The following is a 115343-nucleotide window of genomic DNA, read 5'->3' as shown; positions in this document are numbered from 1 at the left end:
ATCTTTTTCACTTCGTTTTTACCACATAAAAGAACTGGTATTATACCTGTTCCTGTTCCTAAATCTACTACTGTTGAGTTTTTCTTTATATCACAATAGTTCGCTAAAAGAACTGCATCCATTCCAAAGCAAAACCAATCTTTATTTTGAATTATTTTTAATCCTTTACACTGTAAATCATCTATTCTTTCGTTTTGTCTCAAAGTCAAGTTTTCCATATTATTCTCCTATAATAAAAAAACTACTCCTTTTAAACCGATTAAAAGGAGTAGTTCTTTGTTAACTATGTGCGAACTACGCTTGTACTGGTGCGTCTACTGGACAAACACCTGCACATGCTCCACAGTCTATGCAAGTATCCGCATCGATAACGTATCTGTCATCTCCTGAACTTATTGCATTTACTGGGCATTCTGGTTCACATGCTCCACAGCTTATGCATGCTTCATTGATTACGTAAGCCATTATTTTCACCTCCGCAAATCTAATATACTAACTCCACTATATTCTATCACTTTTCTAATTATAATGAAAGCGCTTTTTTTATCTTTTCATATATTTTGTAACGTTGATTATTACTCCTTTAACAGCCGTTCTAACTCCGCTCTTTCTTCTGGATCTATATCTTCCATTTCCAGTATACTTCTCATATCTTTCTCATTTTCATGTGATTTAAAACTTCTTTTATTCTTTTCTTCCAGCTCTTTTACTTCTTCTATTATGAACGGTACTATTTCTTCTGTGCCCTCATCAGATTTAACTCTAACTTTTACTAATTCTAAAAGTGTTACTGTATCTACTACTATACCTTCACCACTAGGTGTCATAACTCTTGATCCTACGTGCGGAAGTCTTTCTAATATATCCTCATAAGCTTCATGCTCATATTTTAAACAACACATTAATCTTCCACATATTCCCGATATCTTAGTTGGATTCAATGATAAGTTTTGTTCTTTTGCCATTTTTATAGACACAGGATCAAATTCTCCTAAAAATGTAGCACAACATAAGGATCTTCCACAAGGTCCTAATCCACCTATCATCTTTGCCTCATCTCTAACTCCTATTTGTCTTAGCTCTATTCTAGTCCTAAATATTGAAGCTAGATCTTTAACTAACTCTCTGAAGTCTACTCTTCCTTCAGATGTAAAGTAAAATATAACTTTATTATTATCAAAAGTATACTCTACATCTATTAACTTCATATCTAACTTATGTTGCTCTATTTTCTCTAAACATATTCTAAAAGCTTCTAGTTGTTTAGATTGATTTTCATCATGCTTTTCTATATCTTCTTCTGTTGCAGCTCTTAATACCTTTTTAAGAGGAGCAACTATTTCATCTTCATATATTTCCTTAGGTCCTACTACAATATGTCCGAACTCTATACCTCTCGCAGTCTCTACTATAACATAATCTTCTTTCTTTACATCTATATTATCAGGATCAAAGTAGTATATCTTACCTGCTTTTTTAAATCTAACTCCTACTACAGTTACCATATCAAACCTCCTGAATCTGTAAAAGCATCATCTCTATAGCTAATCCAAAATTTACTTTTGAATCTATGCTTTCTTTAGTATTTATTACAGTTTCTATTATATCATGTATTTTTTCTATATTTAAATTTTTAGAGTGATTTATGATAGTGTGAACTTTATCTTTATTTACCAGATAATTCTCATTATTACTTTCTTTATATATTAGTATATCTCTAAACCATAATAAAATCATATCTAAAATATCTTCTATATCATCTTTATTCTCTTGAAAAAACTCACTTGTAGAAAATACTTTGGTTCTGTCTTCATTTAATGTGGTATCTATTGCAGTAATTAGCTCTTCTCTTATCTTTTTAAAATCTTCACTTTCCGACAGCGCTATTGCTTTTCCTACTATTCCATTTGAAAATAAAGATAAGAACTTAGCCTCTGCGTCACTTTTCTTAAGCCTTTCTACGAGTGACTTCTCTATCTTTGAGCTTTCTACAAGTGTGAAATTTATGGTTTGGCATCTAGACAATATAGTAGGTACTAATTTGTACTTATTAACTGTAGTCATTATTATAACCGCGTATTCAGGTGGTTCTTCTAATGTCTTTAAGAAGCTATTTTGTGCTTCTATAGTCATCTTTTCTATATCTTTTAATATATATACTTTCCTATATGAATTAAAGGGCTTTATTCTTATATCTCTTTGAATTTCTTCAGCCTGATCTTTTTTAAAAGACTGCCCATCTGGATAAATTATTTTAAAATCTGGATGATTAGTCTTATCAAACTGTATACATGATTGACATATATTGCAAGGCTCTACTGACCTTTTTTCACAAAGTAATGTTTTTGCAAATACTTTTCCTAAGGTCTCTTTTCCTATAAGTTTTGATCCCTCAAATAAATAACTATGTGCTACATGGTCATTCCTAATAGTATTCTTAAGGTTAGATATTATCTTTTCATGACCTATTACATCATTAAAATCCATTATGATCCTCCGATTACATATATATATCTACTATAAGTCCTCTTATATCTTGCATCTTTTTTAGTATATTTATATTATCACTCTCTTTTGAAAGCACATCCTTTGTCAATGCTTCTAGCTCACTATCTACTTTTTTTACCAATGAGTGAACTCTGTGTCTTCCACGTCTATCTAAAAAACTATCCTTAGTAAACTTAGCCATGGAACTAACCGATTCTTGTAAAAACTCTGATATTAACTTTTTATATACTATAAGCTCTTTTATGTCTACTTTAGCAGATAGTTTTTCAGACTGTTTATCTATTTTTGTAAGAAGATACTCAAGCTTTTCCTTTACTGTTAATTCGTCTAAATGAGCGAGCTCCTTAGAGAACTTCTTATTACCAACCTTTTTATTTAAATTATCTTTATTAATATTATCTATTTGTTGAGGCGATCCACTCTTTATATCATTTATTTTTATCATTTTTTATTCTCTCCTATACTTTCGCAAACTTGTCTACGTCTAGTACGAATATAGTTGCCCCACCTATTGGAACTTCTATAGCTTGAGGTATATATGCTGTTGGTATCCATGTGGTAGTTATTGGTGTCGATGTTACCTTAGTTCTGCTTTTGCACTTCTCTTCTATTATAGATATAACATAGTCCACTTTCTCTTTCTCTATCCCTATCAATAATGTTGTGTTCCCAGATTTCAGAAACCCACCTGTTGAAGCTAACTTAGTGGAACTTATCTTCTCTTCTGTAAGCCTATCTACAAGTTCTTGAGTATCCTCATCTTGAATAATAGCTACTATAAGTTTCATCATACCACCCTTTCTTTATTTGTCTTCATTTAACAATATATCGACAATATTCCTTACTTGATTAAATACTTCTTCCTTACTTTTAGAAGCATCTATCACTTTAATTTTCTCTGAGTAGATCTCTGTAAGATGTTTATATCCTTTATATACTTTCTCATGAAAGCTTATATCTTCTTTCTCTAGTCTATCGCCTTTAGATTTTCTAGTCTTTCTTTTTAAAGCTATTTTGGGATTTATATCAAAAAAGAGTATAGCGTCTGGTTCTATGCCTTGAATTGCAAAATCATTTATCATCTTTACACTATCTATTCCTAGACCCCTTCCTATACCTTGATATACTAAACTTGATAGTACAAATCTATCACATATTATTATCCTTCCATCATCTATAGCTGGCACTATCTTCTCCGATATATGCTGTGCTCTAGAAGCTGCGTATAATAAAGCTTCTGTTGTATACGCTATTTCCGTATTTTTATTGTCTAATATAATATGTCTTATCTTCTCACTTATGTCTGTTCCACCTGGTTCTCTGGTTAATGTTACTCTAAGCCCTCTTTCCCTTAGATATGATGCCAACATTCTTGACACTGTACTTTTACCAGATCCATCTGGTCCCTCTAATGTTATGAATAAGCCCTTCATTTGTTCTCCTCTCACTTCGTTATAAGTATATTTCCATTCGTTAGTCCTAATATCTGTACGTTATTTTCTATAAGTTTTTCTATATATTCAACAATTTCCTTAGTTACAATTTCTCCTGGTGCTAGTATAGGTATTCCTGGCGGATATGGAATTATAAAATCCCCAGATATCTTACCTATGCTCTCCTTTAATTGTACACTAATTTTGTTGTTATAAAAAGCTTCATATAGTGACATTACTATTTTAGGATTTATATTCCTTATATCATTAAATTCTTTAATTGCTAAATCCTTATTTGTGTATTCATCTTTTTTAGATATATCCTCTATTGCAAGTGCTAATTTTTCTAAGTCACTATTTTCATCTAGTATTGAAGTAAGAGCTAGTCCGTAATAGTAATCACTCATTTCTAGTTGTATATGATAGTCTCGTCTTAATATTTCTTCAAGTTTCTTACCTGTGATTCCTTCTACATTAAAAAGTAGTTTTGTATTATCAAAATCATGAAAGTTGTTATGCACTATATCATTCTTATTAAATATTTTGACTTTTTGTAATCTTTCCAAATAGATAGTGACTTCTTGTATTTTATCTAAGATTACATTAAGTTTTTCTCTACCATATACGTCCATATATCCTACAGCATAATCAATTGAAGATAGTAGTAGATATGATGGACTAGTTGTTTGATATATTGACATCATTTTTTCTAGCTTTTCTATATCTACTCTATCTGTGCCTACATGAACCATAGAGCTCTGAGTAAAAGCTGGTAATGTCTTATGTGTACTCTGTATTACTATATCAGCTCCTGCTTCTATTGATGACTTTGGTAGTCTTTCACTAAATCCTAGATGACTTCCATGAGCTTCATCTACAATTAATAACTTGTTATACCTATGTGCTATTTTACATATTTTTTCAATATCACTACATACTCCATAATATGATGGATAAGTTATAACTATTGCTTTTATTTCACTATCTTCTTTTAATTTTTTCTCTATATCATCGGGATTTATCCCTGTTAGTATATTACATTTACTGTCATAGACTGGATACATATAGTCATGATCTATTCTTCCTAGTACTAATGCATTATGAACTGATCTATGACAATCTCTCTGGATTAATATTTTTTCTCCTGGTTTAACTTGACTGGTTATAGCTGCATATATCCCTCCTGTGGTTCCATTTACTGAATAAAATGTCTTTTTAGCCTTAAAGGTTTTGGCAGCTAATTCTTGGCTTGATTTTATCATTGCGGTTGGAAGATGTAGATTATCTGTTCCCTCGACTTCTGTTACGTCTATATATGGTATTAACATTCCTAGTTCTTGTAGTTCTTTTTTCCTTTATGCCCTGGCATATGGAATCTTATATTTTCTTCTTTTATGTATTTTTTAAGTCCGTCTATTATTGGCGTTTTCATAAAATTATCCTCCTAGTATATTTATTCTACTCTAATCTGCTTTTTCCTTTTATAGTATTGTAGAAATATGTATATAGAAAAGATAATAATTTTTAAATATTTATTTGAATATATCCTGTATTAGTTATATAATGAAATGGAGATAAAATTTTCTTTAAATAATAAACCCCTTTATTATAAACGTTAAAAAGATATAGGAGATTCCTATATCTTTCTTTTTTGTTGTATTCTATTTTTCACAATTTATTTTTCTTTAATTAAGTCTCATCTTATAATAATCAGTCCAAACTTTGCCTATGACAGACTTATAGTATTCATAAGCTAAGTCTCCTACCTCTAGATTAGTTATAGAGTCTAAACATTCTCTACATATATGTACTCCTAATAAATCTATTCCTCCATCATTATCCTTTTTACAAGTTTTACAGTAACTAGCTTCCACTAATATCAACCCCTTATTTTTTATGTATGGTTTGATTATTTCCAGATTGATTTATTTTATTCTTAGGGCTTGGTTATTGTTACAATAACTAAATTTATAACTATGTATATAAATAGTCGTATTACTGTTTTTAAGCGTAATGCTGGAACTCTTCAAATATAAGATATCTTTATACATTTTTCTTTTCACGTTTGGTTAATCAAATAAGGGTAAAAAATATCCTATAGGATGTTTTCATTTTTTCTCTCCTATAGGAATTCTTATCAAAGTAAATTTTCATTTTATTTAAGTTTTTCTTCCACAGCTTTTCTTACAGCCTCTGCTACTACTGGCATTACTCTTTTATCAAATGGATCTGGTATTATATATTCTTCGTTTATTTCTTCATCAGATATAATACTAGCTATAGCTTTTGCTGCTTCTATTTTCATTTCATCAGTTATTTCTTCTGCTCTTGCATCTAATGCTCCTCTAAATATTCCCGGAAATGCTAGCACATTATTTATTTGATTCGGGAAGTCTGATCTTCCTGTAGCTATTATTTTTGCCCCATTCGCTTGTGCTACATCTGGCATTATTTCAGGTATTGGATTTGCTAGTGCAAATATTATAGAATCGTTACTCATGCTCTTTACCATTTCACCTGTAAGTATGTTTGGAGCTGATACTCCTATAAATACATCCTTTCCTACTATGATATCTTCTAGCCTTCCACTTTCTAGATCTTTATTAGTAATTTCTGATATTTCTTCTTTTATCCAGTTTAAATTTTCTCTGCCTTTATAGATAGCTCCTTTAGTATCACAAAGTATTATGTCTTTTACGCCTACTTTAGATAATATCTTGCATATTGCTATACCTGCTGATCCTGAGCCATTTATAACTATCTTTAAGTCTTCTATATTTTTATTTAGTAGCCTGCAACTATTCAGTATTCCTGTCAAAACTACTATAGCTGTTCCATGCTGATCGTCATGAAATACTGGTATACCTAATTCCTTTTTTAGTCTTTCTTCTATCTCGAAACACCTTGGAGCTGATATATCTTCTAAATTTATACCTCCAAGTGTTGGACTTATCAATTTTACTGTTTGTATTATAGTTTCTACATCTTTTGAATCTATACATATAGGCAAAGCATCCACATCTGCAAATTCTTTAAATAAGATACATTTACCTTCCATAACTGGCAGTGATGCCTCTGGGCCTATATCTCCTAGTCCTAAAACTGCACTACCATCAGTTATTACTGCTACTGTATTTCCTTTTGACGTATATTTATATACATCTTCTTTGTTGGCATGTATTTTTCTGCATGGCTCTGCTACACCTGGAGTATACGCTAATGATAAATCCTCTTTGTTTTCTACTTTTACTTTAGATTTGATGGATAGCTTTCCTTTATTTTCTTCATGAAGTCTTAATGATCTTTCGTTAACATCCATTTTATTCCCCTCTTTCAAATAGGCTATTTCCCTGTGAATCTATTGCGACTATTGCTGGCATATTTTCTATATATATTTTTCTAATAGCTTCAGTTCCTAAATCCTCATAAGCTATAACTTCTACTTCTTTTATACAACTAGAGATTAGTGCTCCTGCCCCACCTATAACTGCAAAGTAAACACTTTTATTTTTTATCATGCTTGATATTACTTCCTTAGATCTTTCTCCTTTACCTATCATTCCTCTTAGTCCTCTATCTAAAAGTGTAGGAGTATATGAGTCCATTCTATAGCTTGTAGTTGGTCCTGATGAACCTATTATTTCTCCGGGTCTCGGTGGACACGGCCCCGTATAGTATATGGTGGAGTCTTTTATATCAAATGGTAAATCCTTTCCCACTTCTAGCTCCTCTATCATTCTTTTGTGAGCAGCATCTCTAGCAGTATATACTATTCCGCTTATATAAACTTGATCTCCCGCTTTTAGTTCAAGTGTTTTTTCTTCTGTTAATGGAGTTTGTATATATTTTGCCTTTACTTGTTCCAACTTTATATCACTCCTTAATTTTCTTCGCTCACATGCTTATATTTCTGCCTCTATATGTCTAGAAACGTGGCAATTTATATTTACTGCAACAGGAAGCCCAGCTATATGTGTAGGAAAAGTCTCTATATTTACTCCTAATGCTGTAGTATTTCCTCCTAGCCCCTGTGGTCCTATTCCTAAGTTGTTTATCTTTTCTATGAGTTCTACCTCAAGTTGTTTTATATGTTCTTTTTTATTATGTATTCCTAATTTCCTAAATAATGCTTTTTTTGCTAACTGGCAAGCCTTATCCATAGTTCCACCTATACCTACGCCTACTACTATTGGGGGACATGGATTAGCACCTGCACTTCTCACTGTATCTATTACAAATTGCTTTATTCCATCTATACCGTCCGATGGTTTCAACATCTTTAGTGCCCCCATATTCTCACTTCCAAAGCCTTTAGGTGCCAAGCTTATCTTTAATTTATCTCCTTCTACTATATTATAGTGGATTATAGCTGGAGTATTATCATTAGTGTTTACTCTTAATATTGGATCTCCTACTACTGATTTTCTTAAGAAACCTTCACTATAACCTTGTCGTACACCCTCATTTATGGCTTCTGTAAGACTTCCATCCTCTATATATACTTCTTGTCCTATATCTATAAAAAATACTGCCATTCCTGTGTCCTGACATATTGGAACTTGCTTCGTTCTTGCTATATTTGTATTTTCTATCATCTTTTCTAATATATCTTTTCCTATTTCTGACCTTTCACTTTCTTTTGACTCTTGTATTTTTTCTAACACATCATCAGAAAGTTCATAATTTGACTTTTTACACATCTCCTTTACAGTGTCTATTATAAGGCTTACATTTATTTTTCTCATTTATTTTCCTTTCTCCATTTTCTTAGTCTTATTAATCTTTATTATCTATTTTAATATAATTATATAATATTTCCAAACCATTATATGATTATTTTATGAATTATTTTTAGTTTATTCGTATGTATATTCATATCATATTTTGTCAGTCAATCATTCTTTATGTGTACTTTTGTTACTTATAAGGTTTTTTTTTATGTGGATAAGCATTAATACTTATGCTATAATATGACTTAAGAGTCTTATTAAAAGTGGGGTTGATCAAATGAAAATTTTACTTTTGTTTATATTAATTATGCCTATATTTTCATTTTTAAAGTTTATACTATTCGACTTAGTGGATAGTATAGATGGCAAGCCTAAAAATAAGAGAGCTAAAAGTAGAAGGGTCCCATCTGCTAAGACAAGTACATATAGAGAATATAGACGTAAAGCGCAATAGATACATAATATTTATTCTAATTAAAATTAAAACTCTCTATGTAAAGATTAATCTTTACATAGAGAGTTTTTCACTATCTTATTTATTATTTTCCAGATCCTTATTCTTCGCTACCTTCGTTGGAGCTAGACACCTCAGTTACATCTGAAGCATCTACTTCTTCTCCACCATCTTCAGCTTCTTCTTGCATTGTAGCTGCTACTATAGAAGCTATAACTTCTTCCCCATCATTTACTATGGTAAAATCACCTTCTACCTTTATATCTGACACTGTAAAACTATCTCCTACGCCTAAGTGTGATACATCTATAGTTATATTTCTTGGTATATCTACTGCTAGACAATCTATATCTAATCCGTCTAATTGTTGTTGTAATACACCTTCATTAGCTTTTAGCTCTCTTCCTACTAAAATAATTGGAACTTGTACTTGAATTCTTTCTGTACTACTTACCTGCTGCAAGTCTATATGTAGTATTTTATTTCCAACAGGTACTCTTTGTATATCCTTTATCATTGCAGTTTCTAGTTTTCCATCTATCTCTACCTTTACTAATGCATTTTCTCCCAGCTTTCTTAAAGCCTCTCTTATCTCTTTGTCGTTTAAGGCTATAACATGGTTCGAAAAGTTACTCCCATATATAACTGCTGGTATATATCCTGCTGTTCTTAATCTTCCTGATTTCCTGCTTCCTTTATCTTCTCTAGCAACACAATTCACTATCATCTCTGAATTCCTCCTCATTTAGATTATATTTATATTTTTGTACGCATTTCTAAACCTTATGTTATTTTATCCATTATATCATAAATTATCACTTGGTACAAATTTAACTATTTTTATTATACGGATTCCTAAAATAGAAAAAGTACCCAGTAAAAACTGGGTACTTTTTTATAGTATTATTTGCAATACAAATAGCAATATTACACCTGGAATCCCTAGAAAACCTGCTACTAGAGCAGTTATAGGATTTATTCCTACCGTTATACCTATTAATCCTCCTAGTAAGTTAGCTAAAATTAATAGAATTCCACCTATTATTCCATTCCATATTAATTTAGTTATAATCTTTATAGGAATTACCAAAATCATCCCTATTATATATAGAGCTACAAGTCCAAATGCAAATGCAAATATTGTACTTAATTCTAAGCCCAAAAAATCACCTCTTAGTATGTTTCAACAAACACCTCAAAGTATTTTTGTTCGTGAGCACAAGCCGGACATAGCTTTGGTGCACTTTTTCCTTTATGGATATATCCACAGTTATTACACTTCCACTCAACTTCAGTATCTTTTTCAAATACTTTATTATTTTCTATATTAGAAAGTAACTTTCTATATCTTATTTCATGACGTTCTTCTGCTTCGGCTATCTCTCTAAACACATATGCTATATCTGGAAATCCCTCTTGATCAGCAACGTCTGCAAATGCAGGATATAATTCTGACCATTCTTCATTTTCTCCATTAGCTGCCGCTAGTAAATTAGCTCTAGTATCACCTAATGCAACTGGATATGCAGCTGTTATTTCTACTGCATCACCATCTAGACTTTCTTTTAAGAATTTAAAGAATCTTTTAGCATGCTCTTTTTCATTCTCTGCTGTTTCTAAAAATATATTAGAAATTTGAACATATCCTTCTTTTTTTGCTGTAGACGCATAGTATGTGTATCTAGTTCTTGCTTGAGATTCTCCCGCAAATGATTTCATTAAATTTTCTGCTGTCTTAGTTCCTCTTAAAGATTTCATTTAAAATCTCCTCCAATTCAAGTAGTTTTTTATTTAAATAAATATTAAGCATTTTTATATAATTTGTAATAACTGTAACCCAGTAATCATTACAATATATATACCCTTATTTTACTCATATAAGCAATAATATTCATTAAATCTCTCTTCTACCCTCTAAAGCTTTAGAAAGCGTAACTTCATCTGCATATTCTAGATCCCCACCAACTGGTATTCCATGAGCTATTCTAGTTGTCTTTATACCTATAGGCTTCAGAAGTTTAGATATATACATAGCAGTAGCTTCACCTTCTATGGTCGGGCTTGTTGCTAATATTACCTCTTTAACATCATCTCCACTAGATTGAATTCTTTGTAATAATTCTTTTATCTTTATTTCCTCTGGTCCAATTCCTTCCATAGGAGAAATATTTCCATGAAGCACATGATAAAATCCATTAAATTCTCTAGTTTTTTCTATAGCTATAACATCCTTAGGATCTGCTACTACACATATTACTGAACTATCTCTTTTATTATTACTGCATATATTACATACATCTTTATCTGTCAAGTTACTGCATACATTGCAATACTTTATATTTCTTTTTACATTTACTATTGCAGTAGCTAGACTGTGTGCATCATTATCATTCATACTTATAACATGAAATGCTAGCCTTTGTGCAGTCTTTTTACCTATACCAGGTAACTTAGAAAACTCTTCTATTAAGTTTGCTACTGGATGTGCAAAGTACTCCATATAATTCCTCCTAGAATAATCCAGGTATGTTCATTCCTCCTGTGATTTTGCCCATTTCTTTAGCCATCATATCTTCTGATGATCTTAAAGCCTCATTAGTTGCTGCCAATACTAAGTCTTGTAGCATTTCTACATCTTCTGGATCTACAACATCTGGATCTATCGTAATTGAAACTATTTCTTTTTTTCCATTAGCTCTTACTGTAACTGCTCCTCCACCAGAGCTAGCCTCTACTTCTTTTTCATTTAGCTCCTCTTGCATTTTTGCCATTTGCTTTTGCATCTTCTGAACCTGCTTCATCATGTTACCCATATTTCCACCTGGAAACTTCATCATATTGATTCCCTCCTATTTTTTAATTTAAAATTATTCTTCAATTTCAACTAGTTCTTCTCCAAATATATCTATTACTTCTTTTATTAACTCATTTTTTTCACTTTCATTATTATCATTCATATCTTCATTATCCATCACAAGCTTTAGCTCTATAGTCGTATTTAAATAGCTTCCAATGATGCTTTCTATAGATTCTTTGTTTTCTTTTTTTCTAATGCATCTCTATGAAATGCAAATCCTTCTCCAAATGATAAAGTTATTATATTGTTTTTAAACTTTGATAGCTTTCCTTCCATTATGAGTGCGTGAAGCCCTATTTTCTTTTTCTTAATAGTATTTAGTATATTACTCCACTCTGATGATACTGTCTCATAATCTATATTTGTTGAACTAGTGTATTTCACCTTTGTACTATTTACTTCTTCTTTCTTGTTCTCAATTCCTTTTACACTTGTACTTTTATTTTCTTTTTTCTCTATTCTTTTATTTTGAGATATTTGTATATTTCCATTCTTCAATTGTTCTTCTAACTTATTTATTCTATTTACTAGACTACCTATATCTAAACTTACTGGTGTCTCCATCATCTTTATTACACTCACTTCTAATATAACTCTAGGTTGAGTTGACCATTTACTCTTTGTTTCTGCCTCTGATAATATATTTAGAAAAGTAATAATTGTATTTAAGTCTATCTTCTCTGACTGAACTTTCAGCTGATGTATAAACTCTTGAGATCCATCTATAGTATTTTCTGAATTCGATGATGTTTTAGATATCATTAAATTTCTAAAGTGAAGTATCATATCTTTTATAAATTGATTTATGTCTATTCCATTTTGTACTATCGTATCTATAAAGTTTAATACGTTATCTATATCATTGTCTATTATACCATTTACTATCTCAAACATTAAGTCATTATTTACTATCCCTAATGTAGACAATATATAATCGTATGTTATTTCTCCATCTATAAACGAGATACATTGATCTAATATACTTAAAGCATCTCTCATAGCTCCATCTGAATTTCTTGCTATAAGATAAAGTGCTTTTTCTTCTATATTTACATCTATCTCTAGGCATATATCCTTCATATTTTTAACTATGTCTTCTATTGAAACCCTTTTGAAGTCATATCTTTGACATCTAGATATTATAGTTGCTGGTAGCTTTTGTGGTTCTGTAGTGGCCAATATGAATATAAGATGTTTCGGTGGCTCTTCTAAAACTTTCAGCAAGGCATTAAACGCACCTTTAGAAAGCATATGAACCTCGTCTACTATATATACCTTATATCTACACTTAGAAGGTGGATACTTAGAGTTTTCTCTAAGCTCTCTTATATCTTCTACACTATTATTAGATGCAGCATCAATTTCGACTATATCCATTATACTTTCATCTAGTATTTCTTCACATACTTCACAAGTATTGCAAGGATTACCGTCCTTGTTATCTATACAGTTTATAGCCCTTGCCAGTATTCTAGCCGTAGATGTCTTTCCCGTTCCTCTAGTTCCTGAGAATAGATAGGCGTGGGCTATATTGTCATTTAATATTTGATTCTTGAGTATTGTAGTAATATGCTCTTGTCCTAGAACATCATCAAAAACTCTAGGTCTAAACTTTCTATATATTGCTTTATAAGACATCTATAAGCTCCTTCCTAGCTAAATTGAGTTCTCTATTATATTATATCAAACTTTAGCTATATCTACTATATTTTAACCATACTAGATAGTTTTTAGATAAAAATAAAAAGCCCTTAGTTTAAAACTAAAGACTTTTTATTTGGAACGATTTTTTAAAATTAGAGTCATGCACCTAGCTTCGACATACTACCATAAGCGTTACCTAAATAGTTAGCTCGGACTAGGCACCCCCGCGGCACACGAGAGTTACTACTTACCGCTGCTTCCTTCCGGACCTGACGGGATTCATAGGTTCCCGTTGCGCAGGACCCAATCGTCAACACCACTTTTTTAGGGCAGGCCTCACAGTAAATATGCCTATACTAGGAATTCAACCCTGCTATAGCGGATTGCAGGTTACAGGGCACCGCTACCTCCCCGTCTAGCATGACAAACCTGGCATAATGGCGGAGAAAGTGGGATTTGAACCCACGAGACAATAAATGCCTACCCGCGTTCCAGGCGAGCGCTTTCAACCATACTCAGCCATCTCTCCGTATTTTTCAGCATTAGCTGATTTTTATTGTAGTAAAATTTATAAGTTGATAGATTCTAATTATATTATATATATGTACATATGTCAAGTTTCTTTAATAAGTGCCCTTTTTCTTTATCCAGAAGTTCACACCATAAACTACCGCGAAGCTGAATATTACTTCTATAAGAACCAATGTATTAGCAAGTGATGTTTTTCCCGTTTCTACTGCAAAGTATATAGCTAATGGTATATTTTGAGTTTTACCAGGTATATTTCCTGCAACCATAAGCGTTGCTCCAAACTCTCCTAAGGCTCTTGCAAATGTTAGTACTAGTCCATTTAAAATACCTTTTGAGGCTAAAGGTAAAGTTACTTTGGTAAATACCTGCCATTTGTTAGCACCTAAACTTTTTGCCGCATCTTCTATATTTTTATCTATACTTAAGAAAGCACTTTTACAATTTTGATACATTAATGGGAATGACACTACCGCTGCGGCTATACATCCAGCAACCCAAGTAAATATAAGTTGATAATCAAATACGTCTAGTAGGAATTTCCCTACAAATCCTCTTTTTCCTATAACAATTAGTAGTGCGTATCCTACAACCGAAGGTGGCAATATCATTGGCAGTAAGAATATAGTTTCTATTATATCCTTTCCTCTAAAGTCATATTTTGTTAATAGTTTTGCTAATGTGATCCCTAATATTAGAACTACTATTGTTGCGATTATTGCAATTTTTAATGATATAGTTATTATACTAAACATATAGCATCAACCTTTGTATGTTTTATGTTAATTCAGAATTTATCCTCTATATTAAATATAGAGGATAAATTTTTGAAAATTTGCTTTCATTATTCAAAGATAATAAATCCATACTTTTCAAGTATTGTCTTAGATTTGTCTGTTTTTAAGTAATCTAAAAATATTTTAGCCGTTTCTTTTTCTTTACTTGATTCTATAATAGCCGCTGGATAAACTATTGGTTTGTGTAAGCTTTCATCAAATACTTGTACTTGTTCACTATTTTTTGCTCTAAATACATCTGAACTATAAACTATACCTGCTGCAACGTTTCCATCATCAACATGTTTTAATACTTCACTAACATCTTTAGATTGTATTATATTTTCAGTTTTTATCTTATCCCATAATCCTAAGTTAGTTAACGCTTCTTTTGAATATTGACCTACCGGTACCGTTTCTGTCTCCGCTAATGCTATTTGTAAGTTTTTATCTACAACATCATTTATAGTTTTTATACCATCTTTATTGTCTTTAGGTACTATTAAAACTAATTTATTTTTTAATAAGTCTAATCTACTATCTTTTACTATTAGGTTCTTTTCTTCTAGTGCATCCATTTGTTTTTGTCCAGCTGATATAAACGCATCTGCTGGTGCACCTTCTTCTATTTGTTTTTGAAGCGCTCCTGATGATCCATAGTTAGGTACTAGCTTTATGTTTTCATCCTTTTCAAGTTCTGCTGATATTTCATCTAATGCTTCTGTTAAACTAGCTGCTGCACTTATAGTAAGTTCTTTTGCCTCTTTCTTTTGATCTTGTTGCTCTGTAGTGTTTCCTTGTTCTTCCGTTCCCTCTTTCGGTGCACTATTACAAGCTATAAGTGCAAAGCTTAAAACAAACACCATAAGCAAAGATAATAGTCTTTTTATATTTTTCATAGTTTTACCTCCTGTTTTATGTATATTTTACCTCTACAAGTTAAATTTATTTAATTTGTAGAGCTTGTATAACTTTTGTTATCTTTGTCGAGTATTACGATGATGAAAAAAAAATTATAATAACTCTTTATAAGTATTTCAATAGTTTTTTAAATCTCACTCTTCTTTATATATATCTTTTTATATTTTATCTCTATAAATTAAATCTATTTAGTTTGTAGAGCTTGTATAACTTTTGTTATCTCTGTTGAATATTACGGTGATGAAAAAAAATTATAATAACTCTTTATTGAGTCTTTCAATAGTTTTTTGGATCTCATCTTCAACATAATTGAACTTCTCTATAAAGATTTCACCTTTTTCTGTAAGGGTCGAGCTTCCTCCTGAAGCACCACCTGCTTTTTTTCTAGAAGCTTATAACCTAATACATCTTCTATTCTATCTATAAGATTCCAAGCTTTACTATATGACATTCTCATAGACGATGCCGCTTTACTTAACGATCCATATTCCTTAGTTCTAACTAGTAATTCTCTTGGGCCTTGTCCAAAAATTATTTGATCTTTTTCTTCTAGCCAAATTTTAGTCTTTACTTTCATTTATATCACCTTTTCGTATATATAACTTAATAACGTTTACTTTCTTATATTTTAAATTTACTCTTTCTTCTAAATTATATCAACTTCATTATATTTGTCAATAATCATTTTAAAGCCTACGATTTTTTCATATCTGCTAATTATAAAAGCATTATCAAATTTGTTAAATTCTTAAATTTGATAATGCCTTCATAAGTTTATTGTAAGTTTGATATTACACTTTCTACCGATTGAACTATTTCACCTTTGTTTCTAGTACTACTTGTTAAAGCACTTTTAGCACTTTCTAAAGAACTTTGTAGTGAGCTATTAGTACCCGTGCTAGAGCTCAGTCTACCATTAGGATTTAGAACTGTATCTGCACCTGAATTCATTATTGAAGAACCTGATGACGAATCTGAAGCTGCACTTGATAACACATTAACACTTGATAATAATTTATCTACACTTTCTTTACTATTAGTTGTTTTATATTCATCTAATTGTGATCTTAATTTATTTTTCATAAATTTATCCTCCTAAATATGTTTTTTAATTCTATAAATATACTTTCCATATTAGAAGGATATTATTCTAACGTTAAATCACTAGTCAAAATAAAACACTATAGTATCTGTATTTCCTCTAGAGTCTATGTTAATTTCTTTCAAATGCACATTTGTATATATAATATCCGCTATTGTTTTTTCAAGTAAGCCTATATTTTCTTCATAAAATAATTTTCTGTTATATTCTACTAAAGAGTTATTATTATTATTAGAAATAAGAGTAATTTCAAACAACGTAAGAGTTTCATTAGCTTTTATTTCTATTTGATTTCCTGATATAAATACATTTATATTCTTAGGCCCTTTTCCTGAATATGTTTTTATAAATAATGCTACTTCTCTTTTTATCTTTTCTTCTAGCTCATGTTTAGTTTCCTTGTCTAAAAACATCCTATTATTTACCACAGTCCCATTTAACTTGTTTTTTAATATATCAGATGCTAAATTTTCCATAGTAGATATAAGTTCCTGAGTATTCACTGGTTTTACTAGATATTTTACTATACCAATATCTACAGCTTCTAATATACTCTGACTATCTGAGAGTGCAGATATTATTATAATCCTACATTCCTTATCTATTTCTCTTATCTTTCTAACCATTTCTAATCCATCCATATTAGGCATTCTCAAATCTGTAACTACTATATCTGGGGTGTTTTTTTTAAAACTCTCTATACCCTCTATCCCATTTTTAGCTATAAATAGCTTTCCTGCTCTTCTTTTTATAATTTTAGCCAACTCTTGTCTAGTAATTTCTTCGTCTTCTACATATAATAATTTTAAATTTTGCAATAGGCTCTTGTCTTTATTATTCATCTTTGATGTTTTCCTCCTTGATTTTAGGAATAGCTACTCTTATATCTGCACCTTCATTTACATCTATTATTTCCACTTTTCCACGCATATTATTTTCAATTATAGTTTTAGTTATATAAAGTCCTAATCCTGTACCCTTAGAGCTATCTTTCGTAGTAAAATATATATCAAATATCTTTTCTTCTATATCTTTACTTAGTCCTATTCCATTGTCTTTAAAGTCTACTATCACCATTTCAGAATTTTCTGATATATTTATTAATATATATTTATCTTTTTTATTAGATGATACCAGAGCATCTATAGAATTATTTATTATATTAAATACAGCTTGTAAATATTGATTTGAATATCCATATCCGCTTACAGATTCTAGACCACTTAATTCTACTTTAACGTTATTAAACTTTAAATTTTCTTCGAGTAAATATATTACTGTTAAGATACTTTCTCGTATAGAGAATTTTTCTTTTTTGTTATTTGGATTTAGGAAATCTCTAAAATCATCTATAGTATCTGACATCTTAGATATTAGATTTCTACATCTTTCTACCGAAGTACTTAAGTAATGCTTATTTAGTTCATTATACTCATATGCATCTTGTATATTAGATATTATAAGTCCCAAATTGTTCAAGGGTTGTCTCCATTGATGAGCTATATTTCCTACCATCTCTCCCATTGCTGCTAATCTTGCTTGATGAATTATTAGTGCTTCTTTCTTTTTATTTTCATCTAGCTCTTTTTTAAACATTCGTTCCAATTCTATATTTATTTCTTCTAATTTAAGAGAAAGCTTGTTTTTTCTATCTACTATATTTTCTATATCTTTAAGGTCATCTTCATATAAACTAGATTTATCACTATTTTCTGTATTCGAAATTCCTGAAGCCACTTGAGTTATTATACTTCTAAATCTCTGTTCACTTCTTTTCAATACTTCTTCATCTAGTTTTCTATTAGTAATATCTTGCACCATTCCTAGTTTTACTTTTTCATCATTATCTTTATCATCTATGGTAGTCATAAACAGATGTCCCCAAAATACTCGACCATCACTTCTTACATACTTTCTTTCAAGATCGTAGCTTTCTACCATATCCTTCATCAATTTATTTATAAGTTCTGTATCTGCATGTTTATTATCCTCAGCTATAAAGTTGATTATATTTTTATTTAGTACTTCCTCGCGTTTATACCCCATCATATTCAGCCATTTATCATTTACTTGTAATATCGTTCCATCCTTGTCAGTTATAGTTATTCCAAGCACTGAGTTTTCAAATATAGCCTGATATCTTTGAGTGCTACTTTTAACTTTCTTTTCCGCCCTTTCCCTCTCTTCTATTTTCTCTTTCAATATTCTATTTTTCTCTGTAAGGTGTGCTAGAAGTATAACACATATTATTGTAAATGATACTACTAATGTTAATGCTGTAATTGTATTCATAGTTTACCATTCTCTTTTCATATTTTATTTTATGAACCTTCTTTACCGTATTATATCACATGGTGAATTAAGTTGATAAATCATACTAATACTTCTTTTATAACCCTTTCAAAGTTTTTATAGCTTATTTTTTCTATATCATTTTGGCTAAATCCTCTATATCTAAGTTGTTCTATAATATTTTGTACCTTTGATGCATTTTCTACTCCTGATATATTTATCTCATTATCATATTCTTCTAAGTATTCACAGAAGTCAAATCCAAATCCTATATGATCTATACCAATCAAATTTATTATATATTCTATATGATTTATCATCTCATGTATATTTTGTTTATCACTATCTACATGAATAAAATCCCTATATATGTTTATTCCTATTACTCCATTTCTTTCTCCTATGGCTTTTATCTGATTGTTAGTAAGGTTTCTTGGACAATTGCAAATAGATATGCAGTTTGAATGAGAAGCTATAAATGGTTTTCTAGTATTATTATATATATCCCAAAATGTCTTTTCATTTGCATGAGAAACATCTATTATCATACCCATTCTCTCCATTTTCTTGATAGCTTCAAATCCTAATTTAGTGAGTCCTCTATCTTTTCTACCATTAACACCTGTTGCTAGTCTATTTTCCTCATTCCAAGTAAGTGATGCGTGTCTTATCCCATACATATATAACAGATTTATCATATCTATGTTTTCTTCTATGCACTTTAATCCTTCAATCCCCATAACTATAGGCATTTTGTTTTCTCTTAATCCTATATCTAGATCGTTACCGTCTTTAACTACTTTAAATATTTCTCTATTTTCTATTATCTCAGTAGAAGTATACTCCATTATTTCTATTAATCTTTTTTTAGAATCATCAGTGTTATATGGGTCTATCCATATAACAAATATACCTCCATTTATATTCCCACTTTTAAATTTATCTAAATGTCTATTTTTGAATACATCCTTCATCCCTTTTTTTCTATAATCAGCTACATCTATCCATATGTCGGCATGTCCGTCAAATATCATGTCTTTCACCCCCTAAAATAATTATTATGATTGACATTAATATCTATATGAAATAGAGTTAAAGTTAATTCTATTTGAATTTATATTAAGATAATTTTATTATACTTTAATTTTTTATAACATTAAACTTAAATTAGTTTCTATTTATCTATAACTGGGTAAAGCTAATATTAAGTTAATAGCCTGAAGGGAGGGTTCTTATGATTGGAAGTGAAGTTTCTCTTTTTATAGCTTTTGGAGCTGGATTTTTATCTTTCTTATCTCCATGTATATTACCTCTAATACCCGCTTATATAATGTATATTACTGGTTGTAGCAATGAATATGATATTAAAAATAAGAAGTTATTTACTCTGATTAGAACAATTGGTTTTGTTATAGGATTTACATTGATCTTTATGGTTATGGGATCCTCAGCTAGCTTTTTAGGAAAGATTTTCATAAGAAATAAAGATATCTTTTCTAAGTTAAGTGGTATTATAATATCTGTTTTTGGATTGTACTTAATGGGATTTATAAATTTTAAGTTTTTAAATATAGAGAAAAGAATCTCTGCGCCTAAAAATATGAATAACTGGTTTAGTTCAATCCTTATGGGAATGGCTTTTGCAGCTGGATGGACTCCTTGTTTTGGTCCCGTGCTCGGCTCTATATTATTTTATGCAGGGTCATCTGCTACAGTTTCAAAAGGAACTCTCCTTTTACTAGTATATTCTGTAGGAATGGCTGTCCCTTTTATACTCACAGCTCTGTTTACAGATATCTTTAATAAATTTTTAATAAGAGCAGGATGGTTTCTAAAGTATATTCCTAAGATAAGTGGACTTGTTATGTTTATATTTGGAATTCTCGTATTTTTTAATAAAGTTGTAGTTATAAGCAATTTGTTCATTTAAATGATTATCTATAACGTATCATAAAATATAAGAAAGTGTGGTGTATGACAGAGTATGAGTAGAAAAATTTTAATTATTTTATCTTTAACTTTAATATCTTTAGTTTTAGTAGTAGGATGTTCAAAGAAAGAATCTAGCAGCGATAAAAATTCAGATAAAAATGTGTCTACAGAAAATGAGATCAATGATAAGAGTAACAACTTGAGTTCTGAAAATGACTCTAATGAAAATAGTAACGATATAGTAGTTGGAGAAGCCGCACCTAATTTTACTCTTAAAGATCTTGATGGGAATGATGTCTCTCTTAAGGACTATAGAGATAAGATAGTTCTTATAAATTTCTGGGCTACAACTTGCGGATATTGCCGTGAAGAAATGCCCTATTTGCAAAAAATAAGCTCTGAAAATGAAGATCTAGTGGTATTATCTGTAGACGTTATGGAAGATAAACCTACTGTAAACAAATTCATCAAAGAAAACGGTTATACTTTTCCTGTACTTCTTGATGAAGATGGTAAAGTTGCAAGTACTTATTTAGTTAGTGGTTTTCCTACAGCCTATTTTATAGATAAAGATGGTACTTTGTTAGGACGTAAAGTTGGGTTTATGGACTATGATCAGATGAATAGTATCCTTAAAGATATAAGAGAAAACACTTTAAAAGTTGGAGAGTAGGATGTTTTTATCCTACTCTTTATTTTATTAAATCATTTATTTTTTATAAAACTCAATATTTTTCTTTGACAATTTTTCTTCACAAATCATTAGTAGCAAATCTAGATCATCCTTGTAATCCACTTTTGACTCGTCCTTGTCATACTCAAGCTTCTCAAATATTTCAACAGTGAACTTTTCTTCACCATACTGATTCCAATCCTCTTGTAGTTGCTTGATAGGATGATTCCCAAGATTCAATTGAAACTTAGCACGATTCATAGTGCTTCTCAGATTTTGAGTCCCTTCAATATAACATTTATTATCAGTACTAGACTTAATAATAACTATTCCCATATCAGGCCTCATTTGCTTATATTGTTCTTTCAATTCTTTTTTCTATCCATCAGCTTAATATCCCATTTCTTTTAATATTCTTGATAACGTACGTAGTCTTTCTCCCATAAGTTCATCATCATCACTAAGGGCTTGATTAAACAGTTGAATATCTTCATCAATCTTTTCATTTTCAGTACATACAGCTACTGTCATAGCATCTCCTTGAAGCCCTACTCTATCTATAATAGGATTTTCTATATCATATAGTTTTTCATGTTTATATGATTCTCTAAAGTGAAGCTTTGCTCTACAAACAAGTATTGCAAGGTCAAGTACTCTATGAAGTGGTAACTCCTCTGATTGTCTAGACCATTTATCTCCTGTGTGTCTCCATACTTTAGCCGAAATATCTACCTTTCCTCTATCATTCCATTGAGCAAGTCCTAGTGAAAGACCTTTTGTATCCGTGTTATATGCATATCTTCCATCAACGTTTTCATAGTTTTCTGACACTATAACCGGTTTATGTTTTAAATTAGTTGGTATTTTCATTATTCCTACCTCCTTATTTTTAGTAATTTACTAAATTACTAATTTACTAAATTCATTTTATTACTATTAATTAGTTTTGTCAATTATTTATATGTTAAGAGCAAACTACAATAAAAAAGAACCTTTTAAATAGGTTCTTTAAATTTTATATAAATCTTATATTTATTTTTAATATATTAACCCTTCCCCTAAAATCATCTTCTTATCATCATCTATATTGCTTCCTATGGTAGTTAAGTAGTCTCCTACCAGTAGAGCATTAGCTCCTCCTCTTAATCCAACATTTTGTTTATCTCTTAATGCGTTTCTCCCTCCCGCATACCTTATATGAGATTTTGGAACTATATATCTGTATACTGCTATAGTTTTCAATATCTCCATAGGCTCTAGTATTTCTAGATTCTCTAATGGAGTACCTTTTATAGGATTAAGTACATTTACTGGAATAGAATCTACTTCTAAGTCTCTTATCTCAAACATCATATTTAATCTATCTTCTATACTTTCTCCCATACCAATAATTACACCACAACAAACTTCCATTCCAGCACTCTTTATATTTCTTATAGTTCCCACTCTTTCCTCATAAGAATGAGTGGTACATATTTCATTATAATAATTCTTACTAGTTTCTATATTATGATGATACATATTAATTCCAGTATCCTTTAATTTCTTAGCCTGTTCATATGATATTACTCCATGAGAAGCACATAAACTTATATTGGTGTTTTCATTCAACTTTCCATAAATGTCTAGTAGATTACTAAATTCTTCGTCCGTTACTCCTTTTCCACTTGTAACTAGTGAAAATCTATCGACTCCCTTTTGCTCCATTTCGCTAACCCTCTGATATGCCTCATCATAATTTATTAATGAATATTCATTTATTCCTGTAGTATAATGACCTGATTGGGCACAGAATTTACAGTCTTCAGAACATTTCCCTGATTTAGCATTCATTATACTACACATGTCTACTTTATCACCATTATATTTTTCTCTTATTTGATCTGCTCCATCCAGTAACAATTTTAAGTTATCTATGTCACCATTATCTATACTTATAAGCTTCAACGCTTCCTTATAGTCTATATTACTACCTTCTAATACTTTGTTTTTAATTTGATTTATAAAATTTTTCATATTAATGTACAGCTTCCTTTTTCACTTCTAAGTATCCTGATTTTCTTAGTGCTGGAATTATTAATACTGAAGTAGCTGAAACTATAGCACACTTCACTAAATCCTGACCTAAGAATGCTAAAAATCCTGTTTTTACTACTCCGTTAAGTGTTGTAGGACTATTCATTACTTTAGTTAAGATTAAGTAAAGGTAAGGTACTGCAACTATATAAACTACTAATAAGCCTGACACTGTTGCCAAAGCTATCTTAAAAATGTTCACGTCCTTAAAGTTCTCTGTAATCTTACCTGAAACATATGCACAAGCTATAAATCCTAGTAAGTAACCAAATGTAGGGCTAATTATAATTGAAGGGCCACCATTTCCTTCTGCAAAGATAGGAAGTCCAGCAAGTCCTAGTAATACATATAATATTTGAGAAAAAGCTCCTTTTTTAGATCCTAATAATATTCCCGAATACATACAAAATAGTACTTGTAACGTAAATGGTATTGGCTCTGTTGGTATCCTTAATTGTGCACCTATAGCTGTGAGAGCAGCAAACATAGATATAAGTATCATATCTCTTGTATTTATTTTCATTAAACTTTCCCCTTTCATTCATTTTTAAATAATTTCATCTTTTAAATTGACTTTCACTTTATTAAATTTTCTTTATTTTATATTAAATCCGCATTATTGTCAACTCATTATTTTCATATGTTAACAATATAGTTGACAATTGCTTTAAGATAATACTTATTAAACTTAACTCTTTAATTTCTTATCAAATAAAAAAATCATGATTATAATATTATAATCATGATTTTTTTATTTGATAGACTCTTTAGTTTATTTAACCATTAATCTCTTTTTCTTTATACTATAAGAAATAGCGTCTCTGCAACTCTTGAAACATACTACTGACAATATTACTGTCATAATTTCTGCTAAAGGTAGTGTTAACCATACCCCATCTATACCAAATACTTTTGGCAGTATTGCTAAGAATAAAATTATAAAAATAAATCCTCTAGAAAGAGAAATTATCATAGAAGTTCTTGCCTGTTCTGTAGACTGTATATATGAAGCCATAACTATATTTAGTCCCATAAATATAAAAGCTATAAAATACAGTCTTATTCCCCTAGATGTTATATCCGCAAGTTCTGCGTTATCTTTATTAAATATTGAGATAAGAGCATTCGGAAATAATATTCCTATCATATAAAATACAACACCAAGACCCAATGCCCAGTATATAGCCATCCTAGCAGATTCATAAACTCTCTCAATTTTACGAGCACCATAGTTTATGCTAACAATAGGCTGTATTGCCTGACCTATACCTGTGAATATAGCTGTACATACTAGTGACAGGTTAGCAATAATGCTATAAGCAGATACACCAATGTCTCCAGTTATGTCAAGTATAACATTGTTAAATGCAAATATAACAATACCTGATGAAATCTCTACTATAAAGCTAGAACCACCATTTGCAACTATTCTTTTCAATATATTTAATTGTAATTTTGTTTTAATAATCTTGATAGTATTATTTTTTCTAATAAAGTGCGTACTTAGTATCACTAAACTTATCACTGGAGACATTCCTGTAGCAACAGCTGCACCCCACATTCCCCAGCCAAATATAAATATGAATACATAGTCTAGTATTACATTCGCTATACTACCTGAAAGCATACCCCACATAGCCAATTTAGGTGCTCCATCGTTACGCACAAACACTGTAAGAGCACTATTTAATAAAAATGCTATACTAAATGACATAACAGCTCCTAGATAATCCTTAGCCATTTGAAGCGTTGTTCCTGAAGCACCTAAGAATGTACATAGTTCGTCTAAAAAAAATATACGAACTATTGTAAATATTATTCCTAGCAAACCAGCCATCAACATAGCCTTAGTAAAAATATGATTTACTTGATCTTCATCGTTTTGTCCCCTACTTATGGAAAGAGCTGTTGCCCCTCCGATTCCAAATAAAAGTCCTAATCCGTTAAACACATTCATCATAGGTATAGAGATATTTAGTGCCGCCAATCCCTGGCTTCCTATTCCTCTTCCTACAAACATAGTATCTGCTAAAACATATAGTGAAGTACCTAGCATTCCACCTATACTCGGTATCAAATACCTAAAAAAAGTTTTACGGACATCATCGTTTAATAAATCTACTTTATTACTCATATAACTTCACCTCTAGAATATTATTATACTAATTCACATTTTAAAGGTTATAGTAACTATAATGTCAATATTTTTTTACAGGAATCTGTATCTCATTTATATACTCTTCTTCAAAGTCCGAAAATACAGAATCCGTTATAGTAATTAATAAACTATCGCCTACTACTTGTAAGTTATGTTCTTTTATCCAGTTTAACAACTTTTCATAGTACTCTTTTCCTTTATCGTAGTTTCCCCCATATACTATACTTGCATATTTACCAGCTGGTATAGTTTCTATATTTTCATTCTCTAGTAAATGTTCACTAAATAGTAAACCTATAGAGCTCCAATAATCATATATACCTTTTTCTATACTTTTTTTATCTATAACGCATGTTATCATACTATTAAAGAAGTATATTTCATCTCCAATTAGCTTACTAAGAGTTTTTAAGCCATATTCAAAATCTGTCTTACTTTTACTAAGCTTAGATTTTAAATGCACCATATTTCTTGAAGGTATATCTTTTAATTGATAATTATTATATTCTTTTTTTTGCATATAGAGCTCTATCATAGATACCTTATCTTGAAGGTTTCTTTGTCTTCTTTTCAATAATTTTATTTGTTTCTCGATATCGCTATCCCTTTGCTTCAGTAGTTCTAGTACACTTTCTATATCTCTTTTTTTAAAATATTCTTTTATTTGCTCAAGACTCATACCTAACTCTTTTAAAAATAGTATTGAGTCAAGGTGTGCGAATTGCTCTATATTGTAGTATCTATAATTATTATCTTTGTCCATATATTCAGGCTTTAGTAAACCTATTTTATCGTAATATCTTAACGTTTGTGCAGATATATTGTGTAGTTTAGCCATCTCTCCAATTTGAATTTTATTATGCATATTTGACACAACCTTTTAATATTAACTTTCAGTAATCAAAGGTAAAGTTATAGTAACAACTGTACCTACGTTTAATGTACTTTCTATATCTAGTGTTCCATTATGCAACTTTATTATTTCATCACATACTGCTAGCCCTATACCACTTCCCGACTTTTTACTTTGTCCTTTGTAGAACTTTTCTTTTACTTTTGGAAGATCCTCTTCATTTATTCCTGCACCTTCATCTTTTATCTTAATTATTACATTCTCTTCATCTGAATATATATCTACATAAACTTTTTTGCCGCTATCAGTAAACTTAATTGCATTATCTAATATATTTATAAATACTTGTTTTAATCTATTTTGGTCTGCCATTATTTCTGGAATCTCTTCTTGATGAGTATATTCTAACGTTACTCCATCTTTTATTCCTCTAAGCTTAGTTATGTGAACTATATCACTCAACTCACTTACTATATCTATCTGTTGCAAATGTAGAAATATTCTTCCGCTTTCTATTCTTGAGAAGTCTAATAATTCCTCTACCATTTGTGCTAATCTAGTAGTTTCTTTTATAATTATTTTAAGTCCTACTTCTGCTTCATACTTATCTTCTAGACCTCCAGTAAGTATAGTCTCTCCCCATCCTTTTATTGAAGTTAAAGGAGTTCTTAGTTCATGTGATATTGAAGATATAAATTCATTTTTGAGCTGAGTAGTTTTAACTATTTCTCCCGCCATGTAATTTAGAGTATCCGATAACTCTCCAATTTCATCGTTATACCGCTTCTCTACCCTCTCTGAGAATTGACCCTGAGCCATTTTTTTTGCTACCTCATTTAATTCGTTTAACGGATTTATTATTGATTTACTAAATATCATACTCAGCACAAGCATTAAGAAAAGCATTATAAATATAAATATAAGAGAGCTTGCTATTAGAATTTTAATTACGTTATCTGTCTCTTCTAGTGATGTTATATATCTTACTACCCCTACAACTTTATTTTTTCCTTGCTTTAATGGACTAGATACACTCATTATTTTTTCCCCGGTCTCTTTATTAATTCCAGTCCAGTTTGAAGATTGTCCTTTTATTGCACTTTTATAGTCTCCTGTAGTTACTTTTTCATACATTACAAACCCGCTAGAGCTCATAACTATATTTCCTTCTGTATCTATAATTTGAAGTTCTAATTGCTCTTTATGAGCAAAATCTTTAACTAACTGTTCTGCTATATTACCTACTGTATCTAGTTTATTATTTAAATATTTATTATAAAAGTCTGTGGCTGTATTAACTTTATTAGATAAATTTTGTGATATGCTATCGTAATAATAGTTTTTTATAAATATGATAAATGCGCCCTCTAGTAATAAAAGTACACTTGAAATTATAAGTATATAGTTGTACACCCATCTTCTTTTTATTCCTTGCAAGCTAATCTTCTTCCTTTCTCCATCTATATCCATATCCCCAAACAGTTCTTATATATTTCGGATCAGAAGGATTATCTTCTATCTTTCTTCTAAGTCTTCTAATATTTACATCTACTATTTTAGGATCTCCATAGTAGTCTTTTCCCCATACACTTTTTAATATCTCTTCTCTAGTTAATGATTGATCTTCATTTTCTATAAAAAGCTTCATAATCATATATTCTATTTGAGTAAGATCTATCTCACGATTATTTTTTAATATTACTCTAGCTGAAGTGTCTATAGTAAATGGACCTGAAGATGCATTTTTCATGTCATTACTTTTACCTTTGAGTAGGTCTACTCTTCTAACCAATGCATCTATCCTAGCAGTTAATTCTGCTGGACTAAATGGTTTTAATATATAGTCGTCCGCTCCCATAGAAAGACCACTTATCTTATCTAACTCCTGTGCCTTTGCTGTAAGCATTACTATTCCCATAGTTTTGTCTTTATCTCTGATTTGTCTACAAACTTCAAATCCATCAATTCCTGGTAACATGACATCTAATACTGAAATATCTATATTTTTTTCTGTAGAAATTATATCTAATGCTTCTTCTCCTGTTGCAGCTTGTAGTACTTCATAACCAGCCCTCTTAAGATTTATAACTATAAAGGCCCTAATATCATCTTCATCTTCTAATACTAATATTCTAGACATTCCTAAACCCTCCTAGCCTATCGCTCTAAAATTTTAAAGCTTTCGATTATTTTATCAACTTCTTCACTAATTTTTTATTTTTTCTTTCTTAATGTCATCTCCTAAAACTATGAAGTAATTCTTATCTATGTCCTCTAAAATCTTCACAGGCTCTTCTTTATTTTTACTATGATCTTTTCTTTTAAGTCCTTCATCTGTATATATATATATTGTAAATAGATGATATCGCTTAGGTTTTTCACTATTATCTCTATAGTCTACTTTAATCCATTCTTCATCACTTATAATGTTTGTATCCTTTTTTGAGTTAGTTACAATAATATTTTCTCTCCATGTCAGTGGGAAGTCAAAAGAAAAATTTGAAATTTCATCATAATAGTTTATTTTCTTCAGTACTATAGACTTATCACCATCCCATGAATACCACTCTGTTAACCAGCTAGTAGGATTTTCAATTTGTTCATCATTTCGTTTTTGTACCTTTGGAATAGCAAATTCCATTATTCCATCTTTATCTATATCTTGAGGTAGTACATATTCTATATTAGGTACTTTTTCACTTTCTATAAAGCCACCTTCTACTACATTTACTAAACTATTATCCTCAGCTTTTAATATATATATTTTTAATAACTTATCAATACCTGTAGTGCTTATTACTACACCCTGAGTATTTTCGCCTATATATCCTTCTTTTATAGAGTTAATCTCAGAGATATTTTCAAAATTTACTTCATCCATCATTTCTACTTTTCCTTGATTATACTTATATAGCTCTCCACGCACTTGCTTTTGTTCTTTATTCGATTTTAAAAGAATGGTTTCAGCTAGTCCATCATTATTTAAATCTTCTACTACTAAATGCTCATACGTACTTTCAAGAAGCTCATCGATATTTCCATTTTTAAAACTATATATATTTAAATTCTTAGATAAAGAGTATCTTACCTTAGATCCTATAATTATATCTAAGCCACCATCTCCATCTATATCTTTAAAAAATACTTTATCTAAATCCTGTCCTAATATTTTGAGCTCACCCTTATTGTTCCATTTCTTATTTTCATTTTTTAAAATTAATGCCCTTAATGGATTTTCATCTAAATCTAAATTATAAAAAATGATTGCCTCTCTCTTTCCATCCCCATCTAAATCTAAAAACTTTATAGCACTTGGTTTATCATTACTTGGAGGAATAACTAGTTTTGCATTCTGAGGTAAATACTCTTGTAGTGCTACTTTAACTTGTTCCCTGTTACTTTCCAGTTTAGGAGGTCTCATCAAATCTTCTGGAGATCCATTAATAGAACATCCTGAAACTATGGTGGTAAGGATTGATAATATGACCACTGAAAAAATTCTTTTTATCATTTTATTTCTCCTTAATTTAAATTTTCAAGCTGTTAAAAGAAAAGAGAACCTTTATTCATAGTAAAAGATTCCCTTTCCTTTTAACACACCTTTGTTCTTTACTTAGCAGCCTCTAGCATATCAGCAGCTTTATAAGAACTTCTAACTAGTGGGCTAGATGCAACAAATTTAAATCCTAGTTTAAGCGCCTCTTCCTTATATTTATCGAATTGTTCCGGAGTAATGTATTCCTTTAATTCTACATGTTTTGATGATGGAGGTAAGTATTGTCCTACAGTTAAAAAGTCGCAGTCTACTTCTCTTAGATCCTTAAATAGCTCTATAACTTCTTCCTCAGTTTCTCCAAGACCAAGCATTATTCCTGATTTTGTGAATATCTTGGGATTTAATTTCTTAATATTTCCTATAACATCTAAAGATCTTTTATATATAGCCATAGGTCTTACCTTATCATATAAGCTAGGAACGGTCTCTACATTATGATTTATTATATCTGGGTTAGCATCTACTATTACTTTAAGATCTTCTATCCTTCCCTTAAGATCTGATATTAATACTTCTATTATTATATCATTATTTCTTTTTCTTATCTCTTCTATTGTCTTAGCGAAATGTCCTGCACCACCGTCTTTTAAGTCATCTCTTGTAACACAAGTAATAACAACGTGTTTTAGTCCTAATTCTTCTGTAGCTTTAGCTATATTTTCTGGTTCATTAGGATCTGGTTCTTGTAGTTTTCCATGTGTAACGTTGCAAAACTTACAGTTTCTTGAACATTCACTTCCTAAAATCATAAATGTAGCAGTCTTTTTACTAAAACATTCTGCTCTATTAGGACAGTTAGCGGCTTCACATACAGTATTTAAAGATAGTTTGTTTAGCAATCCCTTTACATATCCTAAGTTTTGTCCTTTTCTCTTTTCTATTCTAAGCCATTCTGGTTTTCTTTTTAATTCTGCCATGACTATACCTCCAAATCATCTATAGTTACTTCTTTTATACTAGTGTAATTAAATATTTCTATAAAGTATCTTAATAGGTCTGACTTTTCTTGTTCAAGATCTACTTCTTTTCCTGTGAGTTTTTCAACAGTAGTAACACCTCTTCCTTGTACTCCACAAGGTACTATAAGATTGAAAAAGTTTAAATCAGTACCCACATTAAATGCAAAACCGTGCATAGTAACCCATCTCTTCACAGCCAATCCTAATGCCACTATCTTATTCTTATCAACCCATACGCCATTATTTATATTATCTCTTATCGCAATTATACCATATTTTTCATTTAATAACGCTATAAAAACTTCTTCCAATTTAGATACAAAATCTTTTATTCCCATTTTCTTTTCTTTTATATTTATTATGGGATATCCTACTATTTGACCTGGCCCATGATAGGTAACATCTCCACCTCTATTTATTTCTACCAAATCTATTCCATTCTTTTTTAGATGTTCACCTGAAACTAATATATTTTCTTTATGAGCATTTTTTCCTAGAGTTATAACATGGGGATGTTCTACCAATATTAATGTATCTTTTATCTTATCTTCTTGTCTTTTTTTTAAAAGATCAAATTGAAGTTCCAAACTTTTTTCATAATTATATTTTCCCAGAGATAGTACATTTAGTTCCATAATTATCCTCTTTTCTAAAATAAAAAAGGGGCCAATCATTTACGATAGCCCCTGTTTTATTACTTTGTATATTTTAGTATTAGATCTTTTGCCGCTTTAGCTTCGTCAACTCTTCTTACTTGTGTAGTAAACGGTGCGTTGTGTAGTTTGTCTGGATCTTCTTTAGCTTCTTTAGCTATTGTGATTAATGTTTCTATGAATCCATCCATAGTTGCTTTACTTTCTGTTTCAGTTGGTTCGATCATCATTGCTTCGTTTATTATTAATGGGAAGTAAACTGTTGGTGGGTGGTATCCAAAGTCAAGTAATCTCTTAGCTACATCCATAGTTGTAACTCCTGTTGACTTGTCTTGTAGTCCACCTAATACGAACTCATGTTTACAAACTTGGTCGATTGGTAAATAGTAATCTTCTTTAAGTTTGTTCATCATGTAGTTTGCATTTAATACAGCTGATTCACTAGCTTCTCTTAATCCTTCAGCTCCCATAGTTAATATATAAGTGTATGCTCTTACTAATACACTAAAGTTTCCGTAGTATCCTTTGATACTTCCTATTGAGTTAGGTCTATCATAGTCTAATACGAATTTGTCATCTTTTTTCTCTATAACTGGAGTTGGTAAGAATTCAACTAAGTCTTCTCTTACTCCTATTGGACCTGCTCCTGGTCCACCACAGCCGTGAGGTGTTGACATAGTTTTGTGTAAGTTATAGTGCATTACGTCAAATCCCATGTCTCCAGGTCTTACTTTACCCATGATAGCATTCATGTTAGCTCCATCATAGTAGTTTAGTCCACCTGCTTCATGTACTAAGCTAGTTATTTCTTTTATATTTCTTTCAAATAGCCCTAATGTACTTGGGTTTGTAAGCATTAGTCCTGCTATTTCTTCTTTGTTTTCTAAAGCTGCTTTTAAGCTTTCTACGTTAACTGAACCATCTTTATTTGATTTTATTTCAATTATATCAAATCCAGCAACTTGAGCTGAAGATGGGTTAGTACCGTGTGCTGAATCTGGAACTATTATTTTAGTTCTTTGAGTATCTCCGTTTTTCTCATGGTATGCTTTTATAACTAAAAGTCCTGTATACTCTCCATGTGAACCCGCTGCTGGCTGAAGAGTTGTTCTTGCGAAACCTGCTATTTCAGAAAGTTTCTCATCAAGGTTATACATAACTTCTAATGCACCTTGTACTGTATCTTCTGATTGATATGGATGTATGTTTGTAAATCCGCTTAATCCAGCCATATCTTCATTTATTTTAGGATTGTACTTCATAGTACATGATCCTAGTGGATAAAATCCTGCATCTAGTCCATGGTTTTTGTTTGAAAGGTTAGTAAAGTGTCTTACTACTTCAAACTCTCCTACTTCTGGTAAGTCAATTTTACCTTCATTTAGATATTTGCTAGGAATTATATCACTTAATTCAACTTCTGCAACGTCTAACTGAGGTAAACTATATCCTTTGCTACCTTCTTTTGACACTTCAAATATTAATTTATCGTATTTGTTCGCCATGTTATAACACCTCCATAGCAGATACTAGCTTGTCGATTTCTTCTTTTGTTCTCTTTTCAGTAACAGCTAGAAGTAAACCGTTTGCAAGTTCACTGTAGTCTTTACTTAACTCATATCCACCTAGGATGTTTTCTTTAAGAAGTCCTTCGTTTACTTCTTTAGCACATTTATCGCTAGTTACTGCGAACTCTTTAAAGAATGATTGACCTGGGAATAGAGGTTTGTATTTACCGCTCTTAGTTAACTCGTTAAATGCATAGTGTGCTTTTTGAGTAGATTGTAATGCAACTTCTCTAAGTCCTTCTTTACCCATAGTTGTAAGGTAAATAGTAGTCATAATTGCATTTAATCCTTGGTTTGAACAGATATTTGATGTAGCTTTGTATCTTCTTATGTGTTGCTCTCTTGCTTGAAGAGTAAGAACGAAAGCTCTGTTTCCATCAACATCTTCTGTTTGTCCTACTATTCTACCTGGTATCTTTCTAACTAATTTAGAATTAACCGCTAAGAAACCTATATGAGGACCACCAAATGCCATAGGGCTACCTAAAACTTGAGCATCTCCAACTACTATATCTACGTTCATGTCTTTAGGTGATTTTAGTACAGCTAAAGATATTGGATCTGTGTACATTATTAATTTTGCTTTTTTAGCTTGACGAGTTATTTTTTCTACTTCTTCAACATCTTCTATGATACCAAAGAAGTTAGGGCTTTGTACTATAACTCCTGCTGTGTCTTCATCAACTAAAGATTTTAGTTGTTCAAGATTAGTAGCACCATTTTCAGTGTCTACTTCAACTATTTCTAAGTTTCTAGCATGTAAATAAGGCTTTAGAACTTCTCTAGTTTCAGGGTTTACTGATTTAGATACTATAATTTTATCTTTTTTCGCATCTGAACAAGCTAGTATTGCAGCTTCTACACAAGCTGTAGGTCCATCATACATAGACGCATTAGTTACGTCCATACCAGTTAAGTTACAGATCATTGATTGGTATTCAAATATGATTTGTAGAGTTCCTTGACTTATTTCTGGTTGATAAGGAGTGTATGCTGTATAGAACTCTGATCTGAATGCTAAGTGTTTTACTATTGATGGTATATAGTGATCATAAGTTCCTGCTCCTAAGAAACAAGTTAACTCTTCTGTAGTTTTGTTTTTACTTACAAGATCTTGCATGTGTTTTACTACTTCTAATTCTGACAGTCCTTTACCAATGTTTAAGTCTCCTTGGAATCTTAAATCACTAGGAATGTCACTGAATAGGTCTTCGATAGAACTTACCCCGATGCTATCAAGCATTTCTTTTTTCTCAGCATCAGTGTTAGGTATATATCTATGCATAGTTACACCTCCGTTTAAGATTTAATCATTACGTTTTATCTATATATTTAAGCACATTATAAATTCTTATCTTCTATCTTATTTCAATAGAAGATAAGAATTCTATATCTTATAATTTATATTATTCTGCACAGAATGCTTCGTATTTTGCAGCATCCATTAATGAATCTAATTCTGAAGCATCTGATAATTCAACTTTTACTATCCAGTTAGCGTAAGCGTCTTCGTTTACTAGTCCTGGTTCGTCATCTAAAGCTTCGTTTACTTCTACTATTTTTCCTGATACTGGTAAGAATGAGTCTGATGCAGCTTTAACTGATTCTATAACTCCGAATGCATCTCCAGCGTTGAACTCATCGTCAACTTCTGGTAATTCTACGTATACTATTTCTCCTAGTTGATCTTGTGCATGATCTGTTACTCCTATTGTTACTACGTTTCCTTCTACTTTTATCCACTCGTGGTCTTCTGAATATAATAATCCTTCTACTATTTTGCTCATTTTAAAATCCTCCTTAAATGTTTGGTTTGTATTTTTTTTTACTGCATAATCATTTTAGCAAATGAGTCGCTATAAGCGCAACTCTAACTCAACAAATTTATTATAACAGTATTATTTTGATTTATTGTGTCTTTCTAAGAACTTTCTGCTTATAACTTTCGCTTTAGCTTTTTTCTTTCTTATAACTATTTCTAATTCTGTTCCTAATTCAGTATATTCTATATCAACCATAGCCATACCTATAGTTTTTCCTACTGATGGAGCTGCATATCCAGTTGTTACATATCCTACTTCTTTACCATTTACTTCAACTGGGTATCCGTGTCTTGGAATTCCTTTGTCTACTAATTCGAATCCAACTACTTTTCTTTTTAATCCTTCTTCTTTTTGTTTTTGAAGAGCTGCTTTTCCTATGAAGTCGCTTTCTTTATTCACTTTAACGAAGAAACCGTATCCAGCTTCTAATGGTGAATTATCTTTTGTTAATTCATTTCCATAAAGAGGTAAGTTAGCTTCGAATCTTAATGTATCTCTACATCCAAGTCCTGCTGGTTGTATTCCAAATTCTTCTCCAGCTTCAAATACTGCTTCCCAAACTTTAATTGAATCATCATTTGCAAAGTATACTTCGAATCCGTCTTCTCCAGTATATCCAGTTCTAGATACTATACATTTTACTCCAGCTACGTCTACATCTTCTTTGAAGTGGAAGAATTTTATTTCATCTAAATCAAAGTTAACTAATTTTTGAAGAGTTGCTTGAGCTTTTGGTCCTTGAACTGCTACTTCTGATATTTGTGGTGAGCTATCTATAACTGTAACATCAAATTTAGAAGCGTGTTGGTTTATCCATTCAACGTCTTTATCTATGTTAGCACCATTTACAACTAATAATAAATCTTGATCATTACGTTTGTAAACTAGTAAGTCTTCAACTATTCCTCCGTCTTCATAACAGAAGTAAGTATATATAACTTGACCGTCTCCTATTGAATCTAAATCATTTGTCATTAAATATTGAGCAAATTTAGACGCTTCTGGTCCTTTGATTTCGATTTCTCCCATGTGAGAAACATCGAATACACCTACTGCATTTCTTACTGCTTGATGTTCTGCTACAAGTCCTAGTCCTGCGAAGTCACTTGATAGTTCCCATCCTGCGTAATCTACTAATTTACCACCGTGTTTTTTATGCATTTCATAAAGAGCTGTTCTTTTAGCCATTATAATATTACCTCCTTATATTTTTGTGTATTTTTAGCCCACTCTTCTGTAATTATTATGTAAATACAGAATTTCATGCTATGTTATAAAAAAAGGAATATAGAGGCGCGTAAATTAAGCTGCCTATATATTCCTCTGTTTTCAAACCTGAGAGCTTCTACACATAAGTGTATTTCTCCTTCGGTGTCGATTTACATCGATCTCTTCAGAGACCCATCCAATAGCGTTCCTTTTGCCTGAAAGTTTCTATAAAAGTTGGCATACTTTTATATTGCTTCTTCGGCTATCTCCAATAGATATCTCACACTATCTTCATCTGGTTCTATATTACATTTCTTATTTCACCATTATCTTATAATATATCTTTTATATTTTCAACTATTGTTAATTTATTAACACGCTTATTTCAATCCTTACATTTAGGTCAAGATACTACTCTTGAACTTCGATCATATGCTTACAAGTTAGTTCATCTATAAAAACTACATATGTATCGCTTATACTATCATGCCAGGTCTGTTTTCGAGGACTGAAACCACACCATATATACCCTAAGTGAAGTCCTAAAAGCTGAGATATAAATCTGCCAATTCCCTCACGATATACAAGTGTTATCCAGTCTAACTCTTTATTGTCTATTCTAACTACTTTTATTCCCATAATCATTTTTCCCAGAGTTTGACCTAGCAATTTAGTCATTACTGTAAAATATATAAAGCCAATTATACCAATAGATACCATACTTATGCCTAAGAAAGGAATCTCCTTAGCATAACCTCTTAATATTATTCCGGATATTGATACAATGGTTAAAATATCTATCATATAAGCCAAAAATCTAGTCCAAAATCCTGCTAATCTATAAGTCCTCATGATTACCACCCCTTATTGAATCCATAAATACATTAGCTTTGGACGGTCTGATTTCGTAAATTTATCTATTTCTATCATATTAGTTCCTAATGACTTATTATAGTATTTTGATACATAGCTAAATACAGTGTCAAATGCGGACCACTTAGGTTGCTTAAACTTAACGACTGTAGGATTATCTGCATTTGAAAGCTTAGCAGCACTAGATATAGCATCTTCCAAGTATCCGATTTCATCTATTAATCCTAACTCTTTTGCTTGTAATGCACTATAAATTCTTCCATCAGCTATTTCTAGCACTCTTTCCTTACTTAATTTTCTGCCTTCAGATATGACATCTACAAAGAATTGATAACTTTCATCTACTAAGGACTGTAATATTGCTCGCTCTTCAGGGGTCATCTCTTTCATAGGACTAAATATATCTTTGTAAGCCCCACTTTTTATAACATCTGTTTTTACCCCATAGTTTTCTGCAAGTTGGTGATAATTTGTCCCTTCCATTATAACTCCAAGTGAACCTGTCATAGTATTTCTATTTGCAACTATTTTATCTGCAGGTGCTGAAATATAATATCCTCCAGAAGCTGCAACCCCGTCCATATATACTACTACTGGCTTTTTATGTTCTTTTTTCAGCAAGCTTATTTTTCTATGAATTTCATCACTCTCTAATACTCCACCTCCAGGTGAATTTACTTTTAAAACAACTCCTTTTATACTTTCATTTTCAAAAGCATACTCAAGTTGTTTTAAAAATGTCTGATGATTATAATTAGTTCCAAGTCCTGCATATCCAGACCCAGTGTCTTGAATAATTCCGTCAACTTCTAACAGTGCTAATTGTTCAATCGAACCCTGAGTGTGTATCTCTTCATACCATTCTCCTTTAGAAGTGTAAATACTATTTTCTACACTACTAAACGCAGTATTTAAAATAAGTAATAGTATAAATACCCCTAATGCAACTAACCTTTTTTGTTTCATTTCACTCCCCCTTTGTATTGTTGAGACTACTCCATAGTAACTACTACTAGCTTTTGAACCCCTTCTATACTTTTTACTTCTTCTATTACTTCCTCTATACTTATCTTTATGTGACTAACATCAAAAGTTATGCTTACATTTGCCACATCATGTATAGGAATGTCTTGATTAATAGTTAATACATTCCCGCCGTTAGCAGATATAGTTTGTAATACATTCGATAATACCCCTTGCATATGACTCAATAAGAAAGATAGTGTAACTTTCTTACCCATAGATCTTTCATCTAACGTAAATACACTATCTTTATATTTGTAGAAAGTACTTCTACTTATTCCTACTTTCTTAACTGCTTCCGTTATCTCCTTAACCTCACCTGTTCTTAAAAGCTCTTTTGCTAATAATACCTTCTCAAATACATCAGGAAGTATATCTTTATCTATCACTAGATACTTACTTTCTATAGAATACATATTATACTCTACTCCTATCTTTAATCTAAACTTTCTTAAAGAAAGCTCCTTTATAGTCTATACTTAATTCTTTTATCTCCCATTTATTCTCCAATGTATCAAGAATTTTATTTATCTCTTTATAAGTTTCATTATCATCTTCTTCTACTGCTACAAGTATAGTTGGGCCTGCTCCACTTAGAAATACTCCTTTTACTCCGATATTTTTACAATGTTCAAGTATTATGTCATATCCGTCTATTAAAGCACCTCTATATTGTTGGTGTAATTTATCCTGACCACCTATCTTTAATAAATCAAACTCTCCGTTTTGTAATGCTGATATCATAAGTGCTACCCTTCCTACGTTGAATATAGCATCACTATGAGGAACAACTTTTGGGAGTACCGATCTAGACTTTTTAGTAGATAGTTTAAAGTTTGGTATAAGGGCTAAAAATTTTAATCCTTTTGCTATATTTACTTTACTATAATAAACTTTTTCGTCATATACGGAAGTAATCATTCCTCCAAATAGTGCAGGTGCTACATTGTCTGGATGTCCTTCCATCTCTGTTGCAAGTTCTAGTATTTTCTTTTTATTTAAGGGAGATCCAGCTAATTCATTAGCAGCTATTATTCCGCCTACTATACAAGTAGCGCTACTTCCTAATCCCCTTGATACTGGAATATCAGTTTCTATAGATATTTTTATTCCCTTTGGCTCATATCCTACTTTTTCAAAGCACTTAACCATAGACTGGTATACTAGATTACTTTCATCTGCATACTTCTCTTCGCAACCTTCTATTATTAATCCTGCCTCTATTTCTTCGACTGTAAACTTGTTGTAAATATTGAGTGCAATCCCTAAAGTATCAAAGCCCGGCCCTATGTTAGCACTTGTTGCTGGTACTATAACCTCTATCATAAATTTTCACCTAACTTTTTAATATTTTTTTATAGCTTCTTTTATCTCATCCTTATTGCAAACTGTTTTGTGTAAGATTTCTCTAGTTTCTAAATCCTTTATAGAATTTGGTATTATTAGTCCAGTCTTGTTAGATAGTTCTTTTATAAGTTCAAAGTCATTCTTACCTTCTATCTCTATTCCTAATGAATCACTAACACTTCTTGTGAACTTAAATGGACTCGCTGTCGAATCTATTATTGTAGGAGTATTGTCTCCTGTTTCATCTTTATATTTTTCATATACAGAATAAGCTACCGCAGTATGAGTATCCATTACATAATCTGTACCTTTGTATACTTTTGATATTGCACTGTGTGTTTCCTCTTCCGTTGCAAAGTTACCATAGAAATCCTTTAATCCAACTTTTATTCTATCCGAAACTTCATATATACCATCTTGTGAAAGTTTATCCATAAGTTCTTTTAAATTCTCATCATCTTCACCGCTTAATTCATATAATAGTCTTTCTAAGTTACTTGAAATCAATATATCCATAGATGGTGAATTAGTAAGCTTTAATTCCCTTCTTCTATCATATACACCATCTTTAAAGAAGTCTGATAGTACATTATTCTCATTAGATGCACATATAAATCTGTTTATAGGTAAGCCCATTTTTTTAGCATAAAAGGCTGCTAATATATTTCCAAAGTTTCCTGTAGGAACTACTACGTTTATTTTATCTCCTTCTTTTATCTTACCACTTCTTAAAAGCTCTATATATCCGTGGAAGTAATATACCACTTGTGGAACTAGCCTTCCTATATTTATAGAATTCGCTGAAGATAATACATATCCTTCACTATCTAAATCTAAATTAAATTCTCTATTGTTAAAGGCTTCCTTTACTCCACTTTGAGCATCATCAAAGTTTCCTTTTATTCCAACTACATAAGTGTTTTTTCCTTCTTGAGTTATCATCTGTCTTTCTTGCACTTCGCTAACTCCGTTTTCTGGATAATAAACTATTATCTTTATTCCATCTACATCTTTAAATCCTTCTAGTGCAGCTTTCCCAGTATCTCCAGAAGTAGCTGTAAGTATTACTATCTCTTTTAAATAGTCTAATTTTGTAGCTGATGTTTTTAATAAATAAGGTAGTATTGAAAGTGCCATATCCTTAAATGCTAATGTTGGACCATGAAATAACTCTAAAAAATAAGCTCCTGACTTTTCTACTATTGGTGCTATTTCTTTAGTATCAAATTTTTCATCATACGCACTATTTACACAGTCTTTAAGCTCTTCCTCGCTAAAGTCTGGAAAGAATTTATTTATAATATAGTATGCTAATTCTTGATAGTTCATTTTAGATAATTCATTTAAGCTCATATCTATTTTTTCTATATATGAAGGTACATATAAACCTCCATCATTTGCTATACCTTTAACTATTGCTTCTAGTGAATTTACTTTTTCACTGTCTCCTCTAGTACTTTTATAATATAAACTCATATCTATTACCTCCGAGTATTTTTTTAAAAATATTTATAAAACCTATTGATTAATGTCTATTATATGATATAATGTTTTTCAGTGAAACACAAGTGTTTTTTATACAATTACACTTTGAAATATTTAAGTAGTGACTAAGCGGGGTTCATTTGCTTTGATATATAAAGTTTAATTAACGAAAACTATTTAAAAGTGGTTATTTTATGCGCTAGGTTTTTAATATCGGATAATAAATTATATACGAAAGGGTGGTTATTGGTAATGGTTAAGGTTGGTTTATTAGGTCTGGGAACTGTGGGTTCTGGGGTTTATGAAATATTGAGAGATAAAAAGGAAAGCTTAAAAAAAGCTACTGGAAAAAATATTGAGATATCTAAAATATTAGTTAGAGATAAGAGCAAAGATAGAGGTTTAGGTGTAGATCCTAGTATTTTAACTGAAAATGTGGATGACATTTTAAACGACTCTAGCATAGATATATTAGTAGAAGTTTTAGGTGGTATAGAACTACCTTATGAATATATCATTAAGTCTCTTAGAAGTGGTAAACATGTAGTTACAGCTAATAAAGCAGTTATCTCACCATACTTAGATGAACTTCACAAATTAGCTGATGAAAATAACGTAGGACTTTTATATGAGGCTAGTGTTGCCGGCGGTATACCTGTTATAAAAGGCCTTAAAGACATTATAAAAATAAACTCTGTTTCTAATATAAAAGGGATATTAAATGGAACTACAAACTTCATATTATCTAAAATGTATGATGAAGATTTAAGTTTTGATGAAGCTTTATCTCTAGCTCATAAATACGGATATGCTGAAGCTGATCCAACTGATGATATTGAAGGTTTCGATGCTGCTAGAAAAATCTCTATATTAGCATCTTTAGGATTTGGAGCTCATGTAGGTTTTGATGATGTTGTGTGTAGAGGTATAACTTCTGTATCTGCTTCAGATATAAAAAACTTTAAAGATTTATCTCTTGTACCTAAACTTATTGGGAGTGCCACTATTGCTGGTAATGAATGTTCGGCTTCTGTAGAGCCATTACTTGTAGATGATTCTGCTCCTTTTGCTAGTGTAAAAGATGCTTTCAACATCGTTTCTATAGAGGGAGACATAGTAGACGAGCTACAATTCTATGGTAGAGGTGCTGGTAAAAATCCTACTGCAAATGCTGTAGTTACTGATATACTAGATATAGTTCTTGAAAACTATAAAGAGTATAGCTTTACTAACAACACTGATATAAAACCAAGTGGTTCTAAATTATTTAAAGGAAATTACTATATGAGAGTATCCAATGTAAATAGTGATAAGTTATTAAATAGTATTAATGATATTGGATTAAATCATAAGGTTATATCTTCAGGACACGAACTAGTTATATTAACAGAAAAAATAGATTCTGAAAGTATGGAGTCTATGATAGCTAAACTTAATTTACCAAAGGGAAGTTTCTGCTATTTAAGAATCGAAAGCGAGAACGTTAATATATAACATCGTAATAAAAATATATTATAGAAGGGAGTGAATCCCGTTAGTAAAACTTTTGGCAAAATCAAGTGCATTGAACAAATAGGTTTTGCATAACGGACTTTAGATGGAAAATATAATAGTTCAAAAATATGGTGGAACATCCGTAGGAAATGTGGAAAGAATATTTAATGTAGCAAAGAGAATTATTAAAACTAAAGAAAGTGGTAGTGATGTAATAGTGGTGGTTTCCGCTATGGGAGATACTACTGATGAACTTATAGAGAAAGCAAAGCAAGTAACTCTAAATCCATCTAGTAGAGAGTTAGATATGCTTGTTTCGACTGGAGAACAGATATCTATATCACTTCTATCTATGGCCATAAACTCTTTAGGGCACAAAGCTATCTCACTTACTGGACCTCAATGTGGTGTTTTAACTACAGGTAAGCATAAAAATGCACGTATTAAGGAGATTAATACTCAAAGACTTAAAAGTGAACTGAGTAAAGGAAACATAATTATAGTAGCTGGTTTCCAAGGTATAAATGAAAAAAACGATATAACTACTCTAGGTAGAGGTGGATCTGACACTTCGGCAGTTGCTATAGCATCATCTATAGGAGCTAAAAAGTGTGAGATATATACAGATGTTGATGGTGTATATACTACAGACCCTAGATTGGTTAGTACAGCTAACAAAATAGATAAGATTAGCTATGATGAGATGTTAGAATTAGCAAGTTTAGGCGCAGGTGTTCTTCACCCAAGAGCCGTAGAATTAGCTAGAAAGTATAATATGCCTCTTATAGTTAGATCTAGTCTAAATGATAATCCTGGGACAGAAATTGCGGAGGTGAATTCTATGGAAAAAGCGATAGTAAGTGGTGTGGCACTAGATAAAGATATAGCTAAAGTATCAGTTATAGAGGTTCCTGATAAACCTGGTATAGCTTTTAAGGTATTCTCTGCTTTAGCTTCTAATGGTATATTCTTTGATATGATAATACAAAACGTAACTAGAAATTCAGTAAATGATATTACTTTTACTGTCAAAGGTGATGAACTTAACGAAGCTTTAGACGTTACAAGAAAAGTTGCTGAAGAAATAGGAGCTAAAGAGGTACTATATGATAGATCTGTAGTTAAGGTATCTATAGTAGGTACTGGTATAGCTGGAAGTGCAGATATAGCATCTTCTTTCTTCCAAACTCTATACGATTTAGGAATAAATATCGGTATGATAAGCACATCTGAAATCAAAATCTCTTGTATAATAGAGGAAGGTAAAGGTGTTGAGGCTCTTAATGCACTTCATAGTAAATTTGGACTAGATAAAGTGTCTGGAAAAAATAAAGCTGTTTAATTAGAGGATAAAAAATGTTTCTTGCAAAGACACCTAGCAAGAAACATTTTTTATTAAGAAAAATATAATGATTTCTGTGATATCCTGTGAAGTAGCTTTTTATTCTATACTATTTAGTTCACAAAGTTATTGATATCATATTTTTACTATAATGTAGCCCCACCCCTTATGAAAGTTGTTTCATCTTACTTTAGTCTTAATAAGACTAAAAATGAATTTTATAGTAATAAACCCTTATCCCACATATCTAGGATAACATTCTATATTTATTTTTCAATATATTTAGTACAACTAGTCTTCTCTTAAGTATAAATGGCTGGTTGTTACACACCTTCACATATGGTTAATTGGTACTTAATTTGATAGTAACAAATTATTGTAATCGTATGGTTTAATATCTTTTAATAAGAAAACTGTACTTCCATTTATACTGAAAATATATAGCTATACTGATATCTATGATTAAAACAAATACTTTTCACATTGATATGATTTAGAAGTAAATCAAGATTTAAAAGAGCTCTAAAGGATTTAGGTATAACTACTGCAAACATTATATTAGAAAGCAACTTTAGAAGGTTGGTTTCTAATATAATGATTTAATAAAGTGATTAAATTCTTGACTCCAACTCGTGAACTACTCTCATCTACAGGAGTGTGAGCTCCTTGGACAATACTACCAATGTAGCAATCCTGTCCGAGATACCTTTATTATTCCAACAGTTATAATAATACCAGTTTCTGTTCTTGGCTAGAACCACCACAATAGGCGATTATATAGCGATGCTTGTGTAGGTCAAGGCTTGGTTTTCGCTCACTACACAAGGGCGAATGCTTGAGTATTTTATGCTATAGAGCATTTCCTATAGCAACTCCATATATTCAATTTTATAAATACATCGAGTATTTACTGAATTGATGTTAGCCGTCTCCCATCTATAGAAAATGAGAGAGTCCAAATTAGATTTTAAATAAAATAAAAGATTTCCCAACTTATATATAGTAAGGAAACCTTCTATTTTATAATATTAATTAATCTTTTTAAATTTTCTAACTCCTTCTGGAACTTTAGGTTGATGCGATATCCAAGTAGATGTCGTATTTGCAGATAATGATACCGCGAATGCTGATATAGATCCAACATATTTTAGTATAGAAGTTAAATATTTTTTCATATCTTTATTCCCTCCTTATTTTTTTTATAATTGCTAAAATTAACATTATAAAAATCCACACTAATACAGACGCTGAATATAATACATATTCATAAATAGGTTTATATTTTATACCCAATAATACAAATATGAGCACTATACTAGTTAAAAGTATAGCCACTTTTTTATAACTCTTTCTTTGTCTAGTACTTAGTGGATTGTATCTATGTTCAATAGGAGCTAAAAGACAAATTCCTATATAACTTATAAGGGTTGTACATATTATAACTTCATTAAGATTCATATAGCTTAATTTATCTAATGTAATTATATTAATTGAAAATATAAATACAAATACTAACAGACAGTTTCTATAACTATTTGCATGATACCCACCCGTAAATTGTCTTATTGGACAGTAACAAGTTAAAAATAACAAAGTTTGAACAAACTTGCCTACTATCAATCCTAATAACAATATAACCGATATATTTATTATAAAAGCTAACAACGTTTCAAATCCATATGAGTACACTTCATATTCTTCATCATTTATTGCATCATTGGAAACTAAAAAAGATGTTACTTTATTAGCACATGATTTAATCATTTTCTTCTCCTTTAAATCTTCTCATGCTTAAGATAACATCATCCATTAATATCTTCAATGTATTTTGTACAACTGGTCATTTTTTAGGTATAACTGGTTAACTTTTATTGCAACGGAATATATATATTCATAATAAATTTGTCTTTTTTGTGTTCAATAGCAATTTCTCCATTATACTTTTCAACCGAACTTTTTATACTAATTATTCCTAATCCATGTAAAAAAGAATCTCTTTTATCAGTTATTACTTTATTGCCTTTCATAATAACATTATTAATTTTAGAATTTTCAACTTTTAGGACAAAAAATTTATTAACTATGGTGCCTCTGATTTTTATGTATTTGACTATAGTTTTGCTATCTATCTTTTCACAAGCTTCTATTGCATTATCTAATATGTTAGAAAATATACTGCATACATCTACCATATCTATAAAATCGCACATCGAAAAGTTAATATCTGAAATAAACTCTATACTATTTTTATCACAAATTGATTTCTTTTCATTTAATATAATATCTAGAATCATATTTCCTGTCTTGTAAATATCTGCACAGCTACTAATCTCTTTATTTATACTATCAATATATTTTTCAATTGTATCATCATTAATATGTATATTTTGTATACATATAATATGGTTTTTTATATCATGATATAGTTTCCTTACCTTCATCTGATTATCTTGTAACTTTAAATAGTACTCATATTTAGTATTTATTTTCTCTTTAATTATTTTATTTTCAATCCTTAATTTACTATCTTTCATAATTCTATATACTATTATTACTAATGATATATTAGATAATAGTAGTAAAGATGACATAATAAACATTATTATATTTTGAATAAAGTTACTTTCTTCTTGCTTAAATGAATATATAAAGATCGCAATAATACTTACTATATTGGTTATAATAGGAATACCTACATATACCAGCTCTCTTTTTTTAATATTTAATTGTACTCTTTTTAGATTAAATTTTCTAAATATAAAAGTTAAAAACAATAAGAATAACTTAGATATTATGATAAGCTCCAATCTAAATATATTTTCATCTAATAATTTGTTTAAATCGTGCATAGAGTTTATTATGGTTACAATACTAGCACTTATAATGTCAATCCCTAAAAATAGCATCCAATATACTAAGGAAACAATAGTACTTTTTAAAGTTGTAACTTCATAGTTAAATATATAAAATACAAATCCTAAGATCATTCCTATAAATAGCTTTATATTAGATTCCATTTTTAAAAAGCTAAAAGTCGTTATTATTAAAATAAGTGTGCTAAGAGATACATACAACGTTATTTTATCCTTTTTTAAAATGCTGATTTTATTTAATATGAAGTTAAATACAAGCCATTCTATAGATACAGAGATTACAGTAACAATACCCCAGGGCAAGCCATTTAACATATCATCTCACCTAATACATAAGCTAATTTGGTTTTGAAATCTCTCATTCTATGTCTACTAACTGGTACTTCCTCATTGTTAACTATGACTGAATCTTGTTTTAAATTCTGTATATGTTTCATATTAACCAAGTAACTTTTATGACATCTAAAAAAATTATACTTAGATAAATTTTTTTCCATACTTTTCAAAGTCATTTTCAATTTATATTTTGTCTTTACCGTATTAATAGTCATATCCTTTCTTAATATTTCTATGTATGTAATATCATCTACTAAAATTTTATGCATCTCACCTTTTTCCTGAACAAATATATAGTTTTCACGATTTTTTATAATTTCACTTATACATGACAGCATATGCTTTTTTAGTTCTTTCTTATTAATTGGTTTTAATAAATACCTGTAAGCCCTAACCTCATAGCCATCTTGTATGTAATCTACCAGTGAGGTTATAAATATTATTTCTACCTCATTATCAAACTCTCTAATTTTTCTTGCAACATCCATGCCTGTAAGTTTGTCCATCAGAATATCTAATAAAATAATATCTATATCCTTTTCATAACTTTTAAGTAACTCTTCCCCTGATTTAAATTCTATAATCTCATACTGTTTATTTGTGTATTTAAATATGGTGTCTAGATATTTTTTTAAAATAGTTCTATGAATCTCTTCATCCTCACATATAGCTATTTTTATCATAGTAATACCTCCTACCTTTAATTTAATTAAATAAAACCATGTTTAGAAAATATTTGAATGTTTAGCCATATTATATATATAATTTGCTTATACTTCAATATTTGAATGTATATAGCTATTGTAATCACGAATTGCGCCTTGCTATAGATAGTAAGTATTCACTAGTTTAGCTTAACATCATAAACTTATGACTTAATTAATATTTATATTAATGTTTTTTCGTTATATATATATATAATTTCTCATCTAAAATAAAAAAAGAGCATAGAAATCGACAACTAAAAAGCTGACCTTTTGCTCCTTTAAGAAATATTTTTTTGATTGTCTGGTTGTTCTTATATTTATTAGTTAAGATATGGTTTCTGCTACGACTTTTAAATTTTTTAACAGTACTATATATTTTTCTACTGTCTCTTATAACTAAACCAACTTAGATTCTGTAAGTTGACCATTTGACATAGTTAATCCTTTTTTAAAAAAGGGTACACAAAATAATATCTTCAAGTGGCACTTTTCTTCTTCTCGTAAAGCTCTTCGAATTATCTAGAGGAGCATATTTACTCATAGTGTCTGAATTAACCGTTTTTCCAATTTTTTTCCTTATAACGATTAACCACTTAACTGCTCCCAAACTTATTTTGACGTAAATATAGAGAAAAGGAAGCCTAATAAACATTAAGTGATTTATCAAGTTTTCTTAAGTATATGATGTTACCCATAGCAGGTGGTTTTCTTTATAAAATAATAAAATTAGGATATCAGATTGATAGCCTAATTTAAGAGTTCTTTATTCATACTTTCTATAAAATGTTTCGGAAACTATTTAAAAATACATGCTCTTCAACATTTTACTTAAGTTTTACTATTTTATTACACATTTTAGATACATCCTTATCATGAGTAACTATGATTACAGTTTTTCCACCTTTATTAACTTTCTTTAAAAAGTCCATAATAATTTCCTTATTTATATCATCTAAAGAACCTGTTGGTTCATCTGCTAAAATTATATTACAAGGCTTTAAAAACACCATTGAAATAGATACTCTTTGTTGTTCTCCACCAGACAATTCATATATCTTACTATTTATTTTATCCGGTAATCCTATCTCTTTTAATATCTTAAGTTTTACATTTTCTTTATCTTTTATATCATCTCTATAAGTTAAGGCTATATCTAAATTTTCACTTACAGTCACGTTATCTATAAGTGCAAAGTTTTGAAATATATAACCTATTTCATGTCTTCTCAACTTTTCCGCATCTTTACTACTAGATTTTAAGTTTTTATTTCCTGATACTATCAACTCTCCAGAGTCAAAGTCATCTAACATTCCTATTATATTTAATAAAGTACTTTTACCTGAACCACTTTCTCCAACAATCGCAATAAATTCTCCTTTTTCTATCTCAAGATTAAAGTTATCTAAAATTTTATTACTTCCAAAACTTTTATTTATATTTTTTAAACTTATTATACTCATTATAATTCTCCTTTAAGACCGTCTAGTATTGACTTATCTTCTTTCTTACTTAGATATAAATATGTTATAATTAGTTCTAGTAAATAAAACAATATACCTATCGTAATTATCAAGTAATATACTTTAGTTGATATGGCTACAAATCTTTTTAAATACATCTGCCCTATTATAGTAGATATAATTATTATTATTAAATCTACTGCTGAAATCATAATAAAATAACTCTTATATCTATTTAAAAAGTTTAGTCCATATAATTTTAATACACCTATTTTTTTTCTATTTCTATATAAATAGCTTGTACTTTCATAAAAAATTAAACCTAGTATTATTAAAATACAACTAACAGATATACCCCCTGAAAGCATAAGCATAGTTTTTGTATTGTTTATATCATCAACAGCATAGTCATAAACTGTAGTCATTACTACTAAACTGTCTAACAATTCATGTTTTTCTAGTAAAGGTACTATTCCATCTTCAGGATATTTATAATCTTCAAATCTAAATTTCATTGTGCCACTCGTTAGTGAACTAACTTTTAAGTTCTCTTTTAAATTGTCATTAGTCATTATAAAAAGTATTGGATCTGTAATAGTCTTATCAATATCATTATAGTATCCTTTGAAATCTTTTCTATATAGATTCATTTCTCCAGTATCATAAGTAAATAATCTCTGATCATTTGCTGTATAGATGATTTTTTGTTTTAAAAACGAATATTCTTTTTCAAGATATTCTTTAAATTCTTCCATTCCTTGTTCGCTTTTTCTTTTTCCTTCTTTAATTTCTAAAGCCTCTTTATAAAAAATATTTACAAGATCATAGTGACCTAAGTGAATATATCTAAGAGAATCCTTTAATAATTTTTCTTTATTCTTAAATTGACTTGGTACAAGTACTGTAACTGTATCCTCATCATCATCTATTTCCCTTATTCTATCTCCATTCTCATCTAATACAGTATTTTCTTTTAAATAATTTTCATTTACTAGCATCATATATGCTAGATTAGGCTGTATCCTTTCTTTTTCAATTATATCATTTGTAACTAATTGCTGATAACCAGCCATTATTCCTCCATTATCATTGATATCATTCCAAAGACTCCCCAACTTCACTTCATATGGATAAAAACTTATTATAGTATCAATTGCATCACCTGGAAATTTAAATCCTATAAATCCTAAATTTCTTGCCTTGTCCCAATTTTCTAAATTATCACTTTTAGCCTTATAATTATTAAAGGTATTGAGGTTTAAAGTTAAAGTCAATATGACAATAATAGACATCATAATCTTCATAATTGTATTCAATAATATGATATTCCTTCTTTTACCCTTTAACATCAACTGTATGTTATCTTTTCCTTTAAAAAGTGACACAATTACTGTCATTATTATCATCAATATTATGTCTACTGCACATATTAATAAGAGATAAATACTTATGTATTGTTTAAATCCTGCTAAACCATTTTTAAAGTATAGTGAAATAGTTATAAATAAAATTGAAGAGATATTAGATAAAGCTATAACCTTTAAAATATCTTCTTTGAATATTTCAGATACTATCTTAAAGTCTGAGTATCCGTATAGCTTTTTTATTCCAAAACTCTTACTTCTTCCAATAACCTCATAAAGAAACAGCAGTATACCTAAAAATAGTATGAAAAATAATAAAATAATTATATAATACATAGAATATATAGAGTACTCATTCATATCCACAAATGAATTAACAGAACTCTCTTTTACAGAAAAACTTTTCTGTTCACTGTTTATAGTGCTAATTACTTCATTTAAAGTATATCTATCATTATTTAAATGTAGTTTATAGTCGGTTTCAATAAGTCTGTTTTTCATATCTGATAAAGGTCGAATGTATATTTCTCTGGAGCTATCATCAAATATGGAAAACCTACCCACTTGTTTTTTATCCTTTGTATCTATATTGCTTAAAAATTCTCCTTCTTTTAAATTAGAATTTAACTTTTTTCCACCTTTAATGGATAAAACACCGTTAAACCAATCAAAGTCATTTATAGATACATATGCTGTTAAGCTCTTTCTATTTTTTCCATCTCCAGGAAAAGCTATTGCTCTTTCAATATCCATGTCATACCTTTTACCATAGTCCTCTAAAGTGCTTAATACATCCTCTTTTGAAATATCTTCTACTATAGTTAAATGTATAGAAGCATCATATCTTCCTGTGAAAATTCTTGAAGATTCGTACATTCCATAATATTTAGTAAATATAATAGTAAATAAAATAAAAAATAAAAGTATCAATAACCTGTATGTTTTTTTCATATTCCCTCCTTAAATATTAAAAAAGACACTCTCTAGAGAGCATCTTCTTTAATATTTATACTAAAATTCTACTATAATATACCCCTTTCCCCTATTAGAAAGTTTTTTCATCATATTAGCCCTAGATAGAGCAGTTGGTGAAATATATAATAGGAAACCGTAATATCCTTATACTTAAGGTAACATTATGTATTTATTTTTTCAATATATCTAGTACAACTGGTAACTTTTCATACATAACTGGATTACTTTTACTTTAGAGGAATATATCTATTTATAATAAACTTATTCTTAGAATAATCAATAGTAACTTCACCATTATGCTTTTTAACTGAACTTTTTATATTACTTACTCCAACCTATGTAAAATGAAGTTTTTTTATCAGTTAAAATTTTATCATCTTTTATAGTAATCCTATTAATTTTAGAGTTTTCAGCTTTTAGAACGGAGAATCTATTGACTATAGTTCCTCTAATTTTAGTGTATCTATTTATCCCTCATCATCTATTTTCTCACATGCTTCTATCATATGTACAAGGCTGCATTTTAAGAATTTAATCTCTGTAAAAAACTTTATATTATTTTCATCGCAGGTTGATTTTTTTCATTTAATATAATATCTAAAATTACATTTCCTGTTTTATAAATATCTTCACAACTAATGATCTCTATATTTATACTATCAATATAGTTTTCAATGGTATTATCACTATATGTAGATTCTGTATACATACAATATGATATTTTATATAATGATATGTAAGTTTTACTATTATAACGTGGTAATTTAGAAGCTGTATAAAAAACTAGAACCTTTTAAGTCACTCTATATAGAATTTCAGACTTTTTCTATACTGCTAATCCTAAAAATTAATTTCACCATCATGTTCTTCATCATTCTCTATGGTTATATATCTTTTATCTTTACCATAATTTTTTTCATTTCTATTAATACTATGATTTTCTTCTGAACCATTTAATTGCTTTTCGTTTAATTCATATAGCTTATTTTCAATCTTATTCTCTAACTTAGATAACCCGTCTTTCAATTTATCATATTCTTCATACTTATACTTTGTTGCTTTTCCATCTAAGCTTCTTGACTCATCAAGTTCAATTTCTTTTTCTAATACACTAATACTTCCTTTAGCTTTATCTTTTAAAGAAGACATTACCTTTAGATCTTGTAAATCAGAACTTGCAGAGATAAGGTAACTCATATTCTGATCAGATATATCATTATCTGTATTGTTTGAATAGTTATGTATTTTTTTATCTTTCTTTTCTTCTTCATTTTCTTTATCTATTCCTATATTTTTTTGCTGCTCTTCAAATTGAAGTTTTGCTATTTGTTTATCTATATCCTTTAGTTGCTCTTCTATACCTTTTGTCATTTCATTTATATAAGATATATCCATATCCTTTTCTAACATATTTGTTACCATATCACTCTTGCGTTCAGTTAAGTTTTCTTTTTGTTTCATCAGATTTTCTATAACATTATTTACTTTATTTTGACCTAAAAACTTTTTACTCATATTAAGCCCTTGAGAACTTATTGTAATTTTATCTCCCATAATATTTTTACCCATTTGGGAATTCATATCTTTTGTAGATATGCTCCTATTTATAGGAGAACTATTAATAGAACTAGTATTTCTCATACTAAAGTTATACTGATTTAAGTTGAGATTTATACTCATATTCTTTTCTCTCCTTTTTAATATATAGTATACGATTACATTATATATCGGAATAAGTCTGGAAATGTTTACATAATCAAGTAAATACATTTTAATTTCTTATTTATAGTATAAAATTTAGGCTATCAGTCTGATAGCCTAGCTTAAAGATCCCTCATTTGTGCTCTGTGTAAAATCACTTCCAAAACTATTTAAAAATACATTTTCTCTGGCATCCTTTTTAGGATTTGTATATTTATATTCATCTACTTTTCCTATTGGAGTCATATTTATGATTGTCACTAATATATGAATATAAGCTATTGTAGTAACCAGTGTATTTACTCTCATACATGCGGGTTTATATATGGAGCTTTATTATATGATGAAAATGAAGTGTTATTACTTGTTAGTACACATTATACCTAGGAATAATTTTGATAGTTTAATGTACAATATTGCTCATAAACTTATTGTACTGCATGTAGCTCATCTTTTGCCTGAAGGAAGCTTGTATATATTTCATTTGTATCAATTAGGTGATCATGATAACCATCAGCAACAATAGTACCATTTTGAAACATAATAATTTTGGCGTTTATGTATTGCATATTTTCTGGCCTATGGGTAATTAATATAGTTATTTTATTCTTTGATTCAGAACGAATTAACTTAAAAATATCTTTTTCTCGGATAGGATCTATTGACGCTGTTGGTTCATCTAAGATTAATATATTACTATCTCTAAAAAGAACCCTTGCTATAGCAACTCTTTGCCACTCCCCTGTTGACAACATTTCCCCGGAGAACCAAGTGCCCATTTGTGTGTCTATTCCATCACTAAATTTATCTATTTTTTCTTTCAGATGTGATTTATATAACACATCATATATTAAAAAATCATTATTAATTTTTTCAATATTTCCAAAACCTATATTTTCCCGTAAACTAAATTCATACTTATTAAAATCTTGAAAGATAACACCCATTTTCTTTCTTAAACTATCTTTATCTATATCTCTTAAGTTAAAATTGTTTATAAATATTTCACCATCATAATCATCATAAAATCCGCACAATAATTTAATAAATGTGGTTTTTCCACTTCCATTTTCCCCTATTATACCTAGTATATCCTCTTGTATAATTGTAATATTAATATCTCTTATTGCATAATGATCTGTATCTTTATATTTATAAGACAAATTAACGGTTTCTATTTTTTCTATTATCTCGTCTTCATCAAACTTATATAAATCGTTTCTTTTATCTCCTACTTCGAAATCAATCAAATAAAAATATTGACTTATGTATAATGTGTCGTTGTATATTTCCGTTAAATTTTGTAATAGGCTACTTATATTGCTTTGAATTGTTGTAAAAGAATTTATATATGCCATAGTACTACCTATCAACAATTCTCCACTCAATGTCATAGTAAAAGTTCTTATAGTAACAATAATTTGTATAACTTCATCTAAAATTCCTAGATTTAATAACCATTTTGCTCGTTTTCTAATTATACAAATATCTTGATTTGCTATTTCCTTCGTAGTTTTTTTATGCATATTAGAAAGATATTCACCTATACCGTAACTTTTTACTTCTTTATAAGCAATATCATTTGTCAATAAATAATTAATATATGATGCTTTACGCACTTCTTCCATTCTTTCCATACGCATCTTATAATTTAAATATCCTAATCTACTATTTACAATGGTAGATATTATCGGAACAACAAAAATTAAAAGAAATAAAGGGGAAGACCATTCTAAGATAATCGTGGATATAGAAATCACCGATATTAACTGAGTAACTATTGAGACTAAATTCATAAACACAGAAAATATCTTAATTTGCCCTTCATCTGTTGCTCTATTAATTGAATTATAAACTTCAGAATTTTCAAAGTCTAATAAACTTAAGTCGATACATTTTTTCAGTATATCTCTGTTCGTGTGATAATTTAATAAGACCTGATGTTTTTCCAAGATATAACCTGACAACTGTTTCAAAATTCTAACTAGCAAATTAATTATAAAGTATATGATAAATGAATGAATAACTATGTTCATACTTCTATAGTTTGCGATTGAATTAATTAGAAGTTCACTAGAATAAATAATAAAAGTTGAACTCACACCTAGTATCACTATTAAACTAGTATTCAATATAAGTAATTTAGGGGAAAATTTATAAATATATTTTATTAGCCTCTTTAATATCTTTAATATATCGGTTGTATCTAATCTATTCATATCATTATTCACAAATAATTTCCCCCTTATTTTTTCATATTGTTTGAACTATATCGCCTATGAAGTACTTTCTTTTTTGTTGTAAATTGCTCCTGCCATAAGAAATCCTAGAATAGCGACTATGGCATTAAAGAATACTCTAAAATAAGGTCCCCAAACGCCATATATAATGTCCATTCCCCTTAAAGAATCAAACATAATGATTCCACTTCCACTACTAGGTAACATTCCAAGTAGCAATCTAGGTAATTGACCCATAGGCATTATGTATAAACCTATAAATGTAAAAACAACAAACACTAGTATTCCAAGAGTTAAAGATTGACTTGGTTTTTTCGTTAGAGAAGATATAAGCATCATAACAGCTGACATAGCTAACATACTAACTAATCCTCCCACTATTATTGAAAGAAGTACTTGCTTTAATGTCATAGGTGCAACTGAATAAATATACCTTATTTGAAAAGATGTATTAAGTCCTTCAGTTCCAAGAAAAACAGATAATATTGCTACATATATACCTATACTTAAAAAATATAATAAAATACTAGATATAATATGAGAAAAAATTTTGGCAATAGTTATGTCTTTCCTGCCATATCTAGTGGTTTTTATAATATCATCAACTCGATTGTCATAAACCTCTGAAAATATAGAGCTATTAAAAATCAAACAAACAAAGGAAAGAATGACAGTAATCATACCTAAATGTTCTATTGACACTCCCCAAAATTTATAACCTGGAGAAAATACAAAGGGTTTTTCTATCTTTTTATTTAATTCAGTTATTTTATCTTTACTTCTATCTGAGTCCTTAGGAAAATTATACCCAAAAATTTTTTCCACTTTTTTATCTCTAATAGTATAGAAATTATTTACAAAATCCTTAGTTATATCATTGCCATTATCATACTTAAAATCATCAATATAAGGGGGATAAAAAGCTAGTTCTTGTATTAAATTAATCATAGGAGCGTATGCCATATAATCTTCTCTTAGATTGTCTTTTATAAAACCTTTTTCAAGATTCCTTTTATATAAATCAAACCCCTCTAATAATCGCTCTTCTGTTACTGTACCGTCTGTTTTTACTTCTGCTTTTCTCCTCATTTCGAGTGACTCTTTTGTTGAATAATGTACTAAGCTTCCATCTTCATATTTCACAGTGGATGTCATAGTTCTTGTAAAAAGCAGAAAAAAAGCAATTGGAATAATAATTATAAAACCTAAAAATATTTTACTTTGTTTACCCTTCCATAACCTTCTTAATTCATTTATAAATATCATAGCTATCACCATGTATCCTTTCAATCATATCTAGATAAACATCATTCAACTCCGTTTTTACTAATTTTCCACCGTCAATAGGATCCTTTGAGATAAATCTTATATGCATTCGGTTTTCAGATTCATTTCGAAAATTAATGATATTTACTTTTTCTTCCCAATAACTAAAATCCTCCTCAGAGATAATAACTTCCCACACCATATTATTTAATCTGTCAACTAATTTACTAGTAGTTTCATTGACAATTAATTTTCCCTTATTAACCATAGCAATACGATTAGAAATAAACTCTATATCTGAAGCTATATGAGTGGATATAATAACTATACGATTTCTAGCAAACTCAGAGATATATTTTCTAAAACTTCTTCTTTCGTCCATGTCCAGTCCAGCTGTAGGTTCATCTAAAATCAGTATATCTGGATCATTTAAAAGTGCCATAGCAATACCTACTCTTTGCCTCATACCATGGGATAATTCTTTCATTTTTTTATACTTAGCGTCTAATAATTGAACCATATTTAATAAATATTCAATTTTTTCTTGGATAGTTTTTTTATCTAGACCCTTAAGTACAGAGATATACTCTAAATATTCTATAATAGATAGATTTTCATAATATCCAAAGTCCTGTGGTAAATATCCTATTTTATCCCTATATATATCTCCTAAATCTTGTACTTTTGCATCATTATATAAAATTTCTCCTCCTGTAGGATTAAGTAGCCCCACCATCATTTTCATAAGCGTAGTTTTACCTGCTCCATTAGGCCCCAAAAGCCCCCATATACCTGGAGTAAAGTCAATATCTATATTATTAACTGCTAGGTAATTTCCATATTTTTTGCCTAAGCCTCTTATGTGTAATACCATATTAATATACCTCCTATGGATATAAATGAGATAAAGCACATTCAGTATAATTCTTCTCTGAATGTGCTTTAGAACAATTTCTAAATTATTCTACTGATCCTGACTTTCTTACTGTTCTAAATGCTTTGCTTGAGTTCCCAGCATTTACATCTGAGTCACTACAACTACATCCACAGTGGAAACAACTATCATCACCTCTTGCATTAGAAAAAAGATTACTACACATACATGCATAAGGTTGAGCTCCTGGTGCATTTGTTGTAAGATCTCTTCCTAATGGATTAATCATCTTCATAAATCTCACCCCCTTTAAAATAAGGTATATGGTAATGTACATTACTGACTATTTTGTTATTATATTAGACTATACTCTTCAAGAACTTGCATTGCATCGGGATGCTTTTCTAATATTTCATGATATTCTGATAAGCAACGCTCTATCATAATTCTATTAACCTCACATTTATCGTGTCTATACGATAGACGTACACCCTCTTCATCAAAGCAGTTCATGTAGCAAAAGGTACATAAGTGAATAGCCCAACAATTTCCACAATATTTTAATGCTTCCTTTCTAAAGCTATCAACATAATGGTTTCTGACCTCATCTATATTTATACCATTATAAACATCTCCTATTTTAGGGCTTGATCCCAATCGCTCGCATGGCATATATTTTCCTTCAGTTGTTACATATGTTCTTCTGGCTCCTGGTATACAACACCCATTCATTCTATATTGTGAAACAGGTTCATCTGTTAAAAAGCGATTATGAATAAAATACAATCTTTTTATAAAGTCATCTCCATCTATAGATACATTATCAAAATAATCTGTTTTATTATTAGAACTAGCAAGATTAGAATAGTTAATTTTATCTATAATACTAAAGTTTGGATTTGTCTCTGATAAACTTCTAAGATATACCTCTCTTTCTGAATCAATTCCATTATACTCTACATCTTCATCACTTACTGTTGTATATGAATAAGTGATACGTGTGTTTTCATTTGTCCATTCTAGAGAATTCACAAATCCTTGAATACTTTCAATCTCTTCTTTTGTTAACTCTTCAGAAAATACTGCATTTATCCCAATGCGAGAACCTGCCTCTTCGCCCATAGCTTTCACTAATAAATTAAGACCTCTCATTGTTGCATCAAATGTACCCTCACCATTTTTGAATATCCTATTAGAATTATGTATGTTCCTAGGACCATCAATACTAATCAACATATGAGTAAGCCCTTTAAGATTTGCTAGCCAATCTGCAATTTCTTCATCAATAAGAGTTGCATTAGTAGTCATAGAATAGTCTATAATTCTATTTTTGTATGTATCCTGACAATATTCTACACATTGTTTAATTAAATCAAATTTGACCAAAGGTTCTCCGCCATAAAATGTTATAGATACTTGGTCAGATTTAGTAGAATCTCTCATAAATTCATCTATTGCTTTTTTAGCTACATCGAATGTCATATCTTTATTTCCAAAATTTCTATATCCACCTTGACCATCATGATATATACAGTATTTACATCGCATATTGCATTTCTCTGTTAACTCTAACGTTAATTGTTCACGTCTATTAAGCAATCTATCATCTAATGCTACTACTGCATCTCCTGTTAGTTCTTTTACAGTTGGTGCCTTTAATATATTTTCAAATTCTACAATTTTTTGTACCTCTTTTAATTTTTCTAATAATATTTCATTTGAAATGTTTATTTCAAATAGTTTTTTGAAACTATTGTATTTAATTAATGTATTGAATATCCTATAAAGGGTATCATCTACTTGAAAGACTTTCCCTGTTCCTACATCATAGATATAATAATCACTTTTTGTTTTAAATGTTCTGCATAGTCTAGAGAAACGGCTGTTTTTTGTCAAATTTTCAAACAATTCTTCAAACTTAACAAATCTTTCATCATTCAGTTTAATCTTCTCCTTCCACTTATACTTATATTTGTACTTTGCTAACTGTAAGTATATGAATTTAATAATGTTTCAAATTCTTCTGGATATTTTTCTAATAAATAATGATATCTGATTAAATCTTCTTCTATAGAAGCTCTATTAAGCTCACATTTTTGATGTCTATAAGAAATATTAATTCCATCCTCCTTATAACAACTCATATAGCAAAGTGAACATAAATGAATTGCCCAACAATCCTTACAATACTTTACAGACTCATTTCTAAAGTCTTCTACATAATGTTTTCTTATCTTATTTTTATCTAAGCCATTAAATACATCCCCTATACTAGGACATGGTCCTATTCTCTCACATAATAGATATTCACCTTTTACTGTTACATAGGTTCTACGAGAACCTGGTACACAACAACCATTCATTTTATACTGGTTAACAGGTTCATCATTTAATATTCTATTATGAATAAAATTTAATTCTTGAACTAGAGCTCCTTTGCCAATTTCTAGTTTAGATTTAGAGTTATTTTTATCTTGATTCTCAAACTGTTCTACTAATCTCTGGAATGAAAACTTATCTAGTACACTATGGTTTTTCTGCTTATTTTTTTCTCTAATGTTTTGTTCTCTTTCTGAATCAATTCCTAGATATTCAACATCCCTATCCTCTTTAAGAATATAAGATAATGTTATTGTTGTATCTGGTGTTGTCCACTCTATCGAAGAAAAAAATTCGTTTAAAGCTTTCATATAATCTAAGTCTACATTATCGTCAATTACAGCATTAAAAGATATGTATTCGTTTACCTTATCACCAAATGCATTTGATAGTAATTTAACACCATTCATAGTATCTATAAAACTACCTTTTCCGTTCATCAATACTCTATGTTTATCATGTACTTCTTTAGAACCATCTAAACTTACCGTAATACTAAAATTATCAATAGTAGAAATAAAGTTTGCTATTTCTTTATCTATTAATGTTGCATTAGTTGTCATTGTATAATATATTTTCTTATCTTTATATTCTTCTTGACAGTAGTTTATACAGTTCTTAATTAGGCCAAAGTTTAATAGCGGCTCTCCTCCATAAAATCCTATAGAAACCTCTTTCATTCCTTGTGATTTATTCATCAATTCATCAATAGCTATTTTTGCAATATCAAAGGACATATTAGCCTCACCAAAGTTCCTAAAGCCAATATCAGAGCTATGATATATACAGTATTTACATCTCATATTGCAACTCTCTGTCACTTCAAGAGTTATTTGTTCCAGTGAAGAATCTAGTGCTTGATCTAAATTTACTACTGAGTTTCCTGTCAACTCGTTCACTGGGGGCGCCTGTAAAATATTTTCATTTTCTATCACTTCTTTAAGTTGCTCTAGGGCATTTATTAGTTCACTTTCACTTGTCTTTCTTAGAGTAAAAATGCTATCAAATTTATTGGTTATAGATAAAGCTTGCAAAATATCATATAAAATGTTATCAACTTGAAATACTTTACCCGTTCCAACATCATAGAAATAGTAATTCATATCTGTTTTAAATACTCTTCCTAATCTAGAGAACTTGCAATCTTTTATAATTCTATTAAATAATTCTTTATATGGATTAAATACTTCTGTCATTTTACACCTCTTCATTTCTCATTATATTTGTATGTTAGGTTTCAAATATTTAATTCCGTATCTCTTGACCCTTGAATCTCTACATGTCGTAAACATACATAACTTCAAATTTTAGGATAATATGCGCGCATTTAATCACCGTTAGTTAGCTTAATATATACAGCTAAAGTTAAAAAACAAACTTTATATTTTAGATATTCATTTAACATAACAATTTTATTTTGAATATAAAGATCTTAGCTACTCATATATGACTAAATTTTTATAAATCAATTTAAAAAGTATAATTTATTTAATGTATTTTCTAATGAGAAATCAAAAACCTTTTAATAATTTAGTATTTTAAATTCTCTATATATTGAAAAGATAAATTCATCTTTATCCTTTCAATATATAGATTCAGAAATTTTTGTCTTAATAGTTTTAATGAATTTATACTTAAAAATTTATAACGTTCTTACTATTTAAGATAACACTATATATATCTTTTTCAATACTATTTATACAACTTGCCATTTTATAGGTACAACTGGTATGTTTTTATTGCAAATATATATTCATGGTAATTTTATTTAGTTTAGATTTTCCGATTTTTAAAGTCCTTCTGATTTTATATTTTTTCAATTGCATGAATAGTCATGTCCTTTCTTATTATCTCTACGTAGGTTATATCTTCTATTAAAACTTTATGTATTTCATTTCTTTCTTGAATAAATGTATAACTTTCATTATTTTTTCTAATTTCATCTATGAATGATACTATATATTTTTTTAACTCTTTACAGTTTATTGGTTTTATTAAATATCTACAGGCTCTAACTTCATATCGTTGTTGAGCATAATCTAATATTGAAGTTGTAAATATTATTTCTACTTTATCATCAAACTTCCTAATTTTTCTTACAACATCTATGCCCGTAAGATTGTCCATTAATATATCTAGTAAAATAATATCTACTTCTTACGGATAATTTTTAAGTAGCTCCTCTCCTGAACTAAATTTTAAAATTGCATAATGACACTTTATATTTTCAAAATTATTCATTGCATGATCTCTTAAAATAGTTCTATGAGTTCGTTCATCTTCGTATATAACTATTTTTATCATAAAGCAATCTCCTATATTTTACTTCTCTATTAGCTTTTCTTTTTTTACATAGCATCATCTAAAATCCTACTTTGTATAAACACTATAATCTATTTTATTCAACATAAAAATTAGGCTATCAATCTGATAGCCTAATTTAAAAGTCCTTTATTTGTACTCTCTGTAAAAGCACTTCCGAAACTATTTAAAAATACATGTTCTTTGACATCCTTTTTAGGATTTGTAGGTTTATATTCATCTGCTTTTCCTATTGGAGTCATAGCTATAATTCTATATCTATCTGGTATAGATAGTGCTTGTTTTACCTTCTGTTCATCCCATACTCCTATCCAACAAGTACCGTAACCCTCACTTGTGGCAGCTAATACTAAGTGCTCCATAGCTATAGCTCCATCTACTAAATAGTATTCCTTACCATCTATGATACCTGATTCAGACGGATCTCCCACTATTACAGCTACAACCGGTGCTTCTTTTATAGATGTACTTGCTTCATCAGTTTTATTTTTCACCGCACTTGATAACTGATCTTTTATGCTAGATTCAGTTACTAAAATTATTCTATAGGATGTGTTGTCTTTCCAAGATGGACTTCTCATAGCTGCGTTTATTATCCTATCTAGACTCTCCTTATCTATAGGAGTATCGCTAAATCTTTTAGCACTATTTCTACTTTCTATTACCTCATAAAATTTCATAATATTTTCACCTTCCTTAAAAATATTATGCTCATTAGATATATTCTATATGCAATAAAAGCGTTCATTGTATCTATTAAACATATATTTCAACTTATTTTTTGATTTTAATAACTTTTTTATAAGCTATTGGATAACTTAATAATTATTAAGCTATAATCTAATGTACTAGGGATAATTCAATCTATTCACTATGAAAGGTATATATTGATGTTTGTATGCCGATATACTGTATAGTATAATTATAATTATTTATGTTCTAGAAAGGGGGATTTTCTTAACCATGGCTAGAGTAGGTATGAGGAATTTTAAAACAGCTATTGCAGTTGCAATATGCCTTATAGTTTTAAAGTTTGTAGGAGTAGAAAATCCATTTTTCTCATGCATGACTGCAATATACACTATGCAAACGGATTTTTCTACATCTCTTAAGATGGGATCTTATAGGCTTTTTGGTACCATTTTTGGTTCTATAATAGGATCTATATTTGCAGTTATAGCATACAAATATCTTCCTATGGATATTGTTTTTATAGAAGCATTAGTTATTCCCATAGGAATCATGTTAATAATTCATATTCTAACTATGTTGAAACTTAAAGATACTGTTCTTATATCTTGTGTAGTTTTTTTAGCTATTATGATAAATGTAGAGGGGAATGTTATGCCTAAAAGTTATGCAATAGACAGAACTCTTTCAACCATTTTTGGAGCTGCTGTTGCCCTTTTGGTTAATAGATTCATATATCCTTATAAAGTAAATGAAAATAGTGTAGAGACAGAATAAATATTATTTAGCCTTTAAAAACTAAAATAAAAAAGCCATGAAATCAAGTTTTAAAATTTGGTTTCATGGCTTATCTTTATTTTTGATTATCTATAGCTATTTTTAATTTAGGATAAGGATCTTCCCAATATGGGGGCTTTATAGTTTTTCCATTTTCATCTTCATGATGTTTTCCATCTTCCCATAGTTTGTTCATATTTGCATTGTGAACTATTTCAAATATTTCATTCGGTCTTACTCCCATTTCTACAAGTGTGCCTATTGCAAAGTACATTAAGTCTATCATAGCATCTGCTTGTTCGTATATATCTTCAGCCTCTTTAAATTCATCTATTTCTTCTAGCATCCAATCATACCTTTTTTCTACTCTATCTTTTTCTAGTAAACAAGGACTATCTTTATATGGATGTCCAAATTTTTCTTGAAAATCTCGTACCATTTTCCACCATTCATTATTCAAACTATCACCTCTAATAACATGTTTTTATCTATATCTAATTATAATATTTATATAAATTTGATACAACAGTAGTGTCTTTATATTTTTTATCGTCATCAGGTATATACATAAATTATAAAATACACGTAAACTCTTTTGTACTATCTTTAGAGTTTGCGTGTATTTTTATTTTCTACTTTATAAAAGCTTTCAGTATTTCATTCTCATTGTCTAATTCTGTATTTATACTTAGTGTATATATAACTCCATTCTGCTCCCATTTATATATTTTTAGCTTAACATTTTGCTCTGTTTCTTGAGTTATTCTATTGGAATAATGTTCTTGCTCTACTTCATATTTAAGTACTTCTACTTCATCTATATTTATTTTTTCTAGTCCATTACCTTTAGACTTTTCTAATTTTTCAATATAATCATCTGTATAACTTTTTATTTGCCTAAAACTTATTTGCACTTCTGAATTATTCTTTATATCATAGTAACTTTTTAAATCTCTAAGCTTCTGATATTCATTATTCTTTTCATCTGAAGCATAAAGAACTTCTCCTACCTGTGATAACTTCATTGTAAGCCCCTCTGGTAAGTTTAATTTAAATTTAGGAGTGAATCCCAGCTGTTTTTCTGCCTTTCTGAAATCTTTTTCTCCATAAATATTAAAGTAAGGCTCCCAAGACTTCGATATATAGCTTACATTTGAAATATCTTTAAAATGCTTTAGTGATGCTATTATTTTTTCCATATCTACTTTGGAGATTTCACTTAAATACTCACTTCTATCAGAAATATTATCATATCTATAGTATTTAATTCCATACCACAATCCATTAGTCTCCCAGATAAAATACTTTTGAACTTCATAAATATCTCTTAACTCTTGATTTGGGTCATTTTCAAATTTTCTTGTTTTTATTAAGTTTATTCCTTTTATATTAGATATAGTCATTGGTTTCTCTTCTATCGTTACTCTTTCATTATCTTTAAATGTTTTTTTTATATTTTCTACTATACTCTCTGTAGATACTATGTAGTCAAAATGCTCTTCATTATTATTAGTATCTCTTATGTCCCTTCCAAAATCTATTTTTATTTGATTGTCTTTTTCAACATGTATTTGATATAGCTCATAGCCTTCTGGTATATAATCAGGAACTCTAAGATCGAAGCTTATAAAATCTGCTGCCCTCTCTAGGTTATTAAAACTTTTATATGGTACGTCTAATTCTTTATACTTGTGTAGCTCTTTTTGTTCAATATTCATATTTACATAAGTGTCTGAACTAATATTATATCCACTAGCATTAGTTAGCGTAACAGCTGAAAGTAGTGTAATCACTAATGCTCCACCTACAGAAATTTTATATGAATCTTTTCTAAATCGTTTTATCAAATTTATTCTCCTCTCAATTTGATTTTTATCTTCATAGAAATATAAATTTATCAATCTTTTGTCACTATTATTTAGTTTAATTTTAGAAAGTGTTATTATAGTCATTCCATAATCTATAGATTCCTCTTCTCCAATAGTCTCTAATACTAAATTATCACATGCGACTTCTCTGTCTTGTCTCATTTTCTTCATTGAAATCCACACTATTGGATTAAACCAATGAACTATTATCGCTAATATTGAGAGTAAATTCCAGATTAAGTCTTTTCTTTTATAGTGAATTAATTCATGTAAAATTATATAATTTAATTCACTTTCATTGCATAAGCTTAATATCTGCTTTGGAATATATACTTTTGGTTTTAATATTCCGTAGATAAATGGAGTTTTTATCTTATTACTAGTATATATAGAGATATCTTTTTTTAATTTTAATTTTTCTTTAGTTAGATTTAAAATATTGATGGTCTTTAAATCTTTTACCTTACTAAAATTTACTTTATTCTTCTTAAATGATATACTAGATACAAGAACTAATGCCCCTAGAAATATAGTTCCAGTAGTCCATAAGCATACACTTATTTCTATAGCTTTATCTTTTAAAGATATTTTTTCTTTACTTGTTTTCTTTTTTTTATCATTTGTCTTCATTTTTAAATTATCTCTATCTTCGCTTATACCACTTATCCATTTATCATTTAATCTTTCTTCTCTTATATAGATTCTGCTTAAATTAGCTTCTTCATATGTTGTACTTATAATATTTTGAGGAAAAAGATTAAATATACTTATATCGCTTTGTAGAGAAAAGGGTATCAAGAGCTTTATTAATACTAAGAACCATAAAGCATGCTGAACTCTAGGTTTAATATGATTATTGCAAATCTTCTTAATCAGAATAATTATTGTTGATATTAGACTAGCTGTTATTGAAGAATATATAACCCATAAAAATATTTCTTTTAATATATTCATAATAATTTACTCCTTCTTAGGAATTTTAAGAAGATTTTTAATCTCTACTGTTAATATCATTCTTTTTCTCTTTTAAAATATTTTCTAGCTTTTCAATATCTTTTTCTGTTAAATCTTCTTCCTCTATAAACTTTGAGAATAACATATCTAAAGCTCCATTATAAATTCTTTCAAGAAAAGACTTATTTTCTACTTTTATGTACTCTTCATAAGATATTAATGGATAATAACGATAGTTTCTTCCTTCTTTTTTAAAGCCTATTACTTCTTTATTAAGAAGTCTATTTAAAAAAGTTTTTATCGTTTGACCTGACCAGGTTACCTTATGTTCTAATAAGTTTATAATCTCATTAGATGATAAAAAACTTTTGCTCCAAAGAACCTTCATTATTTCTAACTCTGATTCTGATATTTTTGAAATCTTATTCATTTTACCACCTCCTAGATTTAGTCTGAAATTACATTTGTAATTTCAATTATAAGTTTACATTTGTAATCCTATATTGTCAATACCTTTTAAAATAAATTTATTAACATGAAATTCATGAAATTATTAATTTACGCTATTTAGTAGAATAAAAAGGATAGTATTTAGTTCTTCATTTTAGTATTTATATAATCTCATACAATTTTTCTTCAAACTATCGAATCTAGTATGCTTTTATCCATATTTAATTATAATACTTCTATATACTATAAATAATTATGTCATACTCCATTTGAAAAAAGATTCAACTTGATGTAGAATGTAGACTTATATAATATTTACAGATATTATAATAAAAGGAGGATAACAATAATGTGTAAGTCAATTTTACTTATAGGATTTTATAACGAAAAAGCCTTAGGTGTAAGATACTTAGCTAATGCTTTAAGAAAAGAAGGCTATACTCCTCATGTATTATTTTTAAAAAGATTTAACAGTGTAAAGCCTGAAAAAGTAAGCGATAAAGAACTGGAATTATTGGTTAATTTAATAAATAAAATAAACCCTTCATATATAGGTCTTAGTGTAATGTCATCTCTATATTTAGAATCAATATATTTAGTAAGTGAAAAAATAAAAGAAAAGTTTAATATACCTATGTTCTGGGGTGGTGTATATTCAACACTATTCCCAGCAAAAGCTCTTAACTATTGTGACTATGTAATTAGAGGTGAAGGTGAAGGAGCTTTGATAGAGCTAATAAATGCTTTAGAAAAAAAAGAAGATATTTCAAGTATAGAGAATATAGTATTTAGGGATAAAGATAATAACATAGTCCAAAATAATATGAGGCCACTCATCGAAAACTTAGATACTTTAGGTTCTCCTGAAATAGGTGGTAAAAATAAGTATCTTATACATGATGATAGCTTAGTTGAAGGCGATCCTCAACTAAATTCTTTCACATATGAGCTTAGTGCTTCTAGAGGTTGTCCTTTTGCATGTTCTTACTGTAGTTCGATAAACTTAAAAAGGCTATACAATGGAAAAGGAAGATATGTAAGATTTAGAAGCGTAGATAGTGTTATAGCTGAACTTAAAGAAGCAAAGAAAAAGATTAAGAATTTAAAGTTAATTCACTTCTGGGATGAGATTTTTTCAGACGAGCCTGGATGGATAGAACAATTTAATCACGAATATAAAAAAGAAATAAATCTTCCCTTTAATATATGGGGACATCCTCTTAAAATAAATGAAAATATAATCAAGAATTTAGTAGATGCTGGTCTAAATCAAATAGTTGTTGGAATACAAAGTGGTTCTCCTAGAATAAGAAAGCAAGTCTTTAATAGACCTGAGAAGCAAGAAGATATCATAAATTCTAGCAAAGTGCTTTCAAAGTGTAAAGTTCCAAATGTGATATACGACTTTATGCTACAACATCCCTTTGAAACTGTAGACGATCTAAAAGAGACATTTGAATTATGTATGTCTATGGAACCGCCATTTCAATTACAAATTCACGGACTTAACTTCCTACCAGGAACTGATATTGTAGATATGGCTATAGATGATGGCCACTTAACTAATGAAGAATTAGAAAAAATTATGTATAGTTCTATACAAGAGCAATACGATATGTACTGGGGACCAGCGGCAGCTAATAATATTAACGAAAATGATATATGGATTTCTTTAATATATCTTACTCAATTTCCAAGTTTAAAACCTACAATTAGACGCTTAAAAAATGATATCGAAATGGGTAAAAAATTAAAAACAACTATTGCTTTACAAAAAATCATGAAACAAACTAGTAGAGCTAAAAGCCTAGCTCGTAAACTAAAACTAGTTGTTTCAAAGTAAATAACTTTTCAAGTTAATATAAGCGTTATAAGTAATTATTAATAGTTACCTATAACGTTTAATAAAATATCCTAATGTAAGTTTTCTATTATCAGCCTAGTTAATTCTATTCACTATAAAAATTGGGTAAATATTATTAATCATAAAGCTACTGATATGATTAATATTGGATATCTTGCTAATAGGCAAGCAACTACGGTTAGGTTCCATACTGCTATATCAGGCATGAGCAATACTCCTTATGTCATAGGATTTCTTAGCTTTAATTTTCATTAAGTGGATGAAAATGTAATACGGTTTCTATATCTGTAGTTCTACTATAGTGATGTTTGGTTATATATATAGTACAATTACCTGTATAAATTTCATCCTCTTTTACCCAAAGCTCATTTTGTACATCTGTTGTTGTAACGCTATTTATAAATTTACTAGTTATAGTATCATCAATAGTTTCTCCTTTTGAGTTAAGTATATAAATTAAATCTTTCTTTAATTTCTCAATGTTAGTTATTTCTTCCCATTTAATTGTGCATATTATCCCTTTACCATTCTCTTTCAATATTAATTCTGTATCATTTGGAACTAGAAATCCATTTATATATAAGTCTTTTGACTTAATAAGCCAATTATGTTTCTCTGCAATTCTATCTAATATAGTTATAACTGCTTCTACTGTTGCTGTACTTTTAGGATGTATATACAAGTTACTATTGCTTATATTAACACCTTTGATTATCCCATTCTCAACAAAGTAAGATAAGGAATCTAGAGCCCATTCACTAATTTCATCTTTGTCTTTACAATAGCTTAAATCATAGTTTGTTTCAGTATCTATTCCTTTTAATTTTAAAAGTCTTGTTACCATTGTTGCTATCTGTTCTCTTGTTATGTTGTCATTTGGGCTAAACGCATCTTTACTTATCCCCTGAATTATTCCCAGAGAATAAGCTCTTTGTACGTCTAAACTAGTCGTATCTTTAAAAGGGTTTTCTTTTACTTCAATATCATCTCTATTTATATTGCTAACCTTTACATAAAACCCTATAACTAACTCGGTGAATTCTTCTCTGGTTATTGGATAATAGTATTTTTCATCTTTTAAAACGTTTGGTGCTTCTATCCCATTAGTTAAAAAGTTAGATATACCTTGTCCAGACCATGCACTATTTTGTGCAAAAGCAAAACTCGTACTTAAAAATATTGCTACTGAAACAATACTACTAACTAATAATTTTTCTAACTTACATTTCTTCATTTTATCACTCCTTTAATACATATTACCAAAGTTGTCTCTTAAATTCCACATTTCTTATAAATGGTTGATTTTCTTATCATAAATCAGATTGTTATAAGTGTAAGGAAAAATAAACTGGCCAGAAGTTTAAACTTACATTTCAAAAGCATACAAAATATTTTTAAATTAAAGGAGGAGTTTTCAAATGGCAAGTTTAATAACAAATGGTACTGTGTTTGATATTTCACATATTGAGCCTATAAGAAATAATAGTAGTGTGCACTTTAGTAATGAATATTTATTTTACTCTAATAGCCCAGAAACATTTGATTCTTCAGCATTAGCTGATTATGGTAAGTGGCTATTTAAAGGTGATGTTGAAGGTAGTGGACAGGTATATACATGGCATGTTAATAAGACAGGTAGAAGAATCACTTCTTGCTTACTCATATATAATCCTAATAGTTTTGAGATTACAGTAACTTCTACTAATAGGGGTTTAACTAACAATTCAGGTGAACCTGATACAGAAGCATGGAAGTCATATTTCTTAGGTAGTCGATCAGAATCAATTACAATTGCACCGTATGGGTATGGTACATTATTTCAACAATCTGTAGCAAATGGAAGAGTATTTGGAATAGTTGCTAGAACAAACGTTACTAGAAGGGGAAGTTCTACTCCTGCAAAAGCTGTATTTTATGATTTAGCATATGATACTAATTCTGGTGGCGCAAATTCTTATGCAATTGCTCAAAGTAGTCATCAGCGTGGAGTTGGTAATTCATTTTATACTACATTCTACTTTAATGAATTAAATATAACTTCTTCTGGTCCACAAGCTTATTCAATAGGCTCTGGTGATGACACATTTTATGGTGAAGATATGGTTACGATTGTCGATGAAAACAGAGTACCAAATCCATTACTAGGTAATTTTGGTCAACAATTAGAAGTAAATTTACCAATAAAAAACTCAACAGGAAGTAGTGGTACATTTTATGTTTTCCTAGGTAGTAGAGGTGGAGTATGCAATCCTATTGTTAGTTTAGACGGTTCTGTTCATTACAAAAATTGGGTAGGTAATGAAGACTATATGAGAGCTGTTGATATGATAAATGTTGGATATCTAGCTAATGGGCAAGCAACTACAGTTAGGTTCCATACTGCTGTATCAGGCATGAGCAATACTCCTTATGTCATAGGAGTTCGTAAGCTTTAAAGCCAAGAAATCCCCATAAATATGGGGATTTCTTTTTTATTATTATATTTTAGTTTTTATATATTCTTATATTGGCATAAAGTATACCCATGCGCTATCACCGCCTTTGCGCACATATATTTTATATTTATTGGTATAAACTTCATCCTTTTCTTTCCACAATTCATTTTCTATATCTTTTACTATAATTCTATTGATAAAATTATTTATTTTATTATAATCTTTAATTTCTTCTTTTGAGTTAAGTATATAAATTAAATCTTTTTTTAATTTCTCAATGTCAGTTATTTCTTCCCATTCAATTGTACAAATTAATGAATCATCTCCATATTCTTTTAATATTAATTCTGTATCATTTGGAACTAAAAATCCATTTATATATAAGTCTTTTGATTTAATAAGCCAATTGTGTTTCTCTGCAATTCTATCTAATATAGTTATAACTGCTTCTACTGTTGCTGTACTTTTAGGATGTATATACAAGTTACTATTGCTTATATTAACACCTTTGATTATCCCATTCTCAACAAAGTAAGATAAGGAATCTAGAGCCCATTCACTAATTTCATCTTTGTCTTTACAATAGCTTAAATCATAGTTTGTTTCAGTATCTATTCCTTTTAATTTTAAAAGTCTTGTTACCATTGTTGCTATCTGTTCTCTTGTTATGTTGTCATTTGGGCTAAACGCATCTTTACTTATCCCCTGAATTATTCCCAGAGAATAAGCTCTTTGTACGTCTAAACTAGTTGTATCTTTAAAAGGGTTTTCTTTTACTTCAATATCATCTCTATTTATATTGCTAACTTTTGCATAAAACCCTATAACTAACTCGGTAAATTCTTCTCTGGTTATTGGATAATAGTATTTTTCATCTTTTAAAACGTTTGGTGCTTCTATCCCATTAGTTAAAAAGTTAGATATACCCTGTCCAGACCATGCACTATTTTGTGCAAAAGCAAAACTCGTACTTAAAAATATTGCTACTGAAACAATACTACTAACTAATAATTTTTCTAACTTACATTTCTTCATTTTATCACTCCTTTAATACATATTACCAAAGTTGTCTCTTAAATTCCACATTTCTTATAAATGGTTGATTTTCTTATCATAAATCAGATTGTTATAAGTGTAAGGAAAAATAAACTGGCCAGAAGTTTAAACTTACATTTCAAAAACAAAATAAATTGTTTTAAAAAATAAGGAGGTATTTATTTATGGCTTGTTCATTACCAAAAACGTTCCAAGGTGGTAACATAAGATATGACTTATGCGGTTATTCATCAGGTACCGATGTAGAAATTAGGTTTGAATTAAGTACAGCTTCTCACATTTCTATAGGAAGACAAGATTGGATAATGTATTTAGATAGAAAGCAATCAGACGGATCATGGTTACAAGCGGGGTCAAGAACGGGTTGGATTTCATCTTCTAGCCCTTCGGATAGAGTATTTACTAACGTTAGAAGCGGAAAACTTCGTGCAACAGTTGAAATGCTAGATCCTGATAATGTTGGTTTTAAGTATATGTCAGTAGAATTCAATCATTAATCTTACTAGGTTAGTATTGAGCAAGTATACGTTTCAATTTTAAAATAAGCAGCAAAGCAAGGTCTATGAGCCGTACTTTATGTATCGCTCTATATCTGAAATTCTCAATATGGCAGTTAATGACTTCAGGATGAAAAGTATTGCTTATAGACAATGAATCAAGAGTATATGAGGAATGATTCTCAAAGTTCTTTCAAAATCAAACTAAATTATTAAAAATAGGTAGTTGTAAAATAGATTAAAAGGATTGTCTGCTGGACATCTTCCTAATGGTCAAACAACTACAGTTAAGTTCCATACTGCTGTAGCAGGTATGAGAAATACTTCTTATGTTATAGGAGTTCATAAGCTTTAAGATTAAGAAATCCCTTTTGCGGGGATTTCTTATTTTATTAACTCTTAATTTGTTTCATATTCTGACAATATTATAAAGTATACCCATGCATTATAACCATCTTTGTGCAAATAAACTTCATAGTTATTCGTATAAATTCTATCTTTTTCTTTCTACGATTCGTTTTTTATATCTGTTATTGTAACTCTATTAATGAAATCATTTATTTTAGTTGAGTATATATTAAATCTTTTTTACTTTCTCAATGTTAGTTATTTCTTCCCATTTAATTATACAAATTAATTAATCTTTATCACGCTCTTTTAATATTAGTTCTATATCATTTGAAACTAGAAATCCACTTATATACAAGTCTTTTGATCTAATAAGTCAATTATGTTTCTCTGCTATTCTATCTAGCATAGTTACAACTTCTTCTACATTGATGTATCTTGAGTATATAAATATAAATCACTATTACTTATATTTACACCTTTCATTATTCCATTTTAAACTAAGTAAAATAGTGAAGTTAGAACCCATTCGCTGATTTCTTCTTTGTCTTTACAATAACTTAAATCATAGTTTGTTTCAGTATCTATCCCTTTTAATTTTAAAAGTCTTGTTATCATTGTCGCTATCTGTTCTCTCGTTATATTATCATTTGGACTAAAAGTATCTTTACTTATCCCCTGAATTATTTCCAAAAAATAAGCTCTTTGTACCTCTAAACTAGTTGTGTCTTTAAAAAGATTGTCATTTATTTCAATATCATCGCTATCTATGTTACTAACTTTTACATAAAACCCTATAATTAATTCTGTAAATTTTTCTCTAGTTATTGTATAAGAATATTTTTCATCTTTTAGAACGTTTGGTGATTCTATTCCATTTGTTAAAAAAGCTAGATATTCTTTGTCCAGATCATTCACTATTTGCTGCAAAAGCAAAATTCACACTTAAATATATAGTTCCTAAAATAATACCACTGATTAATATTTTTGCTAGTTTACATTTCTTCATTTTACTACTCCCTTAATATATATTACCAACATTCGCCCTAAAATACCATATTTTTTTATAAATGGTTGATTTTTTGCAATCAATTTGGATCTTACTATATTAAACGTATATTTAATTATTGTTGTTATCTAAAGTAATTATGGAGTAGGAGGTATCATAAATAATGAAGGCATATTTTTTAAGTTATGTAAAAAAAACAGTTCAATATAGCGCGATAAAATTTAAGCAAAAAAATAGCAATTTGTACAACCATGAAAAAATGATCTTAACTACATCCAAAGAAGATGAGGAAGATAAGATTAATACTCTTATTGATAAAAATATTGACATAGACAAAGATGCTTTTACTGATTTTAATAATTTTTGTGAGACTTTTGAAAACATAGCCTTGGCAAAAAACTTTCAAACACTGACCCAAAAACAAAAAGAAGTTATCTTTGAAGTAATAATAAATGAAACTTCTGAGAGAGATCTTGCAAAAAAACTAAATACAAGTTTTCAAAACGTAAATAAAATAAAAAGAACAGCCTTTAAAAAATTAAAAGTTAATTTATTAAATACTAATGAAGATGCTAAATAAATAATTAAACTAAGGAAGGTGTATTAAGTGGACCTTGAGAACAGTAAATTAGAAAAACTGGTAGTAAAAGCACAGCAGGGGGATGGTGTAGCTATGAGTACTCTAATATCAATGTTCTACCCCTTAATTAGAAAAAATAGTTATATAAACGGAGAGTTAAATGAGGATTGTGTACAAGAGTTAACTATAAGATTAATAATAGCTATACGAAGATTTAAATTTATAAAGAAAAATACATCACAAAGTTTTTAAATTTTTATATTGAGCTATTATATTTTACTTTAGAAGAGGTGTTATTTATATGGAAAATGAAGTTATAAAGTTGGCTTCTAGTCAAGGTATTTGGTCTGTTCTTTCTATTGTTCTTATATTTTACATTATTAAAACACAGGAAAAAAGAGATTTAAGACAAGAGGAAAGAGAAAAAAACTATCAAAGTATTATTTCAGAACTTACGTCGAAGTTCTACATAGTTGAAGAAATAAAGAAAGACGTAGAAGAAATAAAAGAGTCTGTTATAGTTTGAAGAATCTATATGTAACCTTACATTTTAGAGAAAAGTTATATCTTTAGACTTACTAAAATTATTTGATTAATATTTAATTTTACTTTTATTATAGTTAAAACTTATGGATAACATTCATAAGTTTTGACTATAGCCTTATAATGAATAAACATATACTTCTATTCTACCGTCAAAGAGTATAATAAGCTAATTTAAAATAAGCTCTCTGCGCATCCAAGTTATTTGTATCTTTAAAGAGATTATTTTTTATTTCAATACTATCTCTATCTATATTATAAACCTTTATATAGAATCCAATGATTAACTCTTCTCTAGTTATTCGTTGTGTATACTCTTCATCTTGTATCACATTCAGCATATCTATTTTATTTTCTGAGAAATTAGCTATAGATTGGGCTAACCATATACTATTATAAATAAAGAAGTAGCTTGACTACCTGTGATTAAACTAATTATAACTAAACATATTAAAATCTTTGGTAGTTAAATATATTATATCTCACATTTTTCGCCCTCTCTTAAATTTCTTTATAAACAATATTGTAACAATTTTTAAGTATTTTACAATATTATTTTAAAGTGTAAATTTACTATGCTATTACTTAAGTAATAAATTAAAATCAAGTAACTATTATAAAGTAAATACTGTGCAAAAATAAATATCCCATATCGTGTTCAATTAGTAAATAGTTTTACATCTATCTATACCTTAGTTTTTTAAAAAAATCTTTCATTATAGATGAACATTTTGTTTCTAATATCCCTTTTGTTATTTCTACCCTATGATTAAAGTTCTTATTTTGAACTACATTTATTACAGATCCGCAAGCACCCATCTTAGGATCTAATGCCCCTATCGCTACTTTTTCTATCCTAGAGTTTACTATAGCTCCTGCACACATAGAACAAGGTTCTATAGTAACATAAATAGTACACCCTATAAGTCTCCAGCTTTCTAACACTTCACTAGCTCTCTTTATAGCTATGATTTCTGCATGAGCAGTAGGATCATTTAGAGTTTCTCTCATGTTATGTCCTCTAGATATTATTTTTTCATCTTTTACTATCACAGCTCCTACGGGAACTTCTCCTATTCTTTCTGCCTTGTATGCTTCATTTAAGGCCTCTCTCATAAAGTATTCTTCCATATTATCTCCTTTAAAAAATAAAAGATATAAATCCCTTTACCGATTTGAAAAACATGTTTATAAAATTAGATTTTTTGATATTTTCATTTACAACTAAATCCATCTTTTTTATATTATCTCCATATTCAATTATAATCTCTCCTACTACATCACCTTTTTTTACAGGAGCACTTATATGATCGAACATATTTATTTTTTTGGATATGGCTTGTCCTTCTTTTACTATTCCATACATATCTTCCACTGGATACAGTTGCACGTTTTCTTTTATACCATCTATTATGTTGCCTTCTCCTACCGATATATTTTTATCTAGTATCTTCTCTTTTTTATAACTATTATCCATTCCCATATTTATTAACTCTATACTTTTTGCCGTTCTAATATTTTCACTAGGGGCACCCATTATAATTCCTATTAACATTTGATCTTGATTATTCTCTCTATTTATATCTACTGTTGAAACCAAGCAATATTTAGCTATATCAGTATACCCAGTCTTAAGACCATTTGTGCCTTCGATTACTCCCATCAATGGATTTGTATTCTTAAATTCATATCCTCTATCATCTATTATTTCATCTTTTTTAGTTATATCTAAAATCTGAGGATACTGTTGTATAGTATATCTTGTTAATTTGAGAATATCACTAGTATTCATAGTATTGTGAATATCTCCATCAGGATATCCGTTAACACTTGCAAAGTATGTTTTCTCTAGCCCTATCTCCTGTGCTTTTTGATTCATAAGCTTTGTGAAAGATTTTTCACTTCCTGATATATGCTCTGCTATAGCTATGCACGAATCATTTGCTGAAACTATCATAATGGATTCTAATAACTGATCCAAAGTATATTCTTCTCCAGGTTTTAGCTTAAAAGAGGATCCACCTCTTTGAGCTGCATTTTCACTTATAGTAATTTTATCTTTTAAATTTGCATTTCCCTTACTAATCTGATCCATAGTTACTAAGTAAGTCATTATTTTCGTTAAACTTGCAACTTCTAGACTAATATCAGTATTATATGAATAAAGTATGTCCCCTGTTTCATAATCTGCGAGTACTGCAGCACCCACATCTCTATTATCAAAGCTTTGCGCTGTATATGATATATTAGGCAATAATAATAAAAAACTTAATAACAATGCTATTCTTCTTTTCATAAGCTTCCTCCAAATTATACTTTTATACTACAAAAAAACTCATTATTTTTACTCTTTTATAGCTATTATATCAAAAATATATGATAATTGAATGCACTTTATAAAGTTCCAATAAGAGAAATTTCTATGTCTATATAAATTATATTCTAGATATAAGATTTAATTACAAGTTATTTAACTTTAATGCTTTATTTATGAACGAATAGCCAGACTGTAGATTTATCATTAGTCTATTCAAATAAACATATATGTATATTATGGTTCAACTATAAATATTAATTATATTATCAATATATTAATAAATCCGCTCGTTTTTGTGCTTTAATGTAGAAGTGCTTTTTACAACTACATATGTTTAATTTAGCAACATCATTGAAGAGGAGGATTTTAATATTTAAAAAGGCTATTACCTCCTTCTGGAGTAGGACTTCAGAATAGTATAGATTTATCAAATATAAAATATGCCTTAGATAATATCATAAAAATAAAACATATTCCTAGAATAGCTATTCCAGTAGTTACAATTGCTATAACTTTACTTCTTGGTTTAGGCTTAAGATACTTCTTTAAAACTAGAATAATAACTATTATATATCTACTATTTTAGCAGCTTGGGGTCAACTAATTTTCTTACAAAACATGGGTACTTTAAATACTTATGCTGCTCATGAACAAGTTGGACTATTTGCTGTTACATCTTTACTTATAGGCGATGCATCTGTAACTAAAGCAACCTTTGGTCAGGCGCTACTTGGGACTTTCCTCTTCCACTTATTATTCATAATCTCTCCTGTCGCGGGACAAAATCTTATGAATAATGGTCAGATAGGAAAATTCTTTAGAGTATTTATAGCTTATGATGTTATAGGTATAGCCCTTGCACTTCATGCTTGGCATAAAAAAGCTGAATAATTTTAGTTAAAAAAACCTTGTAGTGAAACTTTGAACTGAACCAATAAAAACAGACATTGAAAAAATACCTCTAATTGTAGGATAATAAAACTACGATTGGGGGTATTTTTATGTCAGGTAAAAAAGGTATGAAACATTTTGGAAAAACAATTATAAATGAAGTTAAACAAATGGTTAAGGACGGTAAAACACATAGAGAAATAGCAGAGTATTTTGGATTAAAAGATGGATTAGTAATTAATGAACTTCTAAAGCGTGAAAGGAGAAGAGAAAGACGTATTGCTGAAGGTATAATTCCTAAACCTAAAGGAAGACCAAGGAAATGTGATCTGTCTTCAGATCAAAATAAAGATGCAGAGATACGAAAACTAAAAATGGAAGTAGAACTATTACGTTCTTTTCTTCAAATCGCTGGAAGGAAGTGAGGCCATCAGTAAAATATTTAGCAATATATAGACACAAAAATAAATACTCTATATCTTTAATGTGTAAATTCTTTAATGTATCTCGTAGTGGATATTATGACTTTGTTAAGCGAATGGACAAGCCAAGTAAAAATGAACACTTGATAGAATTAATTAGACAATGTCAAGAGAAAACTAGAAGAACTTATGGCTATCGTAGAGTTAAAATATGGCTAGAACGTAATTATAATATAATCATAAATGCAAAAACAGTACTTAAAGTTATGAACCATAATAACCTACTTTCTCAAATTAGACGACGTAAAAAATATAAGCAGATGGGTAAGCAACTTCACAAATACGAGAACATTCTAAATCGCGACTTTAAAGCCAGTAAACCAAATCAAAAGTGGGTAACTGATATTTCATATATACATACAACTGAAGGTATACTTTATCTGTCTATGATTAAAGATCTATATGACAATAGTATAGTTGCATACAAAACTGGAACAGAACAAACAGTTAACCTTGTACTTAATACAATAAAACATGCCAAAAGAAAGGAAAAAGTCACTACAGAGCTGCAACTCCATAGTGACCAAGGGTTACAATACACTTCCAAAGGATATTTTAACCTACTAAAAGAATACGGTATAACTCCATCTATGTCAAGACGTGGAAACTGTTATGACAATGCATGTGCTGAGAACTTCTTTGGAATATTAAAATCTGAATGTATTTATAGAGCTAAGCCTAAAAGCATTTATGAAGCTCGCCAACTCATAGATGACTACATTTATTTCTACAATTATGAGCGTATACAACTAAAAACAAAGCTGACACCACATGAAAAACGGTGTCAGTTTGTATAAATGAAAGATATTCTACGATAGGGTTATTTTTTTGTGTATGTTAAGCTTGGTTCAGTTCACTTCACTACAAGGTTTTTTATTTACTTCTCTATTTTCTCTAATCCACCCATAAATGGTCTAAGAGCTTCTGGTATCACTATACTACCATCTTCTTGCTGATAGTTCTCTAGTAGAGCTGCTAATGTTCTTCCTACTGCTAATCCTGATCCGTTTAAAGTGTGTACAAACTCTGGTTTTCCTGTTTCCTTAGATCTATATCTCAGATTTGCTCTTCTAGCTTGGAAATCTTCAAAGTTACTACATGAAGATATTTCAACGTATCTTCCATAACTCGGCATCCATACTTCTATATCATAAGTTTTTGCTGATGAGAATCCTATATCTCCTGTACATAGTTCCACGACTCTATATGGTATGTTTAATGCTTTAAGTATTTGCTCTGCATTATCTGTAAGCTTTTCTAATTCTTCATAAGAACTTTCTGGCTTAACTAATTTTACTAGTTCGATTTTATCAAACTGATGATTTCTTATAATTCCCCTAGTATCTCTACCTGCTGATCCTGCTTCTTGTCTAAAACAAGGTGTATATGCTGTATAGTACAGTGGTAACTTTTCTTCATCTAAAATTTCATCTCTATGAATATTAGTTACTGGAACTTCTGCTGTTGGTATAAGGTAAAACTCTCTTCCTGATATCTTAAACATATCTTCTTCAAATTTAGGTAACTGTCCTGTTCCTATCATACTTTGTCTATTCACCATAAAAGGGGGAGATACTTCTGTATATCCATGTTTTGTAGTATGCGTACTTAGCATGAAGTTTATAAGAGCTCTTTCTAAAGTTGCTCCTAGCCCTTTAAAAAGTGTAAATCTAGCTCCAGTTAATTTTGTAGCTCTTTCAAAGTCTAATATATCTAAGTCTGTACCTAAGTCCCAATGTGGTTTTACTTCAAAATCAAAGTTATGAGGCTCACCGACTTTTCTTATCTCTACATTATCCTCATCACTAGCTCCCACTACTATGTCTGCATTTGGTATATTAGGTATTTCTAATATTGCATCATGTAACTTAGCTTCTATCTCTTTTACTTCAATATCTTTTTGGGTAACTTTATCTGATAATTCTTTCATCTCTTTTAAAACTTCCGATGCATCTTTTCCCTCTTTTTTAAGCTTTGGTATCTCTTTTGATACTTGATTTTGTTTAGCTTTCATTTCTTCTACTTCTACAAGAAGCTTTCTTCTACTCTCATCTAGTTCAACTATTAAGTCTATATTATATTCTCCGCCTCTTTTAGACAGTTGGCTTTTTACTTCTTCTGGATTATTTCTTATTCTTTTAATGTCTAACATTTCAATACCTCCTAATATTAGTTTTTATAGTTTCCACAAAAATAAAAAAATCCCGTCTCTAATATATAAAATATTAGGGACGAGATATTACCCGCGTTGCCACCCTAGTTAACCATAAATGGTTCACTTTATGCAGATTAACCCTCTGCAAGGTTTACCTTTTAAGTAAAAGCTCTGGGACGGATTCAATACAAAACATCACCAATTCTCACCAACCATTGGCTCTCTTAAGATATTTATATATCTACTATTTCCCTTCATTGCATGTATATAGTACTCCAAATTATATCATATATTATATCTTTGTTCAATGATTTTATACATATGATCTTAAAAGGACATAACACTACTGAAACCTATTAATAAAACCTATCCTACACTGTTTAATTCAATTGTTTCTATATTTCCATCAATATCTATGCTTACTTTTATTGTTTCATCTTTACTCTCTATCGCCACTCCTGAACCTGAGGACTTTATCTCATAAGTTTTCTCCATTGGTGGATTACCATTATCAAAACTATGAGCTATTGATCCCCCACTAACACTACTTTTATAAGATACTTTTAAGTTTCTTATTGAAGATAGTTCCGATAAATCATTCTTATAAGTTACTGTAAGTATGTTTTTCTTATGACTTTCATAAGACATACTACCATTCTTATCAATAAATATCCCTTCCCCATCTACATTATATTCAGCAACCCAATATTCACTTTCTCCTCTATATGTATAGTTATGTTTAATGACTTCTCTATTTGAACAGCCCGTCAATATCAATATCATCACAATAATTAAAGTATTGATTTCTTTTCTCATTTTATACTCCTATTTTACTTTATAATATGTTAGTTATTATATAGTATATTTTTTGAAAATGTGACTAATTATCTCTGTCACGACTTTTATTATACTATGTATTTCCATAAACTGAAAATAGTTTATAGTACTGACATAGTGAATTAATAAAACTGCCTAAAAAATTCTAGAAGTTATATTTATCTATTATAGATAAAACCATATAAATTAAGAAATATAAATAAATTAATATATAGGCTGTTAAATAATATAATAAGAATCTATAGGATCAAGTGTAAGAACACTTCTAACTATATCTTTATGTTATTTTTTTAGGCATTTTATAGAAAGTTTCTATCAGATATCTCATAAATTTGCTTTTATCCTTTATTTCATTTTGATTGCTCCATTTTATCATTCAACCACATTCACTGTAAATTTATATGAAATTGCTCCTTTATCATACCATCTGGTCATTAGGCTATACTCGTACTTGCCTTTACTTTTCGGGGTGTAAAAAGAATTATCAATAGTAGGTACATTAGTCTTATCTTCATCTAAATTAATTGAAAGATTATATTCATGAGGAGTATCGTCAAATTTAATATTAAATTTTTCATTAGGAGCTACATTCTGAATATTTTCATCAGATATCAATATCTCTTTTGCGCCTATCTTAGAATTAAATCTATAGTAATTAATAAAAGTTTTTATCTCATTCGAATCATTAGATACTTGTATATTAGGTAATGTCTTTACAAAACTTTCATCGTATTGATATTTTTTCACAATAAAAAGAAGTAAAACTATAGATATAAAAACAACAATAAAAATACCATACCTCTTTTTTCTCATATATTTTTTCCTCTCATATTTAACATTATTGAATAATATATATAATATAACTTTTATTTAATATATTGTAAATAGATTTGCAAAAAAGTAATATAACTTAAGGAGACTAAAGTGAAACTTAAATTATCCTCACTGGAAAGTTTAAGTTTCACTTCAAACATTTTCGTAGTTAAAAATACAAATGTATAAATCGAAAAGTAATGTAAAAATTTCTTAGAAAGAATAATTAAAAGAAATTGACATGCAAAGAATATTATTGTAGAATGAATTTAAATAATATGATGATAAGTAAATATAATTCTTGTATATCCTTAGTAATATGGTCTAAGAGTTTCTGGCGGATTGCCTTAAATAATCCGACTACAAGAATAACCACAGCTGAAAGTTGCTATTTCAGGGTTATTCTTATAGTCGGTTTTTTTATTTTCATTATCTTGTTAGATAACTGAAATTACCACCAATTATATATAATGTAAAATATTTTGTTTGAATTATTTTTATATGGGTATTAAAAATCTAGTATTCAGCATACAGTATACATAAGGGGTGATATAATGTTAAATTCGCAAAGTCCTTAAGCAAGCTTTCAAAATCAAAGATTCTATCTACAGTATTTAAATGAAAACGATTTCAAGTATAGTTACTTTTATATGTATGATTGTAGTTATATCTAGCCAACTTGAATTAACAAAAATAGTCATACATGCATAAGTATTGTGTTTAGGTTAATATTATCTAGGCATAAAAAATAAATTATTTTTATACATCATACAAGAGGAGGTAATATAATGTTAAGTTCACAAAGCTCTTTAGACAGACTCTTTAAAATTAAAGATCGTGGTTCCGATGTTAAAACAGAAATAACTGCAGGAATAACTACTTTTATGACTATAGCATATTTACTTGCAGTTATACCTAATCAACTTGGAATACCCGAAATAGGTATGGATAAAAGTTCAGTATTTACAGCTACAGCATTATCAGCCCTTATAGCAACTGCTTTAGTTGGTATAATAGGTAACTTTCCATTTGGATTAGCACCCTCAATGGGGTTAAATGCATTCTTTGCATTTTCCATAGTAATAGGTATGGGTAAGTCATGGCAATTTGCATTAACTGCTGTTCTCATAGCAGGTATAATCCTTGTTATATTAACTTTGTTAAAAGTTAGAGAGGCACTGTTTGATGTAATTCCTAGTAATCTAAAAATGGCAATGATTGTAGGTATAGGCTTATTTATAACCTTCATAGGTCTCAAGAATGCTGGTATAGTGGCATCTGGTGGAGCCATACTTGAAATAGGTAACCTAAAAGATCCAGCAGTATTCATTGCATTAATAGGAATTATATTCACTGGATTCCTAATGCATAAAAATGTTAAGGGAGCATTGCTTATAGGTATTGTAGCAGCAACCCTATTAGGAATACCTTTTGGTGTAACTAAATTACCAACTAGTCCAATATCACTCCCACCTTCACTAGCACCAACTGCTTTTAAATTTGTAGGTATGGATCAAGTATTAACAGCTGATATGGCAATAGCAGTATTTACATTCCTTTTCGTTGCTATATTTGATACTATTGGAACTTTAGTAGGTCTTGCATCAAAAGCAAATTTATTAGATGAAAATGAAAAATTGCCTGGTATAAACAAAGCATATATATCAGACTCTATAGGTAGTATAGTTGCAGCTTGCTTGGGTACTAGTTTTATAGGAACCACTGTAGAAAGTGCCTCTGGTATATCAGAAGGAGGAAAAACTGGATTAACTGCTATAAGTACCTCTGTACTTTTTTTAATAGCATTGTTTTTAAGTCCACTGTTCTTAGTCATACCATCAGCAGCTACATCTCCGGTTCTAGTTATAGTTGGACTTCTAATGGTTTCTGCCGTTAAGGAAATCGATTTCAATGACTTTACAGAAGGCCTTCCAGCTTTCTTAACTATAGTTATAATGCCACTTTCATATAGTATAGCTGAAGGTATTGTTATTGGTATGATTGCTTATGTTGGCTTAAAAGTTCTAACAGGTAAATTCAAAGAGATATCACCTGTTATGTATATATTGTCTATTATATTTATTCTAAGAATCATATTTATGTAAAGTTAATCAAATACTTATAATATAAGTATTTAATTATAAAATTAATTTTAAGGAGGAGTTCTATATGAGTATAAAAGCATACAAAGGTAATATTATCTTTACTAAAGCTTTAAGTGAGTTCACAATTTTAGAAGGTGGATACATTATAGTAGAAAATGATAAAGTTAAAGGTACTTTTAAATCTCTACCAGATGATTATAAAAGCGTTGAAGTAACAGATTATGGTGACAAACTTATAATACCAGGTTTCGTTGATACTCATCTTCATGCACCTCAGTTTCCTAATAGAGGTCTTGGTCTTGATAAAGAACTTTTACCATGGCTTGAAACTTATACATTCCCAGAAGAATCTAAGTTCTCTGATGTAGATTATGCTAAGAGGGTATATTCAAGATTAGTACACGAATTGTGGAGAGTTGGTACTACTAGATCAGTAGTATTTGGAACTATACACAAAGACTCTACTAAAGCCCTAATGGATTTATTTATAGAAGCTGGACTTGGAGCGTTTGTTGGTAAAGTAAATATGGATAGAAATTCACCTGATTATTTGATTGAGGATACTGAGCAGTCTCTTAAAGATACTGAAGAAATATTAAAAGAGTACAGTGATAAATGTCCTATAGTAAAACCTATAATAACTCCAAGGTTTGTACCTACTTGTACTCCTGAGTTAATGAAAGGTTTAGGTGAACTAGCTAAGAAATACAATGCTCCTATTCAATCTCATTTATCTGAAAATAGGGGAGAAGTTGAGTGGGTTAAGGAACTACACCCTGATCAGCCTAATTATTCAAAAGTTTATGATGCTTACGGACTATTTGGTGATCAACCTACTGTAATGGCTCACTGTGTTCACAATAATGATGATGAAATTAAACTAATGGCTAAAAATGGAGTATATGTTGCTCATTCACCTGATTCAAATTATAACTTATCAAGTGGAATAGCTCCTATTAGAAAATATCTTGATAATGGTGTAAATGTAGGTCTTGCCTCAGATATATCTGGTGGTCACACTATATCTATACCTGAATGTATAACAACAGCTGTTCAGGGATCAAAAGCTAGATGGGTATACTTAGAAGAAGGTTATAACTCACTTAGCACTTCTGAAGCTTTTTATATAGCAACTAAAGGTGGAGGTAGCTTCTTAGGTAAGGTAGGAAGTTTTGAAGAAGGCTATGAATTTGATGCATTAATTATAGACGATTCTAGTTTAGCCGATGTTAACGAACGTAGTTTGAGCGAAAGAATAGAAAGATTTTTATATATAGGTGATGATAGAAATATTGTAGATAGATATGTAGCTGGTATTAAAATAAAAGAACCTAGAATCATAAAGTAAATAAATCTTATTCACTATAATAAAATGGAACTATTTTATTAGTTCCATTTTATTATAGTGTTATTATCTTATCGTTTCTTTTCTCTTAGTGAAAAAATCTATTTCTTGCCTAGTTATTATGCCTTTTGCAACTATATAGTTAGTTTGTGATTCTTCAGTTGGTAAAAATCCTTTATTTAATAAATCTTTTATATGTAATTTGTTATATATAAAAGGCATTACTAACCAACTTATTCCAAGTGTTACCCAGCCTAATCCAAATTGTATTGCTGCCCATTTCCAGTCTCCTCTAAATAAAGAAGGAAACATCTAAAGAAAAATGTAGTCGAACTAAATCCAATAGGGGAGGTTTTATATTCTCCAGTATATTCATTTCTGAGTGTCATTTCTTTAAGGTTAATTTATTCCTATTTATCCATTATATTCATGTATGACCCATTAGATATTATATAACAAATTGTTTGTTTAACTCAAATTAATTTGTCATTTAGTGAACATTTTTCTAGTATATTTATCACTTCATTTTCAAATAATATTTATGTAAACAAAATAAGGAGGAGATAATTGTGTTAAAGAATAAAGCGCAGAAAGTTCTTCATGGAAACGAAAACTATAAAGTAGCTTATAGAGATAAAATGGTATGGATTGAAGATATAGATGAGTCAAGTAATGAAGCTTTAGTTTCAGTTATAGGAACTCGTGAAAAACTTAGAGTACCATTATCAGAGCTAGATGGTAAAGGATTCGAAATAAAATAACTATAGATTAAAGGAATAAAGTTTAATTAAACTTTATTCCTTTGTTTTTTAATCATTAAGTAATTTAAATAAAAAGTAATAATAGTATATTTTTACTTTACATACTGCTTATATTTTTATTAAATATATATATAGTATTAGTATATATTTGTATTTAAAGGAATTCATCATTTGCTTATCAAAAGACACTTATGCTTATATTATACTAAGCTGTTCTCTAGTATTATACTAGCCCTATTATAGTATAAATATGGTACTATTGTAGCTTTTAAGTCATAGTATTTAATGATATAATTTAATAAAGTAAGGAGTGATAGTCAATTTATGTATGATGAAGAAATTCAGAAAATATTTGATAAACTAGAAATCTTTGAAAATTTATATGAACAGATACGTTTTGTTGATCCCTTACGAAAAAAAGTATTAATTTATAAAGATAAGAAAATTAATGAACTTAATTCAAACTGTTATGATATATGGCAAAAAAATAAAATTTGCATAAATTGTATATCAATGCGTGCATATAATGAGAAACAAACTTTTGTTAAAATCGAATATACTCCTAAAAAGCTTTATATGATAACTGCAATGCCTGTAGAGTTAAGTAATAGACATATTGTCATTGAATTATTTAAAGATACAACAAACAGTATGCTATTTGGAGATGACGACAGTAACTCAAAGCTTAGTATGTACTCACTTATAGACAGTATGAACATTTTAATATTAAAAGATGCTTTAACAGATGTCTATAATAGACGTTATATTAATGAAAGGCTCCCAGTTGATATTATTGGTTCCGTAATTTCAGATAAAAACTTATCAATTATTATTACAGATATTGATTTTTTTAAAACTATAAATGACAAGTATGGGCATTTGGCAGGAGATCTTATATTAAAAGAGTTTTCATCCATATTAAAAGAATGCTTGAAGTGTGAAGATGATTGGATTGCAAGATATGGTGGAGAAGAGTTCCTAGTTTGTCTTCATAACTCTACACTCGAAAAAAGTGTAGAAGTTGCAGAGCTTATGAGAGCATCAATACAAGATAAAAAGTTTATTTATGATAATAATACTATTAAAATTACTTCTAGTTTTGGTGTATGCAGTGTTCATAGTATAGATCAACCTGATATTTCTAGTTTAATTAACTGTGCTGATAAAAATCTTTACATTGCAAAAAACAAGGGAAGAAATAGAGTTCAATTCTAACGATAATTAAAACTGTTTCATAGAAAACAGTTTTAATTATCAAGCTTCATATCTCCATATTTTATCCATCCTTTTTTTCTCATAAATTCTGATATTAAAAAGGTTATTATTGCTGGTAATATAAAGTGTAGTAAAGCTATACCCACAAGTCCACTATTACCCATAGCATCATACGTTGCGAATTGCCCAACTAATCCACTAGTACCCATTCCCGCTCCAACTTTAGTTCCTTCCATCTTAAATACTACAGTAGATATAGGCCCTAATATAGCTGAAGTTATTATAGGCGGAATAAATATTTTAGGGTTTTTTACTATATTTGAAATCTGTATCATAGAAGTCCCAAATCCTTGAGCTATAAAACCCCCTATACCATTTTCTCTAAAAGATGCTATAGCAAACCCTATCATTTGACTAGAGCATCCTACCGTAGATGCACCTGCTGCAAGTCCACTTAATCCTAATGCTATAGCTATTGCAGCACTGCTTATAGGTAGTGTAAGAATTATACCCATTAAAACTGATACTAATATTCCCATAGGTATTGGACTTTGCTGTGTAGCTAAATTTATAACTTCTCCTAATACTCTCATAAAATTTGATATTATAGGTGCTAGATATATTCCTGTGAATCCTCCGGCCATTATAGATAATGCAGGTACTAAAACTATATCTACTTTAGTCCTTCCTTGAATTAATCTTGAAACTTCAGCACCAATGAGTGATGCTACTAGTGCCCCTACAGGTTCTCCTACATTTATTATGAAGCTTCCTTCTACTTGTGTCACAGTTCCAGCTCCTATTGCCCCTGTAACTGTAGCTGCAAATATTCCTAATGGAGATACTTGTAAGCTATATGCAACTCCTGCGCCTATAGCAGGTCCCATTAGAAATTGTGCTATTTGTCCAAAACTTACTAACTGTTCTACGCCTAGTATCGTACCTATCTGCTTTAATATGAGTCCAATTATAAGGGATGAAAAGAGACCTAGAGCCATCCCGTTTAAAACTTTTATAAAGTAATCTTTTATAGAGATTCTTTTACTGTTCATAATATAAATCAATCCTTTTTCCTATTTGTTATCTCATTTTTCTAAAGTAGTCACCCTTATATGTCTACTATTTATCATCTACTAAATATCCCTTTTCTAATAATACTTTTTTAGTTTAGCAAAGCTTTCCTCATTAGGAACCTCTATAGTGTGAATATGGATTCCATCTGTAAGAGTAGATAAAAATTCAGCATTTCCATTCTTAACTTCCTTTAAGAACTCATTTACTTCATCCTTATATCCTATATCTAGTATTCCTCTCATCTCTCCATATATAGGATGTTCTACTATAACATCTACTATCTTTGCACCATAATCTACCATAGTCACTAGTTCATCCTCTACTTCATCTATTGAAAAGTGTTTACTAACTATAGTTTTAAGTATTTTATTATTGTTATACTTAGGTACTATATATCCTTGAGGAGTAGCTATAACATCAAACCCCTCTGCCCTTAAAAGAGCTATATCCTGTACTATGACCTGTCTAGAAACATCAAATCTACTAGCAAGTTCTGTTCCCTTTATTGGCTTATCTGTACTAATTAATATATTTGATATTTCTCTTCTTCTTTCTTCTGTAGCCATTACTATCATCCTTTTATTACTATAAATTTAATATATTTAAACTAATATCTAAACTCTTAACCGAGTGAGTAAGCGCTCCAACCGATATGATGTCAACTCCAGTTTTAGCGATTTCGATTACATTTTCTTCTGTAACATTTCCTGAAGCTTCAAGTATAGCTTTTCCTTTTGTTATATTAACTGCTTTTTTCATATTCTCTATACTCATGTTATCAAGCATAATTATGTCTGTATTTAAGTCTAGTGCTACTTGTAGCTCTTCTAGATTTTTGACTTCTACTTCTATTTTTGTGGTGTGAGGTATATTTTTTCTTAATTTCTCTACAGCCTGTTTTATTCCACCTGCTGCTATTATATGATTATCTTTTATCATTACTGCATCTGAAAGGTTATGCCTATGATTGAAACATCCACCTATTTTTACTGAATATTTTTCAAATACTCTAAGTCCTGGTGTTGTTTTTCTAGTATCAACTACTCTTACTTTATATTCTTTTACTCTATCAGCGAATATTCTTGATTTTGATGCTATACCTGACATCCTTTGTAAAAAGTTTAGAGCAACTCTCTCTCCTTTTAATATACTAAATAGACTTCCTTCTATAGTAGCTATATCCTCTCCCTTAGTTACCATATCCCCATCTTTCTTTAATTTAGTAAAAGTTAATGTACTATCTAAAGTACTGAATACTAATTCAGCAATATCTAATCCACATATTATACCTTCTTCTTTTGATGTAATTATTCCTTTTCCTATAGATAATTTATCTATTAAATAATCACTAGTTATGTCCCCACCATTCATGTCCTCTCTAAGAGCATTCTTAATAATATCTTCTATCAAAAATTTATCTAACAAATATATCCCTCCAATCAAGTTCATATAATAAAATGAGCACCAAGGCTTTCACTTCTTCCTAAAGCCCCTTCTATTATTAATAATGACACAGAAATCATATTTTTTAATTCAAAATATTTTTTATCTAGTACCTTTTCTTTATTTATTAATTCTTCTAACTCTTTTACCATATTAAAAGCTTTTAATAACCCACCTTTATTTCTAACTATTGAGACATGTTTGTCCATAGTATATTTTAAGCTCTTTTCTATTTCTTTATAATTTATTTTATTGTTAACATTGTTATGTCTCATATACTCTTCTGTTAGGTCTATATCATTTTGACTATTCAACTTACGCTTACTATCCTTTATATTATCATGATTATTATTTATATCCTTTGCTACTCTATTACCAAATACTATACCTTCTAATAATGAATTGCTAGCCAATCTATTAGCGCCATGAAGCCCTGTACATGCACATTCACCACAAGCATATAATCCTTCTATATTAGTTCTTCCTTGTAAATCTGTTTCTATTCCACCCATTATATAGTGCTCTGCTGGAGCTACAGGTATATATTGCTTGGTTATGTCTATATCTTTATCTAAACAGTTTTGATATATATTTGGAAATCTATCTTTTATATATTTAGAATCCTTATGAGTTATATCTAAATACACAAATGAAGTTTTTGTACTCTCCATTTCTTTAAATATACTTCTAGCTACTATATCTCTTGGTGCTAAATCAGCCATATCATGATATTTATTCATAAATGCTTCTCCGTTTATATTCCTAAGTATAGCACCTTCACCTCTTACAGCTTCAGAAATTAAAAATCTTCTATTATTATCCTCTTCATACATTGCTGTAGGATGAAATTGTACAAACTCCATATCCTTTATCCTAGCTCCCGATTCATGCGCTATTGCTATACCATCACCTGTTATCTCCTCTAAATTGGTAGTGTTTTTATACACTTGTCCAATCCCACCTGATGATACTACTATGAGTTTAGACTTACATATATCTATCCCATTATTTTTATTTAAAGTTATTACTCCACTTACACTTTGATTTTCTTTTATAATTTTAATAATAAATGTGTCTTCTAGTATACTTATATTTTTTCTATTTTTAACTTGTCGTATTAATGTTCTTATTATCTCTTTACCTGTTATGTCCTTGGCATAAAGTATAGTTCTATCTCTATGTCCACCTTCTCTTGTATATCTTAGATTTCCATTTTCATCTTTATCAAAGTTCACACCGTATGATATCAGTTTCTCTATATTTTCAATGCTGTCTTCTTCTACAACTTTTATAACCTCTTGATTATTATAATAGGCACCAGCTCTTAATGTATCTTCAAAATGAATTTTAGGATTTATACACGACACTATTCCACCCTGAGCTAAAGTACTATTACCTCTATCTATAGAAGTTTTTGTGATAACTAATACCTTTAACTTTTCATCTATATTAAGAGCAGTAAATAATCCTGATATACCTGTACCTATTATTATAACATCCCAGTTTTTCACACTTTCACCTAGATTCTATTTAAAGTTATTTTAACGAGATTCTTAAAAGCTTTCTAACTTAACTCTAACATTCTATCTAAAGATTTTATAGCTCTTAGTCTTATATCTTCATCTACTTTTATCTCATAATTCTCTTCTTCCAGAGCATAATATATGTCCTCTAGCCTATTTTTCTTCATATTTGAACATATCAATGATGGTGATAACATATAGAATTTTTTATTAGTTCCTTTATTATCATTTTCTAGCTTATGCATTATTCCCATCTCAGTAGCTATTATAAATATTTCATTATCAGACTCTTTTGCAAAATTTATAATTTGTGAAGTACTTCCCACAAAGTCTGCTCTTTTAACCACTTCTGGATCACATTCTGGATGTGCTAATATAAGTGCCGTTGGATATTCTTTTCTTACATTTTCTATTTCTTCTAATTCAATTCTATTATGAGTAATACAGAACCCATCAAAGCATACTATTTCTTTTTCTGGTATTTGAGTTGCTATAAATGCCCCTAGATTTCTATCTGGTATAAATAGTACCTTATCAGCATCTAAGTTTTTAACTATTTTCAATGCATTTGAAGAAGTACAGCAAACATCACTTTCAGCTTTAACTTCAGCAGATGTGTTTACATAACAAACTACTGGTGCTTCTGGATGTTTTTCTTTAAATAATCTCAGTTTTTCTATATCTATCATATCGGCCATAGGACATCCTGCGTCTATATTAGGAAGTAACACTTTCTTTTCTGGAGATAGTATTTTCGCACTTTCAGCCATAAAGTGTACCCCGCTAAGAATTATTATATCAGCATTGGAATTAGCTGCTTCTTGGCTTAATTTTAAAGAATCTCCTACTATATCTGCTATATCCTGTATTTCTGGTATTTGATAATTATGAGCTAAAATAACCGCATTTTTCTGTTTTTTTAATCTTTTTATTTCTTCTATCATTTCTTGTTTATTCATAGTCATTTCCTTCCTTATGATTTATTTGTATAAATCACTTTTAATATTTTATTATATTCTTGTACTGTAAATGTATCTGTCTTGTCACCTGTTAATAAAAATATACCATAGTGTAAATAGATATTCAATAGTGTGATAAAAACTTCTAAAAAAGCCTACTTAATGTTCTACATTAATCTAACTATAAGTCAATCTATTTTAACTTAAAAGCATAAAACCCCAGAAATAATTCTGGGGTTTTGTAAAAAGGAAGTTTATTTGTTTATTTATCTAACTATTTACTACTGTATATAGCTCACTTCTATATATATGATTTATATTCTTATGAACTAAGTTTAACTCTTTATTTCTTAAAACACTACTAATTATTGCTCTTTTAGAATTATCATAAAGCCTAAATACTTTTTGTGCCCTATCATAATTATCATATACTTTCCAGTATCCACAGAATAAGCAATCTTTGTTACTCATGAATCCTAATACATCTTCAATAGGTATGCCTAGGAATATACCACTTTCATCTGGGAATTCTACATCTGCGAATTTATCTTTTAAGCAATTCAAGCAGTGATCTATATTTAAATTTTCTCCATATCCCAATTTACATAAAAAACTTCTATTTTTATCTATTAATAAATGATCTTCTAATAATTTTCTATTATAGATTAATATTATAGCAGTTTCAGATGATTCTTTTAACTTAATACTATCTAATCCAAATTCGTTTAACAAGTCCTCACCATATATTTTCCACGTGTTATACATATTTCTAATATTATTGTTTAACGATACTGTAGAAGATGGTTTAATTCCTGTTATAACTGGTGATATCATATAAGTTATAAAACATCTCATATATTCAAGATCACTTGCACAATTTATTTTTCTAAAAAAGTCTACTTTCATCTTTTCAATACTCATACTATAACCACCCTTCAACAATTCGTATTATTTCATACTTATCACATGTGAGTAGTATGTTTAATTTCTTATTATATCATATGTTATATTTATTGCCATAGTCAAATTTATAAGTTTAAACTAATTATCTCGTGATTACTATATCAAACTTATCTATTTTAAGTCTTGCTCTATATTTAAATAATTATTTGATTTTCTATCATTATAGTTATATAATATATATTAAATTAATGATAATAATTATCATTATCTTCTCATTACATTATACTTGAATATTAACCTTATTTTTTTAATTAATACAATGTTTTTATAAAATAAAACTTAATTTAAGTGAATTTTATTTTAAATTTAATATAGAAGAAGATCTTTAGAAAGGGGTTTTATCTTGAGCTGTAAAGAGTATCATCAATTTGCTATAGAGGATAATATATGTCTTGAATTAAAGTCACATAATATAGACAATGCTATAAATATATACAATGAATACTTTCCTAATAATAATTTTAAAAGTCTTAGTGGAGATTTCTATATTAGATCTCTAAAGAATCATATTATATGTCTTCTAGTTTCTTTAAGTAGAACATTAACTTCTGATAATAATAAACTAATGAAATTAAGAAATAGCTGCAACAGATTTATCTTAAATATAGAAAGTAAGAATTGTATTAATGGAATTGTTAAAGTAGGCGAATGTGCCATAAGAAGTTTTGGACAAATACTAAAATCATGTCCTTATGACTGTAATAATGAACTCATAAGTAGTGCTATTAAGTATATAGAAAACAACTTAGATTCAGATCTTACTTTAGAAATGGTAGCAAAAGAAGTTCACATATCTAAAAACTATTTATCTAGCCTCTTTTATAAAAAGACAAACATGAGGTTTACTGAATTTGTTAATAATTTAAGAGTTTTAAAAGCAAAAGAACTTTTAGTTAATTGTGACTTTTCCCTATCATATATTTCAAATTTATGTGGTTTTAAGAACCAAAGCTATTTTTCTACTATCTTTAAAAAACATACTGGTGTAGGTCCCTTAGATTATAGAAATAATGAAAATAAAAAGTAGGAAAGCTATATAGCTTTCCTACTCAACTAATTTGCGTGATCCTTCTGATAATAAATCTGCAAATATTACTAGTATCATATAAAAAATTAATATTAGTGTTATTTCTGAATATTTAAAGTAGCTCATAGCAAGTTTAAACTCCATACCTAATCCACCGGCACCTATAAATCCTACTACTATAGTTGTACGAATAATTACTTCCCAACGATACAGTATAAATGTTAGAAACTTTTGCATCACTGTTGGTATTACACTATATACAAGAATCTGGCCAGTTCCAGCACCACTTGAAGATAAATTCCGTATTGGCCTTAGGTCTAAATCTTCTACTACCTCAGAACATAGCTTCCCAAGTATTCCAAAGTTATGTAATGCTAAAGCTATTGCTCCTGGAAGAATACCTGGTTTTAAAATGAATATTATAATCATGGCCCAAACAAGCTCTGGGACAGCTCTTGAGAATAAATAAAGAAAACGACATATCCAAAATATAATCCAGCTATACCACCTTTTATTTAAAGTTAATGTACCATTTGCAACATTTCTTGAAGCCGGTATAACAGTTAATATCATACCTATTGTTGAAAACCCTATTGCCATAATGCTCATTTGTACCGTTTCGTAAGTTAGTTTCATTATATTTATCCAACTTTCCATATTCAGAAAAGCTGGGCTTTCTTCTCCAATTCCAATCATACCTTTAATAAACTTTTTTGCATAAAATGCATTTTTCTCAGAGAATAGTGATATAAAATCTGCTTTTTCTACTACATATATATATAACCATGATATAGCTATTAGTAGTGATAGTAGTATAAGAGAGAGTTTAACAAAATCAAGTTTTGATTTTCCTTCCACTAGGTCTTTTCTAATTAAACTACTCCAAAAATCTATCAATACTATTAAAACTAACAAAAAGAACATATACGTCCAAGCCTGACTATAATTTAAATCTTGAAGTGCAAGCTGAATTTGAAATCCTAGCCCTCCAAGTCCTACAAAACTCATTATTGTCGATGAACGAACTGCACATTCAAATCTATACATTGTATAACTTATCATATCCGTTTTAGCTATTGGTAAATATGTATAAAATAAGATTTGTAATCTCGAAGCTCCTGACGACTTCAAGGCTTCTATAGGTTCATGTGGAACATCATTAAGTATATCTGCAAAGATACGCCCTAATATACCCCCATATGGAATTGCAATAGCAAATATAGCAGCATACGGGGTCAATCCAATTGCAGCAACAAACAACCAAGCCCAAACAAGTTCATGAATAGCTCTCATAAGTCCTAATATACCCCTAAATATTCCTTTAGATATATAAAGAATCACCCTATTATTTGAAAGTACACCCGATGCTAATATCCCAAGTATAAAAGCTATAATTATAGCTAATGTCATCCCCGCAATAGCATAAACTAAGGTTCTCCAAGCAGCTATTAAAGCTGACTTGATTACATACTCTGATAAATCAGGATTAAATAAAGATCTTATAATTTGTGCTATAGCATTTTTTCCTCCTGAATGGATAAGATCAGATCCCCAGCTGACTGAAAATAAACTCCATATAAAAGCTGAAATAAGAACCATTGTTAGAAATGTTTTTTTTCGAGTTTCAATAGGAATTTTAAGTTTACTCATTCCCTTCTATCCCCTTCAAATCATAAAGTTCTGACAAAAGCTCATCTGTAATTTCATCTGATCTAAGATCAAAATAAATTTTACCTTCTCTCATTCCAATTATACGATCAAAATATTTCTTTGCATATTCTACTGAATGAAGAACTGTCACGAGTGTCTTATTCTCTTCTTTAACTATTTGTGTAATCATGGATAAAATATCTTCCGCACGTGTTGGATCTAGAGCAGATACTGGTTCATCTGCTAATATAACTTTTGGATCTTGTACCATTAGTCTTGCCATTGCAACTCTTTGTTGTTCTCCTCCTGATAGATTTGAAGTTCTATCATAAACCTTATCTATTAAACCTACCCTTTCTAACGATTTAAGTGCCAGATCTTTTTCTTGTGGAATTAATAATGACACAAATGATTTAAAAAATCCCCATTCATGTAGTCTTCCTACTAATACATTATGTATCACTGGTAATTGACCAACAAGATCAAACTGCTGTCTAATAATTCCCACTTTTTTAGCTAATTGTTTCTCTGTCTTATAGTGAGAATATGATAGTCCATCTATTAGCAATTTACCACCTTCGTCAGGTGAAATTACATTTGCAAGTATATTAAGTAATGTTGACTTTCCAGCTCCACTTGAACCAATTAGTGCCACGGTCTCACATTTCCTTATAACAAGAGAAACAGAAGATAATGCTACTTTTCTATCATAAGTTTTTGATATATTATTTAATTCAAAAATATTTTCTGACGACATAAGTTTCACCTATTATTTAACCATTCCTAAGCTTTTACCAACCTCTTCTATTGCTTTATAGTTTTCATTTTTAGTTTCTACGAATTTATCTGTTTGAAAGAATCTCAATATTTCTTCTTGATCGCTACCTTTTTCTGCACTCATTGCAAGTATAGCTTCTTTTACCTTCTCTCTAGTTCCTTCTCCATAAACTTTATCTATATTATCAGCATTATTTATAGTCCAGTTGTAATCAAAGTATTCTGGTGTTGTATAAAAAACTTTAACTTTTTCTAAATCTACTTTCTTCTCTTCAACTAGTTTATTCCATACAGAAATATTAAGAGCACCTGTTTGGAATGCTCCTGTTTCTACAAGCTTAATAGTTTTATCATGTGACCCTGAGTAATTTGGCGCTCCATCAAAATCTTTATCTGGATCAACTCCAGATTGTGTTAAAAAGTAACGAGGCATTAATGATCCTGAAGTTGAACTTTCGCTTCCAAATGTAAATGTTTTTCCTTTTAAATCCTCTAGTTTCGCAATATCTAAGTCTTTTTGAGCTATGAATACTGATTGAAACTCAGCATCTATAGGTCTTTGAGCAATTGCATTTGATCCTGGTGCAACAGCTCTAGCCTGTACCCCTGTAAGACCTCCAAACCAAACTAACTGTATTTCACCTCTTTCAAATCCTGTTACAAGTGATGCATAGTCAACAGATGGGACAAACTCTACTTTTAAACCTGTCTCCTTGCTAAGATATTTAGCCATTGTCTCCATACTTTTATTTAGTTCTGACACATTTTGATCTGGAATTGCTCCAATTCTAAATACTACCTCTTTACCTGATTTTCCAGTTTGCTCTTTATTTTCACTTGATTCTTGCTTTTCTACTGAACAAGCAGTAAATGAAATTAAAGTTAACATTGATAATAATATTGCCAATACTTTTTTCATTAGTGTTACACTCCTTATTATTTTAAAATTCGTAAAATCTTTTGACATCTCATTTATCCCGAGTATACCAATCACTATTATAATATATATTTTCTGGCTTGTATAATTGATATTATCAATATCTATTAAGAATCAAATTGCTTTTATCTATATTTTCCAACACAAAAAACCTCAGAATTACATCTGAGGTTTAATTTAATATTATTCAAAAAAATAAAAAAACCAGCAACGTCTTACTCTCCCAGGCAGTCTCCCGCCAAGTACCATCAGCGCTGAAGGGCTTAACTTCTGTGTTCGGTATGGGAACAGGTGTGACCCCTTCGCTATCGTCACTGGATTTCTTTGCTTTTTTAAAGATGTTTTGCACCTTCAAAACTACACAGCGATTAGATTATTCTTTAATATATTGGTCAAGCCCTCGATCTATTAGTATCACTAAGCTGAAGACATTGCTGCCCTTACACCTGTGACCTATCTACCAGGTAGTCTTCCTGGGATCTTACTAGGTTAACCCTATGGGAAATCTTATCTTGAGGGAGACTTCGTACTTAGATGCCTTCAGCACTTATTCTTTCCAGACTTAGCTACTCAGCCATGCCGCTGGCGCGACAACTGATACACCAGAGGTCTGTTCATCCCGGTCCTCTCGTACTAGGGACAACTCCTCTCAAATTTCCTACGCCCACGACGGATAGGGACCGAACTGTCTCACGACGTTCTGAACCCAGCTCGCGTGCCTCTTTAATGGGCGAACAGCCCAACCCTTGGAACCTACTTCAGCTCCAGGATGAGACGAGCCGACATCGAGGTGCCAAACCTCCCCGTCGATGTGGACTCTTGGGGGAGATAAGCCTGTTATCCCCGGGGTAGCTTTTATCCGTTGAGCGATGGCCCTTCCACTCGGTGCCACCGGATCACTAAGTCCAACTTTCGTTCCTGCTCGACTTGTAGGTCTCGCAGTCAAGCTCCCTTCTGCCTTTACACTCTTCGTACGATTTCCGACCGTACTGAGGGAACCTTTGAGCGCCTCCGTTACTCTTTAGGAGGCGACCGCCCCAGTCAAACTGCCCAACTGACAGTGTCCTAAAACTGGTTTCACAGTTTCTAGTTAGAACTTCAGCATCATAAGGGTGGTATCCCAACGGTGACTCCACCAAAGCTGGCGCCCTGGTTTCTAAGTCTCCCACCTATCCTGTACATATGATACCAAAATTCAATATCAGCCTGCAGTAAAGCTCCACGGGGTCTTTCCGTCCTGTCGCGGGTAACCAGCATCTTCACTGGTACTACAATTTCACCGGATCTCTTGTTGAGACAGTGCCCAAATCGTTACGCCTTTCGTGCGGGTCGGAACTTACCCGACAAGGAATTTCGCTACCTTAGGACCGTTATAGTTACGGCCGCCGTTTACTGGGGCTTAAGTTCTGAGCTTCGCTTGCGCTAACTCTTCCCCTTAACCTTCCAGCACCGGGCAGGCGTCAGCCCCTATACTTCATCTTTCGATTTAGCAGAGACCTATGTTTTTGGTAAACAGTCGCTTGGGCCTATTCACTGCGGCTGGTTGCTGCTCCAGGTGTGCACCTTTCACAGCCTCCAGCACCCCTTCTCCCGAAGTTACGGGGTTATTTTGCCGAGTTCCTTAACAAGAGTTCTTCCGCTCGTCTTAGGATTCTCTCCTCGCCTACCTGTGTCGGTTTGCGGTACGGGTACCTATTTGCTCGATAGAAGCTTTTCTCGACAGTGTGGATTCAGTGACTTCGCTACTTATTTTCGCTCCCCATCACATCTCAGGATTGTTCTAGCGGATTTGCCTACCAGAACTCCCTACTTGCTTAGACGTACATAACCAACAGTACGCTTCACCTATCCTCCTGTGTCACTCCATTTCTCAAACGCATTTAGGTAGTACAGGAATCTCAACCTGTTGTCCATCGCCTACGACTTTTGTCCTCGGCTTAGGCCCCGACTTACCCTGAGTGGACGAGCCTTCCTCAGGAAACCTTAGGCTTTCGACGGGTGGGATTCTCACCCACCTTTCGCTACTCATGCCAACATTCTCTCTTGTATGCAGTCCACCACTCCTTACGGTATGACTTCTGCCCACATACAATGCTCCTCTACCGATGTTATACACATCCCATAGCTTCGGTGACAGATTTTAGCCCCGGTTATCTTCGGCGCAAGACCACTCGACCAGTGAGCTATTACGCACTCTTTGAATGAATGGCTGCTTCTAAGCCAACATCCTGGTTGTCTGTGTAGTCTTACATCCTTTACCACTTAATCTGTACTTTGGGACCTTAGCTGATGATCTGGGCTGTTTCCCTTTTGACTATGAATCTTATCACACATAGTCTGACTCCCGAGAATCATGAATGTGGTATTCGGAGTTTGATAGACTTTGGTAACGCATAGCGCCCCGCAGTCATTCAGTGCTCTACCCCCACTTCACTTTCTCGAGGCTAGCCCTAAAGCTATTTCGAGGAGAACCAGCTATATCCGGACTCGATTGGAATTTCACCCCTATCCACAGGTCATCCGGTAGCTTTTAAACGCTAATCGGTTCGGACCTCCGCGAGATTTTACTCTCGTTTCATCCTGCCCATGGATAGATCGTCCGGTTTCGGGTCTACGCCATACAACTTAATCGCCCTATTAAGACTCGGTTTCCCTTCGGCTTCGTTGCTTAACAACTTAACCTTGCTGCATAACGTAACTCGTTGGCCCGTTCTACAAAAAGTACGCGGTCGTTCATATAAAGAACTTCCACTGCTTGTAGACATAGGGTTTCAGGTTCTATTTCACTCCCCTCCCGGGGTTCTTTTCACCTTTCCCTCACGGTACTGCTTCACTATCGGTCACTAGGTAGTATTTAGCCTTGGGGGGTGGTCCCCCCTGCTTCCCACAAGGTTTCACGTGTCTCGTGGTACTCTGGATCATAACTTGGAGTTTTCTCGTTTCACCTAAAGGACTATCACCCTCTGTGGTGGAGCTTTCCAGCTCTCTTCGGTTACAATACCTCTCCGTTTATGTTATGTCCGCAACCCCATAAGAGTAAACTCTCATGGTTTGGGCTCTTCCCCGTTCGCTCGCCGCTACTTAGGGAATCGATTTTTCTTTCTCTTCCTCAGGGTACTTAGATGTTTCAGTTCCCCTGGTCTGCTCCCATATACCTATGTATTCAGTATATGGTACTTGAGGTTTGCCTCAAGTGGGTTTCCCCATTCGGATATCTACGGATCAGTGTCTACTTGCGACTCCCCGTAGCTTTTCGCAGCTTATCGCGTCCTTCTTCAGCTCCTAGTGCCAAGGCATTCACCCTATGCCCTTACTAACTTGACCAGTTAGTAAGCAAATATCAAATAAGTTTGACATTCACTACTCAATTTATTATTGAGGTTTAATTTTCCTTAATATATTAATATATCTCGGTTAATTGTATTTTAATCTATTTCGCTGTGTAGTTTTCAAGGTACAATTTGTTTTAGACGCCATTTTATAAAGCATAGGTATCAGATGTTCTATCTGGTCTATCTTTATAAGTGTTCTAAAACTTATTTGAGAGTTTTGGTCTCTCAAAATTAAACAGTAAAAAGCGTTTCTCCTTAGAAAGGAGGTGATCCAGCCGCACCTTCCGATACGGCTACCTTGTTACGACTTCACCCCAATCATCGATCCCACCTTCGACAGCTGCCTCCTTGCGGTTAGCTCACTGGCTTCGGGTGTTACCAACTCTCGTGGTGTGACGGGCGGTGTGTACAAGACCCGGGAACGTATTCACCGCGACATTCTGATCCGCGATTACTAGCAACTCCGGCTTCATGTAGGCGAGTTGCAGCCTACAATCCGAACTGTGATCGGCTTATTGAGATTCGCTCCACCTCGCGGTTTCGCTGCCCGTTGTACCGACCATTGTAGCACGTGTGTAGCCCAACATATAAGGGGCATGATGATTTGACGTCATCCCCACCTTCCTCCGATTTATCATCGGCAGTCCCTCTAGAGTGCCCAACTTAATGATGGCAACTAAAGGTAAGGGTTGCGCTCGTTGCGGGACTTAACCCAACATCTCACGACACGAGCTGACGACAACCATGCACCACCTGTCACCTCTGCCCCGAAGGGAGACTCTATCTCTAGAGTTGTCAGAGGGATGTCAAATGTTGGTAAGGTTCTTCGCGTTGCTTCGAATTAAACCACATGCTCCGCTGCTTGTGCGGGTCCCCGTCAATTCCTTTGAGTTTCAGTCTTGCGACCGTACTCCCCAGGCGGAGTGCTTAATGCGTTAGCTGCGGCACTGAGGTTCGACCCCCAACACCTAGCACTCATCGTTTACGGCGTGGACTACCAGGGTATCTAATCCTGTTCGCTCCCCACGCTTTCGTACCTCAGCGTCAGTATCAGTCCAGAAAGTCGCCTTCGCCACTGGTGTTCCTCCTAATATCTACGCATTTCACCGCTACACTAGGAATTCCACTTTCCTCTCCTGTACTCAAGCCAAATAGTTTCAAGTGCTTACGCCGGTTGAGCCGACGCCTTTCACACCTGACTTATCTGGCCGCCTACGTACCCTTTACGCCCAATAATTCCGGATAACGCTCGCCCCCTACGTATTACCGCGGCTGCTGGCACGTAGTTAGCCGGGGCTTCCTCCTAAGGTACCGTCATTATCTTCCCTTAGGACAGAGTTTTACGACCCAAAGGCCTTCATCACTCACGCGGCGTCGCTGCATCAGGGTTTCCCCCATTGTGCAATATTCCCCACTGCTGCCTCCCGTAGGAGTCTGGACCGTGTCTCAGTTCCAGTGTGGCCGTTCACCCTCTCAGGCCGGCTACCCATCGTCGCCTTGGTGAGCTTTTATCTCACCAACTAGCTAATGGGACGCGGGACCATCTTATACCACCGGAGTTTTGACTCATGCACCATGTGGTGCTAGAGTTTTATAAGGTATTAATCCCGGTTTCCCGAGGCTATCCCTTTGTATAAGGAAGGTTTCCCACGCGTTACTCACCCGTCCGCCGCTCTCCAGTCATTCTTTCACCCGAAGGATCCGTAACGACTTTCCCGCTCGACTTGCATGTGTTAGGCACGCCGCCAGCGTTCATCCTGAGCCAGGATCAAACTCTCAAAATAAAAGTTTTCTGTCTCAGCTTCTGCTGACTGCTCTATTTAATGTTGAGCTTCATTTGTTATTAATTCTAGGAATTAACTTGCTTTTTACTGTTTAATTTTCAAAGACCAAAGTCTGTTTCACTATCTTAACATCCTTTTAACATTCTGTCAAGAAGTTTTTTCGACTTTTTTCTCACTTCTTGTTTTGCTGTGTCGCTTTCTTGCGGCGACTCTTACTACTTTACCAGGTTTCTTTTTCTTTGTCAACACTTTTTTAAAACTTTTTTTATTTCTTAATTTTCCAAGAAATTTAAGTGTCTCTGCATCTGTGTTTGTCTTGTTTCTTTTGACAACTTTTATAATATATCATAATTACATTATAGAGTCAACACTTATTTCTAAAAAAAATCAAATGACTATTTAAATAAGTTAGCCATTTGATTTCTCAAGTTCTCTTCTAAATCTCTCTATTATTTTTTTCTCCATTCTGGATACCGTCATTTGCGAAATTCCTAATTCGTTTGCTATATCTACTTGAGTTTTTCGTTTAAAATATCTATCATCTATTATCTTCTTTTCAACATCATTTAACTTGAATATCATTTTAGAAAGAAAATCATTATTCTCTATTTTATCAAATTGCTTGTCTTCCTCCCCTATTAAGTCGGCTAGTGTAACTTCCTTATCTTCTCCATCAGATTCATATGGAGTATCTAGTGACTGTGGTGTATATACCTTACCAGCTTCCATTGCTTCAAGTACATCCTCTGAAGTAACATCTAGATATTCTGCTAACTCTTTTACTGTAGGAGTTCTTTGTAATTTTTGATTTAATGTATTTCTAGCTAAGTTAACTTTTTGTGAAAGTTCTTGAATTCTTCTTGGAACCCTTATTGCCCATCCTTTGTCTCTAAAGTGCTTTTTTATTTCACCTATTATAGTGGGTGTGGCAAAGCTAGAAAACTCATATCCTCTTGATATATCAAATCTATCTACTGAGTATATTAAACCTAAACATGCTACTTGATATATATCTTCATAATCTATACCCCTATTAGAGTATTTCTTAGATAAAATTTCAGCTATATATAAATATCTATGTATTATTTCTTCCCTTATTGTAGATTCTTTATTTTCACTGTAAAGCTTAAATAATGTTTTACTATCCTTATCTTTTATATTTGAAATATCTTTTCTTTTTTTAAATGCTGGTGTATTCATCTTCACCATCCCTTTTTCTAAACATTTTTTATTTTAGTCATTACTATTTCTGTGCCATTATTGTCACTACTTAATATATTTACTTCATCCATTAGTGATTTTATAATGAATATTCCTAATCCACTTTCATTTAATTCTTCTATATTAGGGTCTTTAATTTTTGAAGTATCAAATCCCTTACCAGTATCTTTTACTATTATAGTTAGTTTATCGTTATATATATTATATTCTATCTCTATTTTGCCTTCCCCTTCATTTAGTCCATGCTTAATTATATTTGTACAAGCTTCTCCTAGTGACACTTTAATATCGTCTATTTCATCTATATCAAATCCTATGTTACTAGCTATAGATGATGTTGTAAGTCTAATTGTACTCATGTATCCTGCTATCTTATCCTTTTCACTGGATATGATCAGCTTTATATTATCAACCAAAAAAATCACTCCTTAATAATAAATACTTTATCTAGACTTGTTAATTCAAGTAGTTTCTTTATGCTAGGCTTTATATTTGTTATAGTTATTGTATTATTACTCTCTTTTAATTTTTTAAGAATGCTTATTAATACTCCTAATCCTGTACTATCTATATATTCTAGTGAATCTCCAACTATAGTTATATCTGTACCCTCTTCTTCTACTAATTGTAATAACATGTTTTTAAATTCATCTGATGTGTATATATCTATTTCTCCTATTGGACTTACTACCCATTGATTATCATCTTTATCAAACTTTTTTAAAATTTCTAATCCCATATTTTCTTTCTCCTCCCTTAATTCATCTTAATTCGATAAAAAATATTATATAATATTATTTACTATTATAATATTATAATATTTTACACACTATGTAAACTTATTGGATATAAAAAAGAACCTAAAGGACTTATAATCCAAAAGGTTCTTTTTTTATTCTTCTTCATTTTCTTCTTCTACTAATACTTTTGCAACTGAAACTACTTTATCATCTTTTGCCATTTTCATAAGTCTAACACCCTGAGTAGATCTACCCATTTGGGATATATCTGATACATTAAGTCTTATAATAGTACCACCAAGACTTACTATCAATATATCATCATCTTCTTCTACTACTCCGGCACTTATAATCTTTCCTGTTATATCTTTAATATTATAAGTTTTTATTCCTTTTCCACCTCTAGACTGAATTCTATATTCATCTAGTGAAGTTCTTTTTCCATATCCAAACTCACTTATTACTAATAATTCTTTATTCGGCTTTACTAAGTCCATACCTACTAGATAATCACCTTTATTTAGAGTTATAGCTTTCACACCCATAGCAGTTCTTCCCATATCTCTAACGTCTTTTTCGTTAAATGTTATTGACATTCCATTAGAAGTGACTAGTATAACATTATCATCACCCTCTGTCTTTCTAACACCTATAAGTTCATCTTCTTCTTTTAAGCTTATGGCTATTAATCCATTTTTTCTTATATTTTGAAGTTCATTCAATCTTAGTTTTTTAGTAATTCCTTTTTTAGTAACTAAAATCAAATAATTATCTTCTACAAAGTCTCTTATAGGAATTACTGCGGTAATCTTTTCTTCTGGATTAAGTTGAAGAAGGTTTATTATAGCCATACCTCTTGCTTGACGTTTAGCTTCTGGTATCTCATATGCCTTCATAGTATATACTTTTCCTTGATTAGTAAAGAATAATAGATTATCGTGAGTTGAAGTTATAAATAGATGTTCTACAAAGTCTTCCTCTCTCGTAGTAAGTCCAGCTACCCCTCTTCCACCTCTTTTTTGAGTTTTATATGTGTCTTCTGGAAGACGCTTTATATATCCAAAGTGTGTTAGAGTTATCGCAACATTCTCTTCTTGGATCATATCTTCAATATCTATATCTTCTTCTGAAACTCTTATTTTAGTTCTTCTTTCATCACCATAATTTTCCTTTATTTCAAGTAACTCTTGTTTTATAATTCCATATACTAACTCTTCACTAGCTAATATTTCTTTCAATCTACTTATTTCTATCATAAGAGCATTATATTCTTCTTCTATCTTTTCTCTTTCTAAACCAGTTAATCTTTGTAGTCTCATGTCTAATATAGCTTGGGCTTGCTTATCTGAAAGTCCAAATTGATTCATCAGACCATCTTTAGCTTCAGCAGTAGTTGATGAACCTCTTATTAACTTTATCACAGCATCTATATTGTCCAGAGCTATTCTTAATCCTGCTAGTATATGGGCTCTTTCTTCCGCTTTATTCAACTCATATTGAGTTCTTCTTACTATAACTTCCACTTGATGATCTAAATAGTGTTTTATCATCTGATGTAAATTTAATACTTTAGGCTGATCATTAACTAAGGCTAACATTATAATACTGAAAGTAGCCTGTAGCTGAGTATATTTGTATAAGTTATTTAAGACTATATTAGCATTTGCATCTCTTTTAATCTCAATAACTATCCTCATTCCATCCCGATCAGACTCATCCCTTAAATCAGAGATACCTTCTATCCTTTTGTCTCTTACAAGTTCCGCTATCTTTTCTATAAGTCTAGCTTTATTTACTTGATAGGGTATTTCTGTAACTATTATCGATGATCTACCTTTACTATTTTCCTCTATTTCAGCTTCAGATCTAACTATTACTTTTCCTCTACCAGTTCTGTAAGCTTCTCTTATATTTTCTTTTCCCATTATAATTGCACCAGTAGGAAAATCTGGTCCTTTTATATGAGATATAATTTCTTCTATAGTTATATCTTTATTGTCTATCATAGCTACTATACCATCTATAACCTCACTTAAATTATGAGGTGGAATAGATGTAGCCATTCCTACGGCTATACCAGATGATCCATTCACTAGTAAGTTTGGAAATCTACTAGGTAACACCTTAGGCTCATTTAGTGTTTCGTCAAAGTTAAGTCTATAATCTATAGTATCCTTTCCTATATCTCTAAGCATTTCTAATGCAATTTTAGACATTCTGGCTTCTGTGTAACGCATAGCAGCTGCACCATCACCATCAACCGATCCAAAGTTACCATGTCCATCAATTAGCATATACCTAGTCGAAAAATCTTGTGCAAGTCTAACCATAGCATCATAAACAGCTGTATCTCCATGTGGGTGATACTTACCTAATACTTCCCCGACTATACGGGCTGATTTTTTATGGGGTTTATCTGGTGTCATTCCTAAGTCATTCATTGCATAAAGTATTCTTCTATGAACAGGTTTTAGTCCATCTCTAACATCAGGCAATGCTCTACTTACTATTACACTCATAGAATAGTCTAAGTATGACTTTTTCATTTCTTCTCTTATGTCTATATCCACAACCCTTTTATTATCATCGCTCATTTAATTCTCACTCCTCAAATAGTGTTTCATATGAAACTATTATATATCTAAGTTTTTTACATTTAGGGCGTTTTCCTCTATAAACTCTCTTCTTGGTTTTACCTTATCTCCCATAAGAGTTGTAAATATATCATCTGCTGCTGCTGCATCTTCTATATTTACTTGAAGCATAGTCCTAGTTTCAGGATTCATTGTAGTATCCCAAAGTTGTTCTGGATTCATTTCTCCTAGACCCTTGTATCTTTGAAGACTATATCCTGTTCTTCCAATCTCGTCTAGTACGACTTCAAGTTCTCTATCATCATATGCATATTTCTCTACTTTTCCTTTTTTAACTTTATACAGTGGAGGTTGTGCTATGAATATATTGCCATTTTCTATAAGAGGTTTCATATATCTATAGAAGAATGTCAATAAAAGAGTTCTAATATGTGCACCATCAACGTCCGCATCGGTCATTATTACAATTTTACCATATCTTATTTTGTTGGGATCAAAATCCTCACCTATTCCGCATCCAAAAGCTGTTATCATATTTTTTATTTCATCTGAACTTAAAATTTTATCTAATCTAGCTTTTTCTATATTCATTATCTTACCTCTTAAAGGCAAAATAGCTTGGGTTGATCTATCTCTTCCTTGTTTTGCAGATCCCCCTGCTGAGTTCCCTTCGACTATATATATTTCACATTTTTCAGGATCTCGCTCTGAGCAGTCAGCTAATTTTCCCGGAAGTGCTGAGCTTTCTAATACGTTCTTTCTTCTAGTAAGCTCTCTAGCTTTTCTCGCAGCTTCTCTTACTCTTGCCGCCTTTATCCCTTTATCTATTATAATTTTTGCTTCTTTAGGGTTCTCTTCTAAAAATCTATTTAAAGAATCATATACTACACCTTCTACAATCCCTCTCATTTCACTGTTTCCAAGTTTAGTTTTAGTTTGTCCTTCAAATTGTGGCTCTGATAACTTAACAGATAATACAGCTGTAATACCTTCTCTTACATCATCTCCTGTTAAGTTTTCATCTTTTTCTTTTAATAAGCTATTAGTTCTAGCATAATCATTTATTACTCTAGTTAAAGCTGATCTTAAGCCACTAAGATGAGAACCTCCTTCATGAGTATTTATATTATTAGCAAATGCAAGTATATTTTCACTATAGTCAGTAGTGTACTGTAAAGCTAATTCTACAACAGAATCTTCTCTTTCTCCCTCAAAGTAAATTACATCACTATGGATAGAATCTTTATTTCTATTCATATACTCTACGAAAGCCTTTATTCCACCTTCATAGAAAAACTCCTGTTCTTTATTTGTTCTTTTATCCTCGAAGATTATTTTTACACCTTTATTTAAAAATGCTAATTCTCTTAATCTATATTCTAATGTTTCATACTTAAACTCTACTTCATCAAATATAGTTGCATCTGGCATAAATGTTATCGTAGTACCTGTTTCATCAGAGTCACCTATTACTTCTAACTCTGTTTGAGGTATTCCTATTTCAAATCTTTGTTTATGAATTTTTCCTTCTCTTTTTATTACTACCTCTAGCCATTCTGAAAGCGCATTTACAACAGATACTCCTACCCCGTGAAGTCCTCCTGAAACCTTATATGCGCCCCCATCAAATTTACCACCGGCATGAAGTACTGTAAGTACAGTTTCTACTGTAGATTTACCGGTTTTAGGATGTATTGCTACTGGTATACCTATACCATTATCTGATACCGTTACTGACCCATCTTCATTTATGCTTATTTTTATAGTGTCACATCTTCCAGCTAGTGCCTCATCTATACTGTTATCTACTACTTCGTATACTAGATGATGCAACCCCTTAGGACCTGTACTTCCAATGTACATACCTGGTCTTTTTCTTACAGGTTCCAGACCTTCTAGAACTTGTATCTGTTCAGCTCCATAAGTTACATTTTGTTGATTTCTAGACATCAAATGTCCTCCAATCTATTTTAGTTTTCTCTATATTATATATTTTCAATAAATCCTGCTCTTTTCTGAAGAGTAACTGTTGATATATTTGAAGTATATATTATACTTTGTCTTGATTTTAGATCACCTTTTTTATGCTTGTTAGATCTTTCAGTTAATATATACGATTTTATTTCCTCATTCGTGCTATTTATAAACCCATCCTCTTCTGCTATTTTAAAGAACTCTTTTGTGTATTCTGATTTAAATGCTGATTCTGCGTCTATTATAGCTATAATATCTTTCAAAGGTATTACTTTATCTTTTCCAAGATGCAACAACATTTTATCACCCCTTTTTATATAAAACTTCACCGTTATTAATTAAAAATACACTTTTAGACTCTTCCCCTATATCATCCACTTCTATATCATCTGTAGAAGTTATTATAGTCTGTATATCTTTAAATGTAGTAACTAGTGACTTTCTCCTGTTTATATCTAGTTCAGATAGTACATCATCTAGCAACAGTATCGGATACTCCCCTATCTCCGATTTTATAAGTTCTACTTCTGCTAACTTTAATGAAAGTGCAGCAGTTCTTTGTTGACCTTGAGAACCATATGTTCTACATGTCATACCATTTATTAAAATTTCTATGTCATCTCTATGTGGACCATACTCAGTAGTACATCTTTCTATATCCCTGTCCAAACTTTTATCTAATAACTTTTTAAAGTTTTCTTTTATTTCTTCTCTTTTTATATTTTCTTCGTCCACTTTAAATGAAGATACGTAGTGTATTGATAAATTTTCATTTTCCGTTGTAAGTTTTTTGTGAATGTCTTTAGATATGTCAGATAAGCCCTTTGTAAAGTTTATTCGGTCAATTATTATTTCTGTACCCGTATCTATTAGTTGTTGATTCCAAATATCTATAGTCTTTAGATTAGTATTGTCATACTTCACCTTTTTTAAAAGATTATTACGTTGAAATAATATCTTATTATATTTGCTTAAATTATATCTATATCTTGGTTTTATTTGAGATATTTCTATATCTAAAAATGACCGTCTCTCTAAAGGACCACCTTTTATTAAGTTTAAATCTTCTGGTGAAAATATCACAACATTTATCTGTCCTATTAATTCAGATAATTTGTCTATTTCTACTTTATTTATTCTTACTCTTTTATTTTTACTTTTTTCAAATTTAATTTCTATATATTTGTCAAATTCACTTTTTACTACTTTTAGTCCTATATATCCTGCATCTTTTTCTATATTTATAAGCTCTCTATCTCTATTAGTCCTATACGATCTTCCACTAGAAGCTATATATATTGATTCTAAAAGGTTTGTTTTCCCCTGAGCATTATGTCCTAAAAAGATATTCAAATTTTTATTTAATTTTATATTTAATTTTTTATAGTTTCTAAAATTAATTAATCTAATGCTCTCTACATGCAATATAGCTTCTCCTTCCCTGATTTTTTATCTTTCTTAAAAATATTTTTCTATATTAACAATTTATTATATCATAAAAAAAAATTATACTTAAGTTTACTTTATTATAAACTTTTCAAAACCGTCTACCTCTACTATATCACCACTTCTTATTTTCTTCCCTCTCTCAAATGCTACTTCTCCGTTTACCTTTACCTCCCCTTCTTTTATTAAAATTTTACTTTCTCCACCACTTTGTGTTATTTCGGCATATTTCAACAGTTGATCTAATTTTATAAATTCAGTTTCTATAGTTATTTCTCTCATCATTCTTCCTCCTTTAAATATAATAGACACCTATTAATAGGTGTCTAAATTTTTATAATGTTTGATAGTTTATATCTTATTATGCTAGTCTAACTGGTAATATTAAGTAAGTATAATTTTCATCCTCTAGTGGTTTTATTATACATGGATTTACGCTACTTACCAAATCCATAACTATTTCTTCACTATCTATAACTTTTATTCCATCTAAAATATATTTAGAGTTAAATGCAATCTCCATATCATTTCCATCTAATTGTATAGGTATTTCTTCATGTACATTCCCTATTTCAGAGTTTGAAGTAATAATTAGTTTATCGTCAGATATATCTAATTTTATTAAATTATTTTTCCCTTCTCTAGCAAGTAATGAAGCTCTTTCTATACTATCTTGAATATACTTAGTCTTAACTCTTACTTTAGACTTATATTCATTTCTTATTATATCTTTATAATTTAAAAATTGTCCTTCTAGAAGTCTTGAGGTTATTATAGTATTTCCTACTTTAAAAATAATATGATTGTCTGCACATATTATTTTTACGTCAGAATCATCATCTTCTAGTATTTTATTAACTTCATTTAAAGTTTTACTTGGTATTACAACCTTTACATCTCCGGAAAAATCCACAGAAATATTCTTAAGAGCTAATCTATATCCATCTAATGCAACTAGAGTGGCTTTACCATCAGTTATTTCAAGTAATGCTCCCGTAAGTATAGGCCTAGTTTCATCTTGAGCTGTTGCAAATACAGTTTGTCTTATCATATTCTTTAATAAATCCTTTGGAATTTGAAAAGAATTTAAATCCTCTATTTTTTCAAGCTGTGGATATTCCTCTGAAGGTTGACCTAATATGTTAAAGTTAGATGGACCACAGCTTATGTGGATATTTCCTTTTTCATCTACTTCCAAGTTTACTGGTAAATCTGATAACTTTCTTATTATATCACCAAATATTCTAGAAGTTACTACGATACTTCCTTCTTCTATTACATTACACTCAATAGATGTCTCTATCCCTATTTCTAAATCTGTTCCTGTAAGAGTTAATACATTATCCTCGGCTTTTAAAAGTATACCGCTAAGTATTGGTAATGTAGTTTTAGATGATACTCCTTTTTGAACAATATTTATTCCCTTTGATAATTCCTTTTGATCGATAATTAGCTTCATTTTGTGGATAACCTCCTTTATAGATAAATAGATATAATAATATACAAAGATTAGTAGTAATAGTAGTAGTACCTGTGAATTTGTGGATAAGTTATGCTAACTATTAAAATTAGAACAAAAAACTATGTTAATATTTTGTTTATATATACTATAAAGTTATCCACATAACTAAGGTTTTCTTCACAGAAATATAAAAACAAAAATATATTAACAATTTATCAACAGACTGTCTACATACTATTGTTAATTATTCACCTTTAATCTCTTCTATTATTTGATTAACTTTTTTTCTAAACTCTGAATCACTTTCAATATCATTAGATATCTTTTCATAAGCGTGTATGACTGTAGTATGATCTCTTCCACCAAACTCATCTCCTATTTTTGGGAGAGACAAATCAGTTAGCTCTCTGGATAAATACATTGCTATCTGTCTAGGATAAGAGATATTTCGAGTTCTTTTTTTAGAGTTAAAGTCCTCCATTTTTATATCCATATGTTTAGAAACTATTTCTTTTATAAAGTCTACATTCACTTCCTTAGGCTTAGAGGATGATAGTATATCCTTTAAAGCCTCTTCTGCAAGATCTATTGTGACATCTCTATTGGTTAACGAAGAATACGCTACTATTCTTATTAGTGCTCCTTCTAGTTCCCTGATATTTGACTTAATTTTAGTTGCTATATATATCATTACATCATTTGGAACGTCTATGTTCTCCATCTGAGCCTTTTTTCTAAGAATAGCTATTCTGGTTTCTAGGTCAGGTGCTTGAATATCTGCTATAAGCCCCCATTCAAATCTCGAACGCAGTCTATCCTCTAAGGTTGGTATCTCCTTAGGGGGTCTATCGCTTGAGATAATAATTTGTTTATTGGCATCGTGTAGAGCATTAAATGTATGAAAAAATTCTTCTTGAGTTCGTTCTTTTCCAGCTATAAATTGAATATCATCTATTAATAGCACATCTACATTTCTGTACTTACTTCTAAACTCTACGTTCTTATCGTCCCTAATAGAGTTTATGAGTTCATTAGTGAATTTTTCAGATGATACATATACTACACTTGCGCTCGGATTTTGGCTTAAAATATAGTGACCTATAGCATGCATTAGGTGGGTTTTACCTAGACCAACTCCTCCATAGATGAACAATGGATTATATGCCATAGCTGGAGCTTCAGCAACTGCTAGTGATGCAGCATGGGCGAATCTATTACTATTTCCTATAACGAATGTATCAAATATATACTTAGGATTTAGTTGAGATTTAGAGGATACAATATCTTGGACTTGATTGTTTTGATGCCCTAAATCATTATTGATCTCTTCACCTGGAATCAAAAAGTTTATATCATAGTCTGTACCAGAGACTTCTTTTATAGCATTTCTTATAAGTGTTAAGTATCTAGCTTCTAGTATGCTCTTAGTAAACTCGTTTGGAGCTCCTAGTACTATATGATTATCATTCATAGTTATAGGCTCTACAGATTTTAGCCATGTATTGAAGCTTACTTCTGTTAGTTCCGTTCTTATTATTTTTAGCGAATTACTCCAGACTTCATCTAAGGTTAATCCCATTCATTTACCTCCAATCATTTAAATTTATAAACAGCTTAATCCACAATTTATAAGTAAACAAAAATAATATAAAGAAATAAAAAATATAAACAAAAAAGCA

Annotated in this window: 113 protein-coding genes, 1 tRNA gene, 3 rRNA genes, 1 other RNA gene, 3 riboswitches and 1 other annotated feature (1 of these 122 running past the window's edge); of the genes, 20 read left to right on the top strand and 98 right to left on the bottom strand. The window is 30.4% G+C overall.

Annotated elements, in window-relative coordinates; all coding sequences use genetic code 11:
* The 12 genes from CURI_RS00570 to CURI_RS00515 form a co-directional block, all read right to left on the bottom strand.
* A protein-coding gene (locus CURI_RS00570; RefSeq protein ID WP_014966334.1) for a tRNA1(Val) (adenine(37)-N6)-methyltransferase crosses the window boundary here: on the bottom strand, positions 1–218 show its beginning. The gene continues 553 nt to the left of window position 1, outside the view; 218 of the gene's 771 nt are visible here — the first part of the coding sequence; its start codon is at positions 216–218; the stop codon falls past the left edge of the window.
* A 76-nt stretch (positions 219–294) separates the two neighbouring features.
* Complete coding sequence (locus CURI_RS00565) at positions 295–465, bottom strand: DUF362 domain-containing protein (protein WP_014966333.1); 171 nt, start codon at positions 463–465, stop codon at positions 295–297.
* 110 nt (positions 466–575) lie between these two features.
* Positions 576–1505, bottom strand: coding sequence for a PSP1 domain-containing protein (locus CURI_RS00560; RefSeq protein WP_014966332.1), 930 nt, complete (start codon positions 1503–1505; stop codon positions 576–578).
* Position 1506: 1 nt separating this feature from the next.
* Complete coding sequence (locus CURI_RS00555; RefSeq protein WP_014966331.1) at positions 1507–2487, bottom strand: DNA polymerase III subunit; 981 nt, start codon at positions 2485–2487, stop codon at positions 1507–1509.
* A gap of 13 nt (positions 2488–2500) precedes the next feature.
* A complete protein-coding gene (locus tag CURI_RS00550; RefSeq protein WP_014966330.1) occupies positions 2501–2953 on the bottom strand; it encodes a YaaR family protein in 453 nt (150 codons plus the stop codon).
* Between the two features lie 13 nt (positions 2954–2966).
* Positions 2967–3296, bottom strand: a complete 330-nt coding sequence (locus CURI_RS00545) for a cyclic-di-AMP receptor (protein ID WP_041701306.1) — start codon at positions 3294–3296, stop codon at positions 2967–2969.
* A 15-nt stretch (positions 3297–3311) separates the two neighbouring features.
* A complete protein-coding gene (tmk, locus tag CURI_RS00540) occupies positions 3312–3941 on the bottom strand; it encodes a dTMP kinase (protein WP_041701305.1) in 630 nt (209 codons plus the stop codon).
* Between the two features lie 11 nt (positions 3942–3952).
* Positions 3953–5269: an aminotransferase class I/II-fold pyridoxal phosphate-dependent enzyme gene (locus CURI_RS00535; RefSeq protein ID WP_014966327.1), complete on the bottom strand. Its 1317-nt coding sequence runs from the start codon at positions 5267–5269 to the stop codon at positions 3953–3955.
* A gap of 357 nt (positions 5270–5626) precedes the next feature.
* The gene (locus tag CURI_RS00530; protein ID WP_014966326.1) at positions 5627–5815 is read right to left on the bottom strand and encodes a sigma factor G inhibitor Gin; all 189 of its coding nucleotides are present in this window, start codon (positions 5813–5815) and stop codon (positions 5627–5629) included.
* Between the two features lie 281 nt (positions 5816–6096).
* Positions 6097–7260: an NAD(P)-dependent malic enzyme gene (locus CURI_RS00525; protein WP_014966325.1), complete on the bottom strand. Its 1164-nt coding sequence runs from the start codon at positions 7258–7260 to the stop codon at positions 6097–6099.
* Between the two features lies 1 nt (position 7261).
* Positions 7262–7807 carry a Fe-S-containing hydro-lyase gene (locus CURI_RS00520; RefSeq protein ID WP_014966324.1) on the bottom strand — a complete coding sequence of 182 codons (546 nt, stop codon included), beginning with the start codon at positions 7805–7807 and terminating at the stop codon, positions 7262–7264.
* 36 nt (positions 7808–7843) lie between these two features.
* Complete coding sequence (locus CURI_RS00515; RefSeq protein ID WP_014966323.1) at positions 7844–8686, bottom strand: fumarate hydratase; 843 nt, start codon at positions 8684–8686, stop codon at positions 7844–7846.
* A gap of 262 nt (positions 8687–8948) precedes the next feature.
* Between CURI_RS00515 and CURI_RS15705 the strand changes: the two genes are divergently transcribed.
* Complete coding sequence (locus tag CURI_RS15705; RefSeq protein ID WP_014966322.1) at positions 8949–9125, top strand: hypothetical protein; 177 nt, start codon at positions 8949–8951, stop codon at positions 9123–9125.
* A gap of 100 nt (positions 9126–9225) precedes the next feature.
* On the opposite strand, the gene CURI_RS00510 is transcribed toward CURI_RS15705, so the two are convergent.
* The 15 genes from CURI_RS00510 to CURI_RS00445 form a co-directional block, all read right to left on the bottom strand.
* A complete protein-coding gene (locus CURI_RS00510) occupies positions 9226–9852 on the bottom strand; it encodes a 50S ribosomal protein L25 (protein WP_014966321.1) in 627 nt (208 codons plus the stop codon).
* Between the two features lie 168 nt (positions 9853–10020).
* Positions 10021–10287, bottom strand: a complete 267-nt coding sequence (locus CURI_RS00505; RefSeq protein WP_014966320.1) for a pro-sigmaK processing inhibitor BofA family protein — start codon at positions 10285–10287, stop codon at positions 10021–10023.
* Between the two features lie 11 nt (positions 10288–10298).
* Positions 10299–10883 carry a rubrerythrin gene (gene rbr / locus CURI_RS00500; protein WP_014966319.1) on the bottom strand — a complete coding sequence of 195 codons (585 nt, stop codon included), beginning with the start codon at positions 10881–10883 and terminating at the stop codon, positions 10299–10301.
* Positions 10884–11019: 136 nt separating this feature from the next.
* Complete coding sequence (gene recR / locus CURI_RS00495; RefSeq protein WP_014966318.1) at positions 11020–11625, bottom strand: recombination mediator RecR; 606 nt, start codon at positions 11623–11625, stop codon at positions 11020–11022.
* A gap of 10 nt (positions 11626–11635) precedes the next feature.
* A complete protein-coding gene (locus tag CURI_RS00490; protein WP_014966317.1) occupies positions 11636–11962 on the bottom strand; it encodes a YbaB/EbfC family nucleoid-associated protein in 327 nt (108 codons plus the stop codon).
* A gap of 185 nt (positions 11963–12147) precedes the next feature.
* Positions 12148–13620, bottom strand: a complete 1473-nt coding sequence (gene dnaX, locus CURI_RS00485) for a DNA polymerase III subunit gamma/tau (protein ID WP_014966316.1) — start codon at positions 13618–13620, stop codon at positions 12148–12150.
* Positions 13621–13784: 164 nt separating this feature from the next.
* Positions 13785–14050: signal recognition particle sRNA large type (gene ffs, locus CURI_RS15165), an RNA gene on the bottom strand.
* 14 nt (positions 14051–14064) lie between these two features.
* Positions 14065–14155 (bottom strand) — tRNA-Ser (locus CURI_RS00480).
* Between the two features lie 94 nt (positions 14156–14249).
* Positions 14250–14909: a molybdate ABC transporter permease subunit gene (gene modB, locus CURI_RS00475; protein WP_014966315.1), complete on the bottom strand. Its 660-nt coding sequence runs from the start codon at positions 14907–14909 to the stop codon at positions 14250–14252.
* Positions 14910–14998: 89 nt separating this feature from the next.
* On the bottom strand, positions 14999–15829 hold the full coding sequence (gene modA / locus CURI_RS00470) for a molybdate ABC transporter substrate-binding protein (protein WP_014966314.1): 831 nt from the start codon (positions 15827–15829) through the stop codon (positions 14999–15001).
* Between the two features lie 341 nt (positions 15830–16170).
* On the bottom strand, positions 16171–16428 hold the full coding sequence (locus CURI_RS00465; RefSeq protein ID WP_014966313.1) for a winged helix-turn-helix domain-containing protein: 258 nt from the start codon (positions 16426–16428) through the stop codon (positions 16171–16173).
* 197 nt (positions 16429–16625) lie between these two features.
* On the bottom strand, positions 16626–16934 hold the full coding sequence (locus CURI_RS00460; RefSeq protein WP_014966312.1) for a hypothetical protein: 309 nt from the start codon (positions 16932–16934) through the stop codon (positions 16626–16628).
* Positions 16935–17015: 81 nt separating this feature from the next.
* Positions 17016–17795: a Na-translocating system protein MpsC family protein gene (locus tag CURI_RS00455; protein WP_014966311.1), complete on the bottom strand. Its 780-nt coding sequence runs from the start codon at positions 17793–17795 to the stop codon at positions 17016–17018.
* The gene (locus tag CURI_RS00450; RefSeq protein WP_014966310.1) at positions 17788–19245 is read right to left on the bottom strand and encodes a PAS domain-containing sensor histidine kinase; all 1458 of its coding nucleotides are present in this window, start codon (positions 19243–19245) and stop codon (positions 17788–17790) included. The genes CURI_RS00455 and CURI_RS00450 overlap by 8 nt, the downstream gene beginning before the upstream one ends.
* Before the next feature lie 80 nt (positions 19246–19325).
* Positions 19326–20279 (bottom strand): dipeptidase, encoded by a 954-nt coding sequence (locus CURI_RS00445; protein ID WP_014966309.1) that lies wholly within the window; start codon positions 20277–20279, stop codon positions 19326–19328.
* A 200-nt stretch (positions 20280–20479) separates the two neighbouring features.
* Here CURI_RS00445 and CURI_RS00440 point away from each other — a divergent pair, with 200 nt between their 5' ends.
* Positions 20480–21175, top strand: a complete 696-nt coding sequence (locus tag CURI_RS00440; RefSeq protein WP_014966308.1) for a cytochrome c biogenesis CcdA family protein — start codon at positions 20480–20482, stop codon at positions 21173–21175.
* Positions 21176–21229: 54 nt separating this feature from the next.
* Complete coding sequence (locus tag CURI_RS00435) at positions 21230–21850, top strand: TlpA family protein disulfide reductase (RefSeq protein ID WP_014966307.1); 621 nt, start codon at positions 21230–21232, stop codon at positions 21848–21850.
* A 36-nt stretch (positions 21851–21886) separates the two neighbouring features.
* Here CURI_RS00435 and CURI_RS00430 read toward each other — a convergent pair whose 3' ends face one another.
* From CURI_RS00430 to thrC, 20 genes are all read right to left on the bottom strand, one after another.
* Complete coding sequence (locus tag CURI_RS00430; RefSeq protein ID WP_228370436.1) at positions 21887–22186, bottom strand: GIY-YIG nuclease family protein; 300 nt, start codon at positions 22184–22186, stop codon at positions 21887–21889.
* Between the two features lie 54 nt (positions 22187–22240).
* Positions 22241–22720, bottom strand: a complete 480-nt coding sequence (locus CURI_RS00425) for a DUF6530 family protein (RefSeq protein WP_014966305.1) — start codon at positions 22718–22720, stop codon at positions 22241–22243.
* A gap of 168 nt (positions 22721–22888) precedes the next feature.
* A complete protein-coding gene (bioB, locus tag CURI_RS00420; RefSeq protein WP_014966304.1) occupies positions 22889–23866 on the bottom strand; it encodes a biotin synthase BioB in 978 nt (325 codons plus the stop codon).
* Position 23867: 1 nt separating this feature from the next.
* On the bottom strand, positions 23868–24449 hold the full coding sequence (locus tag CURI_RS00415) for a biotin transporter BioY (protein WP_041701301.1): 582 nt from the start codon (positions 24447–24449) through the stop codon (positions 23868–23870).
* A 249-nt stretch (positions 24450–24698) separates the two neighbouring features.
* Entirely contained in the window at positions 24699–26060 is a 1362-nt protein-coding gene (locus CURI_RS00410; RefSeq protein WP_014966302.1) for an MATE family efflux transporter, read from the bottom strand.
* Positions 26061–26124: 64 nt separating this feature from the next.
* On the bottom strand, positions 26125–26949 hold the full coding sequence (locus tag CURI_RS00405; protein WP_041701299.1) for a MerR family transcriptional regulator: 825 nt from the start codon (positions 26947–26949) through the stop codon (positions 26125–26127).
* Positions 26950–26970: 21 nt separating this feature from the next.
* The gene (locus CURI_RS00400; protein WP_144275974.1) at positions 26971–28407 is read right to left on the bottom strand and encodes a HAMP domain-containing sensor histidine kinase; all 1437 of its coding nucleotides are present in this window, start codon (positions 28405–28407) and stop codon (positions 26971–26973) included.
* On the bottom strand, positions 28376–29077 hold the full coding sequence (locus tag CURI_RS00395) for a response regulator transcription factor (protein WP_014966299.1): 702 nt from the start codon (positions 29075–29077) through the stop codon (positions 28376–28378). Before CURI_RS00395 ends, CURI_RS00400 begins: the two co-directional genes overlap by 32 nt.
* A gap of 66 nt (positions 29078–29143) precedes the next feature.
* A complete protein-coding gene (locus CURI_RS00390; protein ID WP_014966298.1) occupies positions 29144–30448 on the bottom strand; it encodes an FG-GAP repeat domain-containing protein in 1305 nt (434 codons plus the stop codon).
* Positions 30449–30546: 98 nt separating this feature from the next.
* The gene (gene lipA, locus CURI_RS00385) at positions 30547–31410 is read right to left on the bottom strand and encodes a lipoyl synthase (RefSeq protein WP_014966297.1); all 864 of its coding nucleotides are present in this window, start codon (positions 31408–31410) and stop codon (positions 30547–30549) included.
* A 2-nt stretch (positions 31411–31412) separates the two neighbouring features.
* Positions 31413–32087, bottom strand: a complete 675-nt coding sequence (gene lipB / locus CURI_RS00380) for a lipoyl(octanoyl) transferase LipB (protein WP_014966296.1) — start codon at positions 32085–32087, stop codon at positions 31413–31415.
* Between the two features lie 59 nt (positions 32088–32146).
* Positions 32147–33610 (bottom strand): aminomethyl-transferring glycine dehydrogenase subunit GcvPB, encoded by a 1464-nt coding sequence (gcvPB, locus tag CURI_RS00375; RefSeq protein WP_014966295.1) that lies wholly within the window; start codon positions 33608–33610, stop codon positions 32147–32149.
* Between the two features lies 1 nt (position 33611).
* Entirely contained in the window at positions 33612–34958 is a 1347-nt protein-coding gene (gene gcvPA, locus CURI_RS00370) for an aminomethyl-transferring glycine dehydrogenase subunit GcvPA (RefSeq protein ID WP_014966294.1), read from the bottom strand.
* 121 nt (positions 34959–35079) lie between these two features.
* The gene (gcvH, locus tag CURI_RS00365; protein WP_014966293.1) at positions 35080–35460 is read right to left on the bottom strand and encodes a glycine cleavage system protein GcvH; all 381 of its coding nucleotides are present in this window, start codon (positions 35458–35460) and stop codon (positions 35080–35082) included.
* Between the two features lie 111 nt (positions 35461–35571).
* Positions 35572–36684: a glycine cleavage system aminomethyltransferase GcvT gene (gene gcvT, locus CURI_RS00360; protein ID WP_014966292.1), complete on the bottom strand. Its 1113-nt coding sequence runs from the start codon at positions 36682–36684 to the stop codon at positions 35572–35574.
* A 133-nt stretch (positions 36685–36817) separates the two neighbouring features.
* Positions 36818–36895: riboswitch (glycine riboswitch) on the bottom strand.
* Between the two features lie 3 nt (positions 36896–36898).
* A riboswitch (glycine riboswitch) is annotated at positions 36899–37000 on the bottom strand.
* Between the two features lie 116 nt (positions 37001–37116).
* Positions 37117–37557, bottom strand: coding sequence for an RDD family protein (locus CURI_RS00355; RefSeq protein ID WP_014966291.1), 441 nt, complete (start codon positions 37555–37557; stop codon positions 37117–37119).
* Positions 37558–37569: 12 nt separating this feature from the next.
* Positions 37570–38544 (bottom strand): signal peptide peptidase SppA, encoded by a 975-nt coding sequence (gene sppA, locus CURI_RS00350; protein WP_014966290.1) that lies wholly within the window; start codon positions 38542–38544, stop codon positions 37570–37572.
* Between the two features lie 26 nt (positions 38545–38570).
* Entirely contained in the window at positions 38571–39017 is a 447-nt protein-coding gene (locus CURI_RS00345) for an ACT domain-containing protein (protein WP_014966289.1), read from the bottom strand.
* Between the two features lie 25 nt (positions 39018–39042).
* Entirely contained in the window at positions 39043–39927 is an 885-nt protein-coding gene (gene thrB / locus CURI_RS00340; protein WP_014966288.1) for a homoserine kinase, read from the bottom strand.
* An 18-nt stretch (positions 39928–39945) separates the two neighbouring features.
* On the bottom strand, positions 39946–41424 hold the full coding sequence (gene thrC, locus CURI_RS00335) for a threonine synthase (protein WP_014966287.1): 1479 nt from the start codon (positions 41422–41424) through the stop codon (positions 39946–39948).
* A gap of 261 nt (positions 41425–41685) precedes the next feature.
* Between thrC and CURI_RS00330 the strand changes: the two genes are divergently transcribed.
* The gene (locus tag CURI_RS00330) at positions 41686–42927 is read left to right on the top strand and encodes a homoserine dehydrogenase (RefSeq protein ID WP_051003926.1); all 1242 of its coding nucleotides are present in this window, start codon (positions 41686–41688) and stop codon (positions 42925–42927) included.
* A 103-nt stretch (positions 42928–43030) separates the two neighbouring features.
* Entirely contained in the window at positions 43031–44269 is a 1239-nt protein-coding gene (locus CURI_RS00325; RefSeq protein WP_014966285.1) for an aspartate kinase, read from the top strand.
* Between the two features lie 1028 nt (positions 44270–45297).
* Here the strand turns inward: CURI_RS00325 and CURI_RS15160 are convergent.
* From CURI_RS15160 to CURI_RS00255, 17 genes are all read right to left on the bottom strand, one after another.
* Positions 45298–45444, bottom strand: a complete 147-nt coding sequence (locus CURI_RS15160) for a cyclic lactone autoinducer peptide (protein ID WP_014966284.1) — start codon at positions 45442–45444, stop codon at positions 45298–45300.
* 4 nt (positions 45445–45448) lie between these two features.
* Positions 45449–46033, bottom strand: a complete 585-nt coding sequence (locus tag CURI_RS00320) for an accessory gene regulator ArgB-like protein (RefSeq protein ID WP_014966283.1) — start codon at positions 46031–46033, stop codon at positions 45449–45451.
* A 104-nt stretch (positions 46034–46137) separates the two neighbouring features.
* The gene (locus tag CURI_RS00315) at positions 46138–47457 is read right to left on the bottom strand and encodes an ATP-binding protein (RefSeq protein ID WP_014966282.1); all 1320 of its coding nucleotides are present in this window, start codon (positions 47455–47457) and stop codon (positions 46138–46140) included.
* On the bottom strand, positions 47451–48161 hold the full coding sequence (locus CURI_RS00310) for a LytR/AlgR family response regulator transcription factor (protein ID WP_014966281.1): 711 nt from the start codon (positions 48159–48161) through the stop codon (positions 47451–47453). Before CURI_RS00310 ends, CURI_RS00315 begins: the two co-directional genes overlap by 7 nt.
* An 848-nt stretch (positions 48162–49009) precedes the next feature.
* Positions 49010–49645 carry a putative bacteriocin export ABC transporter gene (locus tag CURI_RS00305; protein WP_014966280.1) on the bottom strand — a complete coding sequence of 212 codons (636 nt, stop codon included), beginning with the start codon at positions 49643–49645 and terminating at the stop codon, positions 49010–49012.
* Positions 49645–51960, bottom strand: a complete 2316-nt coding sequence (locus CURI_RS00300; RefSeq protein WP_014966279.1) for a bacteriocin-associated integral membrane family protein — start codon at positions 51958–51960, stop codon at positions 49645–49647. Before CURI_RS00300 ends, CURI_RS00305 begins: the two co-directional genes overlap by 1 nt.
* Positions 51961–52824: 864 nt before the next feature.
* Positions 52825–53664, bottom strand: a complete 840-nt coding sequence (locus CURI_RS15700; RefSeq protein WP_014966277.1) for a hypothetical protein — start codon at positions 53662–53664, stop codon at positions 52825–52827.
* Positions 53665–53802: 138 nt separating this feature from the next.
* The gene (locus CURI_RS15510; RefSeq protein ID WP_187287409.1) at positions 53803–53994 is read right to left on the bottom strand and encodes a hypothetical protein; all 192 of its coding nucleotides are present in this window, start codon (positions 53992–53994) and stop codon (positions 53803–53805) included.
* A gap of 119 nt (positions 53995–54113) precedes the next feature.
* A complete protein-coding gene (locus CURI_RS00290; protein WP_041701297.1) occupies positions 54114–55916 on the bottom strand; it encodes an ATP-binding cassette domain-containing protein in 1803 nt (600 codons plus the stop codon).
* Between the two features lie 45 nt (positions 55917–55961).
* Complete coding sequence (locus CURI_RS00285) at positions 55962–57191, bottom strand: ABC transporter permease (RefSeq protein ID WP_041701295.1); 1230 nt, start codon at positions 57189–57191, stop codon at positions 55962–55964.
* On the bottom strand, positions 57175–58065 hold the full coding sequence (locus tag CURI_RS00280; RefSeq protein ID WP_014966274.1) for an ABC transporter ATP-binding protein: 891 nt from the start codon (positions 58063–58065) through the stop codon (positions 57175–57177). The genes CURI_RS00285 and CURI_RS00280 overlap by 17 nt, the downstream gene beginning before the upstream one ends.
* Before the next feature lie 85 nt (positions 58066–58150).
* Positions 58151–58360, bottom strand: coding sequence for an Apre_1838 family putative sactipeptide bacteriocin (locus CURI_RS00275; protein ID WP_014966273.1), 210 nt, complete (start codon positions 58358–58360; stop codon positions 58151–58153).
* Positions 58361–58419: 59 nt separating this feature from the next.
* Entirely contained in the window at positions 58420–59961 is a 1542-nt protein-coding gene (locus CURI_RS00270; protein ID WP_014966272.1) for a radical SAM protein, read from the bottom strand.
* A gap of 86 nt (positions 59962–60047) precedes the next feature.
* The gene (locus CURI_RS00265) at positions 60048–61640 is read right to left on the bottom strand and encodes a radical SAM protein (RefSeq protein WP_014966271.1); all 1593 of its coding nucleotides are present in this window, start codon (positions 61638–61640) and stop codon (positions 60048–60050) included.
* A 610-nt stretch (positions 61641–62250) separates the two neighbouring features.
* On the bottom strand, positions 62251–62589 hold the full coding sequence (locus CURI_RS14845) for a LytR/AlgR family response regulator transcription factor (RefSeq protein ID WP_228370466.1): 339 nt from the start codon (positions 62587–62589) through the stop codon (positions 62251–62253).
* 12 nt (positions 62590–62601) lie between these two features.
* Positions 62602–62748, bottom strand: a complete 147-nt coding sequence (locus tag CURI_RS15695; RefSeq protein WP_187287408.1) for a hypothetical protein — start codon at positions 62746–62748, stop codon at positions 62602–62604.
* A gap of 131 nt (positions 62749–62879) precedes the next feature.
* The gene (locus CURI_RS00255; RefSeq protein ID WP_014966270.1) at positions 62880–63446 is read right to left on the bottom strand and encodes a nitroreductase family protein; all 567 of its coding nucleotides are present in this window, start codon (positions 63444–63446) and stop codon (positions 62880–62882) included.
* Positions 63447–63729: 283 nt separating this feature from the next.
* Here CURI_RS00255 and CURI_RS00250 point away from each other — a divergent pair, with 283 nt between their 5' ends.
* Positions 63730–64233: an FUSC family protein gene (locus tag CURI_RS00250; RefSeq protein ID WP_014966269.1), complete on the top strand. Its 504-nt coding sequence runs from the start codon at positions 63730–63732 to the stop codon at positions 64231–64233.
* 76 nt (positions 64234–64309) lie between these two features.
* On the opposite strand, the gene CURI_RS00245 is transcribed toward CURI_RS00250, so the two are convergent.
* The 3 genes from CURI_RS00245 to CURI_RS00235 all read right to left on the bottom strand — a co-directional run bounded on the left by CURI_RS00245 (position 64310) and on the right by CURI_RS00235 (position 67485).
* A complete protein-coding gene (locus CURI_RS00245; protein WP_014966268.1) occupies positions 64310–64693 on the bottom strand; it encodes a pyrophosphohydrolase domain-containing protein in 384 nt (127 codons plus the stop codon).
* 172 nt (positions 64694–64865) lie between these two features.
* Positions 64866–67055, bottom strand: a complete 2190-nt coding sequence (locus CURI_RS00240; protein ID WP_014966267.1) for a M56 family metallopeptidase — start codon at positions 67053–67055, stop codon at positions 64866–64868.
* A gap of 37 nt (positions 67056–67092) precedes the next feature.
* Entirely contained in the window at positions 67093–67485 is a 393-nt protein-coding gene (locus CURI_RS00235; protein ID WP_014966266.1) for a BlaI/MecI/CopY family transcriptional regulator, read from the bottom strand.
* Positions 67486–67854: 369 nt separating this feature from the next.
* On the opposite strand from CURI_RS00235, the gene CURI_RS00230 reads away from it, so the two are divergent.
* Entirely contained in the window at positions 67855–69348 is a 1494-nt protein-coding gene (locus CURI_RS00230) for a B12-binding domain-containing radical SAM protein (protein ID WP_014966265.1), read from the top strand.
* A gap of 262 nt (positions 69349–69610) precedes the next feature.
* Here the strand turns inward: CURI_RS00230 and CURI_RS00225 are convergent, their stop codons facing one another.
* A complete protein-coding gene (locus CURI_RS00225) occupies positions 69611–70603 on the bottom strand; it encodes an S-layer homology domain-containing protein (RefSeq protein WP_014966264.1) in 993 nt (330 codons plus the stop codon).
* Between the two features lie 184 nt (positions 70604–70787).
* Here CURI_RS00225 and CURI_RS00220 point away from each other — a divergent pair, with 184 nt between their 5' ends.
* Positions 70788–71804: a hypothetical protein gene (locus tag CURI_RS00220; RefSeq protein WP_014966263.1), complete on the top strand. Its 1017-nt coding sequence runs from the start codon at positions 70788–70790 to the stop codon at positions 71802–71804.
* A gap of 66 nt (positions 71805–71870) precedes the next feature.
* Here CURI_RS00220 and CURI_RS00215 read toward each other — a convergent pair whose 3' ends face one another.
* On the bottom strand, positions 71871–72839 hold the full coding sequence (locus CURI_RS00215; protein WP_014966262.1) for an S-layer homology domain-containing protein: 969 nt from the start codon (positions 72837–72839) through the stop codon (positions 71871–71873).
* A gap of 185 nt (positions 72840–73024) precedes the next feature.
* Here CURI_RS00215 and CURI_RS00210 point away from each other — a divergent pair, with 185 nt between their 5' ends.
* Positions 73025–73357 carry a hypothetical protein gene (locus CURI_RS00210; protein ID WP_014966261.1) on the top strand — a complete coding sequence of 111 codons (333 nt, stop codon included), beginning with the start codon at positions 73025–73027 and terminating at the stop codon, positions 73355–73357.
* A gap of 843 nt (positions 73358–74200) precedes the next feature.
* Here CURI_RS00210 and CURI_RS15975 read toward each other — a convergent pair.
* On the bottom strand, positions 74201–74623 hold the full coding sequence (locus tag CURI_RS15975; RefSeq protein WP_041701290.1) for an S-layer homology domain-containing protein: 423 nt from the start codon (positions 74621–74623) through the stop codon (positions 74201–74203).
* Positions 74624–74877: 254 nt separating this feature from the next.
* On the opposite strand from CURI_RS15975, the gene CURI_RS00200 reads away from it, so the two are divergent.
* Genes CURI_RS00200 through CURI_RS00190 form a run of 3 tightly spaced genes read left to right on the top strand, consistent with a single transcriptional unit; the run spans position 74878 to position 75820 of the window.
* Positions 74878–75294, top strand: coding sequence for a sigma-70 RNA polymerase sigma factor region 4 domain-containing protein (locus CURI_RS00200; protein ID WP_041701288.1), 417 nt, complete (start codon positions 74878–74880; stop codon positions 75292–75294).
* 27 nt (positions 75295–75321) lie between these two features.
* On the top strand, positions 75322–75546 hold the full coding sequence (locus CURI_RS00195) for a helix-turn-helix domain-containing protein (RefSeq protein ID WP_014966258.1): 225 nt from the start codon (positions 75322–75324) through the stop codon (positions 75544–75546).
* A 49-nt stretch (positions 75547–75595) separates the two neighbouring features.
* On the top strand, positions 75596–75820 hold the full coding sequence (locus CURI_RS00190) for a BhlA/UviB family holin-like peptide (protein WP_014966257.1): 225 nt from the start codon (positions 75596–75598) through the stop codon (positions 75818–75820).
* Between the two features lie 698 nt (positions 75821–76518).
* Here the strand turns inward: CURI_RS00190 and tadA are convergent.
* Positions 76519–76968 carry a tRNA adenosine(34) deaminase TadA gene (gene tadA / locus CURI_RS00180; RefSeq protein ID WP_014966255.1) on the bottom strand — a complete coding sequence of 150 codons (450 nt, stop codon included), beginning with the start codon at positions 76966–76968 and terminating at the stop codon, positions 76519–76521.
* A gap of 10 nt (positions 76969–76978) precedes the next feature.
* Positions 76979–78133, bottom strand: a complete 1155-nt coding sequence (locus tag CURI_RS00175; protein ID WP_014966254.1) for a D-alanyl-D-alanine carboxypeptidase family protein — start codon at positions 78131–78133, stop codon at positions 76979–76981.
* 639 nt (positions 78134–78772) lie between these two features.
* On the opposite strand from CURI_RS00175, the gene CURI_RS14840 reads away from it, so the two are divergent.
* From CURI_RS14840 to CURI_RS00160, 3 genes are all read left to right on the top strand, one after another.
* A complete protein-coding gene (locus CURI_RS14840) occupies positions 78773–79045 on the top strand; it encodes an ABC transporter permease (protein WP_014966253.1) in 273 nt (90 codons plus the stop codon).
* Positions 79046–79155: 110 nt separating this feature from the next.
* Positions 79156–79470: a hypothetical protein gene (locus tag CURI_RS00165; RefSeq protein WP_014966252.1), complete on the top strand. Its 315-nt coding sequence runs from the start codon at positions 79156–79158 to the stop codon at positions 79468–79470.
* Entirely contained in the window at positions 79467–80324 is an 858-nt protein-coding gene (locus CURI_RS00160; RefSeq protein WP_014966251.1) for an IS3 family transposase, read from the top strand. The genes CURI_RS00165 and CURI_RS00160 overlap by 4 nt, the downstream gene beginning before the upstream one ends.
* Positions 80325–80404: 80 nt before the next feature.
* On the opposite strand, the gene serS is transcribed toward CURI_RS00160, so the two are convergent.
* The 3 genes from serS to CURI_RS00145 all read right to left on the bottom strand — a co-directional run bounded on the left by serS (position 80405) and on the right by CURI_RS00145 (position 83332).
* On the bottom strand, positions 80405–81679 hold the full coding sequence (gene serS, locus CURI_RS00155) for a serine--tRNA ligase (protein WP_014966250.1): 1275 nt from the start codon (positions 81677–81679) through the stop codon (positions 80405–80407).
* A gap of 72 nt (positions 81680–81751) precedes the next feature.
* Positions 81752–81949: a binding site (T-box leader), on the bottom strand.
* A gap of 99 nt (positions 81950–82048) precedes the next feature.
* Positions 82049–82498 carry a hypothetical protein gene (locus CURI_RS00150; protein ID WP_014966249.1) on the bottom strand — a complete coding sequence of 150 codons (450 nt, stop codon included), beginning with the start codon at positions 82496–82498 and terminating at the stop codon, positions 82049–82051.
* Positions 82499–82891: 393 nt separating this feature from the next.
* Positions 82892–83332, bottom strand: coding sequence for a hypothetical protein (locus tag CURI_RS00145; protein WP_014966248.1), 441 nt, complete (start codon positions 83330–83332; stop codon positions 82892–82894).
* A 281-nt stretch (positions 83333–83613) separates the two neighbouring features.
* Positions 83614–83715: riboswitch (purine riboswitch) on the top strand.
* Between the two features lie 405 nt (positions 83716–84120).
* Here CURI_RS00145 and CURI_RS00140 point away from each other — a divergent pair.
* On the top strand, positions 84121–85437 hold the full coding sequence (locus tag CURI_RS00140) for an NCS2 family permease (RefSeq protein ID WP_014966247.1): 1317 nt from the start codon (positions 84121–84123) through the stop codon (positions 85435–85437).
* 64 nt (positions 85438–85501) lie between these two features.
* Positions 85502–86785: a guanine deaminase gene (gene guaD / locus CURI_RS00135; RefSeq protein WP_014966246.1), complete on the top strand. Its 1284-nt coding sequence runs from the start codon at positions 85502–85504 to the stop codon at positions 86783–86785.
* Positions 86786–86848: 63 nt separating this feature from the next.
* On the opposite strand, the gene CURI_RS00130 is transcribed toward guaD, so the two are convergent.
* Positions 86849–87094 carry a hypothetical protein gene (locus tag CURI_RS00130; RefSeq protein WP_014966245.1) on the bottom strand — a complete coding sequence of 82 codons (246 nt, stop codon included), beginning with the start codon at positions 87092–87094 and terminating at the stop codon, positions 86849–86851.
* Between the two features lie 257 nt (positions 87095–87351).
* On the opposite strand from CURI_RS00130, the gene CURI_RS00125 reads away from it, so the two are divergent.
* Both CURI_RS00125 and CURI_RS00120 read left to right on the top strand, forming a co-directional pair.
* Positions 87352–87543, top strand: coding sequence for a small, acid-soluble spore protein, H family (locus CURI_RS00125; protein WP_014966244.1), 192 nt, complete (start codon positions 87352–87354; stop codon positions 87541–87543).
* Positions 87544–87867: 324 nt separating this feature from the next.
* A complete protein-coding gene (locus CURI_RS00120; protein WP_014966243.1) occupies positions 87868–88758 on the top strand; it encodes a GGDEF domain-containing protein in 891 nt (296 codons plus the stop codon).
* Positions 88759–88790: 32 nt separating this feature from the next.
* Here the strand turns inward: CURI_RS00120 and CURI_RS00115 are convergent, their stop codons facing one another.
* The 6 genes from CURI_RS00115 to CURI_RS00090 form a co-directional block, all read right to left on the bottom strand.
* Positions 88791–89810, bottom strand: a complete 1020-nt coding sequence (locus CURI_RS00115) for a PTS sugar transporter subunit IIC (RefSeq protein ID WP_014966242.1) — start codon at positions 89808–89810, stop codon at positions 88791–88793.
* A gap of 96 nt (positions 89811–89906) precedes the next feature.
* Positions 89907–90398 (bottom strand): transcription repressor NadR, encoded by a 492-nt coding sequence (locus tag CURI_RS00110; RefSeq protein ID WP_228370435.1) that lies wholly within the window; start codon positions 90396–90398, stop codon positions 89907–89909.
* A 19-nt stretch (positions 90399–90417) separates the two neighbouring features.
* Positions 90418–91257, bottom strand: a complete 840-nt coding sequence (gene nadC, locus CURI_RS00105; RefSeq protein ID WP_014966240.1) for a carboxylating nicotinate-nucleotide diphosphorylase — start codon at positions 91255–91257, stop codon at positions 90418–90420.
* 20 nt (positions 91258–91277) lie between these two features.
* Complete coding sequence (gene nadB / locus CURI_RS00100) at positions 91278–92786, bottom strand: L-aspartate oxidase (protein ID WP_014966239.1); 1509 nt, start codon at positions 92784–92786, stop codon at positions 91278–91280.
* A gap of 53 nt (positions 92787–92839) precedes the next feature.
* On the bottom strand, positions 92840–93757 hold the full coding sequence (gene nadA, locus CURI_RS00095) for a quinolinate synthase NadA (RefSeq protein WP_014966238.1): 918 nt from the start codon (positions 93755–93757) through the stop codon (positions 92840–92842).
* A 270-nt stretch (positions 93758–94027) separates the two neighbouring features.
* The gene (locus tag CURI_RS00090) at positions 94028–94678 is read right to left on the bottom strand and encodes a DUF3793 family protein (RefSeq protein ID WP_014966237.1); all 651 of its coding nucleotides are present in this window, start codon (positions 94676–94678) and stop codon (positions 94028–94030) included.
* Between the two features lie 385 nt (positions 94679–95063).
* On the opposite strand from CURI_RS00090, the gene CURI_RS14835 reads away from it, so the two are divergent.
* Entirely contained in the window at positions 95064–95747 is a 684-nt protein-coding gene (locus CURI_RS14835; RefSeq protein ID WP_014966236.1) for an AraC family transcriptional regulator, read from the top strand.
* An 18-nt stretch (positions 95748–95765) separates the two neighbouring features.
* Here CURI_RS14835 and CURI_RS00080 read toward each other — a convergent pair whose 3' ends face one another.
* The 16 genes from CURI_RS00080 to dnaA all read right to left on the bottom strand — a co-directional run bounded on the left by CURI_RS00080 (position 95766) and on the right by dnaA (position 115243).
* Entirely contained in the window at positions 95766–97397 is a 1632-nt protein-coding gene (locus CURI_RS00080; protein WP_041701281.1) for a PhnE/PtxC family ABC transporter permease, read from the bottom strand.
* Positions 97390–98154 carry a phosphonate ABC transporter ATP-binding protein gene (locus CURI_RS00075; RefSeq protein WP_014966234.1) on the bottom strand — a complete coding sequence of 255 codons (765 nt, stop codon included), beginning with the start codon at positions 98152–98154 and terminating at the stop codon, positions 97390–97392. The genes CURI_RS00080 and CURI_RS00075 overlap by 8 nt, the downstream gene beginning before the upstream one ends.
* A 12-nt stretch (positions 98155–98166) precedes the next feature.
* The gene (locus CURI_RS00070; RefSeq protein ID WP_014966233.1) at positions 98167–99093 is read right to left on the bottom strand and encodes a putative selenate ABC transporter substrate-binding protein; all 927 of its coding nucleotides are present in this window, start codon (positions 99091–99093) and stop codon (positions 98167–98169) included.
* Positions 99094–99313: 220 nt separating this feature from the next.
* Positions 99314–99430, bottom strand: a 5S ribosomal RNA gene (rrf, locus tag CURI_RS00065).
* 69 nt (positions 99431–99499) lie between these two features.
* Positions 99500–102435 (bottom strand): 23S ribosomal RNA (locus CURI_RS00060).
* A 267-nt stretch (positions 102436–102702) separates the two neighbouring features.
* Positions 102703–104227 (bottom strand): 16S ribosomal RNA (locus tag CURI_RS00055).
* The 16S, 23S and 5S rRNA genes sit together here, the layout of an rRNA operon.
* Before the next feature lie 408 nt (positions 104228–104635).
* Complete coding sequence (locus CURI_RS00050; protein ID WP_014966232.1) at positions 104636–105427, bottom strand: SigB/SigF/SigG family RNA polymerase sigma factor; 792 nt, start codon at positions 105425–105427, stop codon at positions 104636–104638.
* A gap of 17 nt (positions 105428–105444) precedes the next feature.
* Positions 105445–105873, bottom strand: a complete 429-nt coding sequence (locus CURI_RS00045; RefSeq protein ID WP_420805126.1) for an ATP-binding protein — start codon at positions 105871–105873, stop codon at positions 105445–105447.
* A complete protein-coding gene (locus CURI_RS00040) occupies positions 105870–106187 on the bottom strand; it encodes an STAS domain-containing protein (protein ID WP_014966230.1) in 318 nt (105 codons plus the stop codon). The genes CURI_RS00045 and CURI_RS00040 overlap by 4 nt, the downstream gene beginning before the upstream one ends.
* Positions 106188–106340: 153 nt before the next feature.
* Positions 106341–108782: a DNA gyrase subunit A gene (gene gyrA / locus CURI_RS00035; protein ID WP_014966229.1), complete on the bottom strand. Its 2442-nt coding sequence runs from the start codon at positions 108780–108782 to the stop codon at positions 106341–106343.
* Between the two features lie 39 nt (positions 108783–108821).
* On the bottom strand, positions 108822–110732 hold the full coding sequence (gyrB, locus tag CURI_RS00030) for a DNA topoisomerase (ATP-hydrolyzing) subunit B (RefSeq protein ID WP_014966228.1): 1911 nt from the start codon (positions 110730–110732) through the stop codon (positions 108822–108824).
* 35 nt (positions 110733–110767) lie between these two features.
* Positions 110768–111055: an extracellular matrix regulator RemB gene (gene remB, locus CURI_RS00025; protein WP_014966227.1), complete on the bottom strand. Its 288-nt coding sequence runs from the start codon at positions 111053–111055 to the stop codon at positions 110768–110770.
* Between the two features lie 4 nt (positions 111056–111059).
* Positions 111060–112181 (bottom strand): DNA replication/repair protein RecF, encoded by a 1122-nt coding sequence (gene recF, locus CURI_RS00020; protein ID WP_014966226.1) that lies wholly within the window; start codon positions 112179–112181, stop codon positions 111060–111062.
* Positions 112182–112274: 93 nt separating this feature from the next.
* On the bottom strand, positions 112275–112484 hold the full coding sequence (locus CURI_RS00015) for an RNA-binding S4 domain-containing protein (RefSeq protein ID WP_041701278.1): 210 nt from the start codon (positions 112482–112484) through the stop codon (positions 112275–112277).
* Between the two features lie 79 nt (positions 112485–112563).
* Positions 112564–113661 (bottom strand): DNA polymerase III subunit beta, encoded by a 1098-nt coding sequence (gene dnaN, locus CURI_RS00010; RefSeq protein WP_014966224.1) that lies wholly within the window; start codon positions 113659–113661, stop codon positions 112564–112566.
* A gap of 247 nt (positions 113662–113908) precedes the next feature.
* Positions 113909–115243, bottom strand: coding sequence for a chromosomal replication initiator protein DnaA (gene dnaA, locus CURI_RS00005; protein WP_014966223.1), 1335 nt, complete (start codon positions 115241–115243; stop codon positions 113909–113911).
* Positions 115244–115343 lie beyond the last annotated feature (100 nt).

The sequence above is a fragment of the Gottschalkia acidurici 9a genome (assembly GCF_000299355.1).
Taxonomy (GTDB): Bacteria; Bacillota; Clostridia; order Tissierellales; family Gottschalkiaceae; genus Gottschalkia; species Gottschalkia acidurici.
The sequence above is the reverse complement of the archived record's forward strand: the minus strand, read 5'-3'. Positions and strand labels throughout refer to the sequence as shown.

Excerpts from the sequence above, each read along its gene's own strand:
- CURI_RS00565 (WP_014966333.1), bottom strand. The coding sequence starts at position 465 with ATGGCTTACGTAATCAATGAAGCATGCATAAGCTGTGGAGCATGTGAA.
- CURI_RS00560 (WP_014966332.1), bottom strand. The coding sequence starts at position 1,505 with ATGGTAACTGTAGTAGGAGTTAGATTTAAAAAAGCAGGTAAGATATAC.
- CURI_RS00555 (WP_014966331.1), bottom strand. The coding sequence starts at position 2,487 with ATGGATTTTAATGATGTAATAGGTCATGAAAAGATAATATCTAACCTT.
- CURI_RS00550 (WP_014966330.1), bottom strand. The coding sequence starts at position 2,953 with ATGATAAAAATAAATGATATAAAGAGTGGATCGCCTCAACAAATAGAT.
- CURI_RS00545 (WP_041701306.1), bottom strand. The coding sequence starts at position 3,296 with ATGAAACTTATAGTAGCTATTATTCAAGATGAGGATACTCAAGAACTT.
- tmk (WP_041701305.1), bottom strand. The coding sequence starts at position 3,941 with ATGAAGGGCTTATTCATAACATTAGAGGGACCAGATGGATCTGGTAAA.
- CURI_RS00535 (WP_014966327.1), bottom strand. The coding sequence starts at position 5,269 with ATGTTAATACCATATATAGACGTAACAGAAGTCGAGGGAACAGATAAT.
- CURI_RS00525 (WP_014966325.1), bottom strand. The coding sequence starts at position 7,260 with ATGGATGTTAACGAAAGATCATTAAGACTTCATGAAGAAAATAAAGGA.
- CURI_RS00515 (WP_014966323.1), bottom strand. The coding sequence starts at position 8,686 with ATGAGAAAAATAAATGTAAGCCTTATAATAGACACTGTAAAGGAGATG.
- CURI_RS15705 (WP_014966322.1), top strand. The coding sequence starts at position 8,949 with ATGAAAATTTTACTTTTGTTTATATTAATTATGCCTATATTTTCATTT.
- CURI_RS00510 (WP_014966321.1), bottom strand. The coding sequence starts at position 9,852 with ATGATAGTGAATTGTGTTGCTAGAGAAGATAAAGGAAGCAGGAAATCA.
- rbr (WP_014966319.1), bottom strand. The coding sequence starts at position 10,883 with ATGAAATCTTTAAGAGGAACTAAGACAGCAGAAAATTTAATGAAATCA.
- recR (WP_014966318.1), bottom strand. The coding sequence starts at position 11,625 with ATGGAGTACTTTGCACATCCAGTAGCAAACTTAATAGAAGAGTTTTCT.
- CURI_RS00490 (WP_014966317.1), bottom strand. The coding sequence starts at position 11,962 with ATGATGAAGTTTCCAGGTGGAAATATGGGTAACATGATGAAGCAGGTT.
- dnaX (WP_014966316.1), bottom strand. The coding sequence starts at position 13,620 with ATGTCTTATAAAGCAATATATAGAAAGTTTAGACCTAGAGTTTTTGAT.
- modB (WP_014966315.1), bottom strand. The coding sequence starts at position 14,909 with ATGTTTAGTATAATAACTATATCATTAAAAATTGCAATAATCGCAACA.
- modA (WP_014966314.1), bottom strand. The coding sequence starts at position 15,829 with ATGAAAAATATAAAAAGACTATTATCTTTGCTTATGGTGTTTGTTTTA.
- CURI_RS00465 (WP_014966313.1), bottom strand. The coding sequence starts at position 16,428 with ATGAAAGTAAAGACTAAAATTTGGCTAGAAGAAAAAGATCAAATAATT.
- CURI_RS00460 (WP_014966312.1), bottom strand. The coding sequence starts at position 16,934 with ATGAAAAATAAATTAAGATCACAATTAGATGAATATAAAACAACTAAT.
- CURI_RS00455 (WP_014966311.1), bottom strand. The coding sequence starts at position 17,795 with ATGAATAATAAAGACAAGAGCCTATTGCAAAATTTAAAATTATTATAT.
- CURI_RS00450 (WP_014966310.1), bottom strand. The coding sequence starts at position 19,245 with ATGAATACAATTACAGCATTAACATTAGTAGTATCATTTACAATAATA.
- CURI_RS00445 (WP_014966309.1), bottom strand. The coding sequence starts at position 20,279 with ATGATATTTGACGGACATGCCGACATATGGATAGATGTAGCTGATTAT.
- CURI_RS00440 (WP_014966308.1), top strand. The coding sequence starts at position 20,480 with ATGATTGGAAGTGAAGTTTCTCTTTTTATAGCTTTTGGAGCTGGATTT.
- CURI_RS00435 (WP_014966307.1), top strand. The coding sequence starts at position 21,230 with ATGAGTAGAAAAATTTTAATTATTTTATCTTTAACTTTAATATCTTTA.
- CURI_RS00430 (WP_228370436.1), bottom strand. The coding sequence starts at position 22,186 with ATGGGAATAGTTATTATTAAGTCTAGTACTGATAATAAATGTTATATT.
- CURI_RS00425 (WP_014966305.1), bottom strand. The coding sequence starts at position 22,720 with ATGAAAATACCAACTAATTTAAAACATAAACCGGTTATAGTGTCAGAA.
- bioB (WP_014966304.1), bottom strand. The coding sequence starts at position 23,866 with ATGAAAAATTTTATAAATCAAATTAAAAACAAAGTATTAGAAGGTAGT.
- CURI_RS00415 (WP_041701301.1), bottom strand. The coding sequence starts at position 24,449 with ATGAAAATAAATACAAGAGATATGATACTTATATCTATGTTTGCTGCT.
- CURI_RS00410 (WP_014966302.1), bottom strand. The coding sequence starts at position 26,060 with ATGAGTAATAAAGTAGATTTATTAAACGATGATGTCCGTAAAACTTTT.
- CURI_RS00405 (WP_041701299.1), bottom strand. The coding sequence starts at position 26,949 with ATGCATAATAAAATTCAAATTGGAGAGATGGCTAAACTACACAATATA.
- CURI_RS00400 (WP_144275974.1), bottom strand. The coding sequence starts at position 28,407 with ATGGATATAGATGGAGAAAGGAAGAAGATTAGCTTGCAAGGAATAAAA.
- CURI_RS00395 (WP_014966299.1), bottom strand. The coding sequence starts at position 29,077 with ATGTCTAGAATATTAGTATTAGAAGATGAAGATGATATTAGGGCCTTT.
- CURI_RS00390 (WP_014966298.1), bottom strand. The coding sequence starts at position 30,448 with ATGATAAAAAGAATTTTTTCAGTGGTCATATTATCAATCCTTACCACC.
- lipA (WP_014966297.1), bottom strand. The coding sequence starts at position 31,410 with ATGGCAGAATTAAAAAGAAAACCAGAATGGCTTAGAATAGAAAAGAGA.
- lipB (WP_014966296.1), bottom strand. The coding sequence starts at position 32,087 with ATGGAACTAAATGTACTATCTCTGGGAAAATATAATTATGAAAAAAGT.
- gcvPB (WP_014966295.1), bottom strand. The coding sequence starts at position 33,610 with ATGGCGAACAAATACGATAAATTAATATTTGAAGTGTCAAAAGAAGGT.
- gcvPA (WP_014966294.1), bottom strand. The coding sequence starts at position 34,958 with ATGCATAGATATATACCTAACACTGATGCTGAGAAAAAAGAAATGCTT.
- gcvH (WP_014966293.1), bottom strand. The coding sequence starts at position 35,460 with ATGAGCAAAATAGTAGAAGGATTATTATATTCAGAAGACCACGAGTGG.
- gcvT (WP_014966292.1), bottom strand. The coding sequence starts at position 36,684 with ATGGCTAAAAGAACAGCTCTTTATGAAATGCATAAAAAACACGGTGGT.
- CURI_RS00355 (WP_014966291.1), bottom strand. The coding sequence starts at position 37,557 with ATGAGGACTTATAGATTAGCAGGATTTTGGACTAGATTTTTGGCTTAT.
- sppA (WP_014966290.1), bottom strand. The coding sequence starts at position 38,544 with ATGAAACAAAAAAGGTTAGTTGCATTAGGGGTATTTATACTATTACTT.
- CURI_RS00345 (WP_014966289.1), bottom strand. The coding sequence starts at position 39,017 with ATGTATTCTATAGAAAGTAAGTATCTAGTGATAGATAAAGATATACTT.
- thrB (WP_014966288.1), bottom strand. The coding sequence starts at position 39,927 with ATGATAGAGGTTATAGTACCAGCAACAAGTGCTAACATAGGGCCGGGC.
- thrC (WP_014966287.1), bottom strand. The coding sequence starts at position 41,424 with ATGAGTTTATATTATAAAAGTACTAGAGGAGACAGTGAAAAAGTAAAT.
- CURI_RS00330 (WP_051003926.1), top strand. The coding sequence starts at position 41,686 with ATGGTTAAGGTTGGTTTATTAGGTCTGGGAACTGTGGGTTCTGGGGTT.
- CURI_RS00325 (WP_014966285.1), top strand. The coding sequence starts at position 43,031 with ATGGAAAATATAATAGTTCAAAAATATGGTGGAACATCCGTAGGAAAT.
- CURI_RS15160 (WP_014966284.1), bottom strand. The coding sequence starts at position 45,444 with ATGAAAAAATATTTAACTTCTATACTAAAATATGTTGGATCTATATCA.
- CURI_RS00320 (WP_014966283.1), bottom strand. The coding sequence starts at position 46,033 with ATGATTAAATCATGTGCTAATAAAGTAACATCTTTTTTAGTTTCCAAT.
- CURI_RS00315 (WP_014966282.1), bottom strand. The coding sequence starts at position 47,457 with ATGTTAAATGGCTTGCCCTGGGGTATTGTTACTGTAATCTCTGTATCT.
- CURI_RS00310 (WP_014966281.1), bottom strand. The coding sequence starts at position 48,161 with ATGATAAAAATAGCTATATGTGAGGATGAAGAGATTCATAGAACTATT.
- CURI_RS00305 (WP_014966280.1), bottom strand. The coding sequence starts at position 49,645 with ATGAGTATAATAAGTTTAAAAAATATAAATAAAAGTTTTGGAAGTAAT.
- CURI_RS00300 (WP_014966279.1), bottom strand. The coding sequence starts at position 51,960 with ATGAAAAAAACATACAGGTTATTGATACTTTTATTTTTTATTTTATTT.
- CURI_RS15700 (WP_014966277.1), bottom strand. The coding sequence starts at position 53,664 with ATGAGTATAAATCTCAACTTAAATCAGTATAACTTTAGTATGAGAAAT.
- CURI_RS15510 (WP_187287409.1), bottom strand. The coding sequence starts at position 53,994 with ATGAGAGTAAATACACTGGTTACTACAATAGCTTATATTCATATATTA.
- CURI_RS00285 (WP_041701295.1), bottom strand. The coding sequence starts at position 57,191 with ATGATATTTATAAATGAATTAAGAAGGTTATGGAAGGGTAAACAAAGT.
- CURI_RS00280 (WP_014966274.1), bottom strand. The coding sequence starts at position 58,065 with ATGGTATTACACATAAGAGGCTTAGGCAAAAAATATGGAAATTACCTA.
- CURI_RS00275 (WP_014966273.1), bottom strand. The coding sequence starts at position 58,360 with ATGAAGATGATTAATCCATTAGGAAGAGATCTTACAACAAATGCACCA.
- CURI_RS00265 (WP_014966271.1), bottom strand. The coding sequence starts at position 61,640 with ATGACAGAAGTATTTAATCCATATAAAGAATTATTTAATAGAATTATA.
- CURI_RS15695 (WP_187287408.1), bottom strand. The coding sequence starts at position 62,748 with ATGATAAAAATAGTTATATACGAAGATGAACGAACTCATAGAACTATT.
- CURI_RS00255 (WP_014966270.1), bottom strand. The coding sequence starts at position 63,446 with ATGAAATTTTATGAGGTAATAGAAAGTAGAAATAGTGCTAAAAGATTT.
- CURI_RS00250 (WP_014966269.1), top strand. The coding sequence starts at position 63,730 with ATGGCTAGAGTAGGTATGAGGAATTTTAAAACAGCTATTGCAGTTGCA.
- CURI_RS00240 (WP_014966267.1), bottom strand. The coding sequence starts at position 67,055 with ATGAATATATTAAAAGAAATATTTTTATGGGTTATATATTCTTCAATA.
- CURI_RS00235 (WP_014966266.1), bottom strand. The coding sequence starts at position 67,485 with ATGAATAAGATTTCAAAAATATCAGAATCAGAGTTAGAAATAATGAAG.
- CURI_RS00230 (WP_014966265.1), top strand. The coding sequence starts at position 67,855 with ATGTGTAAGTCAATTTTACTTATAGGATTTTATAACGAAAAAGCCTTA.
- CURI_RS00225 (WP_014966264.1), bottom strand. The coding sequence starts at position 70,603 with ATGAAGAAATGTAAGTTAGAAAAATTATTAGTTAGTAGTATTGTTTCA.
- CURI_RS00220 (WP_014966263.1), top strand. The coding sequence starts at position 70,788 with ATGGCAAGTTTAATAACAAATGGTACTGTGTTTGATATTTCACATATT.
- CURI_RS00215 (WP_014966262.1), bottom strand. The coding sequence starts at position 72,839 with ATGAAGAAATGTAAGTTAGAAAAATTATTAGTTAGTAGTATTGTTTCA.
- CURI_RS00210 (WP_014966261.1), top strand. The coding sequence starts at position 73,025 with ATGGCTTGTTCATTACCAAAAACGTTCCAAGGTGGTAACATAAGATAT.
- CURI_RS00200 (WP_041701288.1), top strand. The coding sequence starts at position 74,878 with ATGAAGGCATATTTTTTAAGTTATGTAAAAAAAACAGTTCAATATAGC.
- CURI_RS00190 (WP_014966257.1), top strand. The coding sequence starts at position 75,596 with ATGGAAAATGAAGTTATAAAGTTGGCTTCTAGTCAAGGTATTTGGTCT.
- tadA (WP_014966255.1), bottom strand. The coding sequence starts at position 76,968 with ATGGAAGAATACTTTATGAGAGAGGCCTTAAATGAAGCATACAAGGCA.
- CURI_RS00175 (WP_014966254.1), bottom strand. The coding sequence starts at position 78,133 with ATGAAAAGAAGAATAGCATTGTTATTAAGTTTTTTATTATTATTGCCT.
- CURI_RS14840 (WP_014966253.1), top strand. The coding sequence starts at position 78,773 with ATGGGTACTTTAAATACTTATGCTGCTCATGAACAAGTTGGACTATTT.
- CURI_RS00165 (WP_014966252.1), top strand. The coding sequence starts at position 79,156 with ATGTCAGGTAAAAAAGGTATGAAACATTTTGGAAAAACAATTATAAAT.
- serS (WP_014966250.1), bottom strand. The coding sequence starts at position 81,679 with ATGTTAGACATTAAAAGAATAAGAAATAATCCAGAAGAAGTAAAAAGC.
- CURI_RS00150 (WP_014966249.1), bottom strand. The coding sequence starts at position 82,498 with ATGAGAAAAGAAATCAATACTTTAATTATTGTGATGATATTGATATTG.
- CURI_RS00145 (WP_014966248.1), bottom strand. The coding sequence starts at position 83,332 with ATGAGAAAAAAGAGGTATGGTATTTTTATTGTTGTTTTTATATCTATA.
- CURI_RS00140 (WP_014966247.1), top strand. The coding sequence starts at position 84,121 with ATGTTAAGTTCACAAAGCTCTTTAGACAGACTCTTTAAAATTAAAGAT.
- guaD (WP_014966246.1), top strand. The coding sequence starts at position 85,502 with ATGAGTATAAAAGCATACAAAGGTAATATTATCTTTACTAAAGCTTTA.
- CURI_RS00130 (WP_014966245.1), bottom strand. The coding sequence starts at position 87,094 with ATGTTTCCTTCTTTATTTAGAGGAGACTGGAAATGGGCAGCAATACAA.
- CURI_RS00120 (WP_014966243.1), top strand. The coding sequence starts at position 87,868 with ATGTATGATGAAGAAATTCAGAAAATATTTGATAAACTAGAAATCTTT.
- CURI_RS00115 (WP_014966242.1), bottom strand. The coding sequence starts at position 89,810 with ATGAACAGTAAAAGAATCTCTATAAAAGATTACTTTATAAAAGTTTTA.
- CURI_RS00110 (WP_228370435.1), bottom strand. The coding sequence starts at position 90,398 with ATGGCTACAGAAGAAAGAAGAAGAGAAATATCAAATATATTAATTAGT.
- nadA (WP_014966238.1), bottom strand. The coding sequence starts at position 93,757 with ATGAATAAACAAGAAATGATAGAAGAAATAAAAAGATTAAAAAAACAG.
- CURI_RS00090 (WP_014966237.1), bottom strand. The coding sequence starts at position 94,678 with ATGAGTATTGAAAAGATGAAAGTAGACTTTTTTAGAAAAATAAATTGT.
- CURI_RS00080 (WP_041701281.1), bottom strand. The coding sequence starts at position 97,397 with ATGAGTAAACTTAAAATTCCTATTGAAACTCGAAAAAAAACATTTCTA.
- CURI_RS00075 (WP_014966234.1), bottom strand. The coding sequence starts at position 98,154 with ATGTCGTCAGAAAATATTTTTGAATTAAATAATATATCAAAAACTTAT.
- CURI_RS00070 (WP_014966233.1), bottom strand. The coding sequence starts at position 99,093 with ATGAAAAAAGTATTGGCAATATTATTATCAATGTTAACTTTAATTTCA.
- CURI_RS00050 (WP_014966232.1), bottom strand. The coding sequence starts at position 105,427 with ATGAATACACCAGCATTTAAAAAAAGAAAAGATATTTCAAATATAAAA.
- CURI_RS00040 (WP_014966230.1), bottom strand. The coding sequence starts at position 106,187 with ATGGGATTAGAAATTTTAAAAAAGTTTGATAAAGATGATAATCAATGG.
- gyrA (WP_014966229.1), bottom strand. The coding sequence starts at position 108,782 with ATGAGCGATGATAATAAAAGGGTTGTGGATATAGACATAAGAGAAGAA.
- gyrB (WP_014966228.1), bottom strand. The coding sequence starts at position 110,732 with ATGTCTAGAAATCAACAAAATGTAACTTATGGAGCTGAACAGATACAA.
- remB (WP_014966227.1), bottom strand. The coding sequence starts at position 111,055 with ATGTTGTTGCATCTTGGAAAAGATAAAGTAATACCTTTGAAAGATATT.
- CURI_RS00015 (WP_041701278.1), bottom strand. The coding sequence starts at position 112,484 with ATGAGAGAAATAACTATAGAAACTGAATTTATAAAATTAGATCAACTG.
- dnaN (WP_014966224.1), bottom strand. The coding sequence starts at position 113,661 with ATGAAGCTAATTATCGATCAAAAGGAATTATCAAAGGGAATAAATATT.
- dnaA (WP_014966223.1), bottom strand. The coding sequence starts at position 115,243 with ATGGGATTAACCTTAGATGAAGTCTGGAGTAATTCGCTAAAAATAATA.